Origin of the sequence: Nocardiopsis sp. FR4, from assembly GCF_009830945.1 — a bacterium.
Lineage (GTDB): Bacteria > Actinomycetota > Actinomycetes > Streptosporangiales > Streptosporangiaceae > Nocardiopsis.
Genome location: NZ_VWVV01000014.1, coordinates 56,458 through 171,800 on the forward strand (window position 1 = coordinate 56,458; position 115,343 = coordinate 171,800).

Consider the following 115,343-nt stretch of genomic DNA (forward strand, 5'->3'; position numbering starts at 1 on the left):
AGCCCTGGTCGCCGCCAAACTGGGGATCCCCGTCGCCCACGTGGAGGCGGGCCTGCGCTCCTTCGACAACACCATGCCCGAGGAGATCAACCGCAGGGTCACCGACCAGCTCAGCGACCTGTGCTTCGCCACCAGCCCCGAGGCCGTCGGCCACCTGGCCGCCGAGGGCGTCTCGCCCGACCGGGTCCACCTGGTCGGCAACCCCATGATCGACACCCTGCTGAGCAACCTCGACCGCTTCGACGTCCAGGCCCTGCGCGCCCGCCTCGACCTGCCCGAGCGCTACGTCGCCGCCACCCTGCACCGGCCCGCGAACGTGGACGACCCCGACAACGTCGCCCGCCTCACCGCCCGCCTGCACGAGATCGCCGACCTCGCCGACGTGGTCATGCCCGTGCACCCCCGGGGCAAGGCCGCCTTCGACCGGGCCGGCCTGGGCGACCACCCGCGCGTGCGCCTCCTCGAACCCCTCGGCTACCTCGACTTCGTCGCCCTCACCCGCGGCGCGGCCGCGGTGGTCACCGACTCCGGCGGCGTGCAGGAGGAGACCACGATCCTCGGCGTGCCCTGCCTGACCCTGCGCCCCAACACCGAGCGCCCCGTCACCATCACCCACGGGACCAACCAGCTCGTCACCGAGGCCGACCTCATCCAGGCCGTCACCAAGGTCCTGCACGGGCAGACCCCCGAGCGGATCGGCGACGACACCCCGCCCCTGTGGGACGGCCGCGCCGGTGAGCGCATCGCCTCCGTCCTCACCCAGTGGTCCAGGTGAGACCCGATGACGGACGAACAGCCAGGCCCCGTTCCCGCACCCAGACCCGCGGGCGCGCAGAGGGGCGTCCGCGCCCGGAGGGGCCCGCGGAGGGACACCGTCCCGGTCCAGTTCCGGCCGCCCGGCCGCACCAACGCTCCGATTCCCCCACAGCGCTCCAGGTGATCCGCCATGGCACACACCCACCCGCACGCCCCGCCCCCGGTCCGGTGCACGCCGTGCCCCGACCCGGATTCCCCGGCGGTGAGGGCGACGCGCCTCGCCAGGGGTATCCGCACCCGGCCCGGTACGCGCCCCCGGCCCCCGGCGGGGGAGCGTCCCACGGGCGCAGTGGTTTCGCCGATCCGAACAGAACACAAGGTGGCAGACCGTGAAACGGCGTGAACAGAGCCAGACCGAACAGCTGCGCCAGGCGCTGGCCGAGCGCGAGGCCCAGCTCCAGGAGGCACGCGCACGGCTGGCGGCCGTGGAGGGCTCCACCTCGCTACAGGTGGGGCGTGCGCTCACGGCCGCGGCCAAGAAGCCCGGCCGGTCCCTGGTCAAGCTTCCGCGTGACCTCTACCGCCTCTGGCGGCGCAGCGGCACCACCCGCCACACCGAACGCCGCCGCGGCGCCGAGCCGGTCCGGTCCTTCGACGCCGACCGCCAGGAGGCCCGCCTCCTCACCGGCGTCCCGGGCGGCGGGCACGACCTGCTGGTCGTCGCCACCGTCGTGGGCCCCGCCGTCGCCGAGGCGATCCACCCCTACGTGCACCCGGTGCCCCTGCGCCCGCACGACGCCCAGATCGTCATGGACGGCGTGGACGTGGACCTGGTCCTGGTCTCGGCCTCGGCCGCCGCCCCCGGCTCGCAGTGGGCCCACGTGGGCGACCCCGCCGTCGTGGACCGCACCCGCGCGCTGCACTGGGTGCTGGAGTCCGCCGCGGCCCGGGGCATCCCCACCGTCCTGCTCGACGACGCCCCCGCCCCGCCCGCCCTGCGCGAACTCGGCTTCGACCGGGTCCACCGGGGCGACGCCGGGGTCCCCCTGCACCAGTTCAACCCGGTGGCCGCCCACCTGACCCCCGGGCCCAAGGCCGTGTTCGTCCGCGGGCACCGCGACGAGCCCGTGCCCGACGTCCTCACCGAACTGGGCGCGGGCGTGGTGGACGCCGACTCCCCGGCGCTGGCCGACGCCCTGCGCGCCGCCAACGTCGCCGTCGTCCCCGCCTTCCCGAGCGAGGACACCCGGCTGCGCCGCCGCGCCTGGGCGTGCGGCACCCGCGTGGTCGCCCACGCCGCGGTCCCGGACCCGGCCGACCCGGCCGCCGAGGGACTGGCGGTCACCGTGCCGCGTCTGCGCGCCGAGGGGCCCACGCCCGCCGAGCAGCGGGGTATGCTCCGGCAGGTCTTCCTCCGGGAGGCCACACCGGTCCGCCTCGCCGAGGTCCTGGAGGGCCTGGAGTTCCCGCCCGGCACGTCGGGCGCCGAGCTCCCGCTGCGCGGGCGCGCCGTGGCCGTCCTGGCCGACCCGGCCGGGGAGGAGGACGCCGACCTGCTCGCCGACGACCTGCTGTCCGCACTGCTCAGGCCCACGGAGGTGGTCGTGCCGCACACGGCCGCGCGCCTGCCCGGCGTCCAGCGGCTGCGCGCCGAGGGCGTCACCGTGCGCACCGCGCGCTTCAGCACCCCGGACACGCCCGAGGAGCTGACCCGGGACACGACGGAGGTCCACGCGGGCGGGCTCGGCCCGGAGCGGTGGGCGGTCCTGGCCGGACGCGCCACCACGCCCTGGGCCCTGCCCTGGTCCGGGCCGATGGGCCGCAGGCGCCTGGCCGACCTGGTGTGCGCCGCCGAGTGCTCGGACGCCGACGCTGTCGGCACCGCCGAGCCGGACACCGCCGACGGGGAGCCGGCACCCGGCACGAGCGATTTCTTCGACCGTCCGGCCGCCGACGCGCGGCAGTACGTCTTCGTCAGCTCCGTCGTGCCGGAGCTGGCCCGCACCGACCTGCTCAGGAGAGGCTGGGACCCCGAGCAGTGGAACCGGCGCGGCACCCGGCTCCTGGCCCTGGGGCCCGACCACGGAACGGGCGCCGACACCGACTCCGACGCCGAGGACGCCGTGTACGACGCCGCGGACGCCCCGACCGGTGCGGTCGGTTGACCGCCGAACGCGCCGACCGCCCCGCACGGGCACAGAGAAAGCATCCGAAGGGAAGAACGTGAGTACACCGCCTCCGCGCGCACTCCTGTACGGGGACGTGGACCTCAACATCATCGACGGTTCGGCGGTCTGGGCGCAGTCGATGGCGCAGGCACTGGCCGCCGCCGGATGCGAGGTCACCCTGCTGCTGAAGGCGCCCGTGCGCACCGACCGGCTCACCGAGCCCCTCACCCGGGTGCCCGGGGTCCGGCTGCTGCGCCCCTACGAGGACAAGGCGCTGCCCGACCTGGGGCCGCGGGGGCTGACGCCGGAGCAGGCCGTCACCCTGATGACCAGGCACCACGAGCGCAAGCCTTTCGACCTGGTGGTCGTGCGGGGCCGCCGCCTGGCGGGGCTGGCGGCCCAGGAGGAGGCGCTGGCCGGGCGCCTGTGGACCTACCTGACCGACTTCCCGCACAGCGTCGGCGAGCTGTCGGCCACCGCCACCGCCGAGCTCACCGAGATCGCCCTGGCCTCGCGCTTCCTGCTCTGCCAGACCGAGGAGCTGCGCGCCTTCCTGGAGTCCTCGGTGCCCGCGGCCTGCGGTCGCTCGGTCCTGTTCCCGCCCGTGGTGGTGGTCCCCGAGGACGTGCGCGCCGACGGCGAGGTCCACGCCCGCGCGCGCCTGGCCTACACCGGCAAGTTCGCGCCGCGCTGGAACACTCTGGAGATGACCGAGCTGCCCGCCGAGCTGGAGCGGCGCGGCGTGGACGCCGAACTGGTGATGATCGGCGACAAGATCCACTCCGAACCCGCCGACTGGGCCAAGCGCATGCGCAGGGCCCTGGAGGGCACGCCGGGCGTCGACTGGCGCGGAGGCATGTCCCGGGCCGACGCGCTGCGCCAGGCCGCCGAGTGCGGCTTCGGGCTGTCCTGGCGCGACCCGTCCATGGACGCCAGCCTGGAGCTGTCCACCAAGGTGCTGGAGCTGGGCGCCCTCGGGCTCCCCGTGGTGCTCAACCGCACCCCCATGCACGAGACGATGCTGGGCGCGGACTACCCGCTGTTCGCCGGGCCCGACGTCGCCTCGGTCGCCGAGGTGGTCGCCCGCGCGCACACCGACCGCGCCGTCTACGCCGACGCCGCCGCCCGCTGCCGGGACGCCGCCGCCGACCACACCCTGGAGCGCGCCGCCGAGCGGCTGCGCGGCTACCTCACCGAGGCGCTGCCGCCCGCACCGGCGGGGGCCGATCCCGAGCGGCCGCTCAAGGTGGTCGTGGCCGGGCACGACATGAAGTTCTTCACCCGCCTGGCCGAGTACCTGGACTCCCTGCCCGGCCTCGAGGTGCGCATCGACGAGTGGGAGGGGCTGAGCACCCACGACCAGTACCGCTCCCGCGAGCTGGCGGGCTGGGCGGACGTGGTGATCTGCGAGTGGTGTGGGCCCAACGCCCTGTTCTACTCCAAGTGGAAGCGGCCCGACCAGCGGCTCATCGTGCGTCTGCACCGCTTCGAGCTGTACGCGGAGTGGCCGCGCAAGCTCGACATCGGCAAGGTGGACGCGGTGGTGTGCGTCAGCCCCCACTACGCCGACCTGACCCGCGAGCTGACCGGCTGGCCCGCCGACAAGGTGATCGTCGTGCCCAACTGGGTGGACGACGAGCAGCTGGACCGGCCCAAGCTGTCCGGGGTGGAGTACTCCCTGGGCATGATCGGCGTCGCGCCCTCGCGCAAGCGCCTGGACCGGGGCCTGGACGTGCTGGCGGAGCTGCGCCGGATGGACCCGCGCTACACATTGTCGATCAAGTCCAAGCAGCCGTGGGAGTACTGGTGGATCTGGAACCGGCCGGAGGAGCGCGCCTACTTCGAGCGCGTCTACCGGCGGATCCAGCGCGACGAGCAGCTCGCCGCCGGGGTGGTCTTCGACTCCTTCGGACCCGACGTGGCCACCTGGCTGCGCCGGGTGGGGTTCATGCTCTCCACCAGTGACGACGAGTCCTTCCACCTGGCGCCCGCCGAGTGCGCCGCCTCCGGCGGGGTGCCCGCGCTGCTGCCCTGGCCGGGCGCGGACACCATCTACGACCCGCACTGGATCCACGACGACGCGGTGGCGATGGCCGAGGCCATCCACGCCACCGTGTCCGAGGGCCTGTTCACCGCCGAGGCCGAGCGCGCCCGCAGCGAGGTCACCAAGGCCTACGGCCTGGGCCGGGTGCGCGCGCTGTGGAGCGACCTGGTCGTGCGCGGCAAGGTGCCCGACCAGCCCGAGCGATCCGCCGCCCGGGCCGCCAACTGAGGTTCGGCCCCGCGCCCCCGCGACACCCGGCGAATCCCGGGATCCGCCGCGGGGGCGCGTCCGGTACGCCCGGCACGGGCGGCTGCCCGGAGCGCCGGGGACGGACGGTTCGCCGGAACCGGACGGGAATTCCCGGAATCAGACCGGACCGGTCATCTTGGACAGGCCGCCCGCGCCGGCGGGCAGGAACAGCGCGAAGGTGGTCGGCTTGGTCTGGATCAGCTCGATCCGGGCCCCCTCGGACTCGGCGATGTGCCGGGCCAGGGCCAGGCCCAGGCCGGTGCCCCCGCCGCCGCTGACCTCGCGTTCGAAGATCCGGCCGGACAGGTGCTCGGGCACGCCCTCGCCCTCGTCGCTCACCTCGATGCGCACCGACTGCCCGGTGTCCAGGCGCCGGATGGTCACCGTGCCCGCGCCGTGCTTGTAGGCGTTCTCCAGCAGGGTCGCGATGATCTGCGCGAGGTCGGTGGGCACGGTCATCGCGGTCAGCCCCGGGTCCCCGGCGACCAGCAGCTTGCGTTCCTCGGTCTGGAAGACCGGCTGCCACTCGGACTGGAGGTGGTGCAGGACGGGGTCGATCTCGACCGCCTCCACCTCGGGGTTCTGGCTCTTGCGGGCCCGTCCCAGCAGGCTCTCCACGGTCTCCACCAGGCGTTCGGTCTGCGCGAGGGCGGCCTCGCCCTCCTCCCGGACCACCTGGGGGTTGTCGGCCTCGGCGAGGATCTCCTCCAGGCGCATCGTCAGCGCGGTCAGCGGCGTGCGCAGCTGGTGGGAGGCGTCGGTGGCGAAGTGGCGTTCGGTGGCGATCAGCCCGGCGATGCGCTCGGCGCTGCGGTCCAGGACCTCGGCCACCCGGTCGGCCTCGGGGATCCCGTACCGGTGGCCCCACGGCGTGGTGACGCCCGAGCCCAGGCGCTCGGCGGTGACCGCCAGGTCGATCAGGGGGAGGGTGAGCCTGCGGGCCTGGAACATCGAGAGGCCGACGGCGACCCCGACGGCCAGCAGGGAGAGGGAGGCGATGCCCATCCAGGCGCGGACCACGCTCTGCTGCACGTTCTCGGCGCTGGCCCACACCTCGACCATCGTGCCGCGGCCGGTGGTCGCCGCCGCCTTCAGCATGCTCGGGGAGTCGGGGATCTCGGGGTTGAGGGCGGGGTCGCCCGCGGTCACGGAGCTGGACGAGCCCGCCGGGGTGATCCGGATGAACCGGTTCGGATGGTCCCGGTCGAACTCGCTGAGGTTGAGCTCCCCGTGGACCTCCAGCATGGCGTCGCTCTCGGCGCCGATCAGCTCCGCCTCGCCTTGGAGCTGGCGGGTGCTCTCGTCGTGCACCAGCTTGTAGGTGAGCGCACCCAGGGGCAGCCCGAGCAGCATGACGGCGATGACGGTCACCACCAGGGTGGAGAAAACCATCCGCCTGCGCATGTCACCTCTGTTCGTCCGACCCGGAGGCGGCCGAGCGGCGCGGGGCGCCTCGAACCCAAGGTCGGTTCAGTCTCGCTCGAAACGGAAGCCGACGCCCCGGACGGTCGTGATGTACGACGGCTGGTTGGCGTCGTCTCCCAGTTTGCGCCGCAGCCAGGAGATGTGCATGTCCAGGGTCTTGGTCGACCCCCACCAGTTGGTGTCCCACACCTCCCGCATGATCTGCTCGCGGGTGACGACCTTGCCCGCGTCGCGGACCAGCACGCGCAACAGGTCGAACTCCTTGGTGGTGAGCTGCAGCTCGCGCTCGCCCAGCCAGGCGCGGCGGGAGTCGTTGTCGATCCGCACGCCGTGGACCACGGGCACCTCGGCGCCGCCCCGGCGCAGCAGGGCGCGGACCCGGGCCAGCAGCTCGGCGAGCCGGAAGGGCTTGGTCACGTAGTCGTCGGCACCGGCGTCGAGGCCGACGACGGTGTCGACCTCGTCGGCGCGCGCGGTCAGGATGAGGATCGGCGTTCCGTGGCCCTCGGAGCGAAGCCGACGCGCCACCTCGAGACCGTCCATCTCGGGCAGCCCGAGATCCAGGACCATGAGGTCGATGTCTCCCGCACGGGCACGGTCGAGTGTCTCAATGCCGTTGACGGTCACGTCCACCGTGTAGCCCTCGCGACGGAGTGCGCGCGCGAGAGGCTCGGAGATCGAGACATCGTCTTCGGCCAGCAAAACGCAGGTCATGCTGCCGATCGTAGGTCCGGGGTCGTGCATTTCCCTATTATGCGCGCCGGATGTCCCAAGGTTGGCTGAAAATACGCTAATCACATAACGGGCAAAGCGCTCGATTGATTACATTGTGTGTTTTATTTGTACGTATATGGCGAAAGATGGATGTTCGCGGCGACAGGGAGGGCATATCCGGTTACCTGCCCCTCCGTTGGACTTCTGACCGCACGGGTTCTTCCGCACGCGCCGTGATGTGTCCGGCCGGATGCCCGGTCTCTCCCCGTACGGACCCGCCTGCGTGCCGTAGGCGGAAAAGTGGGAGGATTCCTGTCGCAACCGGTACCGGGAACGGCACGGTGGCGGCCGTCCGCCGCGGGGCCGCCCACCACCGCGACCGGCGTCCCCGAGAGCGAGGAGACCGCACGTGAACCCCCACGACACCTCCGGGCACGGCGTCGGATCCGGTCCACCGCCCCCGCCTCCCGTGGCCCCGGGGCCGCCGCCCCCGGGACCCCTCGGCCAGCCGCCCCCGCCGCGGGGGCGCTACGGCACGGGGCTGGTGGCCGTGCTCGCCGTGATCGCCGTGCTGGCGGGCGCCTCCTTCCTCGGCGGCGGCATCGCCCTCGGCGGGATGCTGACCGGGCGCCTGGCCGCCGGGGAGGAGCCCGTGCCCTCCGCCGGACCCGGCGGGGAACCTGGGAGGTCGCCCTCGCCGACCGCCCCCACCGGGGAGCCGGCGCCGACCGCGGAGCCCCCGCCGGAGCCCGCCCCGGGGGCCGTGGAGCTCATGTCATCCGAGGACCTGGTCGCCGAGCTGCGGCGCGACTTCGGCATCACCGCCCGCCAGGACACCACCGAGGACATCTGCGGCCCCGCCGACGAGGAGGAGTCCACCCTCTTCCGGTGCACCTCCGCGATGGACACCAACCTCGTGCGGGTGGCCGCCTTCGAGAGCGCCGCGATCGCCGGGATCGCCGCGATGGCCATGCTGGAGAGCGAGGACGGCGAGGCTCAGGACGTCCAGGACGCCTGCCACTTCGTGCTGGTGTGGTTCGAGCACAACGGACTCGACCGGGGCGAGCGCGACGCGATGGCCGAGGCCGCCCGGGAGGCCGCGGGCTGTCTCTGAACCGGGCGGGGAGCCGCCCGCTCCCACACGAAGGGCCCTCCGGGAACGGTGTCCCGGAGGGCCCCGCGCGGCTCAGGAGCGGTTACCTCCTGCCGGGCTTCCCGGGCTTGCCGTCCTTGTGGTGGCCGTGCTTGTGGCCGCGCCCGCGGTCGCGCGGGTGCTCGGAGCCGCCGTCACCCTCGGGCACGGTCGCCTCCTCGCCCACGACGATGCGGCCGGAACCGCCCTCGGGGTAGTCGGCCGCGGTGACCCGGCCCCCCAGCGTCCCGGTGAGCAGGTCGGCCAGGGCGCCCTGGTAGGTCGAGCCCACCACGGTGAAGCCGGCGCCGCGGAACGGGTACATGTCGCCGCCTCGCGCGGAGAAGTCGTTGGTCGCGACCGTGATCGGGTCGCCGTCCACGACCTCGCCGTCCTCCACGATCACCGTGCCGTCGTGCAGGATCACGTTGCGGACCCGCTCGCCCGGGGTGAGCACGGTGCCGTCCGCGTCGACCACCTGCGCGGTGCGCTCCGGGTCGTAGGCGAAGTTGACCCCGGCGACCTGCATGAACGCGCCGCTGGCGGCGGGCGCGGCGGCCACGCCCTGCTCCAGCAGCTCCTTGATCTGCGAGCGCGGGATGTCGGGGACCACCGCCACCTGGTTGGCGAACGGGGCGATGGAGTAGGTGTCCAGGGCGGTCAGCGGACCGGCCGGGATCACCGAGCCGTTGCGGATGCCGCCGCCGTTCTGGATGCCGATCCGCGGCTCGGGCACCCCGTACTCCGCGGCGTTGCGTACGCCGGTGTCCAGCAGCGCGTCCGCCACCAGGTTGCCCAGGTTGGTCTCCTGGGTGCGCACGCCGGGGTCGCGGACGCCGTTCAGGGCGACCTCGCTCCGGGCCACCTCGGTCTCGGCCAGCCCGGCCACGTGCTCGCTGACGGGCTTGGTCACCTGCGCCTCGACCTCGGGGTGGGGCTCGGTCTCGCTGGAGACCACCACCGGGCCGGAGCGGTCGGAGACCGACACCAGGTCGCCGCCGTCGAAGTTCACCACCAGGCGGCCCACGTACTTGTAGTCGGCCCCGGCGGTGACGATCGGCACCTCGACGCCCTCGGGGTTGGTGGCGATCAGCGGGTAGGCCAGCGGCTCCCCGGTCTCCGGGTGCGCGGTGACCTGGTCGCCGGGGACCAGGGCGTCGTCCGGGTCGGCCATGATCTCGTGGCCGCCGCCCGAGACGATGGCGTCGATCCCGGTCAGCTCACCGGCCACGCGCTCCTCGTAGCCGATGTTCTGCAGGTGGGAGATCAGAATGATCTTGTCCACGCCCTCGGCGGTCAGGCGGTCGACCTCGGCCTGGACCGGGGCCACGAGGTCCTCCACCACCACGCCGCGCGGGCTGCTGATGGTGGCCAGGGGCGGGTACAGCGCGCCGACGACGCCCACCCGGTGACCGGAGACGTCGACCACGGTGCTGGGCGCGATCCGGTCGCCCAGGGCGGCCAGGCGGGGCTCGGCGGACACGTCCACGTTGGCCGCGACCACCGGCGTGTCCAGCTCCTCCAGGAAGTCGGCGTACACGTCGGGGCCGAGGTCGAACTCGTGGTTGCCCATCGAGACCGCGTCGTAGTCGGCGTAGCGGGCCGCGATGGCGTCGTAGAAGGGGGCGCCCTCCTCCAGCGAGGCTGACATCTCCGGCCCGGGCAGGTACATGTCGCCGGAGTTGACGGTGACGACACCGCGCTCGGCGGCCTCGTCCGCGCCCGCCTCGGCGCCGGCGGCCTCGGACTCGCGCAACTGGCCGAGCAGCGTGGTGAAGCGCGCGGCGCCCCCGAAGTCGGGCTGTCCGGAGGCGGACAGCAGCGCGGACTCGGGGTCGTTGGCGTGCAGGATCGTCAGGGTGAAGTCCGCGGTGGACGCGCTCGCCGCGGAGGCGGGGGCCACCAGGGCACTCGTCAGCACCAGTGCGGTCGAGACGCGCACGAGTCTGGACATCTTGCTCCTTCGGGGGACGGGCAGAGGGGACCACCCTAGAGGCGCCGGGCGAAGAGATCACGTGTCCCGGGGTTACGATTCCCAGAATCTGCGGTACCGATACGGGTTTTTCGGTCTGTCCCCGTGGCGCGTCCCGCCCCCGCCGCGCACGCCCGCCGGGGGAGCAAGCCCTACGATGGACGGGTCAGACCGGCTCGACTTTCCGCGGAGGACGTCCGTGTTTCCCTCTGGCCAGGACCCGTTCGGGACTCACCTGGACGCCCTCGACCCCCAGGCGCCCCTGCCGAGGAGGGTGGCGCTCGTCCGGACCCTGATGTTCGTGGGCGGCGCCTGCGGCATGGCCCTGTCGGCGCTCTTCCTCATGGGGCTGAGCGTGCCCCCGGAGGCCATGGCCGAGGTGATGCGGGAACAGGAGGGCGTCGAGGTCGACGTGGCCACCGTGCGCGCCATGATGGTGGTCATGGCCGCGGTCACCGGCGTCTACGGGCTGCTGTCCACCCTGCTGGCCAGTCGGATCCGCCGCCGCACGCTCGGGGTCTTCTGGGGAGTCGTGCTCTTCCAGACCGCGGCGGGCGCGCTGCTGCTGTGGAACCTGCTCGCCGGCGACCTGCTGGCCGTGGTCCCGCTGGGCTTCGCGGTCGCGATGGTGGCGCAGATGCTCTCCCGGGAGGGCCGCGCCCACTACGGTCTGCTCTGACCGCCGCCGAAGAGCCCCCTCTTGCGCGGCGGCAGCGGCGGGCGCACCGCCACCTCGGTCCAGTTGCGCTCCAGCACCCGCCGCACCGGGGCGCCCCCGTCCAGGTCCAGGCAGGAGCGCAGCAGTTCGGCGGCCTCGGGCCGTTCGTCGGGGTCCTTGGCCATCGCGGCCAGCACCAGGCGCTCCAGACCGGGCGGAAGGTGGTCCAGGTCCGGCTCCTCGAACATCACGCGCCGGGCCATCTCCTTGATCCCGGCCCGCCCGAAGGGGTCGTGCGCGGCCGCGGCGAAGGCCACCGTCGTCCCCCACAGGAACACGTCGGCCTTCTGAGTCGTGGGCTCCCGGCGGTACTGCTCGGGGCTGATCCACCCCGGGGTGCCCAGTTTGTCCACCTGCGCGGCCACGCGCTCGTCGGGCAGCGTCTCCGGTGAGGGCAGCCTGAGGTCCCGGTAGGCCCGGCGCATCCGGCGCAGCCGGATCCACTTGGTGGGGTCGGGGTCCTCCAGGGGGTGGGCGATGCCGAAGTCCAGCAGTTTGGGCCCGCTGGCGGAGAGCACCACGTTGCTCGGTTTGAGGTCGCGGTGCACCACCCCGGCGGCGTGGATGGCCCGCAGCGCCTCCGCGGTGCCCGCGGCCAGCCCCAGGAGCATCCCCCCGCGCAGGCGGCCGTGCCGTTCCACGTGGTACCGCAGGGTGGGGCCCGGCACGTACTCGGTGATCATCCACGGCCGCTCGGCCCGGACGTCGGCGCGCACGAACCGGGCCACCGAGGGGCTGTTCACCCGGGACAGCAGGCGCGCCTCCAGCGCGAACCGCTCGCGGAAGCGCGGGTCGGCGGCCTGCTCGGCGTGAACCACCTTGACCGCCAGGTAACCGTGCACGCCGGGGGAGTCCGCGGCGTAGACCGTGCCCATGCCGCCCGAGCCGATCCGGCCCCGGACCCGGTGTCCGCCGACCTCCCGGGGGTCGCCCGGTTCGAGGGGTGCGAGCCTGCGTGCGCCGCGCGCCTTCATGTGGGGCTCCCGGTTCGCTGGGGGACTCTGCGCCGGATCCTACCGCCGTCCGCGGAGGCCCGCCCATGCCGTCCACAGGGCCTCCCGAACGTCGGCGGTCTCTGGCACTGTCAAGGGTGGGAAGGAGCACCGCCCATGACCCCTCAGCAGTTCGTCGACGCCGCCCTGTGGTTCCCCGAGACCACCGAGAGCGAGCCCTTCGGGCCCGGCACCCTGGTGTACAAGGTGGCCGGGCAGAAGATGTTCGCCCTGATCAGAGGGGAGGATCCGGCCACGGTCAACCTCAAGTGCGACCCCGGTCTCGCCCTGGAGCTGCGCCACCAGTTCCCGGCGGTCACCCCGGGCTACCACATGAACAAGAGACACTGGAACTCCGTGCTCCTGGACGGCACCGTGCCCGACGACGAGATCATGGAGATGCTCCGACACTCCTACGTCCTGGCCGCGGGCAGCCTGCGCCGGGCCGACCGCGACCGCGTGCTCGCCGTCCTGGGCGAGGACGCGCCCTGACCCCGGAGAGGACGCCACGTGCCCGACCCCGCCCGCCCCGCCGTCGTCCAGGGAGTCCTGGAGCGGATCACCTACGCCAACGAGGAGACCGGCTACACCGTCGCCCGGGTCGACACCGGGGGCAGCGACCTGCTCACCGTGGTCGGCGCGCTCATGGGCGTGCAGCCCGGCGAGGCGCTGCGCCTGCGCGGGCGCTGGGGCTCCCACCCCCAGTACGGGCGCCAGTTCCACGTGGACGACTACACCACCGTGCTGCCCGCCACCGTCCAGGGCATCCGCCGCTACCTCGGCTCCGGCCTGATCAAGGGCATCGGCCCCAAGATGGCCGAACGCATCGTCGGGCACTTCGGCACCGAGGCCCTGGAGGTGATCGAGGAGGCGCCCGAGCGGCTCATCGAGGTGCCGGGCCTGGGCCCCAAGCGCACCCGGCTCATCGCCGACGCCTGGGAGGAGCAGAAGGCGATCAAGGAGGTGATGGTCTTCCTCCAGGGGGTGGAGGTCACCACCTCCCTGGCCGTGCGCATCTACAAGAAGTACGGCGACGCCTCGATCGACGTCGTGCGGAAGGAGCCCTACCGGCTGGCCTCGGACGTGTGGGGGATCGGGTTCAAGACCGCCGACACCATCGCGCGGGCGGTCGGCATCCCGCACGACAGCCCGCAGCGGGTGATGGCGGGCATCCAGTTCACCCTCTCGGAGTCCACCGGCGACGGGCACTGCTACCTGCCCGAGGAGAAGCTCATCTCCGCCGCGGTCAAGATCCTCCAGGTGGAGGCCGGGCTGGTGATCGAGTGCGTCGCCGAACTCGTCGCCACCGAGGGCGTGGTCCGCGAGACCGTTTCCGGGCCCGGGGGCGAGCCCGTGCGCGCCGTCTACCTGCTGCCCATGCACCGCGCCGAGATCGGCCTCACCTCCGGGCTGCGCGGCCTGCTCGACGCCCCGGCCGACCGCATGCCCGCGTTCGCCGGGGTGGACTGGGACGCGGCCCTGGACTGGCTGCGCGCCCGCACGGGGGCCGAACTCGCCGAGGCCCAGCGCGAGGCCGTGCGCCTGGCCCTGTCGGAGAAGGTGTGCGTGCTCACCGGCGGCCCCGGCTGCGGCAAGTCCTTCACGGTCTCCTCCGTGGTCACCCTGGCCGCGGCCAAGCGGGCCAAGGTCATCCTGGCCGCGCCCACCGGCCGGGCCGCCAAACGCCTCACCGAGCTGACCGGCGTCGAGGCCCTCACGGTGCACCGGCTGCTGGAGCTGCGCCCGGGCGGCGAGGCCACCTACGACCGCGACAACCCGCTCGACTGCGACCTCCTGGTGGTGGACGAGGCCTCCATGCTGGACGTGCTGCTGGCCAACAAGCTGGTCAAGGCGGTGCCGCCCGGGGCGCACCTCCTGTTCGTCGGCGACGTGGACCAACTGCCCTCCGTCGGCGCGGGCCAGGTGCTGCGCGACCTGCTCGACGAGCACTCGCCCGTGCCCAGCGTGCGCCTGACCCACGTCTTCCGCCAGGCCCAGGACTCCGGGGTGGTCACCAACGCCCACCGGATCAACGGCGGCGAGCCGCCGCACTTCCAGGGCATGTCCGACTTCTTCCTGTTCCCCTGCGAGGAGTCCGAGGACGCCGCCGAGATGACCGTGGACGTGGTCGCCCGCCGCATCCCCCGCCGCTTCGGCCTCGACCCGCGCCGGGACGTGCAGGTGCTCACCCCCATGAAGGGCGGCCCCGCCGGGGCGGCCAACCTCAACAGCGCCCTCCAGGCAGCCGTCACCCCGGCGGGCGAGCACGTCCCCGAACGCCGGTTCGGGGGCCGGGTCTTCCGGGTCGGCGACAAGGTCACCCAGATCCGCAACAACTACGAGAAGGGCCGCAACGGCGTCTTCAACGGCACCCTCGGCGTGGTCACCGGGATCGACACCGTGGCCCAGGAGGTCGCGGTGCGCACCGACGAGGACGAGGAGATCTCCTACGACTTCGCCGAACTCGACGAGCTCGCCCACGCCTACGCGATCACCGTGCACCGCTCCCAGGGCAGCGAGTACCCCGCCGTGGTGGTACCCGTCACCACCAGCGCGTGGATGATGCTCCAGCGCAACCTGCTCTACACCGCCGTGACCAGGGCCAAGAAGCTGGTCGTCCTGGTCGGCTCCCGCCGGGCCCTGGCCCAGGCGGTCCGCAACGCCACCTCGGGGCACCGGCACACGGCGCTGGCGCACCGGCTGCGCTCCGTGGGGGCGGGTTGAGCCTCCCGTGACCGCGCGCCCCGGGCGCTCCCCGGCCCCGCCCGCGGACACGCCAGTAGGCTGGGGGACCGTGGAACAGCAGACACTGATCGTGGTGGCCGCCGCCGTCGTCCGGGACGGCCGCGTGCTGGCCGCCCAGCGCGCCGACCCGGCGGCGCTGCGCGGCCGGTGGGAGTTCCCCGGCGGCAAGGTCGACCCGGGGGAGACCCCCGAGCGCGCCCTGGTCCGCGAGTGCCGGGAGGAACTGGGCGTGGAGGTGCGCCCCGTGGGCCGGATCGGCGCGGACGCGCCCTTCCCCGCGCCCGGCCCCGGCCGCGCGCGCCCGGCGGTGCTGCGGCTGTGGCACGCCGAACTCCTCTCCGGAGAGCCGCGGCCCCTGGAACACCTGTCCCTGCGCTGGCTCACCGCCGCCGACCTGCGCACCCCGGACTGGCTCCCCGTCGACCTGCCCTTCCTCGACGCCGTCGAACCGCTGCTCGTGCCGGGCGCCGTCGCACCCTGAGGGCGGCCCCGACCGGCACGTTTCCCCATCGGACCACTTTGACCGCATAAACTGGCAACGGGCCGTGGCACTCTGCGGTCTCTTCCCAGTACCAGGAGATCGAGACTTTCCCATGTCCAGCGCTACGCCCGTCGAGGGCTCCGCACGCCGTAGCGACCTTCGCAACGTCGCGATCGTGGCCCACGTGGACCACGGCAAGACGACGCTCGTCGACGCCATGCTCTGGCAGTCCGGCGTGTTCCGTGAGAACCAGGACGTCGACGACCGCGTGATGGACTCCAACGACCTGGAGCGCGAGAAGGGCATCACCATTCTCGCCAAGAACACGGCCGTCCACTACACCACGCCCGAGGGCGAGGACGTGGTGATCAACATCATCGACACCCCCGGCCACGCCGACTTCGGCGGCGAGGTCGAGCGCGGCCTGTCGATGGTCGACGGCGTGGTGCTCCTCGTCGACGCCAGCGAGGGCCCGCTCCCGCAGACCCGCTTCGTGCTCCGCAAGGCCCTCCAGGCCAAGCTCCCCGTCATCCTCGTCATCAACAAGGTCGACCGGCCCGACAGCCGGATCGCCGAGGTCGTGGACGACACCTACGAGCTGTTCATGGACCTGGACGCCGACGAGTCGCAGATCGAGTTCCCGATCGTCTACGCCTGCGCCCGCGACGGCAAGGCCTCCCTGGAGCGCCCCGCCAACGGCACCGTGCCCGACAACGACAACCTCGTGCCGTTGTTCAGCACCATCCTGGACACCATCCCGGCCCCCGAGTACGTCCCCGGTGCGCCGCTGCAGGCCCACGTCACCAACCTGGACGCCTCCCCGTTCCTGGGCCGCCTGGCGCTGTGCCGGATCCAGCAGGGCGAGATGCGCAAGGGCCAGCAGGTCGCGTGGATCCGCACCGACGGCACCGTCCAGCAGGTCAAGCTCACCGAGCTGCTCATGACCGAGGGCCTGGAGCGCAAGCCCGCCGAGAAGGCCGGCCCCGGCGACATCGTCGCCATCGCCGGTATCGAGGACATCATGATCGGCGAGACCCTCGCCGACCTGGAGAACCCGGTCGCCCTGCCGCTGATCCAGGTGGACGAGCCCGCGATCTCCATGACCATCGGCACCAACACCTCGCCCCTGGTCGGCAAGGTCAAGGGTGCCAAGGTCACCGCCCGGCTGGTCAAGGACCGCCTGGACAAGGAGCTCGTCGGCAACGTCTCCCTGCGCGTGCTGCCCACCGAGCGCCCGGACGCCTGGGAGGTGCAGGGCCGCGGCGAGCTGGCGCTGGCCATCCTGGTCGAGCAGATGCGCCGTGAGGGCTACGAGCTGACCGTCGGCAAGCCGCAGGTGGTCACCCGCGTCGTCGACGGCAAGGTGCACGAGCCCGTCGAACGCCTCACCGTGGACGCGCCCGAGGAGTACATGGGCGCCATCACCCAGCTGCTCAGCGTGCGCAAGGGCCGCATGGAGAACATGGTCAACCACGGCACCGGCTGGGTGCGCATGGACTGGCTGGTGCCCTCCCGCGGCCTCATCGGCTTCCGCACCGAGTTCCTCACCGAGACCCGGGGCACCGGCATCGCCCACCACGTCTTCGAGAAGTTCGAGCCGTGGTTCGGCGAGCTGCGCACCCGCCCCAACGGCTCCCTGGTGGCCGACCGCGCCGGTGTCGCGGTCGCCTTCGCGATGTTCAACCTGCAGGAGCGCGGCACGCTCTTCGTCGAGCCGGGTACCGAGGTGTACGAGGGCATGATCGTGGGCGAGAACTCGCGCGCCGATGACATGGACGTCAACATCACCAAGGAGAAGAAGCTCACCAACATGCGCTCGGCCACCGGTGACGAGCTGGTGCGGCTGGTGCCGCCGCGCAAGCTCTCCCTGGAGCAGGCCCTGGAGTTCTGCCGCGAGGACGAGTGCGTGGAGGTCACCCCCGAGCACGTGCGCATCCGCAAGGTCGTCCTGGACCAGAAGGAGCGCGGCCGGATGGCGGCCAACAAGAAGCGCCAGCAGCAGTAGCGGCGGGCACGACGCCGTGCGCACGCGGGCGGGCCGTTCTCGGCCCGCCCGCGACGCGTTTTCCGGCTTGAGGTGTCGGGTAGACCCGTGAGCAGCATGAAGTCCAAGCCCACGTGTCCCCGCTGCGGGCGCGCGGTCCAGCCTCCGGGGCTGTGGACCAGCGCCTGGCAGTGCGACGCCCACGGTCCGGTGGCACCCCTGCGGCAGGTGCGAGCCCCGGGCACCGCCGCCCTGGAGGCCCTCCTGCCCCAGGCGCAGGTCCCCCTCTGGATCCCCTGGCCGCTGCCCACCAACTGGGTGGTCACCGGTTTCGCCGACTGCGGTGACGAGCGCAGCGGCGCCCTGGCCACCGTCGTGGCCCTGTCCGGCCCCGACCCCCTGGGCGGCGTCGGCGAGATCGCCATCGTCGCCGAGGACCCCGGTGTGGGACTGGGCGCCCGCCTGGCCGGGCTGGAGGGGCCCGACCCCGGCGACGGGTTCGACTCCGGGGCGGCCGACGCCAAGCTCCGCTTCGACGGCCACGAGATCGCGCTGTGGAACCTGGACCTGGGGCGGCGCGACGGCGCCGTCTACGCGGGTGAGGCCCTCGCCCACTGGCTGTGGCTGGTCTTCGCCTCCGCCGACACCGCCCTGCTCATGTGCGAGATCAACGCGCTGCGCGACCTGCGCGACATCCGCAACGGTGGCGTCGCCCTGGAACCGCCCTTCGGCGCGCCCAGCCCCTTCCTCACCCGGAGCCTGGCCCCCCGCCACACCGAGGACTGACCCCCGCGGCCACCGTCCGCGCCCGGCGCGGCGGCCGGGACTTACGTACAATCGCCCGGTGACACGTATCGACCTGCACTCCCACAGCTCGGTCTCCGACGGAACCGACACCCCGGCCGAAGTCGTCGAGCACGCGGTCGCCGCGGGTCTGGACGTCCTCGCGCTCACCGACCACGACACGGTCGGCGGCATCGGGGAGGCGGCCAAGCACCTGCCCTCCGGCTTCACCCTCGTCCCCGGGATGGAGCTGTCCTGCGCCTACGCCGGGTCCAGTGTCCACCTGGTGTGCTACCTGTTCGACCCCGCCGACCCCGGCCTGGACGGGGAGCTGCGCCGCGTGCGCTCCGACCGGGCCTCCCGGGCCGAGGAGATGGTGCGCAAGCTGCGCGAGCACGGCGTGGCCGTCACCTGGGAGCGCGTGCTGGAGATCGCGGGGGCCGGACACCCGGAGTACGCCGACGCCAACACCATCGGCCGCCCGCACCTGGCGCGCGCGATCGTGGAGGCGGGGGCGGCCCGGGACGTGCAGGACGCCTTCGACCGCTGGATCGGCTCGGGCGGCCCGGCCTACGCCTCGCGCTACGCGATCGACCCGGTCCGCGCGGTGGAGCTGGTGCGGGCGGCGGGCGGGGTGTGCTCGCTGGCCCACCCGGCCCGCGCGGAGGGCTCCCTCAACGGGGCGGTCCCCCTGGAGCTGGTGGAGCGCATGGCCGCCGTCGGCCTGGGCGCGATCGAGGCGGACCACCCCTCGCACAACCGGGCGCAGACCCGCTACTGGCACGGAGTGGCCGGGGACCTGGGCGTGGCCGTCACCGGCTCCAGCGACGACCACGGGACCCTGACCGGGCGCCGCCTGGGGTGCCGGACCACCGACCCCGAGGCCTTCGAGCGGCTCGTGGCGCCGGCGACGGGGGCGCCCCTACTTCGGGGATGAACCGTGTGTTGGCTCCCCGGAGTCCGGTACGGTACCGACCACCGTGCGGGAGCGCGACAATGGTCGCAACGCAACCCACCCATACCCGGACGAACTCGAAAGGTACGACGCCGTGTTCTGGAAGCGGAAGCCGAAGAAGCAGGACGGCCAGGAGGCCACCGATTCCGCTGCGGAGGCGGCGGAGAAGCGGGACGAGGAGCGGGCCCCGGAGGAGGAGCCCGAGACCGCCGCGGCCGCGGCGGGGGAGCCCGCCGGGGACGCGGAGCCCGAGGGCGCCGGATCCGAGGACGTCGTGGACACCCCTGAGAAGTCGGACGCGGTCGCCGGGGCCGAGAGCGCGGAGGAGGACTCCGGGAAGGACGACGCGCCCGCCGACGTCTTCGCCGACGCCGGCGAGGAGGTCGGGGTCACCGGCCCCGACGACGACCGGATCACCCGCGTGCGCACCGCCGGAATCTTCGAGTTCGACGGCGAGAAGAGCGAGGTCGTCAGCAACACCTGGATCGTCCAGGCCGACGACGAGGGCGTCGTCGTCATCGACCCCGCCCACGACGCGGACGCGATCCTCAAGGCCGTCGGCGACCGCGAGGTCTACCTGGTGGCCTGCACCAACGCCTACAGCCCCCACATCGAGTCGGCGATCAGGGTGGCGGAGGAGTCCGAGGCCCCCATCGCGCTGCACCCGCGCGAGATGCGCGCCTGGCGCCGCCACCACGGCGCCGAGCACCGCCCCGAGATCGAGGTGGAGGGCCAGGGCGCCCTCGACATCGGCGACCTGCACATCGACGTCCTGGCGCTGCCCGGAACCTCCCCCGGCACCGTCGGCTACTACATCAGCGAGCTCGGCGTGGTCTTCAGCGGAGACACCCTGCGCAAGGGCGAGCCCGGCATGGTCGGCAACACCTACATCGACTACACGACGCAACTGGCCTCCATCGGGGAGGCCCTGCTGTCGCTGCCGCCGGACACCCGCATCCTGCCCGACCGCGGACCGGCCACCACCTCGGGCGCCGAGAGCAAGAACTTCGACTCCTGGGTCTGACCGGCCCGGACCGCGCGCCGCCGTTCCGCCTCCCGGCGGAACGGCGGCGCGCGGTCTCAGCGGCGGCCCACCGACTCCACCTCGTTCCAGAACTTGGTCAGCGCGCTCGCCGTGGTCTCGGGGGCCTCCACGTTGGGGGAGTGGCCGGCGCCGGGTACCACCAGGCGCCGGGCGCCCAGGCGTTCGGCCATGCGGTCCTGCTCCGCCAGGGGCCAGGCGTCGTCGTTCTCGCCGTACAGCACCAGCATCGGTGCCTCCAGCCGGGCGAGTTCGTCCACGCGGTCCGGTGCGGCCACCAGCTCCTCGGCCATGTGCATCAGGCCGACGGGACTGCTGGAGAGCAACCGCTCGCGCAGGAAGTCGTGGATCTCCGGCAGGTCCGTGCGCGCCCGGGCCACCTCGTGGAACCGCCGCTCCCACAGCTCCCGGAGCCGCTCGGGGGTGGGGTTCATGGACACGGCGGCGATGAGGCCGCTGGCGTTGTCCGCGCCCGGCCCGCTCAGGGCACCGGGGCCGGAGCACATCAGGGTGAGGGAGGCCAGCGGCGCCATCTCCACCAGCGCGGCCTCGCGGGCGACCAGCCCGCCGAAGGAGTGCCCCAGCAGGTGGACGGGGCCGCCGTCACCGACCTGGTCCAGAACCTCGGCGACCACCGCGCCCAGCGAGGGCAGGCGGTAGTCGGGGCGCCGTACCCCCGGTGCGGTGGAGAGGGACTCCGGGCCCGGCGACTCGTAGGTGCCGGGAAGGTCGATCGCGACCACCTCCCGCCCGGCCTGGGCCAGGCTCTGGAGGAGGGCGATGAAGTCCTCCTTGCTGCCGGTGAACCCGTGCACCAGGACAGCGGGGGCCAACTCGGGGCCGCCGGAGACGGGCAGCGCTCGCAGGGCGGCCACCGGACCGTACGACAGGTCCAGGTCCGCGCGCCGCACACCCGGCGGCAGGTCGATGAACTGAGGTGTACTCACGTCGGGCCACCCTAGACGATCGGCGACCCGGCCGGGGGAACCCCGGACCGTGGCCGCGGCCACGGGCGTCGGTCACGGTGGGGGGAGGTCCGCCGACGGGGGGCGCCCGCCGACGCGGGCACCGTCCCGGGGTGGGGGACCGGGGCCGGCCCACCCCGCCAGCCGGGCGGCGGGGCAGCGGCCGCGGCGCCCACTCGCGCGGGCGCCCTGGGGATCAGGTGTTCTCCGGGTCCCGTCGGGCGGTACTGGCGCCGCCCCGGGTACGGCGGCGCCGGCGGATCCGGCGCGGGCCCTCCTCGGCGGAGGCGGTGTTCTCGCGCGGGGACTCCGCGGCCGCCGCGGCGGTGCTCCGGGCGGGCTTGTCGGCCGCGCCCTCGGCGGAGGACTGGCCACCGCGGGTACGGCGGCGCGAACGCCCCCGGCCCCGACCGCGGACGCCCTCGCCGCGGCTCTCACCGTGGCCCTGGCCGCGTCGGCCGCCCCGGTCGCCGCGCGGCATCCCGGTGTCGCCGATGTCCTCGATCTCCTCGGCCTCCAGGCCCGCGTGCTCGTCGCGCTTGTCCGCGGCCAGTCTGCCCTTGGTCCCGGCCGGGATCCGCAGCGCCTCGAAGAAGTGCGGCGAGGTGGAGTAGGTCTCCTCCGGCTCGTGGAACGGCAGGTCCAGAGCGCCGTTGATCAGCTTCCAGCGCGGCATCTCCTGCCAGTCCACGAAGGTGACGGCGGTGCCGCTGCGCCCGGCCCGGCCGGTGCGGCCGATCCGGTGCGTGTAGGTCTTCTCGTCCTCGGGCGTCTCGTAGTTGACCACGTGCGTGACGTCGTCCACGTCGAGACCCCGGGCGGCCACGTCGGTGGCGACCAGGATGTTGATCTTGCCGTTGCGGAAGGCCCGCAGGGCGCGCTCGCGCTGGCTCTGGCCCAGGTCGCCGTGGACGGCCGCGACGGCGAAGCCGCGCTCCTTGAGGTCGCCGGCCACCCGGTCGCAGGCCCGCTTGGTCTGGCAGAAGACCATGCTCTGACCGTGGTCCTCGGCCTGGAGCAGACGGGCGAGCATCTCGATCTTGTCCATCTGGTGGGTGCGGAACGCGTGCTGCGTGATCCTGCCCGTGATGGCCGAGCCGTCGATCTCGTCGTCGTCGCCCGCCCGCACGTGCGTGGGGCGGCGCAGGTACTTGCGCGACAGGGACACGATCTCGCTCGGCATGGTGGCCGAGAAGAGCATCACCTGGCGCTCGTCGGGGATCTTGGTGAGGATGCGCTCGATGTCGGGCAGGAAGCCCAGGTCGAGCATCTTGTCGGCCTCGTCCAGCACCACCGCGGACACCTCGTCCAGGCGCAGGTGCTTCTGGTTCTCCAGGTCCAGCAGGCGGCCCGGGGTGCCGACGACGACGTCGGTGCCCTCCTTGAGGCCGTTGACCTGCGGCTCGTAGGAGCGGCCGCCGTAGACGGTCAGGATCCGGCCGCCGCTGCGCTTGCTGGCGGTGGTCAGGTCCGCGGCGACCTGGATGGCCAGCTCGCGGGTGGGGACCACGACCAGGGCTCGGGGGCGCTTGGCCGATCCGGGGCTCTTCTGCGCCCGCTGGAGCAGGGGAAGGCCGAAGGCCAGGGTCTTACCGGTACCGGTACGCGCCTGGCCGATGATGTCGTTGCCGTTCAGCGCGATCGGCAGGGCGAGTTCCTGGATGGGGAAGGGCTCGATGATCCCCTCCGCCTCCAGGGCGTCGGCGAGCTCGGTGCTCACACCCAGGTCGCGGAAGGTGATCCTCGGTTTGGTGGTTTCTTCTGTGCTGCTCAGGGCTCAAGCCTCCATGTTCGCGGGCCGCGGGCTCATGCCTGGCCGCGGCGGGATGCGGTCGCGGTCGGTACTGGCCGCCGCGCCGGGCGCGGCTCACCGCTGCCCCGTGCTCGGGTCGGTGCGGCGGCGCTGCCCTGCCGGATCCGTGTGGTGCGGGGGCTGCCCGCCGGGGTCCGGGACCGTCCCACCGGGGACGGGGAGCATCCGTGCTTCGTCGTTTCCTCGCGCGGCTCAGGCCACCGCTGTGGCGGTCCGCGCCTGTGTGGGCGCCGCCTCCGCGGCGCCGGTGCGTGGGAGATCCCCGCGTGTGTGAGGAGAGTTTCGCGTCGGACGCACACGCCGGTCATCACGCAGAGTCTAGCTGGTGACGTGCCAGGTGGACATAGCAGTTCACCAGGCTGTGGACGGCATGGACCTACCCGCTCCCAGCGAGTGCAACCGTGCCGGAGGTCCATTTAGTCCCCGGACCGGGCGGGCGATACCCTGACCGGCATGAACCAAGGCCCCTCCGCCAGCCCCGGTGTGATCGACCTGCTCGGGCTCCTCGCCTACGCCGAGCTGGGCTCCTTCTTCCGTCTGGCCGGCGACGCCGTGCTGGCCCCCTCCCTGCGCTCCAAGGGCCAGCTCGCGGCCCTGGCCGCCGCCGAGCAGGCGCACTACCAGGTCCTGCGGGACCGGCTGGAGGAGCTGGGCGTGGACCCCGAGGCGGCCATGGAGCCCTTCGTGGCGCCGCTGGACGCCTGGCACGAGCGGACCGCGCCGCAGAGCTGGCTGGAGAGCCTGGTCAAGACCTACGTGGGCGACGGCATCGCGGGCGACTTCTACCGCAAGGTCGCCGCGCTGGCCGACGAGGAGACGCGGACCCTGGTGGAGGGCGTCCTGGCCGAGACCGGCCGGGCCGAGTTCGTCTCGGGCACCGTGCGCGCCGCGGTGGAGGAGACCCCGGTCCTGGCCGGACGCCTGTCCCTGTGGGCCCGCCGTCTGGTCGGTGAGGCGCTCAGCCAGGCGCAGTCGGTGGCGGTGGCCCGCCCCGAGCTCGCCGCGCTGCTGGCCCGGGACGCCGGGGACGGGGCGGACAGCGGCGGCCTGGGCGACCTCGCCGCGGTCAGCCGGATGTTCGCCTCGCTCACCGACCGCCACGCGGCCCGCCTGGAGGCCATGGGCCTGACCGCCTGAGCCCGCCTCACCAGGTCTTACGCTTTCTTGACCCGGGCTTGGACTGCCTTGGTCAAGCGCGGGTAATTTCCAACACTTCCGTGACGATTCGTTGGTGGCTGCCCGTAAAATCGATGAAGTTTACGTCTCCTGACCACCCGAGTAGGTACTTCCATGCCCAGTGGGACCTCCGTGCGCCATCCGCTGGCCGGACTGACCCGTGACTTCCACCGGATCGGTCCTCTCGACGGCCCGATCGAGCCCTGGCTGTGCGCTGAGCTGGACCAGCACGCCGCACAGGTGTGCGAGGGAATCGCCGCCTCCGGAAGCGAGCTGACCGCCCGCACCCTCGGCACCTACCTCCGCGGCTTCCTCGACGGGTGCCTCGAACAGGGCTGGGACTCCTCCGCGGTCGAGTACGACTGGGAGACCCTCCGGGTACTCGCGATCTGCCGTCTGGCCAAGGAGCGCGGTTTCGTCCGCTAGGTTGGTGACGTCCGCAGGCCGGTGCGCTCACCGCGGCCCGGGCTTCGCATCCCTTCCCGTTCTCCCGGTGCGATTCCCGCGCCGGGCGTACGCTGAAACGTGTCGTGAACGCCACGGCGGCCGGAACCGGCCCGGGCGCACCGTGATCGGGCCCTGCGGAATGCAACGTGGGACTGACGGCGTTATGGGGTTCCGGACAGCGGGCCTCCAGGTGCCGCAACTGGCGGAGCGGCCCGCAGAGCCGCGAGAAAGGAAGGCGAATGAGGAGCGGTCGGCATGGGGCGGCGCGCCCACCGGTCGGCGTCCTGATCCAACAGGACCGCGTCGACTTCGCGCTTTTCGCACTGATCTTCGTCGTCGCACTGGCGTCCATGGTCTTCACCGGTCCGGGAAGCGTCGCCTTCTGGCTCGCCTTCCTGCCGATCATCGCCTCAGTCGTGCTGGCCTTCCGGCGGATCGAGCACCTCTCCCGGCTGGAACTGCGCGACTCCGAGTTCCTCTGAGGAACTGACCCACACGCGACGCACACGCTGAGGGCGGGACCAGCGGTCCCGCCCTGCCTGCTTCGGGCCTTCCGCTCCGCTTCGCCCGCCCGTCGCCCTCCACCACCCTCAACGGACGGCCTGCGGCCGCGGTTTTCCCCTCCGGGCGCCATGGAAGGCGGGGTTCTTCGGTGTCTCCCGTGCCTGGCTCATTCCTCGCGGCGGCACGTCCGACCCCCGCAGAACCCCGTCGGCGCCCTCGCAGCGCTTGCTTCCTTCGCGCGGCCGTTCGGTCACGGAGTCGGAGGCGGCTCCTGGCCCGTGCCGCGTCGCGCGGCCTGGGACGTGGCCCCCTCGCGCTGCTCGACCGGCTCGGCGGCGGGACGGCCCATGGCCGCCTCGCGCCCGGCGCGGTAGCTGCTCTCCTCGCTGATCCGGCTGGTCTCACGCTCGGCCACGTCGAGCCAGCGGGCCCAGCGCGAGCGCATCGGCTCGATCATGCCGCCGCCGACACCGACGATCAGGATGCCGCCGATGGTGGCCAGGACGGTGATCAGGACCGGCAGGGTGACGCTCACGGCGACGCCCATCTGGTTCAGCGCCGCGATGATACCGAGGCCCAGGATGAACACGGCCGCCACGTTGGCCAGGACCCGCCCGTAGGACAGCCCGCCCAGCGCGCCGGAGATGATGTCGCGGACCGCCTTGGCGATCATCGCGGCCACCACGAGGATGACCAGCGCCACGATGCCGCGCGGGATCCAGGCGATCACGTCGCTCAGCAGCGTGCTGACGGGGTTCGGTCCGAAGACGTTGAACGCGAGCGTGAACACGAACAGCAGTCCGACGTAGTAGATGATCTTGCCGCAGAGCTCACTGGCGCTCCAGCGGCTGCGCTCGAAGTACTCGCCCATGCCCCCGCGGTGCAGGGCGCGGTCCAGCCCGACGCTGTGCAGGCCCTTGGCGACGGCCTTGCCCACCAACCAGGCGATGAGCCAGCCCAGGACCAGGATCACGAGGAAGCCGACCAGCAGCGGTACGAATCGCACGACCGCTTCCCAGGCCGTCGTCAGTCCCTGATCCACGTCCATACGTCTTCACCCCCAAATCGCTTGCTCCGCCCCTCCCCCGTACAAAGGCCGGGCGGATACGGCGAAGAGAAGCTCATTACTTCTCATTTCGCCGATACCCGTAGCGCGGCGATTGAATCGCGAGTCGCACCGGGGTCAGTCGTATTACCTTTCCTTTAAGGTTTTCTTGCCTCTCGGTGGGTGACTGTCCTCCCCATATATGACGAAAGGCCCGAATGCGCTCGGCATTCGGGCCCCTCGGAGGATCCGGCGGGGGTCAGTCCTGGGCGTCCGCTCTGCGGTGCAGGTCCCAGCCGCTTATCCCGCGCCAGGCCAGGCGGGCCACCAGCTGCTCGGCGGCGTCCTTGGGCACGGAGCCGTGGTTGTTGAGCCAGTACCGGGCGCTCGTCTCGGCCATACCGACCAGGCCGATGCTCAGCAGGTGCGCCTCCTCGTCGGAGATGCTGGTGTCCTGGCGGATCACGGCGCCGATCAGCTCGGCGCACCGCTGGAGGGTCTCCTCGCTCTTCTCCCGCACGGCGGGCAGGTTGCGCAGGTCGGACTCGAAGACGAGGCGGAAGGCCTCGCCGTCGCCCGCCACGAAGTCGAAGTAGGCCCGGAAACTCGCGATGACGCGCTGGCGGTTGTCGTCCGTGCTCTGCAGGGCCTCGCGCTGCTTCTCGACCAATGCCTCGGAGTGCTCCTCGAGCAGGGCCAGATACAGCTCCAGCTTGCCCGGGAAGTGCTGGTAGAGGACCGGCTTGCTGACCCCGGCGCGGTCGGCGATCTCGTCCATGGCGGCCGCGTGGTAACCACGCGCGACGAAGACCTCCTGCGCCGCGGCCAGGAGTTGACGGCGGCGCCGGACCCGGGGCAAGCGGGTACCCCGGGCGCGGGCGTCTGAAGGAGCTGTCACACCCACACCCTCCGAAATCGGGACGGCGGCCAGGTGCCGTCACCGTACGTCTGCGTGGCCGGTACCGCCTGGCTCGGCCAGGGGCCCGGTTGGCGGTCTTCTCCTCATCTTACTCTGGCGTAGGTTCCGCGCGAGCAGGACCGAAGCGGTCGATCGGGTGCGCGCGCGGTCCGAGCCGCTGGTCAGTGCCGGTTTCCGGGGTCGTGGCGGCGAGGGAGGAGGAGGCGGGCGAGGTCAGCGCCACTCGTCCTCGTCGACGCCCACGTCGAGGGACTGTTCCACCACGTCCCCCTCGGCGGCGCGGTCGAAGCTGTCCTCGGCGGGGTCCTCCCAGCCGTTCCCGTCGTCCGCGGCCGGCAGGCGCTGTTCGGCGGCGTCGGCCTCGGGCACCTCGGCGGCGGGGTCCTCCCCGGCGGCCGGACCTCGTCTCGCGGAACGGTTCTCCTGGGCCACAGCGTCCTCCCCTTGTCGTCGCCCGTACGTTCAGACGACCACTACCCACCGCCCGTGCCGATACGCCGGACCCCGGGGGATGAACCTCCTGCCGGGAGCGGTCACCCGTGGAGGGGCGCGCGCCGCCGGGATGTGCTCCACGCCTCCCGGGGGTGGGAATGCAATACCCCACCCGTTAGGTTGGGTATGAGTGCAAGCACGCTTCGCTCCCCGCCCCCTCGCCCGGTGGTCCCTTGGGCGGTGTGAAGCAACCGAACAGACATGAGGAGTCACCGTGTCGCTGCCGCCGCTGGTGGAACCAGCCGACGAGCTGACCGTGGACGAGGTGCGCCGATACTCGCGTCACCTGATCATCCCCGACGTGGGCATGGACGGGCAGAAACGCCTGAAGAACGCCAAGGTCCTGGTCGTGGGCGCGGGCGGTCTGGGCTCCCCGGCACTGCTCTACCTGGCCGCGGCCGGTGTGGGCACGCTCGGCATCATCGACTTCGACGTCGTGGACGAGTCCAACCTCCAGCGCCAGATCATCCACGGGCAGAGCGACGTCGGCCGCCCCAAGGCCGAGTCCGCCCGGGACAGCATCAAGGAGGTGAACCCCAACGTCAACGTGATCCTGCACCAGGACCGCCTGGAGTCGGACAACGCGTTGGAGATCTTCGCCGACTACGACCTGATCCTGGACGGCACCGACAACTTCGCGACCCGCTACCTGGTCAACGACGCCTGCGTCCTCCTGAACAAGCCGTACGTGTGGGGTTCGATCTACCGCTTCGACGGCCAGGTCAGCGTCTTCTGGAACGAGTACGGGCCGCAGTACCGCGACCTCTACCCCGAGCCCCCGCCGCCCGGCATGGTCCCCTCCTGCGCCGAGGGCGGCGTCCTGGGCGTGCTGTGCGCCTCGATCGGCTCGGTCATGGTCAACGAGGCCATCAAGCTGATCACCGGCATCGGTGAACCGCTGGTGGGCCGCCTGCTCATCTTCGACGCCCTGGAGATGACCTGGCGCGAGGTCAAGGTCCGCAAGGACCCCGACACCGAGCCGGTCACCGAGCTCATCGACTACGAGGCGTTCTGCGGCGCGGTGTCGGAGGAGGCCACCGAGGCCGCCGCCGGTGCCACGATCACCGCTCCCGAACTCAAGGAGCTCCTCGACAACAAGCCCGAGGACGTCTTCCTCGTGGACGTGCGGGAGAAGAACGAGTACGAGATCGTGAGCATCCCCGGGGCCACTCTCATCCCCAAGGGTGAGTTCCTCAACGGCAAGGCCTTCGAGCGCCTGCCGCAGGACAAGCGCATCGTCCTGCACTGCAAGTCGGGCGTGCGCTCGGCCGAGGCGCTGGCCGCGGTCCACGCCGCCGGGTTCTCCGACGCCGTCCACGTGGGCGGCGGCGTTCTGGCCTGGATCAACCAGGTCGACCCGAGCCTGCCCTCCTACTAGGGCGCGGCCGACGGGGCGGCGGCGGGTCCTCCCGCCGCCGCCCCTCGCGTTTTCCCCGCGTCCTGCCTGGTCGGCGCCGTCCCTGGGTAGGGAGGAGACCAGAGGCCGCCACCGGACGGCGGCGGCCCGGCTGCTGGGAGGTGGCTCCATGCGACTACAGGGACGGTGGGCGGACTGGGCGGCGATCCTCGTCGGTCTGGCCCTGGGAATCAGCTTCGTCTGGCACGGGATGCAGGGCTTCGGCGCGGGCGCGATGTTCGTCCTCGGCCTGGGGGCCATCATGGCCGCGGTCGTCTCCCTCACCCGCCCGGGCGCTCTGGCGAGCGAACTGGGTGTGCTCGCCAGCGGAGTCCTGGTCTTCGCCCTGCCCTGGCTGGCGGGCTTCACGGACACGGCGGCCGCCGCCTGGACGGCGTGGATCCTCGGCGCGGCCCTGGCCGCGCTGGGCGCGTTCGGCCTGGCCAAGGCGCGCGAGGCCCGCAGGCGCGACCCCGACACGGCCTGGACCACCCACATCACCGAGGTCTGACCCGAACCCGGGCCGCCTCCGCTCCGACGGGGGCGGCTCCGTCGTGTCGGCGGCCGTCGGTAGCCTGCGGGGGTGTTCACGGACGAGGACGGCGGGCCGGACGACTACGCCGAGGAGGTTCTGGCGCTGGTCGAACGCATTCCGCCCGGACGGGTGATGGCCTACGGCGACATCGCCGAGTACGTCGGCGGGGGAGGGCCCCGCCAGGTCGGCTCGGTCATGTCCTCCTGGGGCGGGGGAGTGCCCTGGTGGCGGGTGGTGCGCGCGGACGGGCGCCCGGCCTCCGGGCACGAGGTGCGCGCCCTGTCCCACTACGCGGCCGAGGGCACCCCCATGCGCCCCGGAAGCGACCGCGTGGACCTGGGCAGAGCCCGCTGGAACGGGGAGGACGGGCCCTGAGGAGCCCCGTGTGGCGGGGATGACGTGCGGGATGGTCGCCACCCTCTGGTGAACTGGTGGGGTGAACACAACCCCGTACCGTCTCGTGCGGCGCGCCCACCGGGTGCAGCCGCCGCCGGTGCTGGACGACAACCAGCGGCGCGTGGTCGACCACGAGGGCGGACCCCTCCTGGTGCTGGCCGGGCCCGGCACCGGAAAGACCACCACCATCGTCGAGGCCGTCGTGGACCGCGTCGACCGCCGCGGCGTGGACCCCTCGCGCGTACTGGTGCTCACCTTCAGCCGCAAGGCCGCCCAGGAACTGCGCGAGCGCATCACCGCCCGCCTGCGCCGGACCACCCGCGAACCGCTGGCCCTGACCTTCCACAGCTACGCCTACGCCCTGATCCGCCGCGAGTTCCAGCGCATGGGAGACCTGCCGCCGCGCCTGCTCTCGGGCCCCGAACAGCTCATGGAGGTCCGCGAACTCCTCACCGGCGAGTCCCGTGACGGCGGCGCCGACTGGCCCGAGCGCCTGCGCCCCGCCCTGGAGACCCGCGGGTTCGCCGAGGAACTGCGCGACTTCCTCATGCGCGCCCAGGAGCGCGGGATGGGACCGGAGGACCTGGAGCGGCTGGGCCGGGAGCGCGACCGCGACGACTGGGTCGCCGCCGCGGGGTTCCTCGACCGCTACACCGGCCGCTTCGACATCGCCCCCGTGCCCACGCTCAACTACGCCGAGCTGGTGCGGGTGGCGGCCAACCTGCTCTCCGACCCCGAGGTCCAGGAGCGCGAGCGCGCCGCGCACGAGGTCGTGTTCGTCGACGAGTACCAGGACACCGACCCCGCGCAGGAGGAGCTCCTGCGCGCCCTGGCCGGGGACGGCCGCGACCTCGTCGCGGTCGGCGACCCGGACCAGTCCATCTACGGCTTCCGCGGCGCCGAGGTGCACAACATCCTGGACTTCCCCCGCCGCTTCCCGACCGTGCGGCGCACCGAGGCCCCCGTGGTCGCCCTGCGCACCTGCCGCCGCAGCGGCGCGGCCCTGCTGTCCGCCTCGCGCGGGTTGACCCGGCGCCTGCCCGCGGTCGCCTCCGCCCGGGGCCACGTCAACGAGCACCGCGACCTGGCCCCCGCCCCCGGCCTGCCCGAGGGCGAGGTGCGCGTGCTGCTGGCCGACAGCCCCACCCAGGAGGCCGCGGTCATCGCCGACACCCTGCGCCGCGCCCACCTGGTCGACGGGGTCCCGTGGTCGGACATGGCCGTGCTGGTGCGCTCCTCGACCCGCCAGCTGCCGGTGCTGCGCCGCGCCCTGACCGCCGCTTCGGTGCCCGTCGCGGTCGGCGCCGACGACCTGCCGGTGGCCGCGGAGCCGATCGTGCGCCCCCTGCTCGCGCTGATCCGCCACGGCCTGTACCCGGACCAGCTGGACGACGAGGCCGCGCGCGAACTCCTCACCAGCCCCTTCGGGGAGGCCGACACCGTTCGGCTGCGCAGGCTGGTGCGGGCGCTGCGCCGTCTGGACCTGGACCGCGCCCACGACAGGTCCGCGGACCGGGGCGGGAACCGCGAAGGGGGAGGGGGCCCGGAGCCCGGCGCCTACCGCCCCGCCTCCCAGCTGCTCGTGGACGTCCTGCGCGACCCGGCCGACCTCGCCCTCGTGGACCCCGAGGTGGCCGCGCCCGCCACCCGCGTCGCCCGGGCGCTGCGCACCGTCCGCGACCTGACCGCCAAGGGCGCCGACGCCGAACAGGTCCTGTGGGAGCTGTGGCGGGACAGCGGCCTGGCCGACCGGCTGCTGCGCGCCAGCCTGGCCGGGGGCCGCCGGGGCGCCGCCGCCGACCGCGACCTGGACGCCGTGGTCGCCCTGTTCGAGAGCGCGGCCCGCTACTGCGACCGCCTTCCCCCGGGCGCCCCCGCCGGGTTCCTGGAGGACCTCGCCGCGCAGGAGATCCCCGGCGACAGCCTCGCCGAACGCGCCCCCGAGGGCGAGGCGGTGCGCATCCTCACCGCCCACCGCTCCAAGGGGCTGGAGTGGGACCTGGTGGTGGTCGCCGGGGCCCAGGAGGGCGACTGGCCCGACCTGCGCCTGCGCGGCTCCCTGCTGGGGGTCGAGGAACTCGTCGACGCCGACGTGCACGCCGCGGACTCCTCCGGTGCGGCCCTGGCCTCCAAACTCCTGGACGAGGAGCGCCGCCTGTTCTACGTGGCCCTGACCCGGGCCCGCCGCACCCTGGTGGTCACGGCCGTGGGCGGGGAGGACACCGAGGAGCGCCCTTCGCGCTTCCTGGCCGAGATGGGCGTCGGCGAACCCGAGCCGGTCAGCACCGGCCTGCGCTGGCTCTCCCTGCCCTCGCTGGTGGCCGACCTGCGCTCGGTGGTCACCGACGCCGGGGCCCCGGCACCGCTGCGGGAGGCCGCGGCCCTGCACCTGGCCCGCCTGGCCGAGGAGGGCGTCCGCGGCGCCGACCCCTCGGAGTGGTACGCGCTCACGCCCTTCAGCGACGACCGCCCCCTGGCGGACGCCCAGGACACCATCCGCGTCTCCCCCTCCCAGGTGGAGAGCTTCACCAACTGCCAGCTGCGCTGGCTGCTCGAACGCGCCGCCGGGGCCTCCTCCGGCGACTCCGCCTCGGCCCTGGGCACCGTCGTGCACGCGGTCGCGGTCCTGGTCGCCCAGGGCAGCACCCCCGAGGAGATCAGCGGGCGCATGGACGAGATCTGGGCCGACCTGGACTTCGGCGGCCCCTGGCAGTCCCGGGCCCAGCGCGACCGCGCCGACACCATGGTCCGCAAGCTCGTCGACTGGGAGGCGGCCAACGACCGCGAACTCGTCGTCACCGAGGAGGGGTTCCGCGTGGACGTGGGCGGCATCGAGATCACCGGCCGCGTGGACCGCCTCGAACGCGACGACCAGGGGCGCGCGGTGGTCGTGGACATCAAGACCGGGAAGAACAAGGCCGAGGACCTGGCCCGCCACCCCCAGCTCGGCGTCTACCAGATGGCCGTCCTCAAGGGCGCCTTCGCCCGGCTGGGCCTCACCGAGCCGGGCGGCGCCATGCTCGTCCAAGTCGGCGAGAAGCTCAAGAAGGCGCGGGAGCAACCCCAGCCGCCGCTGGCCGAGGACCCCGACCCGGGGTGGGCCGACGCCCTGGTGCGCGAGGTCGCCACCGGGATGGGCGGCTCCCGCTTCACCGCCACACGCAACAAGGGCTGCAGGTCGTGCGCCGTCCGCTCCTGCTGCCCGGTCCAGGACGAGGGCAGACATGTCTGAAACCCACCCCGCCTCCCCCTTCCGCCCCCTCCCCGACCCCGACTCCCCGCCCCCCGCTCCGCCCCGCCCCCGCTTCTCACCCGCCGAACTCGCCCGGCTCCTCGGCCAGCCCGAGCCCACCGCCGAGCAGTCCGAGGTGATCTCCGCCCCGCTGGAACCCGGCGTGGTCATCGCGGGCGCGGGGTCGGGCAAGAGCGAGACCATGGCCTCCCGGGTGGTGTGGCTGGTGGCCAACGGCCGCGTGCGCCCCGAGCAGGTGCTCGGCCTGACCTTCACCCGCAAGGCCACCGCCGAGCTGGCCGAGCGCGTGCGCAGGCGCCTGGACCAGCTGCGCGCCACCGAGCAGCTGCCCGAGGAACTGCTCGACGGCGAGCCCACGGTGTCCACCTACAACGCCTACGCCGGTCGCATCGTCTCCGATCACGCCCTGCGGGAGGCGGTCGAGCCCACGGCGCGGCTGCTGAGCGAGGGCCAGGCCTGGCAGCTGGCCTCCCGGATCGTCGGCGAGTACGACGGGCCCATGGACCTGATCACCGTCGGGGCCGACACCGTGACCCGGCGCGTGCTGGACCTGTCCGGGCAGATCGCCGACCACCTCACCAGCACCGAGCAGGTTCGCGGCATCGGCCGCTGGCTGCGCGCGGCGGTGGAGGCCCTGCCGCGCAAGCCCACGGTGCCCACGCGCAACCTGCTCAACGCCCAGCTGCGCCGGGAGCAGCTCCTGCCGCTCGTGGAGCGCTACGAGCACGCCAAGCACGTCCGCGAGGCGATGGACTTCGGCGACCAGGTGTCCCTGGCCGCGCGCATCGCCCAGAACCACCCCGAGGTCGGACTCATCGAACGCGGCCGGTTCCGCGTGGTGCTGCTGGACGAGTACCAGGACACCAGCCACGCCCAGCTCGTGCTGCTGCGCGCGCTGTTCGGCGAGGGCCACGCCGTCACCGCGGTCGGCGACCCCTGCCAGTCCATCTACGGCTGGCGCGGGGCCGTCGCCGCCAACCTCACCAACTTCCCGCACGACTTCCCGTCCGCCCCCGGCCGGGCCGCGCCCGTGCGCCGCCTGGCCACCAGCTTCCGCAACGGCGAACGGATCCTGGAGGTGGCCAAGCACATCTCCGAGCCGCTGCGCGCCGAGAGCCCCGAGGTGCCCGTCCTGCACCCGGGGCCGGCCCGGCGCGGCCGGGGCGTCGCCCACGCGGGCCTGTTCGCCAGCCAGCGCCAGGAGGCGGAGTGGATCGCCGAGCGGGTCAGCGCCTACCTGCGCGCCGGTCCCGGTCAGCCGGGCAGCGCCGAGGCCGCTCCGGACGGGCTGGCCTGGCCCCCCGGGGAGTCCGGCGGTGCCGAGGACGGCGGAATCAGCCCCGGCGACGTCGCCGTGCTGTGCCGCAAGCGCTCCCAGTTCCCCGCGCTGCGCGAGGCCCTGGAGGCGAGGAACATCCCGGTGGAGGTCGTCGGCCTGGGCGGGCTCATGACCGTGCCCGAGGTCCGCGACATCATCGCCACCCTGCGCGTGGTCCACGACGCCTCGGCCGGAAACGAGCTGGCCCGCGTGCTGACCGGGCCGCGCTGGCGGATCGGGCCGCGCGACCTGGCCGCCCTGGGGTCGCGCGCCGCGGAGCTGGCCCGCCAGACCCGGCGCGACCTCACCTCGCCCGACCCCGGGGAGGAGCCCGAGGACGACATCCTGCGCCGCACCGTCCTGGACCTGACCGCCGAGAGCGGCAGCCTGGTGGACGCCCTGGACGACCCCGGCCCGGCCGAGAACTACTCCCCGGCCGCGCGCGAGCGGCTCGGCCGCCTCGCCGAGGAGCTGCGCACCCTGCGCAAGCTCGTCGGCCAGCCGCTGCCCGACCTCATCACGGAGGTCGAGCGGATGCTGGGCCTGGACATCGAGGTGGGCGCCCGCACCGGCCGCGACCCGCTGTCCGCCCGCGCGGACCTGGACGCCTTCGTCGACCACGCGGTCCGCTTCGTCGGCAACAGCGAGGACCCCACCCTGGGCAGCTTCCTCAGCTACCTGCGGGCCGCCGCCGAACGCGAGAGCGGCCTGGCCCCCGGGGAGCGCGTCGGCGGCGCCGACACGGTCAAGCTCATGACCATGCACGCCGCCAAGGGGCTCCAGTGGCCCGTGGTGGTCGTGCCCGGCGTCAGCGGAGGCAAGTACGCCCCGCTGTTCCCCACGAGCCTGTCCGAGGGCGACATGTGGATCAAGGGCGAGCACCTGTTGCCCTACCGGCTGCGCGGCGACCGGCGCAACCTGCCCGAGCTCCTGGCGGTGGACAAGAAGGGCATCGAGGAGTTCAAGGCGGCCGAACAGGAGCGCCACCTGCTGGAGGAGCGGCGGCTGGCCTACGTCGCCGTCACCCGCGCCTCCTTCGCGCTGCTGTGCACCGGCCACTGGTGGGGGAGCGACGCCGCCAGCGAACGCGGCCCCTCGGCCTTCCTGGAGGAGGTCCGCGCGGCCTGCGAGGGCGGCGCCGGAACGGTCGCGCACTGGGAGCCGCGACCCGATCCCGACGACAACCCCTACGAGGAGGAGGACGGCGGCACGGCCGTGTGGCCGCCCGAGGAGGACGGCCACGCCGAGGGGCCCGGGGACGCCGACGGGAGGGCGCCCTCCGGGCGGCGCGCCGAGATCCTGGCCGGGGCCGACCTCGTCGAGCGCGCCCGCGCCCGCCTGCTGGCCGGGGAGACCGACCCGGAGGAGGAGCGGGCCGCGCCGCCGCCCGGGCTGCGCCGCCGCCTGCGCGGGTGGGAGCGCGACACCGAACTCCTGCTCGCCCACCGCCGCGCCGAGGAGCAGCGCCGGGCGGAGGGCGCCGTCCAGGTCGAGCTGCCCGGCCACCTGTCGGTGTCGTCCATGGTGTGGCTGGCCCGCGACCCCTCCGCCCTGGCCCGGCAGATCCGGCGGCCCCTGCCCCGTCCGCCCGCGCCGCACACCCGGCGCGGTACCGCGTTCCACTCCTGGCTGGAACAGCGGTTCGGCCAGCGCGCCACACTGCTGGACGAGCTGCCCGGCGCCGCCGACGAGACCGCGGGGGAGGACGAGGACCTCGCCGAGTTGCAGGCCCGCTTCGAGGAGAGCGAGTGGGGCGCGCGGATCCCGGCCGAGGTGGAGGTGTCCTTCGAGACGGTGATCGGCGACCGGCTCATCCGGGGCCGCATGGACGCGGTCTTCCACGACCCCGCCACCGGCCGCTACGACGTGGTGGACTGGAAGACCGGACGCCCGCCCGCCACCGAGGCCGAGCGCCGCGCCGTGGGCGTGCAGCTGGCCGCCTACCGCCTGGCCTGGGCGGAGCTGGCCGGGGTGGAGCTGGCGGAGGTGCGGGCCGCCTTCCACTACGTGCGCGCCGGGCTCACCGTGCGCCCCGCCGACCTGCTCGACGCCGAGGGGCTGGCCGCGCTGATCGAGGCACTGCCCGAGCCCGGGTGAGGCACCGGGCCGCCGCGGGGCCCGTTCCGCGACCGTCCTCCCCGCCGGGGCGGACGGGTCCGCGCGCGTCCTAGGCTCGGTCTCGACAATGGCGTCTGGAAAGGACAACTTGATGGACGTACGCGCCTACATCGAGGCACACCGGGCCGAGTTCGTCTCCTCCCTCAAGGAATGGCTGGCGATCCCCTCCATCTCCGCCGACCCCGCCCACCACCCCGACGTGGTGCGGTCGGCGCACTGGCTCGCCGACCACCTCACCGCCACCGGCTTCCCCACCGTGGAGGTCTGGGAGACCCCCGGACTGCCCGCCGTGTTCGCCGAGTGGCCCGCCGCCGACCCCGCGGCCCCCACCGTGCTCGTGTACGGTCACCACGACGTCCAGCCGGTCGACCCCGTCGCCGAGTGGGAGACCGACCCCTTCGTGCCCACCGAGCGCGGCACCTCCCTGCACGCGCGCGGGGCCTCCGACGACAAGGGCCAGGTGCTCTTCCACGCCCTGGGCGTGAGCGCCGCCCTGGCCGCCTCCGGGGCCGACGCCCCGCCCGTCACGGTCAAGCTCCTCGTCGAGGGCGAGGAGGAGTCCGGCTCGGTCCACTTCGCCGACCTGATGCGGGCCAACCGCGACCGCCTGTCCTGCGACGTCGCCGTCATCTCCGACACCACCATGTGGGCGGCCGACACCCCGTCCATGTGCGTGGGCATGCGCGGCGTCACCGACGTGGAGATCAGCCTGTACGGCCCCGAGCGCGACCTGCACAGCGGTTCGTTCGGCGGCGCCGTGCCCAACCCCCTCAAGGCCATGGCCGACCTGCTGTCCGGCCTGCACGACGAGGACAACCGGGTGGCCGTCCCCGGGTTCTACGACGGTGTGGTCGAGGCCAGCCGGGCCGAGCGCGACCTCATCGCCCAGCTGCCCTTCGACGAGGAGGAGTGGCTGGCCACCGCGGCCTCCACCGCCGCCTGGGGCGAACGCGGCTACTCCACCCTGGAGCGCGTCTGGCTGCGCCCCACCGCCGAGATCAACGGCATGTGGGGCGGCCACACCGGCTCGGGCGGCAAGACCATCGTCCCCCGCTCCGCGCACGCCAAGGTGAGCTTCCGCCTGGTGCCCGGACAGGAACCGCTGCACGTCCAGGACCGCGTCCGGGCCTTCGTGGAGGCGGCCACCCCCGAGGGGCTGCGCGCCGAGGTGGAGTTCGGCGGCCCCGGCGTGCGGGCCTGCGCCTCCGACCTGTCCTCCACCGCCCTCAAGGCGGCCCGCTCCGCCATGGAGCGCGCGTTCGGCACGCGGGTCCTGTTCACCCGCGAGGGCGGCAGCGGTCCCGAGGCGGACATCGCCGACATCCTCGGGGCCCCGCTGGTGTTCGTCGCCGTCGGACTCGACGAGGACCGCATCCACGCCCCCAACGAGAAGGTGGAGGTGCCCCTGCTGCTCAAGGGCGCCGAGAGCGCCGCCTACCTGTGGGAGGAACTCGGCTCCGTCGCCGGGTGAGGCCGCGGCCGCGCGCGTGCCCGCGGCGGCGCCCACCGGGGCTTCCGCGGATGCGCGCGGCCACCGGCGGTGTTACTCCTGTAGACGCGGGCCGCGCACGGCGGCCCAGCCGACCCCGGAAGGACCCATGGACGCCGATCCGACCCCCCTGCTCTCCCGCTTCTCCGTCGACGCCGCCGCGCACCTGCGCCGCGACGAGGAATGGCTGGCCCGGGCGTGGGCCGACCCCGGCACCCGGGTCCTGGTGCTGGAGGGCGGCGACCCGGTCAGCTACGGCTGGCGGGCGATCATGGCCAAGCAGTCCCGCGCCCTGGTCACCACCGGCGACGACCCCCGCCTGGTGTTCGTCTCCCCCGGGGAGGCTCCCGAGGGGGAGCGCTACCTGCTCGGCAGCGACGGCGAGCGCGCCTACTTCGCGGTCCGCTCCTCCGGGGACCTGGCCCCCGCTCCCGGGGCGGAGCCCGCCTCCCTGCGGGAGGTCGGCGCCCTGCTGGACGACCGCGACACCGGCCTGATGACCCGGGCCGTGGCCCTGGCCAACTGGAACGCCACCCACGGGTTCTGCCCCCGCTGCGGTTCGACCACCAGTTCCGCCGCCGCCGGGCACGTGCGCGTGTGCGACCGGGAGGGCAGCGAGCAGTTCCCGCGCACGGACCCCGCGGTGATCATGCTGGTGCACCGCGAGCGCGACGGGCGCGAGGAGGTGCTGCTGGGCAACAACCCCCGGTGGCCCGCCCAGCGCTTCTCGGTCCTGGCCGGGTTCGTCGACGCCGGGGAGTCCCTGGAGCAGGCCGTGGTCCGCGAGGTCGCCGAGGAGGCCGGGATCGTGGTCGAGAGCCCGCGCTACCTGGCCTCGCAGCCCTGGCCGTTCCCGCGCAGCCTGATGGTGGGGTACACCGCGCGGGCCGTGGGGGAGACCGAGCGCACCGACGACGAGATCGCCGTCACCCGCTGGTTCACCCGCGCCGAACTCGCCGAGGCCGTGCACGCCGAGGAGGTCCTGCTGCCCGGCCGGGTGTCGATCGCACGCACCCTCATCGAGCACTGGTACGGAGCCGAGCTCCCCGGCAGCTGGTGAGCCCCGCCCGTGCGGGGGACGGTCCGCGCCGACGGCGGGGCGGACCGGGGGCCGTCGGGTGGCCGGGGTCCGTCCGCGTGGGCGGTGGGGTCGCCCGCGCCGGCGAAGGGCTCGCTCCGCTCCGCGGCGGGGTCAGCCCGTGCCGAGCTCGTCGGGCAGCACGGTCAGGGGGCTCGTGCTGCTCTCCACCACGTCCCGCGCCAGGTCGGCGACCTTGCGGCCGCGCGAGCGCGCCGAGGAGCGCAGCCGCTCGAAGGCCTCGCGGGGCGCCAGCGTGTGCCGCTCCGCCAGGACCCCGATCGCCTGCTCCACCACCACGCGCGAGTGCAGGGCGTGCTCCAGCTGGGTGATGGTGTGTCTCAGCCGCTCGACCTCCGAGGCCCCCTCGGGTGCGCGGCCGGGCGCCTGGGTGCGCGGCCGCGCACCCGACTCGCCGGCCAGCAGGTCGGCCAGGACCATGGCGCTCACCAGGTCCGGCACCTCCTCGGCGCCCTCCACGCGCCATCCCGTGGGGGTACGGCGGACCACCCCGGGGTCCACCGCCGTGTCACGAGGCCTCATGTCCTCCTCCAACTCCACACTCCCCGTCGTCATCGCCTCAGCCCTTTCCGGGCCGAGCGCCGTCGGAGGTGCACCGCCGAAGGCGGCGGGCCCCGCGGCGCGGGCCGCCGGTACCCCCGGCGGCCCGCGTCCGTCCTACGACAGCTCGGCCAGTTTCTGCTTCACCTGAGCGAGCGACGGGTTGGTCATCGCCGCTCCGTCACTGAAGACCACCGTGGGGACCGTCTGGTTCCCGCCGTTGACCCTCATCACGAGTTCCGCGGCCTCCGGGTGCTCCTCGATGTTCACCTCGCGGCCGGTGATGCCCTCGCGGGAGAGCTGGCTCTTGAGCCGCTTGCAGTAGCCGCACCACGGGGTGGTGTACATCGTGAACTGTTCGGTCGCCGAGCTCGTCATCTCGCTCACGTCCTCTTTCCGTCTGCGATCGTGGTTCGTGTCCGGACAGGTCAACACCGGGGGAGCCGGACCGCTTCCCGTGACCGCGCGACACAACGTGGGACGCCTCACAGGCCCAACTGGTTCTGGAATGTCGGATGTGCCACGTGACCTGCGCGCGGGCGGCCACGGCGGCGGATCCGCTCCCGGGAACGCCGGATACTTGAGAGACTGGGCCGCCAGACCCACCCGCCCCGACCGATGCAGGAGCACCATGGACCCCGACCGCGTCCTGGAGGGACTGGACCCGGAGCAGACCCAGGCGGCCCGCGCGCTGCGCGGTCCCGTGTGCGTCCTGGCGGGCGCCGGAACGGGCAAGACCCGCGCCATCACGCACCGCATCGCCTACGCGGTGGCCAGCGGGGTGGTCTCCGAGCAGCAGGTCCTCGCGGTGACCTTCACCACCCGCGCCGCCGGCGAGATGCGCGGCCGCCTGCGGAGCCTGGGCGCCCCCCGCGTGCAGGCCCGCACCTTCCACGCCGCGGCGCTGCGGCAGCTGTCCTTCTTCTGGCCGCAGGTGGTCGGAGGGGACAAACCCACCCTCATCGAGAGCAAGATCCAGGCCGTCTCGCGCGCCGCCCACTCCGTGGGCCTGCAGCCCGACCGCACCGGCCTGCGCGACCTGGCCAGCGAGATCGAGTGGGCCAAGGTCACCCAGGTGCGCCCCACCGACTACGACAAGGCCGTGGCCAAGGCCGGGCGCCAGCCCCCGCTGCCCGCCACCGAGGTGGCCCGGGTCTTCGAGGCCTACGAGGAGATCCGCCGCGAGCACAACCTGCTCGACTTCGAGTCCATGCTCGAACTCACGGCGGGCATGATCAACGAGTACCCCGACATCGCCCGGCGCGTGCGCGACCAGTACCGGTACTTCGTCGTCGACGAGTTCCAGGACGTCAACCCGCTCCAGCGGCTGCTGCTGGACGCCTGGCTCGGCGACCGCGACGACCTGTGCGTGGTCGGCGACCCCAGCCAGACCATCTACTCCTTCGCGGGCGCCACCCCCGGCTACCTCACCGGGTTCGCCGCCCGCTACCCGCACGCCACCGTGGTCGAACTGGTCCGCGACTACCGGTCCACCCCGCAGGTGGTGCGCGTGGCCAACCACGTCATCGCGCAGGCGCGCGGTTCCGCCGCCGCCCGGCACCTGACCCTCCAGGCTCAGCGACCCGACGGCCCCGACCCCATGTACCAGGAGTACGACGACGAGCTGGCCGAGGCCACCGGCGTGGCCCGCAAGATCAGCGTCCTGATGGAGGAGGGCACCCCGGCCAGCGAGATCGCGGTCCTGATGCGGACCAACTCCCAGTCGGCCGCCTACGAGCAGGCGCTGACCGACGAGGGCGTGCCGTTCACCGTGCGCGGCAGCGCGCGCTTCTTCGACCGGCCCGAGATCAAGCAGGCCGTGCACACCCTGCGCGGCGCCCGGCACGGCGCGGCGGGGGAGGAGCCCGAGCCCCTCGTACGCACGGTCCGCCAGCTCCTGGGCCAGCTCGGCCTGACCGAGACCGCCCCCGAGGGGCGCCAGGCCCGCGAGCGCTGGGAGTCGCTGTCCGCGCTCGCCCAGCTGGCCGAGGACATGGCGGCCGCGCCCCGCCCCGACGGCGGTGCGGCCACCGTCGCCGACTTCGTCGAGGAGCTGGAAGTGCGCATGGCCACCGAGCACGCCCCCGGCTTCGAGGGGGTGACCATCGCCTCCCTGCACGCCGCCAAGGGCCTGGAGTGGGACGCGGTCTTCCTGGTCGGCCTCACCGAGGGCATGATGCCGATCATCTACGCCGAGACCGACGAGCAGGTGGAGGAGGAGCGCCGCCTGTTCTACGTGGGGGTCACCCGGGCCCGCGAGCGGCTGATGATGTCGTGGTCCCTGGCCCGCTCGCCCGGAGGCCGCAAGTCCCGCAAACCCTCCCGGTTCCTGGACGGGCTCCGGCCCGCCTCCCCGTCCACGTCCAACCGGCGCGCCGAGCGGCGCAGGAACGGCGTGGCCCGCTGCCGGGTGTGCTCGACCGCCCTGACCGACGCGGCCGAGCGCAAGCTGGGCCGCTGCCTGGACTGCCCGTCCAGCTACGATGAGGCACTGCTGGAGCGGTTGCGCGACTGGCGGCGCGCGAGCGCGCAGGAGCAGAAGGTCCCCGCCTACGTCATCTTCACCGACGCGACGCTCCAGGCCATCGCCGAGCAGGAGCCCACCAGCCCGGCCCAGCTCTCGGCGGTGTCCGGTGTCGGGTCCGTGAAGCTCGATCGCTACGGTGAGGCGGTGATCGCGCTGGTGTCCGGCGCGGAGCCGGAGGAGGTCCTGGCCGCGCGGGACGGTGACGCGGGCACCGGAGCGGGCGGGGGCGCCGGGGAGGAAGCGGAGGAAGCATGAGCGAGAGCGTCGACGCCGAGATGCGGGGGCAGTCCCTCGCCGACCTGCTGACCGTGCTGGACCTGGAGCAGATCGAGGTCAACATCTTCCGGGGCAGCAGCCCGGAGGAGGGGCCGCAGCGGGTCTTCGGCGGCCAGGTCGCGGGTCAGGCGCTGGTCGCGGCCGGACGCACCGTTCCCCCCGACCGCCACGTGCACTCCCTGCACGCGTACTTCATCCGCCCGGGGGACCCCTCGGTGCCGATCGTCTACGAGGTCGACCGGGTCCGGGACGGGCGCTCGTTCACCACGCGGCGGGTGGTGGCCGTCCAGCACGGCAAGCCGATATTCACCCTGTCGGCCTCCTTCCACAAGGAGGAACCGGGCCTGGACCACCAGCTCCCGATGCCCGACGTGCCGCCGCCGGAGGATCTGCCGAGCACGCGCCAGCGCCTCCAGGAGGCCTTCGGCAGGGTGCCCGGGTTCGTGCGCTGGCACCCCATCGAGCTGCGCCCGGTCGGCCCGATGTCCTACGAGGCCGAGCGGGACCCGCGGCTGCGCACCGCCAACAACCCGGTGTGGCTGAAGGTGGACGGCAAGCTGCCCGACGACCGGCTCACCCACGTGTGCCTGATGACCTACGCCTCGGACATGACCCTGCTGGACACCGTGCTGCTGCGGCACGGCCGTTCCTTCGCGGGCATCTCCATGGCCAGCCTCGACCACGCGATGTGGTTCCACCGGCCCTTCCGCGCCGACGAGTGGCTGCTGTACGCGCAGGAGTCCCCGACCGCCCAGGGCGCGCGCGGCCTGGCGCGCGGGATGGTCTACACCCGCGACGGCGAACTCGTGTGCTCGGTGGTCCAGGAGGGGATGATCCGCGTGGTGGACGCCGAGGGCTGGTCCGACGCCCTGCCCGGCCCCCTGTAGGTGACGGCTGGCCCGCCCGCGCGGGCTTCGCGGCCGCCTGCCCGGGGCCTTCCGGACGCGGTCTTCTGAGTTCGCGGAACCAGCGGCGCGGTAACGCTCCCGGGAACGGTTCCATTCCCGCGAACCACTGGCCGGATGCGGACGTTTCCGCAGGTCAAAAATAGGTTGCTCTCTTTCTGTCCACACCCATAGTCTGTACACCGTCGCAATGACCGCTCCCGGCGCGGGTGAGAGATTCCCGCCGTCCGACTGTGAAGGAGGTGTCCGATCAGATGACCAGCATCACCACGAACCCCGGCTTCGCTGCTGACTTCGCCATGCTGCCGTCCCAGCTGTCCCTGACCGCTGCTTCGGGCACCGTCCCGTGCGGTCACCCGGGCGTCATCGCCTCGTCCGGCGAGTCCACCCCCGGCACCGGCATCGGTACCGGCGGCACCTGGGGAGCTTCCGGCTCCCGACGCCAGGTGTCCCGTGTCGAGCGCACCGGCGACGGCAGTGGTGTGCCCGCCACGCTTGAGCTCGCCCGTGATCGCGGCAAGCCCATGGCGGAACACGCAGAAGCTACCCACCAGCGCCTCTACGGCGCATCGGGGGAGTGTCCACGGAGGAATCCGGCCTAGGAGCAGGACAGGCCGAGAGTTTCGACCGTGGCCGCGGACCCCGACACAGGGGCCGCGGCTTTCTTTGTATCTCCGTCCGGTTCCTCGCCCCCCAGGGGCGGGGGAAGGACGGCGGCATCGCAAGTCCAGGTCCCTCACCGGACCGGTTCCGGTGACCCAACACCGACCGCGTTGTACGAAACGATCAAAGATCTTGGAGGGCACCGATGCTTGCGTCGGTCCTGGAAACGCCCTGGCTGTCCGACACCGAGGTTCCCTGCCGCCTGGAGCCCGACCTCTTCTTCGCCGAAGCCCCCGCCGACGTCGAAGCGGCCAAGGCCGTCTGCGGATCCTGCCCCGTCCGTGAGCAGTGCCTGGCCGACGCGCTGGACCGCGGTGAGCCGTGGGGCGTCTGGGGCGGGCAGCTGCTCGTCTCCGGCCAGATCGTGGCGCGCAAGCGCCCCCGGGGCCGCCCCCGGAAGAACCCCGCTCCGGTCGCGGCCTGAGCGGCCGGAAGAACCCCCGAACCCCTACGAACCCCGAAGGACCGAACGAGTGATGATGATGATGGAGATCATGCGCGTGGTCGAACAGATGGATGTCGAGACCCGGCGCGTCCAGGACAGGAAGCTCACCGCCCGCCAACTGCGGGCCCGCCAGCGCGAGGAGCGCCGCATGGAACAGGCGCTCATGGAAGTCGCGTGGTCACGCCTGTGTTGACGGGCCGTGCGGCGGGGCGGTTGACGGACCGCCCGGCGCCCTGAACCGATCCGGGCGGTGACCCTCCGAGGGGGGTCACCGCCCGGTCTCTTTTGTGCATCCAAAAGATCAACCCGGCGCCCTGAAATGCCCCGCAGTGGCCGGTCACACAGCCGAAAAACGCCGCTGGTCAGAGCGGAATGTGCTACGGGGCCGTATTTTTCGGCTACGTTCCGGGAGTCGGTGATCTGGTGAAAACAGTGACATAACCAGACAAGGGACACCTGTGCTGGAGCGCCTCGCTCGGCTACCGTAAAGTTCGTGCCCTCGAACACCAAAATCGAGGTTCGACGCAGTCCTCGTCGTCGGCGCACCGTGTCGGCCTACCGGGACGGGGACACCACGGTCGTCCTCGTGCCCGCGACGTTCTCCCGCGCAGAGGAAAAGCGCTGGGTGGGCCGGATGCTGCAACGACTGGAGGCCCGCGAGGGGCGCCGCCGCCCCGGCGACCGGGAACTGCACGAGCGGGCGGTGGAACTGGCCCGGCGCTACCTGGGCGGTACCGAACTGCCCGACAGCGTGCGGTGGGTGGACAACCAGAACTCCCGTTGGGGCTCCTGCACCCCCGACACCCGGGCGATCCGCATCTCCCGCCGCGTGGCCGGAATGCCCTCCTGGGTGGTCGACTACGTCCTCATCCACGAACTCGCGCACCTGTTCATCCCGCACCACGGCCCGGAGTTCTGGGACCTGGTCCGCCGCTACCCCAAGGCCGAACGCGCCCGCGGGTACCTGGAGGGCTTCAGCGCCGGTTCCCGCGCCGAGCCCTGCGACCCGGCCGAGGACGACGAGGAGCTCGACACCTCCGAGGTCGCCTTCGAGGAGTGAGGGTCCGGCCGCGCACGGGGCTACTCCACGGGTCTGACCGCGCGCTCGTCGGACTCCGTGTACCCCCCGCGGGGTATGCCCGCCGTCGGCCCTCCCGGCTCCGGGGTGAGCAGGGTCCACTCCTCCTCGTACCCGGTGTTCCCCGGGCCGGATACGTCGCCGGGCCGGGCGAGGAAGAGCACCGCGGCCGCCACGGCGGTGACGAAGACCAGTGTCAGTACCACCAGGCCCAAGGGAGGGCGCCGGCCGTCCGGGGACACGGACATGGCGCTCCCGGCGGTGGGGGGTCGTCTGGACGTACCGCGAGCCTACCTCCCCACGCGTGGGCTGCTCCGCGGTGCCGGACCTCAGGCCCCGGCGGTGCGCGCGGTCGCCAGGTGCCCGGCCACCGCCCGCGCGGCGGCGCGGATCAGGGCGCGGCAGGCGTCGTCGGAGGGCTCGGGCGGAGCGTCGACCGGGAACCAGCCGAGGTCGGCCGACTCGTCGGGGTCGCGCACCAGCGCGGCGCCCTCGGGTGCGATCGCGGCGTACTGCACGTCCAGGTGGAAGCTGCCGCCGCCGCAGGGCACGGCGTGCCGGTCCAGGCGCACGGGCTGGGGGAGCAGCGTGATCCCCTCGATACCCGACTCCTCGGTGGCCTCACGCAGGGCGGCCCCGGCCAGGGTGGTGTCCTCCGGCTCGCAGTGCCCGCCGGTCTGCAGCCACATCCCGTGGATCCGGTGCAGGGTGAGCGCCACCCGCGAGCCGTCCGAGGACAGGACCGCCGTGCTGGCGGTCACGTGGCCGGGCAGGCAGCCGCGCCACATGCCGTCCGGGTGGCCGTCCAGGTGGGCGAGGTAGGAGCGGCGCAGCTCCTCCTGCCTGGCGTCGGGCGCGGTCCACGCGTCCAGGACCGCCCGGGCGTCGGCGTGCAGTGACACCTAGGCGTCCTCTCCTCGGCCGGTGCCCGGCTCGTCGTCCCCGGGCTCCTCGTCCTTCTTCTGGCCGGGGGCCTCCTCGGTCAGCGAGGAGATGTCGAAGTCGACCGACTCCGACCCGCGCACGAAGGCGTCCGGGTCGTCCAGGTCCTCGCCGGTGGGCATCAGGTCCGGGTGCTGCCACACGGCGTCGCGGCCCTCGACCCCGCGCGCCTCCTCCAGGGCCGACCACAGCGCGGACGCCTCGCGCAGGCGGCGCGGGCGCAGCTCCAGGCCCACCAGGGCGGCGAAGGTGTGCTCGGCGGGACCGCCGGTGGCCCGGCGCCGCCGGGTCGCCTCGGCCAGGGCGTCGGCCTGCGGCAGCCGCTGGGAGACCGCGGACGAGACCACGGTGGACACCCAGCCCTCGATCAGCGCCAGGGTGGTCTCCAGCCTGCCCAGGGCCGCCTTCTGCTGCGGGGTGTCCTCGGGCTGGAACAGCCCCTCGCCCCCGGCGCCGCCCAGGACCTCCTGGAGCGCCTCGGGGTTGGTGAGGTCGATCTCACCCAGGCGGTCCTCCAGTCCGCTGACGTCGAACGACATGCCGTCCGCGTACTCGTGGACCAGCCGGGACACGTGCGATCGCAGCCAGGGCACGTGCGAGTAGAGCCGGTGCACGGCCGCCTCGCGCGCGGCCAGGTACAGCCGCACCTCTTCCCGGGGGACCTCCAGGCCCTCGCTGAAGCGCTCCACACCCGAGGGCAGCAGCGCGGCGTGGCCCTCACCGGCCAACGGCAGCCCGATGTCGGTGCTGCCGACCACCTCGCGTGAGAGCTCGCCGATGGCCTGGCCCGCCTGGCGGACGACCATCATGCCGCCCATCTGCTGGATCATGCCCAGCAGCGGGCCCGCGACGGAGCGCATCTCCTCGGGCAGGTTCTGCCCCATGGACTGGACGGTCCTGCTGGTCAGCGGGTCGCACAGCTGCTTCCAGGACTCCATGGTCCGCTCGATCCACTCCGACCGGCTCCAGGCCTGGGCGGTGTGGACCCCCGAGGGCAGGTCGGTAGCCTGGTCGAGCCACAGGTCGGCGAGGCGCAGGGCCTCCTCCACCTTGGCGTAGTCGGACACCGGAACGCTCGGGTCGCCCTGCTGGGCGACCAACTGGCGTGCGACGTCCCTGGCCATCTCCCAGTTCATCCCCGACGACGGCGGCGCCTGGCCGCCGGTCGCGGGACCGGGCTGGGCCGACATCATGTCGGCGAACTGACGCAGCATGTTGGCCATCTGCTGCGGGTCGCCGAACGGGAAGCCGTCCGGCATTCCGGGACCCCCTCCGCCCGGGCCGCCGCTGCCGGCACCCGAGCCGGAGTCGCCAGAGCGGCGTCCGGACTCGTCATCGGGATCGTTCGGCATGCTGAAACCGAAAGGCAGGTCGCTCACTATCAGACCTCAGGCAGGATTAGGTTTGGTCTCCACTGTCACGTTAGCTGGGAGTCGCCCGGAGTGAATACCGAAAGCAGCCAGGTTCGCCCAGAGCACAGCCCGCGGGGTGGAGCGGGCGGTGTCATCGCTGTCACCGGTGCCGCCTCCGGCGTGGGCCGACTCCTCGTGCAACGCCTGGCCACGCCGGAAGGTTCCGCGGCCCCCCGCGAGGTCGTGGCCATCGACGACGAGTTCGCCGACCTGCGCGGTGTCACCTGGCGGATCGGAGACGTCTGCGACCCGGGCCTGGTCTCCCGGCTGGACGGGGTGGACGTGCTCGTGCACACCGCCGACGACCGCTCCCTGCAGACCCGGCCCGCGCGCCGCCGGGCGCACAACATCCGCGCGGCCCAGACAGTCCTGACCGCCGCGGCCGCCTCGGGGGTGCCGCGCGTCCTCCTCGTCACCAGCACCATGGTCTACGGCGCGGCGCCGGACAACCCCGTGCCCCTCGCCGAGGACGCTCCGCGCGTGTCCGACAACAGCGAGGGACTCATGGGCGACTTCGCCGAGATCGAGGCCCTGGCCGAGCGCGCCCGCCGCGCCCACCCGAGCCTGCGCGTGACGGTCGTGCGCCCGGCACCCCTGGTGGGGCCCGGACTGGACACCCTGCTCAGCCGGCACTTCTCCGCCCCCCGCCTGCTCACCGTCAAGGGGCACGAGCAGCACTGGCAGTTCTGCCACGAGGACGACCTGGCCAGCGCCCTGGCCTTCTGCGCCGTGCACGGGGTGGACGGGCCCACCGGCGTGGTCGCGGTGGGCGGGGAGGGCTCCCTCTCCCAGGGCGAGGTGGAGCGCATCACCGGGATGAAGCACTTCGAGGTGCCCGCCAACCTGGCCTTCGGCGCGGTCCGCCGCCTGCACCAGGCGCGGATCACCCCGGCGGCGGAGGGGGAGCTCAAGTTCCTCGTCTACCCCTGCGTGGTGGACTGCTCGGTCCTGCGCGAGGCCGGGTGGAAGCCCGGCCACGACAACGAGGCCTCCCTCGCCGCCCTCCTGGAGTCCCGGAGCGGCAAGCCCGCGCTGGTGGGCCGCAGCCTGGGCCGCAAGGAGGTCACCATCACCGCGGCCGGTGCCGCGGGCGCCGCCGCGGCGGCCATCGGTACCGCCGCGGCCATCCGGCACCTGCGCAGGCGCAAGGGCGGGTGACCCCGCCGCGCACACGAGGGGCGACGGCGCGCGCACGCGGGGCGACGGCACATGCGCGTGCGGAGGAACGAGCACGTCCGTTCCGACATGGGGCGACGTCGGGTTGGTACCTTCGTAACGTGGAAGAGATCACTCTCGCGTCCGTACGCGACACTCCCCTTTCGGTGGACGAGGTCCTCGCCGCGGTCTCCGACCCGCGCGCGGGCGGCACGGCGGTGTTCATCGGTACCGTCCGCGACCACGACCACGGCCGTGACGTCGCCCGACTCGCCTACTCGGCGCACCCGACCGTGGAGGCCCAGCTGCGGGTCGTCATGGAGAAGGTGCTCAGCGACACCTCCGTACCGGGCCGCCCCGTGGTCCGGATGGCCGCGGTGCACCGGGTCGGCCAGCTGGAGATCGGCGACATCGCCGTGGTCGTGGCCGCGGCGGCCGAGCACCGGCAGGAGGCCTTCGAGGCCTGCCGCCGCCTCATCGACGACCTCAAGGCCCAGGTGCCGATCTGGAAGCAGCAGGACTTCGAGGACGGCCGCAGCGAGTGGGTGGGCGCTCCCTGAGCGCACGGCGCGGCGTCGGAGCGGGCGCCGCGCGCACTCGGTGAAGGGGCGCTCCCCGGGCGCGCGGGACGGCAATAGGCTGTGCGCATGCTTCGTCGTGTCATGACACTCGTTGTCGCCCTCGTCCTCCTCGCGGGGCTCGTGGTCGGCAGCCTCTTCCTGCCCGTCCCCTACCTGGTGGCCGCGCCGGGCCTCACAGTGAACACGCTCGGGGAGGTCCAGGAGGGCCCGGTCATCGAGATCGAGGGCGCGCGGAGCTACGAGCACGACGGCTCGCTGTCCATGGTCACCGTGCAGTACGCCGGAGGCCCCCAGCGCCGGATGGACTTCCTCACGGTGGTCACCGCCTGGCTCTCGCCGACCCAGGCCGTCATGCCCGAGGAGCTGCTCTTCCCGGCCGGGCGCACGCCCGAGGAGGTCAGCGAGCGCCAGAGCGTGCAGATGAACGACTCCCAGACCGACGCCACCGCCGCCGCGCTCAACCAGCTGGGCATGGAGTACGAGGCCCGCCCCGTGGTCACCGGCGCCATGGAGGGCCGGCCAGCGGAGGGACTGCTGCGCGAGGACGACGTCATCGTGGCCGTGGACGGCGTGGCCGTGCCCACCCGGGGGGGAGACGACCCCGAGGCCCTCGTCGGCAGCGCCGCCGTCGTGCAGATGGTCGGCGACCGCGAGCCCGGCGCACCGGTCGAGCTCACCCTGGAGCGCGACGGCGAGACCGTCGAGGTGGAGGTCACCACCGACGAGGGCGAGGGCGGCCGGGCGGCGGTGGGCGTGTACGTCGCCGACCGGATGGACTTCCCCGTGGACGTCGAGATCACCGTCGGCGAGATCGGCGGGCCCAGCGCGGGCATGATGTTCGCGCTCGGCATCATGGACCGGCTCAGCGAGGAGGGGCTGACCGGCGGGGCGGAGGTCGCCGGTTCCGGCACCATCACCTCCGACGGGCGGGTCGGCGGGGTCAGCGGCATCCCGCAGAAGATGGTCAGCGCCCACCGCGACGGGGCCGAGTACTTCTTCGTGGCGGCCGAGAGCTGCTCCCAGGTGTCGCAGTCCGCCGCCCGTGAGGAGTTGGAGGTGGTGCGGATCGAGACCCTCACCGACGCGGTCGAGGCCCTGGAGACCATCCGCACCGGCGAGGGGGAGCTGCCCCGCTGCGAGTAGGCGGTGCCCGCTCCGCGCGCGGCCTTCCCCCGGGAGCCCCGAGACGCGCGAAGCCAGCCGGGCGCCCGTGCCCGCTTCGGACCTCCGCTGCGGCCCGCGCCTTCCGGCGGGGCGTGCTCAGCCCTCCTCCGGCTCCTCCTCCAGGTCCAGGGTCAGCGCCAGCGCGGAGGTCAGAGCCGGGACCAGGTCCGCGCCGCTGAGCACCTCGGACTCGCTGTCGTGGCTGCGCATCCGCATCGCGCAGTGCCGCGAGCCGTCGCGCAGCACACCGGCGACCATGCGGATCTCCTCGGTCTCCCGGCCGGAGGCGCTCGGGTCCTCGCCCGGGGCCAGCGTCTCGTCCGAGCCCTTCACCACCAGACGCTCCATCACCAGGGCGCAACCGACCACGCCCTCCGGCCACAGGATGCGCCCCAGCGCCTCCTCCAGCGGGAGGTCGTCCGGCAGGTGCTCCTGCTCGACGGGGGTCAACTCGTCCTCGTCCTCGGGGGAGGCGATCCCCAGCAGGTCGGCCAGCCCGGGCTCCGCCCTGAGCAGTTCGACCGTGGGCACCAGGGCGTAGAGCCCGAGCGGCTGGTCCCACCCCTGCTTCGCGGCGTGGCGTTCGAGGTCCATAACAGCTTCGCGAATGTTCGACACGTTTCCATACTGACCGATGCCGAAGCCCCGCCGCTCCGCTTCCGGGGCAGTAGGGTCACGGGGTGGTCCCGGATGCCGCTCCGATACGGCAACGATGCAGCCTTGTCATCCGTGAGAGGGCGGTTTCGGGAACCCGACGGCAACCGTTTAAGTTCTCAGTAATAGAGCGCCACACGCGCACCGTTACGCACCAACCAAGCCAACCGAGGGGGAGGCGTGAGCTTCCGATCGCCCGGCGCACCACCTGCGCGTATGCCTCGCCGATCAAGGTTGCTCGCGCCAGTCGCGGCGACCGTGGTCGTGATCATCGCGGGGCTGATGCTCGCCGCGAACTTCTGGACCGACTACAAGTGGTTCGGCTCCACCGGTTACACATCGGTCTTCCTGACCCAGCTGTGGACCCGCGTGCTGCTGTTCGCCGTCGCCGGCCTGGTCATGGCCGTCATCGTCGGCGCGAGCATCTTCTTCGCCTACCGCTCCCGGCCCGGTGTCCGGCCGATGAGCCTGGAACAGCAGGGCCTGGACCGCTACCGCCAGTCCATCGACCCGCACCGCAAACTGTTCTTCTGGATCGCCGTGGGCGCCCTCGCCCTCCTGGCCGGAGCCGCGGCCAGCGGTGACTGGCGTTCCTACCTGCAGTTCATGAACAGCGTCGAGTTCGGGGTCAACGACCCCGAGTTCGGCATGGACGTCGCCTTCTTCGCGTTCACCTACCCGTTCCTGCGCATCCTGCTCGGCTACGTGTACGCGGCCGTCATCCTGGCCTTCATCGCCGCGGTGATCGTGCACTACCTGTACGGCGGCGTCCGCCTGCAGAACGACTCCGGCCAGCGCGCCACCCCCGCGGCCCGCGTGCACCTGTCGGTGCTGCTGGGCCTGTTCGTGCTGCTGCGCGCCGGCTCCTACTGGCTGGACCGCTACGGCCTGGTCTTCTCCGAGCGCGGCTACACCTTCGGCGCCTCGTACACCGACGTGAACGCGGTCAAGACCGCGCTGCTGATCCTCACGGTCATCTCGGTCATCTGCGCCGTGCTGTTCTTCGCCAACATCTACTTCAAGAACACCATGGTCCCCATGGCCAGCCTCGGTCTGCTGCTGCTGTCCGCGGTACTGGTCGGCGTCGCCTACCCCGAGATCGTCCAGCGCTTCCAGGTCAGCCCGAACGAGCAGCGCCTGGAGAGCCCCTACATCGAGCGCAACATCGAGTACACGCGCCAGGCCTACGACATCGCCGACGCCGAGGTGCAGGCCTACGACGCCACCACCGAGCTCAGCGCGCAGGACCTGGTGGAGGAGTCCCAGGGCACCACGGTGCGCCTGGCCGACCCCTCCGTGGTCTCGCAGACCTTCCAGCAGATGCAGCAGGTCCGCGGCTTCTACCAGTTCCCCGACGTGCTGGAGGTCGACCGCTACCCGGACTCCGAGGGCAACCTGATCGACACGATCGTGGCCGTCCGAGAGCTGGACGGACCCCCCTCGGACCAGAACAACTGGCTCAACCGGCACCTGATCTACACCCACGGCTACGGCATGGTCGCCGCCGCGGGCACCCAGATCGACGCCGAGGGCCGACCGGTCTTCACCGAGTACAACATCCCGCCGCGCGGTGAGCTGAGCGACGTGGTCGGCGAGTACGAGCCGCGCGTCTACTACGGCCGCGAGGGCGCGGACTACGTCATCGTCCAGGCGGAGGAGGAGTACGACTACCCCCTCGACGCCGAGGACACCACCGAGGACGTCCCCACCCCGGAGGACGCCGTCGACCCCGAGATCAGCCCGAGCCCGGACGAGGCGCGGGCCCCGGCCGACGCCGAGCAGCAGTCGGCCGACGAGGAGAACGCCGAGCAGACCGACGGCGGGGCCCCGACCGAGGAGGGCACCGAGGAGAGCGGCGGCTCGCAGGCCTACAACCGCTACGAGGGCAGCGGGGGCGTGCAGCTCAGCGGCTTCTTCGACCGGATCCTGTACGCGATCAAGTACCAGGAACCGAACATCCTGCTCAACAGCGCCATCAACAGCGACTCGCGCATCCTCTACGAGCGCGACCCGCTGAACCGCGTGGAGAAGGTCGCCCCGTTCCTGACCGTGGACAGCCGCCCCTACCCGGCGGTCGTCGACGGCAAGATCGTGTGGATCGTGGACGCCTACACCACCTCCAACGGCTACCCGTACGCGAACCGGATCGACTTCACCCAGGCGGTGACCGACACCTTCACCGACGGCGCCATCCAGCAGGTCGGCGCGATCCCGGGCAACGAGGTCAACTACATCCGGAACTCGGTGAAGGCCACCGTCGACGCCTACGACGGCACCGTCACCCTGTACGCCTGGGACGAGGAGGACCCCGTCCTGCGGACCTGGATGGGCGCCTTCCCCGGGGTCGTCCAGGACAAGGACCAGATGAGCGACGAGCTCGTCGACCACCTGCGCTACCCGGACGACCTGTTCAAGGTGCAGCGCGAGATCATGCGCCAGTACCACGTGACCGACGCCGCCGCCTACTACGGCGGTCAGGACTTCTGGACCATTCCCACGGACCCGACCGGGGGGACCGACAACCCCGAGCCGCCCTACCGCCAGACCATCCACTACCCGGGCGAAGAAGAGGCCACCTTCTCGCTGACCAGCACGTTCGTGCCCCGGGGGAGGGAGAACCTGGCGGCCTTCATGGCGGTGGACAGCGACCCGCGCTCGGAGGACTACGGCAAGCTCAAGCTGCTGGAGCTGCCCCGGAGCACGGTGATCTTCGGCCCCGGCCAGGTGCAGAACGCCTTCGACGCCGACGCCGACGTCCGCGAGGTGCTGCTGCCGCTGGAGCAGTCCAACGCCGAGGTGACGCGGGGCAACCTGCTCACGCTGCCGTTCGCGGGCGGCCTGCTCTACGTCGAGCCGCTGTACGTGCAGGCCGGCGGCGGCGGAGCCGCCTCCTTCCCGCTGCTGCAGCAGGTCATGGTCGGCTTCGGCGAGGAGGTCGCGATCGGCAACAACCTGCCGGACGCGCTCAGCAACCTCTTCGACGGGGAGGCCGTGGCCCCCGAGGAGACTCCGGAGGAGACCCCGCAGGAGCCCGAGGAGGAGGCCGGGGCCGGCGACCAGGAGGGCGGCGGTGACCAGGACCTCACCGACGCGCTCAACGAGGCCGTCGAGGCCTGGGAGGAGGCCCAGGAGTCGAACCAGGAGGCCAACGACCGCCTGCGTGAGGCCCTGGAGGCCCTCGAGGAGCAGATGAACGAGTAGTCCGGCGTTCACGGCGCGGGGCGGGCGGGGCCGGGCCGGTCCCGCCCGCCCGTGCTCCGGGCCCCTCGTGCCCGCCTCCCCCGCCCGCGCGTGAGGCGGGCACACCGGGTGCCAGCCCGTTGATTTGGGTTCCCGTGGAAAGCGCGCTACTCTGGAGACACAACGACGCGGGGTGGAGCAGTTCGGTAGCTCGCTGGGCTCATAACCCAGAGGTCGCAGGTTCAAATCCTGTCCCCGCTACCAGACCCGGACCCGGGAGAAATCCCGGGTCCGTTGGTTTTGGCCATTTTCCCCGGCCGTATGGACGCCTTTCCCGCGTTCGGACGGCCGGAGCGGGGCTCCGGCCCTGGTAGGGTGGCTGAGGACGGTCCGGGAAACCGGCGGTCCACAGGGGAGACGCTCTCCGATTATTCTTCGGAATAACCGATTTGCTCCCCGGGGGTGAAAGCCCCTAGAATAAGAGCACAACGACGCGGGGTGGAGCAGTTCGGTAGCTCGCTGGGCTCATAACCCAGAGGTCGCAGGTTCAAATCCTGTCCCCGCTACCAAGGAAACACCGGGTGCCACGGCACCCGGTGTTTTTTCGTGTCCCGGTCCTCCCGGGGGTGTGCCGCCCGGTCCTCCCCGGCGGCACACCCGCTCAGCGGGTGCGGCCCTCCACCAGCTCCACCACGCGGTCGGTCCGCGCGGCCACCTTGGGGTCGTGGGTCACCACGACCACCGCGGCGTCGCGGATCCGGGCCTGCTCCAGCAGCTGGTCCATGATCACGGTGCTGCTGGCGGCGTCCAGGGCGCCCGTGGGCTCGTCGGCCAGGATGAGGGCGGGTTGGCGGCTCAGCGCCCGGGCCAGGGCCACACGCTGCTGCTCACCGCCGGAGAGCTGGTGCGGCTGCGAGTGCAGCCGGTGCCCCAGTCCCACGGCCTCCAGCAGTTCGCGGGCCCGGGCCCTGCGGCGCAGCACCGGCACCCCCGCGAGCACCATCGGCACGCCCACGTTGGCCAGGGCGGTCCGCCGTTCCAGCAGGTGGAACTGCTGGAACACGAAGCCGATGCCCTCCCCGCGCAGGCGGGAGCGCGGCCCCTCGCCCAGACGGGTGGTGTCCACGCCGTCGAAGACGTAGGAGCCGCCGCTGGGCCGGTCGAGCAGGCCCAGGACGTTGAGCAGGGTGGACTTGCCCGAACCGGACTGGCCGACCACCGCCACGACCTCGCCGCGCTCCACCTGGAACGTGCAGTCGTGCAGGACGTCGATCCGGGTCCCCGACACCGTGAAGTGCCGGGTCACCCCCTCCACGCGCAGCAGGGGGCCGGTACCGGGGCCGGGACGGGGGGAGCGGGTCCGGGGAGCCGCCGTGTCGACGGACATCTAGCCCTCCCCCTCCACGTACTCCCCGTCCTCCACGAACTCCTCGTCGGGGAACTCCTCTCCGGGGTCCTGGGCTCCGGGGACGTCGAAGCGGGGGTCGAGCGGAACCGGGTCCAGGACCTGCTCACCGACGCTCAGGCCCTCGGTGACCTCGACGAACGAGCCGTCCGACACCCCGAGCCCGACCTCGCGCGCCTCCTGGGTGCCGTCGGAGGCCACCACCACGACCTCGCCGGACTCGGCGCTGCCGCGCACGGCGGTCACCGGCACGACCACGACGTTCGTGGCCGATCCGGTGCTGACCGACAGCTTGCCCTGGACCCCGTCGAAGACCTCCAGGTCGGCGGGGACCCGGCAGGCCAGCTCGGCGCCGCCGCCAGCGCCCCCGCCGGCGCCGCCGCCCTCCTCCGCGGGCGCCTCCGCGCCGCCCTCGGCCGGGCCCAGCGACAGGAAGGCGCACTCGGCGGCGGGCGGCCCCTTGTCGATCTGGAGCATGATGTCCCGCGGATCCTCGTAGAAGCGGTAGAGGTCGTTGGCGGGGATCGGGGCGACGGCGCGGAACTCCTCCGGGGAGACTGTGGCCACCACCGCCCCCGGCTCCAGGACGTCGCCCACCAGCACGTCCTCCAGCCCCGACACCGCGCCGTCCGCGGGCGCGTACAGGGTGACCTCCGTGGTCGCGGGGGCAGCCGGGGCCTCGCCGTCCTCCCCGGCGACGGGCCCGGACTCGTCGGGAACCTTGACGTTGACGATCGGAGCGCCCCGTTCGACCTCGGCGCCGTCGGCCACCCACAGGTGGGCCACCGTTCCGCCGTTGCGGGCCCTGACCGGCTCACCGGGTTCGGCCCGCACGGTGGCGTCCAGCACCATCAGGGAGCTGATCTCGCCCAGTTCCACCTCGACGGGGACGCCGCCCACGTCCAGGGCCGCCTCCTGGAGGCCGGGGTCCTCCACACCGGGGCCGCCCAGTCGCGACACCAGCAGGTAGCCGGATCCGACCAGGGCGAGGGCCAGCACCAGGGCGGCGCCGATGATGATCCACTTCTTCACGTGATCTCTCCTATTCCCGGAGGCCGGCGACGACGGACGCGCTCAGCGCGCGCATCGCGGGGATGATTCCGGCGAGCAGTCCGACCAGCGCGGCGCTGCCCAGGCCGACGAGCACTCCGGTCGGGGGGATGTTCAGGGCGACGTCGGCGGGCAGGGACACGAACCGGACGATCACCGCCGAGCCCGCGGCCAGCACGGCCCAGCACGCGGCCAGGGCGATGAGCCCGGCCACCAGCGAGACCACGACCGACTCCATGACCACGGCGACGAACAGGGTGAACCGGCTCGCGCCCAGGGCGCGGTAGGTGGCCAGCTCGCGTCGGCGCTCGCGCACGGTGACCAGGCCCACGTTGAGCACGCCGAGCAGGCCGGTGGTCAGGGTGATGGCGGCGATGCCCATCAGGCCCCAGGACATGTAGGTGATGACGGTGCCGATCTCCTCGCCGTAGTCCGTGCGGTAGGCCATGATGCTGTCCTCGCCCTCGACGCCCCAGCGCCAGGACACCGAGGCCAGCCGGTCCCGGTAGACCTCGCCCCAGGGGTCCTGCGCGGCGGGGTCCGCGGGGTCGATGCGCACCTGGTAGGTGGTCTGGGAGCCCATGGAGAACATGTCCTCCGCCTCCTCCTCCCCGGTGCCGGGGGCCTCGCCGAAGAGCAGCTCCTCGGAGGCGGGGGAGCGCAGTATGTAGGCGCTGTAGTAGCCGAAGTCCAGGGCCGAGCCCTCCAGGACGCCGACGACCCGCACGTCCATCCACCGGTCGCTGCCGACCTGGACGCTCGTGAGGTCGCCGAGCGCTCCGGCGAGGTCCTCGTTGACCACCATGACCGGGGCCAGCGACGCCGTGTCGGCCTCGGTGAACCAGCGGCCCCGGGCCATGTTCAGCCGCCGGATGTCGCCCAGGGCGGCGTCCACCCCGACGAACTCCACGTAGTCGACCAAGGCGTCGCCGGAGCGCATCAGGGGCTGTCGCAGGGGCATGTGGTAGAGCGAGACGTCCTGTCCGCCCGCGCGGACCAGGTCCTCCTCGAAGGCGGCGCGGTCGGTGACCTGCCCGGACACGTCGACCCGCAGGGTCGCCGGCCGGCCCGCGTTGGCCTCGCTGTAGGCGGTGGCGAAACGCTGGCCGAAGTCGCTGGCGCTGACCACCATGATCAGGGCGCCGACACCGACCACGATGCCCGCGCAGGACAGGATGGTCCGGGCGATGTTGGCCCGTGAACCGGCGAAGGCCAGAACGATCCCGGCTGTGAGGGAACGCAGCATTCGGCCCCTTCCCGTGATGTCTGTGATGTCCGGCCGCCGGAAGGGCGCCGGGGTACCCGCGGGGGTGGCGGGGTTTCGACAGGTTCATCGCGGGGAAGAGCCGCTCCGGTTCACTTTCGGCTGACCGGATTTCCCGTGCGGTCAGTCCGACTCGAAGTCGTCACACGTGAGCGGGGCGCCCGAGTCGCCGTCCGACCAGATCACCGTGTGCGTTCCGGCGGCGGGGGAGTCCGGGGCCTCCGCGAAGTCGTCGGGGTAGCCGATCCGGGTCCACTCACCCGGAACGGCCGTCGCCGTGGCGGTGGCCCCCTCCCCGCCGGGGCCGGTGACGGACGCCGTCACCGAGGTGGTGTCCGTGCCCTCGGGCACCAGGACGCCCAGTTCGACCGAGCCGTCCGCCTCCGATCGCGGCGCCTCCGTCCGCCAGGGGTCGGTGCCCGGGGCCTCCACCGGGGGGACGCACGTGTACCTGGACGGGTCGAAGGCGGTGTCGGGGAGGCCGAGGCCGGGGGCCCCGCCCTGGACGGACGTGCGCACGCCCTCGGCGATCATCTCGGCGAGCCGCTCGGGGCTGTGCTCGTGGCCGCCGCCGCAGGCGGTGAGCAGCAGTACGGCCGTGACGCACACGGAGGCGGTTTTCGTGGTCAGCACACGTCGCACGATACTACTCGGAGTATCGATTAGTGCACTGAAAGTGAGAAAAGGGCGGGGCTCAGCTCCGCCGCAGGGGGGTGGGCCCGCCGTTGAGCCAGGTCAGCGCCTGGTCGTGCAGTACGCCGTTGGTGCACACGAGCGGTCCGCCGTCCTCGAAGCCCCCGCCGCGCAGGCTGGTGGCCCGCCCGCCCGCCTCCTCCAGGATGATCGGCAGCGGAGCGGCGTCCCACAGCGACAGCTCCGGCTCGGCGGAGATGTCCACGACGCCCTCCGCGACCATCACGTGCGACCAGAAGTCGCCGTAGGCGCGGGTGCGCCAGACCGACCGGGTCAGCCCGAGGAAGGAGTCCAGGCGGCCCTGCTCCTCCCAGCCGGTCAGCGAGGAGAAGCTCAGCGAGGCGTCCGACAGCTCCGAGACCTTCGACACGTAGCACCGCGAGGCCTTGGACAGGCTGCGGCCCTGCCAGGTGCCGCCGCCCTTGGAGGCCCACCAGCGCCGGTGCAGCGCCGGGGCCGACACGACGCCCACCACGGGGCGGTCGCCCTCCAGCAGGGCGATCAGGGTGGCCCACACCGGGACGCCCCGCACGTAGTTCTTGGTGCCGTCGATGGGATCGATGACCCACACCCGGTTGCTGTTGCCGGTCCGGCCGTACTCCTCGCCCACCACGGCGTCGCGCGGCCGGGCGCGGGAGAGCACACCGCGCAGCGTCTCCTCGACCATCCGGTCGGCCTCGGTGACGGGGGTGAGGTCGGGCTTGGTGTCGACCACCAGGTCCAGCGCCCGGAAGCGCTTGAGCGCGAGGTCGTCGGCAGCGTCGGCGAGCACGTGGGCCAGCCGCAGATCATCGTCAAAGGACGCCATGAGCGGTAACGCTACCCTCCCGGGCACGAACATGGCCAAAGCAGAACCCGCGCGTGACCAGAGTGTTAGTTGCGTACCGACCGGTCGCGGGGGTGCCGCCCGCGGCGGCGGATGCGAGGATGGAGGGCATGGACACCGTGAACGGACAGAGGCGCGCCGAGGGCGTCCCGGTACGGGAGCGGTTGATGGACGCCGCCTACGCCGAGGTCGTCTCCGGCGGGTGGGCCGACCGGCGCATGGCGGACATCGCCGCGGTCGCCCACGTGTCCCGGCAGACCCTGTACAACGTGTTCGGCAGCAAGGAGGGCCTGCTCCAGGCCGTGGTGGTGCGTGAGGTCAACGCGCTGCTGGACAGGGTGGTGCGCCTCCTGGAGGAGGAGGGCGAGGACCCGCCGCACGCGGTGAGCCGGGCCACCCTCCTGGTGCTGCTGTCGGCCCGGGACAACCCGCTGTTGCGCGCGGTGGTCACCGGGGACCACGAACTGCTCCCCGTGCTGACCACGCGCTCGGAGCCCCTGCTGGAGGTCCTGGGTGAGCGCATCACCGCCCTGCTCGCCGAGCGCTGTCCCGACCTGCCCGCCTCGGAGGCCGAGGCCGCCGCCGACGTCGCGCTGCGCCTGACGGTGTCGTACTCGCTGCAGCCGATCGACCCGGACGAGGCCGCGCGCCGGGTCGAGACGGTGGTGCACGGGATGCTGCTGGTCGGCCGCTGAGAAGGGGTGGCGGGCGTGCTGGACGGATCGCTGACCGAGCGCGAGCGCCAAAAGGTGCTGCGAGCCTACATGCCGGACGGGCGGATCACCGCGATACCGGTGCGCCGTCCCGCCCGGCTGGTCCTGCTCGACCAGGTCGCCCGCGCCTTCGAACCCGGGGTCCGCTACAGCGAGGCCGAGGTCAACGCGGTCCTGCGGGACTTCAGCGCCAACGTGTCGGTGCTGCGCCGCGGCCTGCTCGACGAGGGGTTCATGGAGCACGACCGCACCCGGTACTGGCGCTGCGGCGGCACCGTCGAGGTGTGAGGGCGGGGTTCCCCGGCACGGTGTTCAGGCGGTGGGGCGGGTCAGCAGGTCGACGAGCCCCGTGCCGTCCTCGTCGCCGTGGCCCCGGGCCAGGCGGCGCTCCATGAGCCGCGCGTACGGGGCCAGGAGTTCGGTGCTCACCCCCTGCTCCTCGGCGGTGCGAAGCAGGGTCTGGTTGCCCCGCGCCTGCATGGCCAGGTTGGAGACCACGCCCGTGGTGTAGTCCCCCGTCTCCAGGCGTTCGGCGGTCTCCGGCACGCTCGCGAGCATCGCGACGAGCCACTCCGAGAGCAGGGCGGCGAAGTCCTTCAGGGGCACCTCCTCGTTCCGGACCAGGGCGAAGGCGTGCGTGATCCCGGCGAACATGCCGCTCATCGCGCTGAGCAGCGCCACGTCGTGCAGGTCGGCCAGCCCGGGGTCCGCGCCGACGAAGCGGGCGCCGACGGCCGCTCCGAGGACGGCCTCGTGCTCGCGGAAGGCCTCGGGGGAGCCGCCGTAGAACACGTAGCCGCCCGAGGCGGGGCGGCCGACCATGGGCGGAACCGCCATGACGCCCCCGCTGAGGAAGCGGGCAACCCGCTTCCGCGCCCACGCGGCCCGCGCCCTGGCCTGTTCCGGGGTGCTGGTGGTGACGTTGACCAGGTCCCGGCCCGCCAGGTCGGTGCCGTCGAGCGCCGCACCGACGGACGCGTCGTCCAGGAGGCAGGTGACCACGAGCGGGCTGGCCGCGACCGCCTCCGCGGCCGTGGCGGCGACCACCGCGCCCTCGGCGGCCAGGGGTTCGGCGCGGGCGGGGGTCCGGTTCCAGACGGTCGGCGGGTACCCGGCGGCGAGCCAGGCGCGGGCGAGGGCGGTGCCCATGTCCCCCAGGCCGAGCAGGGAGAGGCGGGTGCTGTTCACGGTGTCGTCGGTCATACCGACTAGGCTCGTACCGCTGGGGAGTACGGACAAGTACGCACTTCGGAGTGGGCGCTTACTCCGGGGTGAGCGTGCGGGTGGGAGGGACGGCGATGGCGGTCGTGCGCAGGCCCGGCGCTTACCACTGCGGTATCGACGCCGCGATGGACGTCATCGGGGGCAGATGGAAGGTCCTCGTCCTGTGGGCCCTGGAGGAGCGGCCGCGCCGCTTCGGTGAACCGCGCCGGATGCTCGGCGGCGTCACCGAGAAGGTCCTGGCCGCGCACCTGCGCGAGCTGGAGGCGGACGGGATCGTGCACCGCGAGGACTTCGGCGAGGTGCCGCCCCGGGTGGAGTACTCCCTGACCGCGCGCGGCAGGTCGCTGAACGAGGCGCTGGAGCCCCTGGGCGACTGGGGGCGCGAGCACGTCATCGGCGCGGAGGAGGCGGCTTCCGGAACAGCCGCCGCTTCGCCCCGTGCGCGCCCGACGCCCGGCGACGCCTGAGCAGCCGTACCAGGTACCAGAGCTGGAACAGGAGCACGACCCCGGCCAGGCCCGTGAGCAGCCAGGGCAGGAGCGTGAGCTCGGGGCCGCCGCGGTCCCGCCACATCATCGGGCCCACGCTCGCGATGACCATGAGGCTGACCGTCCCGCCCGCGAGCGAGCCCACGGCCCTGTCGTTGTCGCGCACGGACCGGGCCTACTCCTCGTCCCCGCCCTCGCGGCTGGCCAGCAGGCGGCGCAGCGAGGCCACCCGGTCCGGGTCCAGCTCGCCGCGGTCCAGGGCCGCCTGGATCGCGCAGTCGGAGGCGTCGGGCTGGTGTGAACAGCCGGCCGGGCAGTCCTCGGCGGCCTCGGCCAGGTCGGGGAAGCCCTCGACGATCTCCTCCGGGTCGATGTGCGCCAGGCCGAAACTGCGCACGCCCGGGGTATCGATGAGCCAACCGCCCTCGAAGGGCAGCGCGGCGGCGGAGGTGGAGGTGTGGCGGCCCCGGCCGGTGACCGCGTTGACGTGGCCCACGGCCCGGTCGGTACCCGGCACGAGCCGGTTGACCAGGGTGGACTTGCCGACCCCGGAGGAGCCGACGAGGACGGTGGTGCGGCCCGCCAGCCGGGCGCGCAGGCCGGTGAGGTCGCCCTCGGGGCTGAGCACCTGGTAGGGCAGGCCCAGGGGCTCGTACACGCGCAGGAGCTCGTCCGGGCTGGCCAGGTCGGCCTTGGTCAGGCACAGGAGCGGGTCCAGCCCGGCGTCGTAGGCGGCCACCAGGCAGCGGTCCACGAAGCGCGGCTGCGGGGCGGGGTCGGCGAGCGCGCAGACGATGGCCAGCTGGTCGGCGTTGGCCACGATCACCCGCTCGACCGGGTCGGTGTCGTCGGCGGTGCGCCGCAGCACGGACTCGCGTTCCCGGACCCGGACGATCCGGGCCAGGGTGTCGGGTCTGCCGGACAGGTCGCCCACCAGGTCGACCCGGTCACCGACCACGATCGAGCCGCGGCCGAGCTCGCGGGCCTTCATCGCCACCACGGGCACCCCCCGGACCAGGCAGCGGTACCGGCCCCGGTCCACGGCCGTGACCATGCCCTCCACGGCGTTCTCGTGCTTGGGCCGGTTGCGGGTGCGGGGTCGGGACCCGCCCCGGGCGCGTACGCGGATGTCGTCCTCGTCCAGGTGGCGTCCCCCGCCCCGCGTGCGGCTCATGCCAGGACCTCCGCCCACAGGCCGGGGAAGTCGGGCAGGGTCTTGCGCGTGGTGGCGATGTTCTCCACCTCCACCCCGGGCACCGCGAGCCCGATCACCGCGCCGGAGGTGGCCATCCGGTGGTCGTCGTAGGAGTGGAAGACCCCGCCGCGCAGGGGGCGCGGTGTGATGACGAGCCCGTCGGGGAGCTCCTCGGCCTCGCCGCCCAGCCGGTTGATCTCGGCGGCCAGTGCGGCGATGCGGTCGGTCTCGTGGCGGCGCAGGTGCGCGATGCCGGTCAGCCGGGAGGGCGTGGCGGCCAGGGCGGCCACGGCGGCGATGGTGGGGGTCAGCTCGCCGACGTCGCGCAGGTCGGCCTCGATGCCCAGGATCCGCCCGGTGCCGCGCAGGGTGAGCCCCTCCGGCGAGCGGGACACCTCCCCGCCCATGCGGGTGAACAGCGAGCGCAGGGCGTCGCCGGCCTGGGTGGTGTGCTCCGGCCAGCCCTCGACGGTGACCTCGCCGCCGCTGACCAGGGCGGCCGCGAGGAAGGGCGCGGCGTTGGACAGGTCGGGTTCGACGGTGATGTCGCTGACCTTGACCGGCCCCGGCTCGACCCGCCAGGAGTTCTCGCCCGTGGTCACCGCCACCCCGGCCGCCCGCAGCATCTCCACGGTCATGTCCAGGTGCGGCTGGGAGGGCACGGGGGGACCGGAGTGGCGCACGTGCACGCCCTCGGTGAAGCGGGCGCCGCTCAACAACAGGGCCGAGACGAACTGCGAGGAGCCGGAGGCGTCCAGGGTGACCTCGCCGCCGCGCACGGCACCGGTGCCGTGGATGGTCATGGGCAGGGCGCCCCGGCCGCCGTCGTCGATCCGCGCGCCCAGCGCCCGCAGGGCGTTGAGGAGCTCGCCCACGGGCCGCTCCCGGGCGCGCGGGTCGCCGTCGAAGTCCACGGTGCCCGAGGCCAGCGCGGCCAGCGGCGGTACGAACCGCATCACCGTGCCCGCGTTGCCCACGTCGACCGAGGCCGGGCCGCGCAGTGGCGCGGGGGTGACCAGCAGGTCCCCGGACCCGCCGGAGCCCTCCGCCGGGGCGACCGCCGCGCCCAGGGCGCGCAGGGCGCCGGCCATCAGCTCGCTGTCCCGGCTGACCAGGGGGCGCCGCACCAGGCAGGGCGTCTCCGACAGCGCGGCCAGGACCAGGGCGCGGTTGGTCATCGACTTGGACCCCGGCAGGCCGATCCGGGCGCGCACCGGCCCCCGCGCGGTGGGCGCGGGCCAGTGGCCGGAGGGCGCGGAGGTGGCGGAACCGGTGGGACGGGCGGGCTGCGGGGACGCGGAGTCAGGCATGTATCCAAGGTTATCGGGACCGGGGGGAGTCCAGGGGAGGAGCCGGGGGCTGGGGGCGACCCGTGCGGGGGAGCGAAGTCCGGACGATCCGGGACGGACGTATCCTTGGGAGGCCATGGTGTATCTGGATCACGCAGCCACGACCGAGATCCGCCCCGAGGTGGTCGCCGACGTGGCGGCCGAGCTCGGCGCCCTCGGCAACCCGTCGTCCCTGCACGGCCACGGGCGCGCCGCCCGCCGCACGGTCGAGGAGGCCCGCGAGCGCGTCGCCGGGGCGCTCGGCTGCACCCCGCACGAGGTGGTCTTCACCGGCGGCGGCACCGAGTCGAACAACATCGCCCTCAAGGGGCTGTACTGGGCCCGCAACGCCGGCGACACCGCGCCGCGCAGGCCCAGGATCCTCACCAGCGCCATCGAGCACCACGCCGCCCTGGACCCCGCCCACTGGATGGCCGAGCACCAGGGCGCGGTCCACGAGAAGCTGCCCGTGGACGCCGCGGGCCGGGTGAGCCCGGCGTCGCTGCGGGAGGCGGTCGAGGGCGGGGCGGGACCGGACTCCGTCGCCCTGGTGTCGGTGATGTGGGCCAACAACGAGGTGGGCACGGTGCAGCCGGTGGCCGAGCTCGCCGCCGTCGCCGCCGAGTACGGCATCCCCTTCCACACCGACGCGGTGCAGGCCGTGGGCGCCGAACCCGTCGACTTCGCCGCGAGCGGGGTGAGCGCCCTGACGGTCACCGGCCACAAGCTCGGCGGCCCGGTGGGCGCGGGCGCGCTGCTGGTCGCGCGCGGCCTGGCCCCGGTGCCGGTCCTGCACGGCGGCGGGCAGGAGCGCGACATCCGCTCGGGCACCCTGGCGCCGCCGCTCCTGCGCGGCCTGGCCACCGCCGTCCACCTGGCGGTCGCCGAGCGCGAGGAGCACGCCAAGCACCTGGCGGCCCTGCGCGACGAGCTGGAGGAGCGGGTCCGCGAGGCGGTCCCCGACGTGGTCGTCAACGGGGACCCGGAGCACCGGCTGCCGGGGATCTCGCACCTGTCCTTCCCCGGCTGCGAGGGCGACGCCCTCCTGATGCTCCTGGACGCCAAGGGCATCTCCTGTTCGACCGGGTCGGCCTGTTCGGCCGGGGTGGCCCAGCCCAGCCACGTGCTGCTGGAGATGGGCGCCGACCCCGACACCGCGCTCAGCAGCCTGCGGCTGTCGCTGGGGCGCACCTCCACCCGAGAGGACGTCGCGGCCTTCGCGATGGCGATCGGACCAGCCGTGGAGCGCGCCCGCGCGGCCCGGGCCAAGCGCCGCCACTGACCCGCGGCCCGGCGCCTACCCGGCCCGGTGGACCGTCACCGACTCCAGGACCACGTCCTGTACCGGGCGGTCGTTGGCGTCGGTCTCCACCTTGGCGATCCCCTCCACCACCGCCATGGACTCCTCGTCCGCGACGTGCCCGAAGATCGTGTGCTGCTCGTTCAGGTGCGGGGTCGCCTCGACGGTGATGAAGAACTGCGAGCCGTTGGTGGCCGTGCCGCCGCCGCGGTTGGCCATGGCCAGCACACCCGGCTCGTCGAACGCGCGGCCGGTTCCGACCTCGTCCTCGAAGTTGTAGCCCGGGCCGCCCGCACCGGTGCCCTCGGGGTCGCCGCCCTGGATCATGAACCCGTCGATCACCCGGTGGAACACGGTGCCGTCGTAGAACTCCGCCTCGCCCGTCACCGGGTTGGGCGCGCCCTCGCCCTCGGCCAGGCCCACGAAGTTGGCCACCGTGGTCGGGGCCTCCTCCGGGAACAGCTCCACCTCGATGTCGCCCTCGCTGGTGTGCAGGGTGGCCCCCTCGACGTCGCTGACGTCGATGTCGGCCGGGCCCCCGGACTGCTCGGGGCCGTCGGTCGGGGAGGCCGCGCCGTCGCCGGGAGCGTCCTCGTCGGGGTCGGCGCCGTTCGCGCAGGCGGAGGTGGCGAGCAGGGCGGTGCAGGCCAGGAGGGCCGCCGCCGGGAGGGTGAGGCGCTTCATGGGTCCAACTTCCGGACGTGAGGGGTGCGTGACTGGGCGGCACACAGGGTACTCGGAGGCCGCGGGCTGCCGCGCCGCAGGGGAGCTCACCCGGAGTCCCCGGCCTCCCCGCCGTCCTCCCGGGCCTCGCGCTCGCGTCTGGCGCGCTCCTCCCGCTCCTGGGCCTCGCGGGCGCGCCGCCGCTGCTCCTCGGCCCGCTCACGGCAGCGGCGGAGGAACTCCTCGTCCTCCTCGGGGCTGGCGGCGCGGGCCCGGTGCGGGTGGTCGTACTCGGGGAAGGGCGGGGGAGGGCCCGCCGGGGCGCTCAGCGCGGGAGCGCGCCGCGGACGCCCCAGGGCGAACCAGAGCAGCGCCCCGAACTTGGGCAGCAGCAGGACGACCACGGTCCAGACGGGCTTGGGCAGCAACCGGACGGAGCCGGCGTCGGAGCCGACCACGTCGAACAGGGCGTACACCCAGATGCCGAGTGAGACCACGGCGAGCAGGAGGGCGAGGTAGGCCAACGGGAGTGTCCAATCGCGGGATCGTGGGCGCCGTCCGCGGGCATGATGGGAACCACGCGTCCGGGCGGGAGCCGGGGAAGCGGCCGCGGCCGTCCCGGGCCCGTGCGGTCCCCGGACGGAGCCGTCGGCTCTTTCCATGATGCGTCAATGACTTACCACGGATCGCCGCACCCGTCCTGTCGCTTGACCACGGGCCCCGGCACGGGAGAGGGTCATGGGAACGGTGGCGACGGGTCCGGGACGCCGAGACCCGCGGACATGCCGGTCCGTCGGGCGACGGAGGAGGTTTTGGGAGTGAACACTGCACTGCCGTCAGCGATGTGGCTCCCCTTCGCCGCGCGGATACTGCGCGCGCGCTCCGACCGGGGGCTCTCACGCGCCGAGCTCGCCGAGACGGTGGGGGTCAGCGCGGACAAGCTCCGCGAGGTGGAGAGCGCCCGCTGCCGCCCCGCGCGCTCGCTGGTCGAACGCGTCGACAACGCCCTGGGCACCGACCACCAGCTGGTCGACGCGTGGGCGATCACCCTGCAGGCGGAGGCCTTCCCCAACGAGTTCGGCGACCAGAGGGAGCTGGGGGTGCACGCCACCCACCTGTGGGAGCACCAGCCCATGGCGGTTCCGGTGTTCCTGCGCACCCGCGAGTACTCGCGGGCCGTCCTGCGCCCGCGCCACCCCGACCTGTCCGCGGACGAGGTCGAGGTGATGGTCGAGGAGGAGATGGCCAACCGGGCGGCGATGACCGGGCCGGACGGACCCGTGCTGCGGGTGGTCCTCAACGAGTCGGCCCTGCAGCGCCCCCAGGGCGGGGCGGCCGTCCTCAACGCCCAGCGGGACTTCCTCGCCGACCTGATCGAGGCGGGCATCGTCACCATGGGCGTGATCCCCGAGCAGACCCCGCACCACCCGGGCTTGGGCGGCGCCTTCCGGATGATGGAATTCGCCGACCGCCCCAGCATGGTGTACGCGTTCGCGGCCGAGGGCGGCGACCTCACCGCCGACCCCGAACAGGTGGGCCGCTGCGCCATGGTGCGCGAGGCCATCGAGGACGCCACGGTGGAGCTCACCCCGGACTCCTCGCTGCTGACCGCGCGCTGGCCCGAGGGGTAGACCGCCGAGAGCCCCCGCCGGTCTTGGGGAGTGCCCCGGGATGGGCTAGGTTGCCCGCCATGGATATCGCGATCACATCCGGATACGTCGTGCCCGTCGACGGAGACCCCATCGACGGAGGCACCGTCCTCATCACCGACGGCAGGATCGCCGCGGTCGGCGCGGACTCCGACGTGGCGGTCCCCGAGGGCGCCACCGTCGTCGACGCGTCCGGGAAGTGGGTGCTCCCCGGCTTCGTGGAGGCCCACGGCCACATCGGCATCGACGAGGAGGGGATCGGCTGGGCCGGTGACGACACCAACGAGATGACCGACCCCAACGGGGCCCGCATGCGCGCTCTGGACGCCGTCAACCCGGCCGACCGGGGGTTCGCCGACGCCCTGTCCGGGGGCGTCACCAGCTCGGTCGTCAAACCCGGCTCGGGCAACCCCATCGGCGGCCAGACCGTGGCGATCAAGTGCTGGGGCCGCAGTATGGAGGACCGGCTCATCAAGCACCCGACCAGCGTCAAGAGCGCCCTGGGCGAGAACCCCAAGCGGGTCTACGGCAACAAGGACAAGCTCCCCTCCACCCGCCAGGGGGTGGCCGCGGTCATCCGCGACGCCTTCACCAGGGCGCAGGACTACCGGGCCCGGCGCGAGCACGCGGCCTCGGAGGGGACGCCCTTCGAACGTGACAACACGCTGGAGGTCCTGGTCAGGGTCCTGGACGGAGAACTGCCCTGGTGCCAGCACGTGCACCGCGCCGACGACATCCACACCGCGCTGCGCCTGGCCGACGAGTTCGGCTACCGGCTGGTCATCAACCACTGCACCGAGGGCCACCTGCTCGCCGACGAGATCGCCGCGCGCGGCGTCCCCGTCATCAGCGGTCCGCTCATGACCAACCGCTCCAAGGTCGAGGTCAACAACAAGACCCTGGCCAACCCGGGCATCCTGGACCGTGCGGGGGTCAGGGTCGCCCTGACCACCGACCACCCGGTCGTGCCGATCGAGTTCCTGGTCCACCAGGCCACCCTGTGCGTCAAGGAGGGCATGGACCCCGCGTCCGCGATCCGCGCGCTCACCGTCAACCCCGCCGAGATCATGGGCATCGCCGACCGGGTCGGCGCGCTGCGGCCGGGGCTGGACGGCGACGTGGTGGTGTGGTCGGGCGACCCGCTGGACGTGATGAGCCGGGCCCTGCGCGTGTTCGTCGAGGGCCGCGAGGTCTACACCTACGACGAGGAGCGCCGCGAGCGCACCGTGCTGGACGCCTACTACCGGGAGGGGTAGGACCCGCCGCGCCGCGCCGCCTCCCCGGGGCGCGGCCGCCCGCGCGGGCCGAGGAAGGGCGCGGCCGGTTCCGTCCCGGATCGGACTCAGCCCGGACCCACCAGGCGGAAGGGGACCCCCGCGGACAGGGGCGGCTCGCTGAGGTCCGCCCCGACGGTCACCCGCTCCGCCTCGGCCCGCTTGAGCAGGGCCTCCTCCCCGACCGAGGCCGTCGGGGACAGCACGATCGGAGCCCCGGCCGCGACGGGGGCCAGCAGCAGCTCCGCCCCCGAGCCGAGCCGGGAGACGGGCGCGTCGGGCTCGACGAACACGCCCAGGCGGTCCGCTTCGGTCAGCTCCCAGCGCTCCGCGCGTTCGCGGGCCCCCTCGACCAGGGCCGCGCCGGTGCGCGGTTCCGGGCCGAGCAGAGCGGACGCGCCGGGGTCGATCGGGTACGGGGAGAAGTGGTCGCCGTACCCGCGCACCTCGGTCGAGTAGTCCAGGACCATGGGGGGCACCTCGGCCAGCGGCAGTCCGAGCGGGTGCAGGGAGGTCCCCACCACCTCCTCGGCGCCGCTGTCCAGGGCCGCCGTCAGGCGGTCGGCGTCGGCCACCGCGACCTGGGCGCCCCCGGGCACCTCCTCGGCGGCGAACTCCGCCACGGCCCCCACCGACCAGCACGAGACCAGCCACACCATCGACTGCCAGTGCAACGGCAGCGCGATCACGACCCGGTCGTCCGGCTGGACGCCGAGCCCGTCCACCAGCATGTTCGAGGTCTTGGACACCCAGTTGTCGAAGGTGGCCCGGGACAGCTCCACCCGGCCGCCCGAGGCGTCGTAGGAGGTCACGAACGGTCGGGAGGGGTCGGTGGAGACCAGGGCGCGCCACAGCCGCGCGGGAGTTTCAGACATGACCGCCACTCTAGGGGCTGCCCGGGGCGGCGGCCGGGGCGCGGCGGCCGCCGCGCGGACAGGCGGGCGCACTCGCGACGAAACGGTGACATTACGGTTTTCCTCCCGGCCTGATCAGGGAGAACAGGCTTTCGGGCGTCGTGCTCGGAGTGCCACGGCGTGTGCGGCCTCTGCCGGGAACTGCCACAGTTACCTCATGCGCTTGCTTCCCGGACGGTTCCTCGCCCGTGTCACCGCGCTCCCCGCGATCGCCGTCTCGGCCTGGCTCCTGGTGGGCTTCCCGCTCCTGGCCCTGGGCGCCCTCACCCCGCTGACGGCAGCCGTCCTCGGGGTGCCCGCCGTGGTCGCGGCCTGCGCGCTGCTCCCCCGGCTCATCCCCGACCCGGACGAGGACGTGCCCTGGTGGCCGGTGGTCCTGGTCCTGGCGGTCACGGCCGCCTTCGCGGTCGTGCAGGTCGCCTACCACGCCGAGGCACTCGTCATCCGCCGCGACCCGGCCTCCTACGCCATGTACACCGCGTGGATCGCCGAGAACGGGTACCTGCCCATCCCCCAGCAGCGCGAACTCATCGCGGGCGACGACCCCTCGCTCAGCTACCAGAGCCTGGCCCACTACGAGCGCGGCGACGTGATCTGGCCCCAGTTCATGGCCGGGGCGCCGCTGGTGACCTCGATCGGCTACTGGCTGGGCGGGCTCGACGGCATGCTCGTCACCACCCCCTTCCTGGGCGCCCTGGGCGTGCTCACCTTCGCCGGGCTCACCGCCCGCCTGGTCGGGGCGCGCTGGGCCCCGCTGGGAGCCCTCGTCCTGGCCCTGTGCCTGCCCCAGCAGTGGGTCAGCCGCTTCACCTACAGCGAGCCGCTCACCCAGATCCTCCTGCTGGGCGGTCTGATCCTGGCCTACGACGCCCTCGCGCGACGCACCGGCCCGCGCGAGCGGTGGTCGGCCGCGCACACGCTGGCCGTCTCGGCGGGCCTGGTGTTCGGCCTGGCCCTGGTGGTGCGCATCGACGCGCTCCGCGACCTGCTGCCCGTGGTGGGCTTCGTCGGCCTGCTGCTGCTCGCCCGGCGCGGGCAGGCCCTGCCGATGCTCGGCGGCCTGGCCGCCGGGGTCGGCCTCGGCCTGTACGCGGGCTACGGCCTCTCCAGGCCCTACCTGGACTACCTGTCCGACTCACTGAACCCCCTGCTGCTGATCAGCGCCGCGGTCCTGGCGCTCACGGTCGCGGCCACCGCCGCCCTGTGGCGGTACGGGATCCCGCACGCCGAGCGCGTCCGCTGGCTGCCCAACACGGTGGCCGCGCTCGCCCTGCTCGCCATGGTCCTGTTCGCGGTCCGGCCGCTGCTGTGGCCCGACTACGGCCACGGCAGCGACTTCACCGACGGCTGGGTGGCCTACGTCCAGGAGCGCGAGGGCCTGTGGCCCATCGAGGGCAGCCGCACCTACTACGACATGAGCCTGTACTGGGTGGGCTGGTACGTGGGCCTGTCCACCGTCCTGTTCGCCTCGCTCGGCGTCGCCCTCGTACTGCGCCGCCTCGTCCAGCGGCGGGACCCGCAGTGGCTGCTGCCCGCCATGCTGCTGGTGTGGACGGTGGCCACCACCCTGCTGCGCCCCGCCATCACCCCGGACCACCCCTGGGCCAGCAGGCGCCTGATCGTGCTGGTCATCCCGGCGTTCGTCCTGTTCGCGGTCTGGTTCGTGGCCAGGTTCACCCGCTACTGCACCGTCCCGGGCGGCCGCACGGTCGCGGCCCGCGGGCTGCCCGTCGCGGTCGGCGCCGTGGCCGTGGCCGCGATGGTCGCGCCGACCGCGGCGACCTCGGCCGCGGGCATCATGGGCTACCGGCAGGACGTGGGCACGGTCGCGGCCACCCACCGACTGTGCGCCGCGCTGCCCGAGGACGCCTCGGTGGTCGTGGTCGACTCCGGGATGGCCAGCAACTACATGCCGCTGCTGCGCAACGTCTGCGGCGTGCCCACCGCCGCCATGAACGAACCCACCCCCGAGGACGTGGACCGCGTCGTCGCCGAGATCCACGAGCGCGGCCGGGACGCCGTGCTCGCAGCCGAGCAGTGGGAGCTGCTGGACCACCTCACCGGGGGCGCGGCGGAGCCCGAGCGGCCCTTCCACGTCATCGCCCGGATGGACCCGAGTACCCTCATGGAGCCGCCGACCGGCTCCTGGGCCTTCACCGGAAGCGTGTGGGTGTCCGTCCTCCCCGCCCGGCCCTGACCCCGGCCCCTCCGCCGTCCCCGAACCCGCCGAGAAGGAACCCATGAGCGACACACGCGACCAGCACGCCGAGGAACCACCGGTCCGCGTGACCATCGTGCTGCCCTGCTACAACGAGGAGGACCACGTCCTCGACGAGGTCAAGCGGATCTGCGCCGCCATGGACGGGTCCGACTACACCTACGAGCTGCTGGCCGTGGACGACGCCTCCACCGACGACACCCTGGCCCGGCTGCGGGACGCGGAGGGCCTCCACCCGCACATGCGCGTGATCGCCTTCGGGCACAACGGCGGTTCGGGCACCGTGCGCCGGATCGGGAGCCAGCGGGCCCGGGGCGAGTTCGTCGTGTGGACCGACGCGGACATGAGCTACCCCAACGAGCGCATCCCCGAGCTGGTCGCCATGCTCGACGCCGACCCGGGGATCGACCAGGTCGTGGGCGCGCGCACCCAGGAGATGGGCAGCCACAAGGCGCTGCGGGTCCCCGCCAAGTGGGTCATCCGCAAGATCGCCGAGCGCCTCACCAACACCCGCATCCCCGACCTGAACTCCGGGCTGCGGGTGTTCCGCCGCGATGTCGCACGCCCCTACCTGCGGCTGCTGCCGCCCGGGTTCTCCTGCGTCACCACCATCACGCTGGCCTTCCTGTCCAACCAGCACCCCGTCAGGTACGTGCCGATCGAGTACGCCAAGCGGGCGGGGAAGTCCAAGTTCCACTTCGTCAGTGACGCCTACCGGTACATCCTCCAGGTGCTGCGCATGGTGATGTACTTCAACCCGCTCAAGGTGCTGATGCCGCCCGCCCTGGTACTGCTCGGCCTCGGCGCGGCCAAGTTCGTCTTCGACCAGGTGCGCAACCCCCTGTACATCCCCAACAACACCGTCATGATCCTCATGACCGGGCTGATCATCGCCGCGATCGCGCTGCTGGCCGACCTGATCGTGCGCTCCCGGGAGGGCGCGTGAGCGGGGACGGCGCCACCCGGGTCGCCCTGGTGGGACCCGCACACCCCTACAAGGGCGGCGGCGCCCGGCACACCACCGAACTCGCCCACCGGCTGCGGGCGCTCGGCCACCCCACGGTCGTGGAGTCCTGGCGGGCGCAGTACCCGGCGGCCCTCTACCCGGGACGGCAGACCATCGAGGACCCTGAGGGCGAGCCCTACCCCGATACCCGCCACGAGCTGGCCTGGTACCGGCCCGACGGGTGGTGGCGGACCGGGCGGATGCTGGCGCGCGAGGCCGACCTGGTGGTGCTCACCCTGTTCTCGCCCGTGCAGGTGCCCGCCTACCTCGGCGTCCTCGCGGGCGTGCGGTCCCGGCGGCGTGCGGGCGCGCGGGTCGTGGCGCTGTGCCACAACGTGCTGCCCCACGAGCGGCGGGCCGTGGACGTGTCCCTGGTGCGCGCCCTGCTGCGCCGGGTGGACGGGGTGGTCACGCACTCGCCCGAGCAGGCCCGCCTGGCCGGGGGGCTGCGGGGACCGGGCCGGGGGGACGCGGTGGTCGCTCCGATGCCCCCGCACCTGCCCGAGACCGGTGGGGCCGCCGACCCGGTGCCGGGGGAGCGGCGGCACCTGCTCTTCCTGGGCATCGTGCGCCCCTACAAGGGGGTCGACCTGCTGCTGCGGGCCCTGGCCGAGGGCGCGCCCGAGGACGTCACGCTCACCGTGGCCGGGGAGTTCTGGGGCGGTACCGGGGAGCTGGCGGCCCTGGCCGGGGAACTCGGGATCGCCGACCGGGTGCGCCTGCGGGACGGCTACGTGCCCGCCGACCGGCTGCCGGAGCTGTTCGCCGCCGCGGACGCCGTGGTGCTGCCCTACCGGACCGCCACCGCCACCCAGAACGTGTGGCTGGCGCACGAGCACGGAGTGCCGGTGGTGGCCACCCGCGCCGGGACCCTCCCCGACCATGTGCGGGAGGGAGTCGACGGGCTGCTGTGCGCGCCGGGAGACGCCGCGGACCTGGCCCGCGCGCTGAAGGCCCTCTACGCGCCCGGCGAGCCCGAGCGGCTGCGCGCCGGGGTCCGGCCGGTGGACCCCGAGCCCTACTGGCGGGCCTACACCGAACGGCTGCTGGGGGCCTGAGCCCCTCCCCGGGCACGGAGCCCGGGGAGGGGCTCGGGAACGGAGCCCCGGACTACTGGGGCCACTCCTCGGTCCAGCCGATGGACTCGTACAGCCAGTAGCGGAGCACGTCACCGGGCTCGGCCCAGTCGGCGTCCGCGGCCGCGGGCTCCACCACGGCCTCCTCGACGGAGAGCGGAAGTCCCGTCCGCGGATCGAGGAGGATCCGGTGTTCGGAACTGCCCAGATCGCCCCTGTCGACGTCGTAGGCCACACCCACGGCGGTCCGCCCGGAGACGTCGGTCACCCCCTCGAGCACGCGGACGCCGGGGATGTCCGCGAGCACGGCGTACACGCCCGCCCGCACGTCGGGCGGCAGCGGGTAGGGCAGCACGGACCGGACGGGTTCGGCCTCGTGCTGCGAGCCCGGGCCGCGGTAGCCCGTCCGCAGCATTTCCGCCAGTTCCGCGGGATCGGAGGGCAGCCGCCGGAGCTGTTCCACGGTCAGGTTCTGTGTTCCCAGGGGGAAGTCGGGGGACCGGGGTCCGTTCAGCACACCGTAGACACCGCCGGTCTCGGGGACCTCCCCGCTCAGGGAACCGCTCACCCCGGTCCAGCGGGTGGGGGAGCCGTCCCGTTCCCACGCCTCCCGGTCGTCCTCGGCCATCAGCGCCCAGTCCGCCGACACCGCACGGCCCACGGCGGACTCCCGCTCCATGTCCGTCCAGTTCTCTAGGGTGTGCAGTGCGTACACCCCGTAGCGGTCGCCCTCGGGCCCCACGCCCAGGGCGTTGCCGTAGACGACGCGCTCGTACCAGACCGGGCCGTCGGGCGCCCCGGAACGCGCGGCCTCGATCACGGGGGCCATGACCTCCGCCGCCGTGCGGTCACCGCCCCGGTCCTCCTCCTCGGAGGACTCGTCGGCGGGGCCCGCGACGACTGTGTCCGGGCCCCCGGCGGGAAACAGGACGAGGAAGGCGAACACCGCGGCCGCGACGAGCAGGGCCCCTCCGGACAGCGCCAGGGGGAGGAGCGGGTTCACCGGCCGGGCGCGGGGCGCGCGTTCCGAACCGCCCGGGCGCCAGCCCGTGCGCAGGGCCAGTTCCTCCGGAGCGGCTTCGGGGACGTCCGCCCTCAGGCGGCGCAGGTGGTCGAGCTCGTTCACCGGGTCTCCTCCTTGGCGGACGTGGCGGTCGCGGCGAGCGAGGCGCGCACCCGGGCACGCGCCCGATGCAGCCGGGAGCGCACGGTGCCCAACGGGATACCGAGGACCAGGGCGGTCTCCTCGTAGGTCAGCTCTCCCCAGGCGACCAGCAGCAGTACGTCCCGGTCGCCCTTGGAGAGCCTGGCCAGGGCCGCGGCCAGGCTGGTCGAGAGCGAGGTGGCGTCCACGCGTTCCGCGGCGCGGTCGGCGAAGCCCTCCATGACGGGGTCCACGCCGGTCCGGGCCAGGGCCCGGTACTGGCGCGTCTCGGAACGGTGGTGGCGGCGCACGAGGTTGGCGGCGATCCGCCACAGCCAGGGCCGGGCATCGGGCCGGTCGGGGTCGTAGCGGTGGCGCTTGCGGAAAGCGGTGTGGAAGGTCTCGGCCACCACGTCGTCGGCGTCCCGGCTTCCCAGGCGACGGGCGACGTAGCGGTGCAGGGCGGGCGCGTGGCGGCGGAAGATCTCGCCGAACAGTGCCGGCTCCTCCAGTGAGCGCAGGATGACGTCCGCGTCGGGTTCAGAGCCCTCGGGCGCGGTGGCCCGGGAGGCGCCAGCTGTCATGGGGGATCCCATCGCGTGGCGTGGTCTCGGGGGTGGTCTCACACCGGTAGTAGCCCGATCCCCCGAAGAGGGTTCGCGCGATTCCGAGCCATCGCCGTGTGACGGTGGTCACCGTCCGCCGTCGCGGGCCCGGCCGCTCCGCTCTCCCCAGCCCACCGGCGGCAGCGCGTCCCGGCCGCTCCCGGTGCTCTCAGGCCCTCGGCTCGGGCACCGGCCCGGCCGCCGGGGCGGCCCGCCCGGACAGCAGTACCGACAGGCCCGCCCAGCCCACGTCCGCCACCGTCATCACCAGACGCGAGAGCACCGCCACCACCAGCGCGGCACCGGCGTCCACCACCGGGGCCAGCGCCACCACCAGGACCGCCTCGCGCACCCCCAGCCCGGCCGGGGCGAACACCACCAGCAGACCGAGCGTCCACGCCAACGCGTACGCGCCCACCGCCGGCCCCAGCGACCGCAGGGGGTCGCCGCCCACGCCGCAGACCAACACCCACACGTGCAGCCCCAGCGGAACCCACGCCACCAGGGTCCACCCCACCGAGGCGGCCACCGCCCGGCCCCGCACCTCCAGGGGTCCGGCCTCGGCCACCTCCCGGAACCGCGCGAACGGACGGGCCGCCAGCCGGATGCCCCAGCCCACCACGCGCGGGTGCAGCGCGGCGAGCAGCAGCGGCGCCAGCGCCAGCGCCCACCACCAGCGCCGGGCCGCCTCCGCCGACGACAGCGGCAGGGCCACCCCGGCCACCGCCAGGCTCACCGCGACCGTCACCGCCACCGCGAGCAGGGTCGCCGCCGCGCCGCGCGACCGCGGCACCCGCCAGTCGCGGGCCAGTTCCACCTGCGCCACGAAGGCCCACACGGAGCCCGGCAGGTACTTGCCGAGCTGTCCCACGAACATCACCCGGGCCGCCGCCCGGCGGGGCAGGGGAGAGCCCATCCCGGCCAGCAGAGCCCGCCAGGCGAGCATCTGCGCGGTCAGACCCGCCATGCCCGCCAGCACCGCCGCGGGCAGCGCCCACAGCGGCAGCGACGCGGCCGCCTCGCGCGCCTGCGCCCAGTTGGCCCACAGGGCCCACCCCGCGCACACGCACACCAGCAGCACCAGCGCCCACCGCACCCAGGGGGAGTTGCGCAGCCGACTCAGCACGTGGTCCCCTTCTTCCTCGTCCCTGCCGACCCTACGCCGTCCGGCCCACACGCCCGGTCCGCGCCCCCGCAGCGTCGGCGCGGCCGACGACCGTTCCGGCCGCGGTGACGGTCCGCACACCACGGGTGGGACCGGAGGTGCGTGCACACGTGCGAAGAGGCCGGGGCGTAGGGTGCGCTCTATGAGTGGTGCGAACGACCCGGCCCCCGTCCCCTCCCCGACCCCGTCCGCCATGCGCAGGGCACTGGCCCGCGCCAGGGACGGCAAGGCCCTCGACGTCACCGAGGCGGAGGTGCTCCTGCACGCCCGGGGCGAGGACCTGGAGACCCTCCTCGAACACGCCGGAAGGGTGCGCGACGCGGGCCTGGAGGCCGCGGGCCGCCCCGGCGTCATCACCTACAGCCGCAAGGTGTTCCTCCCGCTGACCCGCCTGTGCCGCGACCGCTGCCACTACTGCACGTTCGCCACGGTGCCCGGACGCCTGGAGGCGCCGTTCCTGTCGCCCGACGAGGTCCTGGAGACCGCCCGCCGGGGCGCGGCGATGGGCTGCAAGGAGGCCCTGTTCACCCTCGGCGACCGGCCCGAGGACCGCTGGCGGCAGGCGGCCGAGTGGCTCAACGCCCACGGCTACGACGACACCCTGTCCTACGTCCGGGCCATGGCCATCATGGTGCTGGAGGAGACCGGCCTGCTCCCGCACCTGAACCCCGGCGTGCTCAGCTGGGCCGACTTCCAGCGGCTCAAACCGGTGGCCCCGTCCATGGGGATGATGCTGGAGACCACCTCCACCCGGCTGTTCACGGAGCGGGGCCAGGCCCACTACGGGAGCCCCGACAAGGACCCGGCGGTGCGGCTGCGCGTGCTGGAGGACGCTGGCCGCTCCAGCGTCCCCTTCACCACCGGCATCCTCCTGGGCATCGGCGAGAACACCGCCGAACGCGCCGAGTCGATCTTCGCGATGCGCGGGGCCGCCCGGAGGTACGGGGGCGTCCAGGAGGTCATCGTGCAGAACTTCCGGGCCAAGCCCGCGACCGCGATGATGCACCGGCCCGACGCCGAACGCGAGGAGATGGCCGCCGCGATCGCCGTCACCCGCCTGGTCATGGGCCCCAAGGCGCACGTGCAGGCGCCGCCCAACCTCATCGGCGCCGAGCACGGCGGTGTGGACGAGTACGGGCTGATGATCCGCGCGGGCATCGACGACTGGGGCGGGGTCTCCCCGCTGACCCCCGACCACGTCAACCCCGAGCGGCCCTGGCCGCAGATCGACGACCTGGCCGAGCGCACCGCCTCCCACGGCTTCACCCTGCGCGAGCGGCTCACCGTCTACCCCGAGTACGTCCGGGCGGGCGAGCCCTGGCTGGACCCGCGCGTGGCCGGGCACGTGGCCGCGCTCGCCGACCCCGAGACCGGGCTGGCCCGCGAGGACGCGCCGGTCGTGGGCCGCCCCTGGCAGGAGCCCGAGGCGGTACTGGTCTCCTCGGGGCGCACCGAGCTGCACACCGAGATCGATACCGAGGGCCGCACCGGCGACCGGCGCGGCGACTTCGACGCGGTCTACGGCGACTGGGACGAGCTGCGCCCGGGCGTGGACCGCGAGGGGGCCGCCCCGCGCAGGTTCGACCCCGACATCGCCGCCGCGCTGCGCAGCGCCGAGGCCGATCCCGCCGGGCTCTCCGACGACGAGGCGCTCGCCCTGCTGCACGCCGACGGACCCGAGCTGGAGGCGCTGGCCTCCCTGGCCGACCGGGTGCGCCGCGACGCGGTCGGCGACGACGTCACCTTCGTGGTGACCAGGAACATCAACTTCACCAACGTCTGCTACACCGGCTGCCGGTTCTGCGCCTTCGCCCAGCGCCGCACCGACGCCGACGCCTACACGCTCTCCCTGGAACAGGTGGCCGACCGCGCCGAGGAGGCGTGGCGTGCCGGGGCGACCGAGGTGTGCATGCAGGGCGGCATCCACCCGGACCTGCCCGGCACGGCCTACTTCGACATCGCCGCGGCCGTGCGCGAGCGCGTCCCGGACATGCACGTCCACGCGTTCAGCCCGATGGAGGTCGTCAACGGGGCGGCGCGCGCCAACCTGCCGGTGCGCGAGTGGCTGCTGCGCGCCCGGGAGGCCGGTCTGGGCTCGGTGCCCGGCACCGCGGCCGAGATCCTGGACGACGAGGTCCGCTGGATCCTCACCAAGGGCAAACTGCCCGCCAGCGAGTGGATCGAGGTCATCACCTCCGCGCACGACCTGGGCATCCCCACCACGTCCACGATGATGTACGGGCACGTGGACTCGCCCCGGCACTGGGTGGCGCACATCAAGCTGTTGCGCTCGCTCCAGGAGCGCGCGGTGGGGCGCAACGGCCGCCGCGGCTTCACCGAGTTCGTGCTGCTGCCGTTCGTGCACACCAACGCGCCCATCTACCTGGCCGGGCTGGCCCGCACCGGGCCGACCGTGCGGGAGAACCGGGCGGTGCACGCCCTGGCCCGCCTGCTGCTGCACGGGCACATCGACAACATCCAGTGCTCGTGGGTCAAGCTCGCCGAGGACACCTGCCGCCAGCTGCTCGCCGGCGGGGTGAACGACGTGGGCGGAACCCTCATGGAGGAGACCATCAGCCGGATGGCCGGGTCGGGGCAGGGGTCCTTCAAGACCATCAGCGACATCCGCGCGCTGGTCGAGCCGACGGGCCGCCCGGTGCGCCAGCGCACCACCACCTACGGCCCGGTGCCGGAGGAGCGCGTACGGGCCGCCGAGGCCAGCGACGGCGTGGCGCCCAGCCTCCTGCGCCCGACGCTGCCCCTGGTGTAGGGCCGTGGGAGGGGCCGCCGATCTCCCGGCCCCGCCCGTGGAGGCGCTTCCGTGCGAGGGCCTCCACGGAGGGACTTCCGCGCGGAGGCGCCTCCGGGTATGAGGGCGGCCCGTCACGGGTCGGGAGTGTGTGACGGGCCGCCGGGGCGCCGCGTGCGGTGAGGAGGGGGAGCCGGGGGTCCGCACGCGGCCTGTGTGGTGGGCGGAGGGCTAGCAGGCTCCGACGAGGCGCCAGACGCCCCACTCGCCGGTGGTGCCGGGCTCCTCGCCCTGGGTCCACCACTGGGCGCGGTACTCCGAGCCGCGGTGGGAGACCACGTCGCCGCCGGTGTAGACGGTGCCGGACGACCACGCCGGGGCCGAGCAGTCGCCGGGTTCGCCGGTCGGCTCGTCCGTGGGCTCGTCGGTGGGGCCGCCGCCGTCGCCCGGGCCGCTGCCCAGACGGGCGGAGAGGGTGTCGGCGAAGGCGTAGCCGCTGGTGGCGTCCCAGTTGACGGACCAGGTCATCACGCCGCCGATCGGGCCGTAGGGCGTGCCCGGCGAGAAGGAGCCGCAGTTGGTCCCGGCCTCCAGGCAGTCCAGGGCGCGGACGACCTGGCTTGGCGCCATGTAGCCGCCCCCGGCGGCCGAGGGCACCGCGGGCAGGCCCAGGCCCACCTGGCCGGGGCTCAGGCCCATCTCCAGCTGGATGCAGGCCAGAGCGGCGAGGAAGTCGGGGGTTCCCTGGTGGTACACCTGGCCGTCGCAGCCCAGCATGGAGCCGGAGTTGTAGTACTGCATGTTCACGATGGTGAGGATGTCGGAGATGCTCGACGCCAGCTTGTAGTACTCCCGGTCCGGGCTCTGGAAGTCGATGGTCTGCGGCGCCATCGTGATGATCAGGTCCGAGCCCGTCCTGCCGCGCAGGTCGCGCAGGGCGCTGGCCATGTACTGGGCGTTGATGCCGTGCTCCAGGTCGATGTCGACCCCGTCGAAGCCGTACTCGTTCATCAGCGCGTGCGCGGTGTCGGCGAAGTTGGCCGCCTGGGTGGCGTTGGTGACGTTGACGTGGCCGAGTTCGCCGCCCACGGAGATGATCACCTTGCGCCCCTGGGACTGCAGGGCGGCGATGTCGGCGCGGAACTGCTGGTCGGTGTAGCCGCCCAGCTCGGAGCTGGCGAGGTTGAAGGTGATCCCGCCGTCCCGGGAGGGGTGGTTGTCGGCGAAGGCGACGGCCACCAGGTTGTACGCGCCGGGGATCTCCGACAGGCGCATCACCGTGGAGCCGTTGTCGAAGTTGTGCCAGTATCCGGTCAGCCACTGGTCGGACTGCTGCGCCTGGGCGGTCGCCGACACGGTCTCCACCTCGGTGGGGGCGGGGGAGAGCTGGGTGAAACCGGCGACGAGCCCGGCGGCCAGGAGCGCGAGCGCGCCCGTCAGGGCGGCCCTGGCGCCCTTGGAGTCTTTCCTGCGACGGTGCTTGAGCATGTGGGGGTGCTCCTTTCGTCGAGCGGGGGAGACGAAGGAAGGCTCGGGGGAGCCGTCTAATTGTTAGGAAACCTTAAAGTTGTCTTCCTGGCGCGTCAACGGGAATCGTAAAGAAAGTTTGTAGTTTTTGGGAACTCAGTACCGATCACCACTCCCAGGAGCCACACCAGAAACGCGTTTCCGTGCTCAGTGCGGTCCCGTTCCGGGGTCGCGAATGTCCAGCTCCCGGCTCATCTCCTGGAACACCTCGTGGTCGATCTCGCCCTCGCGGTACATCGTCAGCAGCGCGTCCCTGCGCGCCTGGGTGATCTGGGCGTGCACCGCCCTGCCGCCGTCCACACGCTCCCGGGCCGACCCGTCCCCGTCCTCCAGCAGGGCCCGCACCCTGCCGAGCCGCCTGGTGTACACGCCCCGCAGCGACTCGGCGGTGCGCTCGTCCACCTCGCCCTCGCGCAGCAGCTCGTCCACCCGGTCCAGGGCCGCGCAGCCCATCCGCTCGTCCGCGCGCAGGAACTCCCGCTGCCGCACCCTCTCATCGGTCATCCCCAGGCGCCGCAGCAGCGGCGGAAGCGTCATCCCCTGGCCCACCAGGGTCCCCAGCACCACCACACCCGCCACGAAGATCAGTCCGCCCCGGTCGGTGAACGGGTCGCCGCCCAGCGTGGCGGGCAGGGACAGTGCGATGGCCAGCGAGATCGCCCCGCGCATCCCGCTCCACCCGATGACCACCCGCTCCCGGAGGTCGGAGGCCTCCAGGCGCGTGAACGGGACCAGGCGCCGCAGCGGGAACACCGCCAGCGTCAGCCCCATGCGCAGGGCCACCGCCGCGACCGTCGTGGCCAGCGCCACCCACACCAGGTCCAGGAGGGCGAAGTGCTCCCGCACCGCCGTGACGACCGCGTCCAGCTGCAGGCCCAGGATCACGAACAGCATGGACTCCAGCAGGCCCACGAGCGTGCTCCAGATCGTGCGCCCGCTCGCCCGCACGCGCGGCGGCAGCAGGCCGTCCCCCCGGGTACCCAGGTAGATCCCGGCCACCACGGCCGCCAGCACCCCGGACAGCCCCGCCATCTCCGCCGGGACGTAGGCCGCGAACGGGGTGACCAGCACGACCATCAGCTGCAGGGAGGGATCGCTCATCCGGCTCCGCGACCACGACACGGCCAGCGCCACGACGGCGCCGTAGAGCAGGCCGCCCGCCACCACCCTCACCAGCTCCACCAGACCCTCCTCGGGGGTGAGCGGATGGGACATGGCGGTCACGGCCAGGGTGAACAGGGTCAGCGCCACCCCGTCGTTGATCAGGGACTCGCCCTCCAGCACGGTCAGCACCCGGCGCGGGGTGCCCACCCGCCTGAGGATCGCCGAGGCCGCCACGGCGTCCGTCGGGGCCACCGCCGCCCCCAGCGCGATCGCCGCGGGCCAGCCCACCGAGGGGATCAGCAGGTACACGATTCCGGCCAGACCGAACGCGGTGGCCAGCGTCATGCCGACCGCCATCACCACGATGGGCCGCAGCTGCTCGCGCATGTCCTTGGGGGAGGAGAAGAACGCGGCGTTGTAGATCAGCGGCGGCAGGAACACCAGCAGGATGACCTCCGGCGGGATCGACAGGGAGTGCATCCACGGCACCGCGCCCACGGCCATCCCCAACAGCACCAGCACGACCGCGCCCGGCGCCCGCAGCCGCCCCGCCACCAGCTGGCCGGCGATCACCGCCATCACGACCACCAACGTGGCGACCACGTACTCCTCGACGGACACCGCGCCCTCCCCCGCTCCCGGCCGCACCAGCATGACGCCGCGCGGGGGAGCCGCCCGACCGGACGCGCGGGGAGCGGCCGTAAGGGGGAGAGGAGGAGGGCGCGGTCAGCGCACGGCCACGAAGTCCTCGGGGTCGCGCGGCGGCCGGTCCCGCGGCGCCTCGGCCGCGTGCCCCACGGCCACCGCGCCCATCGGCTGCCAGTCCCCGGGGACCTCCAGCACCTCGCGTACCACGTCCGGGCAGAACATGGTCGAGGAGATCCAGGCCGAGCCCAGCCCCTCCATCGCCAGTCCCACCAGCAGGCCCTGCACCCCGGCGCCCATCGCCACCAGGAACATCGACCGCTCGGCGTCGGCCCGGCGCGCGTCCGGGTAGGGGTGCGCGCCATCGGCCGCCAGGAAGGGCACCACCAGGTAGGGGGCCGCGCGCAGCACGTCCCCGCGCCGGGTGCGCCGGGCGATCTGCTCCTCGGTGAACCCGTCCCCGCGCAGGTCCGCCACCCACGCCCGGAGCATCGCGTCCAGCAGCCGCCCGCGGGTGCGCGCCGACTCCACCAGCACGAACCGCCACGGGGTGGTGTGGTGCGGTGCGGGCGCCGTGACCGCCGCGGCCACCGCACGGCGCACCGCGGCCGGGTCCACCGGGTCGTCGGTGAACGAGCGCACGGTCCGCCGGGCCGGGACCACGTCGCGCGAGCCGTACCGGAACAGGTCGTCGTCGGCCGGACGGACCAGCGCCGCGGCGCCCGGGCCGTCATCCTCGGTGAGCAGCGCGCCCAGGCCGCTGACCACCGCGACCGGCACCCCGTTCGTCTTGCCCTTGACGAGTTCGCCCGCGGCGGCGATCTCGTCGGCCACCGCGTTGACGGTGGCCTCCATCAGGTTGCCGTACGTGTCGGTCGTGCCCCGCAGGTCCTGCACGGGGGGCAGCCCCGCCGCGCCGATGGCCACGTCGGTCTGCCCCAACCGCCACGGCCGTCCGAAGGTGTCGGAGACGATCACCCCCACGTTCACGCCCAGGCGCTCGCGCAGCCCGGCGCGCAGGGCGCGGGCGGAGGCGTCGGAGTCCTCGGGCAGCAGCAGGACCGTTCCGGGTTCGACGTTGGAGGCGTCCACCCCGGCGGCGGCCATGACCAGCCCCTGCCGGGTCTGCACGATCCCCGTCCGGCCGGTCCGCGCGACCACCCGCACGGTCTCGGCCGCGACGGCCTCCTCCCGGTCCATACGGCGGGCGCGGCCCTCGGCCTTGCTCACGATCTTGGAGGTGACGACGAGGATGTCGCCGTCGGCCAGCGGGGTTCCGGAGGCGGTCACGGCGTCGGCGACCAGGGCGGTCAGGTCGTCGCCCGGGCGCACCTCGGGAATGCCGGCGAGCCCGCGCACGCGCACCTCGGGGCTCATCCGCGCTCCCCCTTCCCCGCCGCGAGTTCCACGGCCAGGTCCACGGCGGCCCGCGCGATCGCCTCGGTGGCCTCGGGGCCGCTCATGTACAGCGGGCGCGAGCGCACCTCGATCCCCTCCACCTCGGTGCCCGCGTCGGCCTCGTCCACCAGCCAGCCGTCCAGCAGGTCGGCGCCCAGGTACCCGGCGACCGCGCCCGCGCTGGTCTCCACGCCGACCGCCCTCAGGCAGGCGTCGGCCATGCCGCGCACGGGCGCGCCGCCGATGATGGGGGAGACGCCCACCACGGTCTTGGCGGCCATGGCCTCCCGGATGCCGGGGACGCCCAGGACGGATCCCACGCTGACCACGGGGTTGGAGGGCGGCAGGATCACCGCGTCGGCCTCGTCTATGGCCTTCAGCACACCGGGGGCGGGGGAGGCCTCCTCCGCGCCGACGCTGACGATCCGCTCCGCGGGCAGCGCGGCGCGGTGTCGGATCCACCACTCCTGGAAGTGGATCGCCCGGCGCCCGTCGCCGTCGTCGACCACCACGTGCGTCTCGACCTGGTCGTCGGTCATGGGCAGCAGCCGCACCCCCGGCTTCCAGCGGTCGCACAGCGCCTCGGTGACCGCGGAGAGGGGGTACCCGGCCGCGAGCATCTGCGCCCGCACGATGTGGGTGGCGGTGTCGCGGTCGCCCAGGCCGAACCAGGTGGGCTTCATCCCGTAGGCGGCGAGTTCCTCCTTGACGGTGAAGGTCTCCCCGTCCCTGCCCCAGCCCTGCTCCTCGTTGATCCCCCCGCCCAGGGTGTACATCACCGTGTCCAGATCCGGACAGATCCTCAGTCCGAACAGGGTGATGTCGTCACCGGTGTTGCCGATGACGGTGATGCTGCCTGTGCTCTGCTCCTGGGGGGTCCCGGCGCCGGTTCCGAGCACGGCCCTGAGACCGCGAAGAAAGCGCGCGCCGCCGATACCGCCAGCCGGTACGACTATCCGCATGCGTCCAAGTCTGGCAGGCTGGGGGCGTGTATGAACCGTCTGCCCCGCCGCGGGCGCGGATCGTACGTGACCGTTCCGGTACCGGGTGTTCGTGAACTCCGGCGGCGGCGGTCGCCATCCCACCCTTCGGCCCGGCCGGTGTCCCCACTGCTCCCGCCCGGACGCGGCCGATCCACCTGACAGCCCGACGCCGCTTCCCCCGACGTGACGGCGGAGCGGCAGCAGTAGAGGGGAACCTCTCTTGAAGAACGAAACACTGGAACGCCTGCGCCTGCCCGGGGCATGGGTGCTGATCGGAGCGGTGGGCGCGTCCATGCTCTCCGGCCTGATCCGCCTCATCGCGGGTTCGACGTACCCGGACTCCTTCGCCGGGTCCATGAGCGGGGCGGCGGGCAGCTTCTTCGGCCTCCAGGTCGTGATCCTGCTGGCCGCGGCCGTCGCCCTGGTCCTGACCAGCGAGCGCACCCGCCCCTCGGCGCAGCCGATCGTGCTCATCGCCCTGGTGATGAGCGGCGTGGGCCTGCTGTTCGCCCTGGTCAACCTGATCACCGAGTTCGTCTGGGCCTCCCAGGCGGGCAACGTCGGCCTGGGCTTCGCGGGCTTCGTGTCCACGCTCGGCTCGGGCGCCGTCCTCGGCATCCTGGGCTTCGCGCTGCTCAAGGCCTTCAACGACCCCGCCCTCGTGCCCCGGGCGACCCCGCAGCAGAACGCCTACCCGCGGCAGTTCCCGCCCGCGACCGGCGCGCAGCAGTCCTTCGCCCAGCCCGGCTACCCGACGCAGGACCCCTCCGCCCAGGCCGCGGCCGACCCCGCTCAGGCCGCCCAGCAGGGTTACGGCCACTACGGCGCGGACGCCTCGGGCCAGCAGCAGGCGGCCTACGGCCAGCAGTACGGTGTGGACCCGGCGGCGCAGCAGCAGTACGGGACGGGTGCCCAGCAGGGTTACGGCCAGTACGGCGCGGACGCCTCGGGCCAGCAGCAGGCGGCCTACGGCCAGCAGTACGGCACCGACGCCGCCGCGCAGCAGGGGTATGAGGCCGCGCAGCAGCAGGCGGCCTACGGTCAGCAGTACGGTGTGGACCCGGCGGCGCAGCAGCAGTACGGGACGGGTGCCCAGCAGGGTTACGGCCAGTACGGCGCGGACGCCTCGGGCCAGCAGCAGGCGGCCTACGGCCAGCAGTACGGCACCGACCCGGCCGCCCAGCAGGGGTACGACCCGGCCCAGCAGCAGGCCGCGTACGGTCAGCAGTACGGTGTGGACCCGGCGGCGCAGCAGCAGTACGGGACGGGTGCCCAGCAGGGTTACGGCCAGTACGGCGCGGACGCCTCGGGCCAGCAGCAGGCGGCCTACGGCCAGCAGGGCGAGTACTCCTACGACCCCTCCCAGTACGCGCCGCAGGGCGCCGAGCAGCAGGGCGCCCCGGGTGAGCAGGCCGCCCAGGACGCCATCCAGTACGGCTGGTACCAGGGCGCCGACCAGGGCCAACAGGCTCAGGACACACCGTCCGAGGGCGGAATTGATCCTTTCTTTAACTCCGGTGAGAACACCGGTGGAGAGACGCCCGGACAGGGCGGGGGACCGTACGGAAACCAGTACGGTTCGGGACCCGGATACGCCTCTGACCAGCAGGGACAGGGCGGAGCCGGTGACCAGCAGGGCTGGTACGGAGGCGACGACAAGCGTTGAACCCGGACCGGGGGCCCGCGCTCCCCTCCGCCTTGGAAGGCCGTGAATCGTGTGGTAATCCGCAGAACGGACATCACGGGACTGCCGCCGGCGGTTTGCCTCGTGATATCCAGGGGACGACCACGCAGGGCGCTTGACTCTCAGCAAGCGACCCTCGTGTAATTTCAAGGTGGGATTGCACCCGGCCCGGGGGACGAAATGGGCCGGGGAGATCTATGGGGGGCAACAGGAGGTGCGCATGAGCGAGGTCATCCCGCTGGCGCACGGCTCGGACGAAGATCTGGGCTGGCAGGAACGTGCCCTGTGCGCGCAGACCGACCCGGAGGCGTTCTTCCCCGAGAAGGGCGGCTCCACACGGGAAGCCAAGAAGGTCTGCCAGTCGTGCGAGGTACGGGCGGAGTGCCTGGAATACGCGCTGGAGCACGATGAGCGCTTCGGTATCTGGGGGGGACTCTCCGAACGCGAGCGCCGCAGGCTCAAGAAAGCCGCCGGGGGAGATTTCGATTTCCTGGCGGACATGCTCTAGGACCGCGTACAAGGCGCGCGTCCGGGCCCCTGGCCCGGGCGCGCGTTTCTCGTGTCAGGGCCCGCCCGCGTCCCCGCCGACGGGCACCCCGCCACCGGCGCCGATCCCCCGATACGGGCTGCCCGGGGCCCGATATGGGCTGACAGGGGCCGCCCGGGGCGAATAGGTCCGTGATGATGCCGGGTGGCGTATCGTGATGTCCCGCGCGGCCGCCGCGCCCGGTGCGCGCCCGCCCCCGCCGGCCCTCCCGGTCGGCCCCACGGACCCGACGGGGTCGCCCCTTCTCCCGGAGAGAATCCACCACAGCCGTGCTTGACCAGGACTTCGCCCGACACGTCGTCACCGCTGTCATCGTGTCCCACGACGGCGCCCGCTGGCTGCCCGAGACGCTGTCGGCGGTTCGGGCCCAGTCCCGGCCCGTGCAGCGCGTCGTGGCGGCGGACACCGGAAGCACCGACGGCAGCGCCGACGTCCTGGCCGAGTTCCTGCCCTCCGACGCCGTCGTCGGACTGCCCGCGCGCACCGGTTACGGCGACGCCGTCCGCGCCGCCCTGGACCTGTCCCGCTCCACCCGCGCCGTCCGGGGCTTCGACGAGGACGCCACCGAGTGGATCTGGCTCATCCACGACGACCTCACACCCGAGCGGGACACCCTCGAACACCTTCTCGCCGCCGCCGACCGCGACCCGCGCGCCGCCGTCCTGGGCCCCAAGCTGCGCGACTGGTTCGACCGCCGTCTCCTGGTCGAGGCGGGCGTGACCATCGACGGCGCGGGCCGCCGCGAGACCGGACTCGAACAGCGTGAGTTCGACCACGGCCAGCACGACGGCACCCGCCAGGTCCTGGCCGTGTCCAGCGCGGGCATGCTCATCCGCCGCGACGTGTGGGACCGGCTCGGCGGCTTCGACCCCGCCCTGCCCCTGTTCCGCGACGACATCGACTTCTGCTGGCGGGTGGGCGGCGCCGGGCTGCGCGCCCTGCTCGTCACCGAGGCGGTCGCCTACCACGCCGAGGCCTCCGCCCGGCGCCGCCGTCCCATCACCGCGACCCGCAACCACCCGCGCCGGGTGGACCGCCGCCACGCCGTCTTCGTGCTGCTGGCCAACCTGCCGATGGGCGGCATGCTGGCCGCGCTGGTCCGCAACTCCGTGGCCTCGCTCCTGCGCGTGGTGATGTACCTGCTCATCAAGCAGCCCGCCAACGCCCTGGACGAGGCCGCGGCGATCACCCTGGTGTACCTGCGGCCCTTCCGCCTGGCGCGCGCCCGCTTCCGGCGCCGCCGCGACCGCCGCCGCACCTACAGCGCCATCCGGCCCTTCCTGGCCCGCGGTGTGGCCCTGCGCCAGTTCCACGACGCGGTCACCGGCCTGCTGTCCGGCGGGTCCGTGGGCGACACCCCGGGCCGCCACCAGGCGGTCACCGTCCCACCCGCCGCCGAGGAGGAGGACGACGGGCCCACCGACAGCACGAGCTTCGTGCGCCGCGTGCTCCTCAAACCCGGAGTGCTGCTGGTGCTCGGCCTGACGGCGGTCACCCTGGTCGCCGAGCGCTCCCTGCTCTTCGGCGGCCTCCTCGCGGGCGGGGCGCTGCCCCCGGTCGCGGGCAACGCCGGCGACCTGTGGGACCTGTACTTGTCCAGCAGCCCCGACAGCGGCCTGGGAACCGCCGAACCGGTCCCGCCCTACGTCGGCCTGCTCGCCCTGGCCTCCACCCTCACCCTGGGCCAGCCCTGGCTGGCCGTCACGATCCTGCTGCTGGGCTCCGTGCCCCTGTCGGGGCTGACCGCCTACCTGCTCGCCCGCGAGGTCCTGGGCTTCCGCCCCGCGCGCCTGTGGATGGCCGCGGTCTACGCCCTGCTGCCCGTGGCCACCGCGGCCGTCGCCCAGGGCCGCCTGGGCACCGCCCTGGTCCACGTCCTGCTCCCGCTGGCGGGGCTGCTGCTCGTCCGGCTCGTGTCGATGCCGCCCCGGCCCTCCCGCCGCGCGGCGTGGGCGCTGGCGCTGCTGCTGGCGGTGGCCACCGCGTTCGTTCCGATGGTGTGGCTGCTGTCCCTGGTCACCGGCCTGCTCGTGGCCGTGGCCTTCGGCCACCTGGGCCGCCGGATCTACGTCAGCCTCGCCCTGAGCCTGGCCGTCCCCGTCGTGGTACTGCTGCCCTGGTCCCTCGAACTGCTCCTGCACCCGACCCTGTGGCTGCTGGAGGCGGGGCTGCACCGCCCCGAACTGTCCGACCCCGCGGCCACGCCCGGAGAGCTGCTCATGCTCTCCCCCGGAGGCCCCGGCACACCGCCGTTCTGGGTCACCGCCGGGTTCGCCGTCGCCGCCCTGTCCTCCCTGCTGCTGCTCCGCAACCGCATGCTGGTGGCCGCCGGGTGGTCCCTGGCGCTGTCCGGGATCCTCGTGGCCATCCTCACCAGCCGGGTGGTGATCGAGCCCTACTACGGCGGCCCCCCGGCCCCCGTCTGGCCCGGGGTGGCGCTGTCCTTCGCGGCCACGGCCGTGCTCCTGTCCGCCGCGACCGCCGCGCGCTCCTTCGGTGAGATGTTCCGGACCGGCGGCCCGCGTCGCGCCTTCGCCCTCACCGTGGGCCTGCTCGCCCTGGCCACCCCCGTCTGCGCCGCCTCCCTGTGGGCCTGGGAGGGCGTGCCGGGGCCGCTCACCGGCCACGCCGCCCCCGTCGTCCCCGGCGCGCTGTCCAGCGTCAGCGGGGACGGGACCCGGCCGCGCACCCTCGTCGTCACCTCGGACGGCCAAGGCGCCGTGGACTACGTCGTGGTGCGCGGACGCGAGCCGCGCCTGGGCGAGGAGCGCCTCGTCCCCGACGAGTCCGTCCGCCAGACCGTCGAGCGGGCGGTGGCGGAACTCACCGCGGGCCAGGGCGGCAACCAGATGCACACCCTGGCCGACCTCGGCGTCCAGTACGTGCTCTACCCCCGCCCCCGGGTCGGCGGCCCCGCCGACGTGACCATGGTCGACACCCTGGACGGCACGCCCGGGCTCGAACGCAGGTCGCTGTCGCGCCACTACGCCCTCTGGCGGCTCAACGCGCCCACGGGGGCGCTGCGCGTGGTCTCCGAGGACGGCGGCCGGGCCGAGGCCCTGACCGTCGAGGGCCCGGGGACCGAGATGACCGCCGAGGTCGGCGAGGGCAACACCGGGCGGCGGCTCGCCCTGGCCGAGACCGCGGGCGGCGGCTGGCGGGCCACCCTCGACGGCGCCGAGCTGACCCCCGTGGCCACCGAGAGCGGCACCCAGGCCTGGTCGCTGCCGGTCGAGGGCGGACTGGTACGGGTCTGGCACACCGACTACGTGCACGTGGCATGGCTGGTCACCCAGGGGCTCCTGTTCCTGGCGGTGGCGGTCCTGGCCGCGCCCGGGGTGCGCACCGAGGAGGAGGCGCGGCTGATCGCCGCCACCCCCGCACCCCGGCCGCGCCGGCCGGAGGGGCTGCGCGTGACCTCGCGCCGCCGCCCGCGCTCCGGCGGCCCGGAGGCCGGCACCGGGTCCGACGGCTCCGGCGAGGCGGATGGGGCCGATACGCGGGACGGGGGCCGTCGGCGCGGTACGCGCGGTACCAGGCGCGCCGCCGGACGGCGCCGCGCGGGCGGCAGGCGCAGAGCGGGTGACGGGGACGCCGGTGCGTCCGGGACCGAGCGGGAGGAGTAGGCCGTGCGGCTGATCGTGGAGAACCGGTTCGCGCTGTTCGGTCTGGTCGCGCTGGCCCTGGCCGCACTGTTCGGCATCGCGTCGGTGACCGGGCCGGTGACCGCCGAGCTGGGCGTGACCGAGCCCGGCACCGTGCGCCCCGACCAGGCGGTGCGGGTGTGCCCCGCCCCGCACGAGACCGGGAACAGCTCCGTGTCCGCGTTCGCCCCCCGGGTGAGCCGGGACGACGAGGGCGAGCTGTGGGCCGAGCCGATGCCCGCGGCCCCCGCCGGGGAGGACACGGAGGAGGACGCCGAGTCCCCCGGAGACGCGGCGGGCGGCGGGGAGGGCGGGGGTTCCGCCGGCACCCCGGGCGCGACCCTCGGCGCGGAGCTCACCGAACCCGGACGCGTGTGGAGCGCCGACACCAGCGAGGCCGAGACCCCCGCCGTCCTGCGCGCCGAGGGCTCCCTGGCCTCGGGGCTGGACTCCGCCCAGACCACCCTGTCCGAGGGATCCGCCACCGAGGTGCGCTGCGTGGAGCCCTCCATCGGCACCTGGTTCGCCCTGCCCGGCGGGGACGACACCGAGGGAATGCGGCTGGACTCGCTCACCGCCCGCCTGGCCAACCCCGAGGAGTCCCGGGCCACCGTGAGCGTGGACGTCTACACCGAGGGCGGTCCCGCCTACTCGACCGAGAGCCGGGGCATCGCGCTGGCCCCGGGGGAGACGACCGGGCTGGACCTGACCGAGCTGGTCCGGAGCACCAGCGCCGTCGGGGTGCACGTGCGCACCAGCACCGGGCGGGTCGCCGCCTCCCTGCTCGCCGAGCACGCCAGGGGCCACACCGACTGGGTGCCCCCCACGGCCGCGCCCGCCCGGGAGCACGTCGTTCCCGGGGTACCCGGGGGCGACGGACGGCGGAGGCTGCTCCTGGCCGCTCCCGGCGAGGAAGCCGTCGAGGTGCGCGTGCACACCGTCACCTCCGCCCCGGAGGAGGGCGCCGAGCCGGAGGAACCGGAGGACGGGCAGGGCGCCGGTACCGCCGAGGACCCGATGGTCGTCACCGTGCCCCCCGCGGCCTCGGCCTGGGTCACCCTGGAGAGCGCCCTGGGCGGGGAGCCGGGCACCGTCGTGGTGGAGGCGGACGCGCCCGTGGTCGCGGGGTTGGCCGCGGAGGCCACCGACGACGAGGCGAAGGTGGTGGAGACCGCCTACACGTCCGCGGTGCCCGCGCTCGACTTCCCGCTGGAGACCACCGCGGTCCTGCCCGACGTGCCCGAGGGCGCCGACACGGAACTGCTCCTGGGCGCCGTCGCCGGGAACGCCGTGCTGATGGCCACCCCGATCGGAGCCGACGGCACCCAGGGGGACGCCGTGCGGGTGGAGGTCCCGGCCGGGACCACCGCGGTGTTCGGGACCGGGGACGAGGACTGGCGGGCGCCCTCGGAGACCGACGCCCGGGGCGGCTACACGGTCCGCCTGGAGCTCCTGGAGGGTTCCGCGCCCGTGCACGCCGCCCGGGTCCTGCGTGACGGCGACGCTCTGAGCGTGCTGCCGCTGGCGCCCGCCCCGGTGCGGATCGCACTCCCCGTCGTACGCGACAGCATGGCGGGCGTGGTTCCGTGACCGTCGGCCCCGGCGGCCGGTCAGCCCTCCGGGTCGACCGACTCCGGTTCCACGCCGAGCAGGTTGGCGACCTCCTCGACGACCGTCTCGTGGACGAGGAGGGCCATCTCCTCGGGGTCCTTGGTCCGGATCTCCACCGGACGCCGGTACACCACGATGCGGGCCCGGCCCGAGGAATCGGTCTCCAGGCGGGAGAACGGTATCGCCTCGGTCAGCGGCCCGCGGGGCGGGACCGGGGGGACGTCCTCCACGAGGAAGTCGACATTGGCCAGTTCGCGCGCCCACAGGCGTTCGAGGCGTTCGACGGCGTCCAGCACAAGGTCGTCGAAGGCCTGCGCTCGGCTGCGGAAAACCGGCAGGTCAGACGGCACGAGAGGACCGCGGATGCCTCGGCCTCGGCGGTCCCGGCGCCGCACTCGGTCTGGTTGGCCACTGGAAAGGCGCACTCGTCGCACACTTCGAGACTAAGCCATCACGCGCCCCGCGCGTAGCCCCGGCGGCCCCGAAAGCTCCGGAGGGGTCCCCGTGCCGCCCCGGAGCGGCACGCGGGGAGGCGCCGAAGAGACGGAAACGGACCAGCTCATGGAACGATGCTGGCGTGTCCCTCAGTAAAGGCATACAGTCGAACGCTGTGAGCCCTGTTCGACGCTGCTCCCGTACCGCCTGCAGGCAGCCTGCCGTCTTCACGCTCACGTACGTCTACGCAGACTCGACGGCCGTCCTCGGCCCGCTCGCCGCCTACGTGGAACCGCACTGCTACGACCTCTGTGCCGTGCACGCCGACCGGTTGACGGCCCCGCGCGGATGGGAGGTCGTCCGGCTTCCCGTCGAGACGGCGGGCGGCGGTCCCGGCAGCGACGACCTGGAGGCCCTCGCGGACGCCGTACGTGAGGCGGCCCGCCCGCCCGCCCGCGACAACGCCTCCGCCGGCGAGGTCGGCGAGGGCGCCGAGACGCTGCGCCGAGGGCACCTGCGCGTGGTCAGGTCCGACTCCGGCCGCGGAGAACAGCCGCCCCGCTCCCAGGGCTGAGACCGGGCCGGGAGACACCGCCGTGTCCGCTCCGACCCGAACACCGCCTTTCGGGCGCCCGAGCCTGTGCCGGGGGACACTGGGGCGCCGCGGGGTTCCCGCGCGGACGCCTTGCTAGTTTTGTACCGCGCGCGGCCCGGCCGCGCGGGACCGAACGCGGAGCAGAACCGACCTGGCCGGAGAAGACGTGGCTGACCTCGCAAGCATCTTCAAGGCATACGACGTGCGCGGCGTGATCCCCGACACGCTCAACGCGGACATCACGCGGGCCATCGGGGCGGCCTTCGCCCGTGTGGTCGGAGGCGACGCCGTCGTGGTCGCCCATGACATGCGCCCCTCCTCACCCGAACTGGCCGCCGCCTTCAGCGAGGGCGTGAACAGCCAGGGCCTGGACGTCGTGTTCGCCGGACTGGGCTCCACCGACATGCTCTACTACGGGTCGGGCCACCTGGACCTGCCCGGCGCGATGTTCACCGCCAGCCACAACCCCGCCGAGTACAACGGCATCAAGATGTGCCGCGCCGGAGCCGCGCCGATCAGCGGCGAGACCGGCCTGGACGAGATCCGCCGCCTGGCGGAGGAGAGTATGGCCGGCCCGAAGGCCTCCGTCGGGGGCGGCGGGGGGCGACGGGAGGGCGTTCCCGCCCACGACGGGCCCGCCGGGTCCTTCACCGAGCGCGACCTTCTGTCCGGCTACGCCTCCTACCTGCGCGAGCTGGTCGACCTGTCCGGCATCCGCCCGCTCAAGGTGGCCGTGGACGCGGGCAACGGCATGGGCGGCCATACCGTCCCCGCGGTCCTGGGCGAGGGCCTGCCGCTGGAGATCGTGCCCCTGTACTTCGAGCTGGACGGCACCTTCCCCAACCACCCGGCCAACCCGCTGGACCCGGACAACCTGGTGGACCTGCAGGAGAAGGTGCGTCAGAGCGGGGCCGACATCGGCCTGGCCTTCGACGGCGACGCCGACCGCTGCTTCGTGGTGGACGAGAACGGCGACGCGGTCCCGCCCTCGGCCATCACCGCCCTGGTCGCCGCCCAGGAGCTGGAGCACGAGCCCGGCGCCACCATCATCCACAACCTCATCACCTCCAACGCCGTCCCCGAGATCGTGCGCGAGAGGGGCGGCAAGCCCGTGCGCACCCGCGTCGGCCACTCCTTCATCAAGGCCACCATGGCCGAGACCGGCGCGATCTTCGGCGGTGAGCACTCCGCCCACTACTACTTCCGCGACTTCTGGCGCGCAGACACCGGCATGCTCGCGGCCATGCACGTGCTGCGGGTGCTGGGCACCGACGACCGCCCGCTCTCGCGGATCGCCGAGGAGTACTCGCGCTACAGCGGGTCCGGCGAGGTCAACTCCAAGGTCGCCGACGCCTCCGATCGCATGGCGGCGGTGCGCGCGGCCTTCGCCGACCGGGACGGGGTCACCGTCGACGAGCTCGACGGCCTGACGGTCTCCCTCCCGGACGGTTCCTGGTTCAACGTGCGCGCCTCCAACACCGAGCCGCTGCTGCGGCTCAACGTCGAGGCGCCCGACGAGGCGGGCATGGCCGCCCTGCGCGACGAGGTGCTGGCCATCGTCCGCGCCTGAGCGGGCATCATGGTGGGGAGGGGCCGCGCGGCGGACCCTCCCCCACCCACCACACGAGGAACGAGAACATGAGCACGAAGATCGACGGCTGGCTGCTGGAGATCCTGGCCTGCCCGCAGAGCCAGGCGCCGCTGCGCCACGACCCCGAGACCGACGAGCTGGTCTGCGACGAGAGCGGCCTGGCCTACCCCATCCGGGACGGCATTCCGGTCCTGCTGGTCGACGAGGCGCGAAAAATCGGTTGATCCGGAAGGGAACGCCGCGGGCCCTCCAGCAGTCATAACGTGTGTGTCAGGGCGTGAGCACCCCTTTCGGCCATGGCGGGGCGCATCCTCGCGTTCCCCGCAACCCGTACCCTGGTGCTGCGCTTCCCCCGCTCACGACGACCTCCCTGGAGGACACTGATGCCCGGTCCCGAACCGCTACAGCCGAGCGATCCCTCCGCGTTCGGTGAGTACCGCGTGACCGGACGCCTCGGCAAGGGCGGCCAGGGCATCGTCTACCTCGCCGAGGACGCCAACGGCGACGAGTTCGCGGTCAAGGTCCTCAACGACCAGTGGTCGCGCGACACCGACCTGCGCAAGCGGTTCGAGAAGGAGGTCCGCGCCGCGCAGAAGGTCGCCTCCTTCTGTACCGCCGCGATCATCGACGCCCAGCTCGACAGCGACCCGCCCTACGTGGTCAGCGAGTTCGTCCCGGGCCGGGACCTGCAGGAGAGCATCGCCAAGGGCAGCACCCAGCGGGGCTCCACCCTGCAGCGGCTCGCGGTCTCCACCGCCACCGCCCTGGTCGCCATCCACCGGGCGGGCATCGTCCACCGCGACTTCAAGCCGGGCAACGTGCTGCTGGGGCCGGACGGGCCCCGCGTCATCGACTTCGGCATCGCCCGGGTCGACGACGGCACCGCGACCATGACCAACTCGATCGTCGGAACGCCCTCCTACATGGCGCCCGAGCAGATCGAGGGCCGCGGCATCACCGACAAGTGCGACATCTTCGCCTGGGGCTGCGTCATCGCCTTCGCCTCCACCGGCCGCGCGCCCTTCGGCTCCGACACCGTCCCCGCGGTCGTGCACCGCGTGGTCAGCGCCCCGCCGGACCTGACCGGCATGGACGAGTCCCTGCGGCCGATCGTGGAGCAGTGCCTGGACAAGAACCCGGACAACCGGCCCAACGCCCAGACGCTCCTCATGCGCCTGCTCGGCCACGAGGGGCCCGATGAGTCCGCGCCCTCCGCCGACGACGCCGTCCGCCAGGGCGAGCGGATCGCCCAGACCGGCCTGCTCACCGGCGGCCAGGTGCCCTTCCGGCCCCAGCAGCCGCACACCGGTCCCCAGGCGGGCGCCGCCGCCTACCCGGCGCCGGGCACGTCCACCCCGCGTCCCGGCCTGCCCGGCCACCCGGGTACGTCGAACCCCCGCCCGGGCCTGCCCGGCCACCCGGGTACGTCGAACCCCCGCCCGGGCCTGCCCGGCCACCCGGGTACGTCGAACCCCCGCCCGGGCCTGCCCGGCCACCCGGGTACGTCGAACCCCCGCCCGGGCGTCCCGGCCTACCCCTCCCCTCCGCACGGCACGCCGCACGCCCAGAACGCGATGGTCAACCCGAACCAGACCTACGCCCGCCCCGCCGTGCCGCGGCAGCCCGTACCGCCCGCCGCGGGGCAGGACTCCGTGCTCCAGCAGAGCTGGATCATCCCGGCGGTGCTCATCACCATCGTGATCCTGCTGCTGGTGCTGTTGCTGCTCTTCCTCAGCAGCTGAACCGGACCCCGCTCCGCGCGGGGCCCGCCCGGGGCCGAGGGCTCAGACCCGGGTGAGCTCGTTCATGGCGCGCGAGACGGCCTCGTCCACGAGGTCGCGGATCTGCGGCCAGCGGTCGTCCACGCAGTCCGTGGGCATCACCGTCACGCTGTCGGCCCCGGACAGGCGCAGCGCGTCGCGCACCCCCTCCGGGGTGGTCATCCGCGCGTCGGCGGTGACCGCGAGCACCCCCGTGCGCGGGCTCCCCACCTCCTGCACCACCACGAACAGGCACAGCGAGGCCTCGCCCACGACCAGCTCCAGGGCCGTCCACCAGTGCGCCGCCCCCGGGGTGAGCAGCGTCCCGGCCACGGTCGCCGCCGCCGTGCCCGGCTCGGCGTCGTCGGACCCCCCGGAGAAGACCGACGTGCGCGCCCGCGGATCCAGCGCCCGCAGGATCAGGGCGATCGACTCCCGCCGCGAGCGCACGTAGTCCAGGACCCGGCGCCGGGTCACCGCGGCCAGGGGCGAGACCGGGGAACGCGGCTCGGGCACGGGCTCGGGCGTCCAGCTGAGCTCGTCCAGCAGCGCCCCGGTGACCAGCCGCGCGAAGTGCCGCACGAGCCCGGCCAGGCGCTGGTCGGGGTCCGGTCCGGTCCGTGGCGGCGGGGAGGCGGGATCGGGCAGCAGCGGCGGGAAGTCCGCCCGGCGCAGCACCAGCGAGGCGAGCAGCCACGGCAGCGCCCACCGGTGGGGCTCGCCCTCCGAACCCAGATCGCCCAGCACCGCCGCGCACTCCGCGTAGGTGTGCGCGGCGCGCACCACGGGGTGCGCGGGCACCGACGCGGCCCGGGCCACCCGCAGCGCCTGCTCCGGGTCCAGGGGGCGTCCGGGCGCCCGTGAGGAGCAGCCCGGCGGCAGGGCTCGGGTGCGTTCGGCCAGTTCCGCGACGAACTCGGCGGTGACCGGCTGCCCGGAGGTGCCGTCCACGGAGGTGGACACCACCAGCTCCTCCAGGGCGGGGCCGCCGCCCAGCTCCTGGACGCGGCGGCGCGTCAGCTCGCGTCGCGCGGCTCCGCGCGCCTGCCGCGGCTGGCTCTGGCGGTGCTGGGCCCAGATCGCCCGCAGCCGGTCGGCGTCCGTGAGGTCTTCGCGCACCAGGACCGGAATCCGGTCCAGGTCCGCGCCGCAACGTAGGGTATCCACGCTGACTCCGTAGCCAGTGGGGAGACCCCCAAAACATGCCGGAGGGTCCTGGGCGGTGGCCGTTACCGGCCGCGTCCGCATGTGAACCCGGGGTGTCGGGGCCCGCGGTCCACGCCTCCCGGACGGCCGGATCCTCGGTGCCCGGGACGACGGGGGACGGGGATGTCAGGCCCGGCGGCCGTGCAACAGCCGCATCGCCTTCTCCTTCTCGAAGTCCAGTGCGCGCGTGGGCGCCGCCGCGAGCCGGCCCAGCCGCTCGCCGTGCGCGCGCACCCGGGCCAGGACCTCGGGTTCGGCCAGGACCCGCAGCGCGAAGGCCAGCGCCGCGGGCGGGATGTCGAACTCGCGCTCCAGCTCCAGGCCCAGCGCGATCGTGCGCAGGTCCTCCTCGGTGAAGCGGCGGTGCCGGTGCCCGCGCCCGGTGGGCTGCTCCTGGGTCCGGGGCAGCAGGCCCAGGCCCTCGCGGTAGCGCAGCATCCGCGCCGTGGTGCCCACCCGTTCGGCCGCCGCCGAGATGGGTACGGGTCCGGGCGGCCACGGGGACCGGTCGGGCGGGGTGCGGGCGTCGTCGAGGGCGGCCATGGACGCGACCCTAACCGAAGTCCGCGCCGAACGAGAGCAAATCTGACACTGAACTGTCAGTTTCACTCCCGGGCCGTGGCGGCGGGCCTAGAATCGGGGGCGCAACGACCATCACGAGTGAGGAACGCATGGCTTTCGACTTCAAGGTCGCCGACCTCTCCCTGGCGGCCTTCGGCCGCGACGAGATCCGGCTCGCCGAGCACGAGATGCCCGGCCTCATGGCCACCCGCGCCGAGTACGGGGACAGCAAGCCGCTCCGGGGCGCCCGCATCATGGGCTCGCTGCACATGACCGTCCAGACCGCGGTCCTCATCGAGACCCTGGTCGCCCTGGGCGCCGAGGTGCGCTGGGTCAGCTGCAACATCTTCTCCACCCAGGACCACGCCGCCGCCGCGGTCGTCGTCGGCCCCGACGGGACCCCCGAGGACCCCAAGGGCGTGCCGGTGTTCGCCTGGAAGGGCGAGACCCTGGAGGAGTACTGGTGGTGCACCGAGCAGGCGCTGACCTGGCCGGGCGCCGAGGGCCCCAACATGATCCTGGACGACGGCGGCGACGCCACCATGCTCGTCCACAAGGGAGCCGAGTACGAGAGGGCCGGGGCGGTCCCCGACCCCGACAGCGCTGACAGCGAGGAGATGGGCGTCTTCCTGCGCCTGCTCCGTGCCAGCCTGGAGCGCGACGCCACCAAGTGGACCGAGATCGCCAAGGGCATCCGCGGCGTCACCGAGGAGACCACCACCGGTGTGCTCCGCCTGTACGAGATGCGCCGCGAGGGCACCCTGGCCTTCCCCGCGATCAACGTCAACGACTCGGTCACCAAGAGCAAGTTCGACAACAAGTACGGCATCCGCCACTCGCTGCCCGACGGCATCATGCGCGCCACCGACGTCCTCATCGGCGGCAAGGTCGCGGTGGTCTGCGGCTACGGCGACGTCGGCAAGGGCGCGGCCGAGGCGCTGCGCGGCCAGGGCGCCCGCGTCGTGGTCACCGAGATCGACCCGATCAACGCCCTGCAGGCGGCCATGGACGGCTACCAGGTCACCACCCTGGAGGACGTGCTGGCGACCGGTGACATCTTCATCACCACCACCGGCAACTTCAACGTCATCATGGCCGACCAGATCGCCCGCATGAAGCACCAGGCGATCGTCGGCAACGTCGGCCACTTCGACAACGAGATCGACATGGCGGGGCTGGCCAGGGTGCCGGGCATCGTCAAGAAGGAGATCAAGCCGCAGGTCCACGAGTGGACCTTCCCCGACGGCAAGTCGGTCCTGGTGCTCTCCGAGGGCCGTCTGCTCAACCTGGGCAACGCCACCGGCCACCCCAGCTTCGTGATGTCCAACAGCTTCACCAACCAGGTCATCGCGCAGATCGAGCTGTTCACCAAGCCCGACGAGTACCCGACCGACGTCTACACGCTGCCCAAGATCCTCGACGAGAAGGTCGCCCGGCTGCACCTGGACGCGCTCGGCGTCAAGCTGACCCAGCTCACCAAGGAGCAGGCCGCCTACATCGGCGTGGACGTGGCGGGCCCCTACAAGCCCGACCACTACCGCTACTAGGGTCCCCGGCCCACCGCTCTGGGCGCGCGTGCGCGGGACGGCCGCACGGCCGTCCCGCGCACGCCTGTCCGGGCCCCACCGCACCACCAGGCCCGACCAGCACGAATCCGGTGAGCACATGGGACTTCCCCCGCACGAGGTGGCCGACATCGGCCTCGCCCAGGCCGGCGTCCGCCGGGTGGCCTGGGCCGAACGGTCCATGCCGGTGCTGCGCAGCGTGCGCGAGCGCTTCGCCGCCGAACGCCCCCTGGAGGGGCTGCGGGTGGCCGCCTGCCAGCACGTGACCGCCGAGACCGCCAACCTGCTGCGCGTCCTGCGCGCGGGCGGCGCCCAGGTGTGGCTGGCGGCGTCCAACCCGCTGTCCACCCAGGACGACACGGCCGCGGCCCTGGTCGCCGAGTACGGGGTCTCGGTGCACGCGTGGGCCGGGATGGACCCGGCAGCCTACGACCGCAACCTCGTCACGGTCCTGGAGTCGCGCCCGCACCTGCTGCTCGACGACGGCTGCGACCTGGTCAACACGGCCCACCTGGTCCGCCCCGACCTGCTCCCGGGGGTGCTCGGCGGCTGCGAGCAGACCACCACCGGGGTGATCCGGCTGCGCCGCATGAGCGCCGAGGGAGAGCTGCGCCTGCCCGTGGTCGCGGTCAACGACACCGCCACCAAGCGCATGTTCGACAACCGCTACGGCACCGGCCAGTCCACCATCGACGGCATCCTGCGGGCCACCAACGCGATGCTCGCCGGGCGCACCGTCGTGGTCGCCGGGTTCGGCTACTGCGGGCGCGGCCTGGCCGAACGCGCCCGCGGCATGGGTGCCCGGGTCGTGGTCACCGAGGTCGACCCGGTCAAGGCCCTGGACGCGGTCATGCAGGGCTACACGGTCACCACCATGGCCGAGGCCGCCCCGGTCGGGGACGTCTTCGTCACCGTCACCGGCAACCGCGACGTCATCCGCGCCGAGCACCTGGCCCGGATGAGGGACGGCGCGATCCTGGCCAACTCCGGCCACTTCGACCTGGAGATCGACCTCCCCGCCCTGGAGCGCGAGGCCGTGGAGGTCAACCGCGGGGTGCGCGCGCAGGCCGACGAGTACGTGTTCGCCGACGGGCGCCGCGTCCTGCTGCTGTCCGAGGGGCGCCTGGTCAACCTCGGCGCCGCGGAGGGCCATCCGGCCGCCGTCATGGACCTGTCCTTCGCGGTCCAGGCCCTGACCACCGCGTGGCTGGCCCGCAACGCGGCCGACCTGGAACCGGGCGTGGTGGAGGTGCCCGTGGAGACCGACACCGAGGTGGCCCGGCTCGAACTGGCCGCGCTCGGCGTGCGCATCGACGCGCTCACCGCCGACCAGGAGGCCTACCTGCGCTCCTGGCACCCCTGAGCCGGCCAGCCGGGCTAACGCCCCGGCTGACCCCACTGCCCCTGGGACCGGCCGTACGCCTGGCCGCCGTACGCCTGGTAGCCGCGCGGCTGTTGGCCGCCGGTCCGCTGTCCGCCCTGGGCCCGCCAGGCGTCGATCTCGTGGCGGCGGCGCCGCTCCGCGAGCACCGCGGCCAGGTAGTAGGGCGGGGTGGTGCCGGGCGGCGGGGGCGGGCTGACCTGGGCGGCCACCGCGTTGGCCAGCCGGGTGCCCATCTCGTGGCGGGTGTGCTCGGCCAGCTCGCCGTACCGGAGCACGTACTGGCGAGCCGACGCGGCGGTTTCCGGGGACAGCCGGGACAGCTCCAGGCCCGAGGCCCAGCCCGCCAGGTGCGGCGGCATCGGGACGACCTCCTCGCGCCGTCCGCCGGTGCGCTCCTCCACGACCATCGTCCCGGCCACGAAGTCGCCCACGCGGCGCCCGTCGCGGTTGACCATCGAGGTGATCAGGGCGACCACGCCGAACAGCGTCCAGATCTCCACGAACGCGGCCAGGGCGCGGCCCAGCGCCTGCCGGAACCGCTCCGGGGAGCCGTCGGTGCCCACCACGCGCAGACCCAGCGCCATCTTGCCCAGGGACCGGCCGCGCGAGACGGTCTCGAAGACCGTCGGGTAGCCGATCAGGACCAGGACGGTGCCCGTCAGGGACACGGCGGCGGTGATCGCGGGGTCCAGCCCGCGGGCGACCCACACGCCCAGTACGCCCAGCGCGATGAGGGCGATGACCTGCACGAGCATGTCGATGGCCAGGGCCGCGGCCCTGGTGGCGAAGCCGGCCGGGCGCAGGTCGAGGACGACCGCGTCACCCGTGACCAGCGGGGTCGCGCCGTACACGTCCCCGCGCGCGTCGCCGTTGCCGGGATGGGACACCAGCACTCGCTCCCTCAGAGCTGTCCGAAATCGTCCCCCCGACACTACCCGCAGGCGGGAACGGCCGTTCGCGCCGGACCGGCTTCGGCCACCGCCCCGACCGTGCGGCGGCCCGCGGGCGGCCGGTACCCGCGACCGCCCGAACCGATAGGGTCCGATGCGTGGATATCGACGTGTTCGCCGCGGCGCACGCCCGGGAGTGGGAACGGCTGGACGAGCTGGTGCGCAGGCGCCGTTCGCTGAGCGGGGAGGAGATCGACGAGCTCGTCGACCTCTACCAGCGCGTGTCCACCCACCTGTCGGTGGTGCGCTCCTCCGGGCAGGACCCCGCCCTCGTGGGCAGGCTGTCCGCGCAGGTGGCGCGGGCCCGCTCCGCGGTGACCGGCGCGCACGCCAGCGCCTGGCGCGACGTCGGCGGGTTCTTCACCAGGGTCTTCCCCGCGGTGCTCTACCGGCTGCGGTGGTGGTGGATCGGCACCTCCGCGGGCACGCTCGCGGTCGCCGGGGCCACCGCCGCCTGGATCACCGCCAACCCCGACGTGCTGCACTCCCTGGGCTCCCCGGAGCACGTCGCGCAGTACGTCGACTACGGGTTCGCGAACTACTACATGGAGAACCCCCGGGGCTCCTTCGCCGCCCAGGTGTGGACCAACAACGCGTGGGTCTCGGCGCAGGCGATCATCTTCGGGGTGGCCCTCGGGCTGCCGACCCTGGTGGTCCTGCTGCTCAACGCGGTCAACGTGGGCATCGCGGCCGGGATCATGCTGGCCCACGGCGAGGGCGGCGTCTTCTTCGGGCTGATCCTGCCGCACGGCATGCTGGAGCTGACGGCGGTCTTCGTCGCGGGCGGGGTGGGCCTCAAGATCGGCTGGACGATCATCGCGCCCGGCGACCGGACCCGGATGCGGGCCCTGGGGGAGGAGGCCCGCGCCGCCATCGCGGTGGCCCTGGGCCTGGTGGCGGTGCTGTTCGTCTCCGGCCTGATCGAGGGCCTGGTGACCGGCAACGCGGCGGCGGGCGTCCTGCCGATCCCGGTGGCCCTGGGCATCGGCGCCCTGGCGGAGGTCCTGTTCCTGGCCTACGTGTTCACGGTGGGGAAGAAGGCCTACCAGGAGGGCGAGACCGGGGACATCGAGAACGCCCCCGCGGCCGTCCCGGTGGCCTGACCGCCCCCTTTCCGGCGGGACACCCCGTGGCGTGGTCCGCGGCTGCGGGCGCTGACACCCCCGCTGGTTCACCGGCTCGCACAGCGGCTTCGAGGACCGCCGCGCCGGAGAAGGCGTTGCCGCGGGACTCGGGGAGGGGTCATGCTCCCCTACCGCCCCGTACGCGGCACCCGCCGGCAGACGTCACCGCCCTCGGGGCCCGTCGGGGGAGGAACCCGTGCGGGCCGCGCCCGGGGCGGCCCGCACGGCCCCTACAGGCGCCCCTGGGCCTTGAGGCTGATGTAGGCGTCCGCGAGCGCGGGCGCGATGTGCTCGGGGTCGGCGTCGACCACCTCCACGCCCATGCGGCGCAGCTCGGCGGTGACCCGGCGCCGCTCGCCCAGCGTCCGCTCGGCCGCCGCCGCCCGGTACAGCGCGTCCGCGCCGCCCCGCTCGGCGGCCATCCGGTCCACCGCGGGGTCCCGGACCGCCGCCACCAGCAGCAGGTGCCGCGAGGTCAGCGCGGGCAGCTTGGGCAGCAGCCCCTCCTCCAGGGCCGCCGCGTTCAGGTCGGTCAGCAGCACCACCAGCCGCCGGGCCCGCCCCTGCGTGCCCAGGACGGTGCTCACCAGGCCCGCCGGATCGGACTCCACCAGCTCCGCCTCCAGCGGCGCCATGGCCTCCACGATCCGCCCGACCTGGCTGCCCCGACCCGAGGCGCGCACCTGCGCGCGCAGGCGCCGGTCGTAGGCCATGAAGTCCACCCGGTCGCCCGCCCGGCCCGCCAGCGCGGCCAGCAGCAGCGCCGCGTCCATCGCGTGGTCCAGGCGCGGGGTGTCGCCCACACGCCCGGCCGACGTGCGCCCGGTGTCCAGCACGATGAGCACCCGCCGGTCCCGTTCGGGCCGCCACGTGCGCACCACGACGCCCTCGCCCCGGGCCGTGGCCCGCCAGTCGATCGAGCGCACGTCGTCGCCGGGCACGTAGTCGCGCAGCGAGTCGAACTCGCTGCCCTGCCCGCGCACCATCGCCGTGTGCTGGCCCTCCAGCTCGCGCAGCCGGGACAGCTTTCCCGGCAGGTGGCGCCTGCTGTGGAACGGAGGCAGCGTGCGCACCGTCCACGGCGCGGGCAGCGTCCGCTGCCTGCCCGCCAGTCCCAGCGGGCCCACGCTGCGCACGGTCACCCCCGCGGCCCGGGCGTCGCCGCGCCGGGTCGGAGTCAGGGTGGTGCTCACCCGGCGCCGCTCCCCGGCCGGCACCCGCAGCCGCTGGCTGCGCGGCGCGGCGTGCGAGCTCGGCGGCCAGGCGTCGCGCACCGTCGCACGCAGGGGCCGCCGGGTGGGGTTGGCGACGGTCACGCGCACCGTCGCCGACTCGCCCAGCCGCAGAGAGGTCTCGCCCTCCCGGGACAGGCCCAGCGCCTTGGGGCTGGCCGCCAGCAGCACGTCCGCCACCAGCAGCACCGCCAGCAGGCCCAGCGCGATGGCGGTCACCGCCGCTCCGAGAAGTCCGGACAGTGCCACCGCGGCCGTCGCCGCCAGCGCCAGCAGCACCGCCCGTCCGGTCACCACCATCAGCGCGGCACCGGAACGGAGGCGAGCACCCCGTCCAGGATTCCGTCGGTGGTCGCCCCCTCCAGCTCGGCCTCGGGCCGCAGCGAGATGCGGTGCCGCAGGGTGCCCTTGGCCAGCGCCTTCACGTCGTCGGGGGTGACGTAGTCGCGGCCCGACAGCCACGCCCAGGCCCGGCTGGTGCGCAGCAGCGCCGTCGCACCGCGCGGGGAGGCGCCCAGCTGCAGCGAGGGGGACTGCCGGGTGGCCCGGCACAGGTCCACGATGTAGCCGAGGACCTCGGGGGCCGTCCGCACCCGCTCCACGGCCAGCCGGGCGGCCCGCAGTTCGGCGGCGCCCGCCACGGCGGTCACCCCGGCCGCGGCCAGGTCGCCCGGGTCGAACCCGGCCGCGTGGCGGCCCAGCATGTCCACCTCGGCCTCCCGGGGGGGCAGCGGCACCGTCACCTTGAGCAGGAACCGGTCCAGCTGCGCCTCGGGCAGCGGGTAGGTGCCCTCGTACTCCACCGGGTTCTGGGTGGCGGCCACCATGAAGGGCTCCGGCAGCGCCACCGGTTTGCCCTCCACGGTCACCTGCCGCTCCTCCATGGCCTCCAGCAGCGAGGCCTGGGTCTTGGGCGGGGTCCGGTTGATCTCGTCCGCCAGCAGCAGGTTGGTGAACACCGGACCCCGGAGGAACTCGAACTTGGCGGTGTTCTGGTCGTAGACGAGCGAACCCGTCACGTCGCCCGGCATCAGGTCGGGGGTGAACTGCACCCTCTTGTGGTCCAGGGACAGCGCCGCGGACACGGTGCGCACCAGCAGCGTCTTGGCCACGCCCGGCACGCCCTCCATCAGTACGTGGCCGCGGCACAGCAGTGCCACGACCATCGCGGTCACCGTCTCGTCCTGGCCCACGACCGCCTTGGCCACCTCGCGGCGCAGGGCGACCAACGCCGCCCGCGCCTCGTCGGCTGATGGCAGTGCCTCGGGTGTGAAGGCGCTCACGTGCCGTCTACCTCTCTCGATACCTCGGTGGTCGTTCGCTCGTTCGTGCGGATCGGTGTCACCGCAGCCTCCGGACGCGCTCGTCGAGTTCGTCGGCGAGCCGTACCAGCGCGTCGTCGTCGGCCGCGTAGGGGTCGGGGCGTCCCGGGTAGAACAGGGCCCGCAGGTGCGCCGGGTCGTCCCCGGTCCGCTGCGCGACGGCGGTCACGACCGCGTCGGGAGCGGCGTCCGCGGCCAGGCCCAGCCTGGGCGCCGTCCGCTCCAGGAACCCGGCGCGCAGCGCCGCCGCGGCCCGGTCCCGGGCCTTGCGCGACTGGTAGAGCCCGGCCCGGCCCTCGGTGGTCTCCGAGGCGCGCACCACCACGGGCAGCGCCTCGGGTACCAGGGCGCCCAGTCGGCGCCCCCGCCACACCGCCAGCAGGACCAGCGTCGCCGCCAGCGGCACCAGCGACCAGCGCAGGCCCAGCGGCAGCAGTTCCCACACGCTGGCGCCGGCCTCCTGCGCGGGCGGGTCCGGGCGCAACCACACCACGTCGTCGGCGGCCAGGAGGTTGAGGGCCAGCGCGGCGTTGCCCGCGGCGTCCAGCGCGGTGTTGGTCAGCGGCCTGCCGGTTCCCAGGACGGTGGTGGTCGCCTCCCCGTCGCGCACCCGGACCAGGGCGTCGCCGTCGCCGCCCGGGTAGCAGCCCACGGCGTCGGTTCCCGGGGGAGCCGTGTACAGCTCACCGGACATATGGGCGCTGCCCGCGGCCTCGGCGGCCGCCAGGCCGCACTCGGCCTCCCGGGGCGCCTCCAGGTCCAGGAACAGCCGGGGCTCCTCCCGGCCCGTCACCTCCACCCCGGGTGCGAAGGCCTCCAGCGACCGGATGGAGGGCTGGACCAGGACGGTGTCGGTGTCCCTCGCGGCCAGGGAGTCCAGTTCCCCGGGCAGCAGCCGATAGTCCAGGAAGACCACCAGCACGGCGCCGTCCCCTGCGCGGTCGAGGGCCTCCTCGGCCTCGGCCGAGCCGCGCACCACGTGCACGTCCCGGTCCTGTTCCAGCACGTTCACCAGGGCTCGCGTGCCGTCGGGGGAGACCGACTCCGGCTCCAGGCGGCCGGTCGGGAAGCGTTCGGTGCCCAGCGACAGCAGGACCGACACCACGACGAGCGCGGTGAGCAGCGCCGCCGGGACGCGGACCGACCGCCACACCCGCAGGGCCGGCGAACCGGAGGGCGGAGCACGGTCGGGCTCGGGCGCGCGGGGCGGCGCGGGAGCGGTGGCGGCGGTCATCCCCGCACCTCCTCGGCGGGCCGCGCGGCCCGCAGCCGCGCGTCCAGTTCACGCAGGGTCCCTGCGGAGTCCGCGGTGGCCGGACGGTCCCCGTAGGCCACGTCGTTGAAGATCCGCGCGCCCCGGTCCAGGGCCTCGGCCTCGCCGGGCAGCACCTCGGCGGCCTCCGCGGCCAGCTCCGTGGCGGTGCGCCCCGCCCGCGGCGCGATGACCGCCCGGTCCTCCAGGTCCACGCTGATCGCCCGCAGCCTCTCGGTGACGGCGGCGGCGAACTCACCCGCGGCCTCGTGCCGGTCGGCGGCGGCACGGTGGTCGTCGGCCGACATCGGCGTCCCCTCGTGGACGGGGGCGCCGACCGCGCGGCCCCGGGACGGGCGCAGCCAGACGATCAGCCAGACGACCAGCGCGGCGAGGACCGCCAGCAGCGGGCCCAGGACCACCCAGCCGCTGAGGCCCCCCGGCGCGCCCTCGGCCAGGAGCGCGAGGAGTTCGCTGAACCAGGCCAGGAAGCGGTCGATCAGGGAGGGCTCCTGCTCCCCGTACAGGGGGTCGCTCAGCTCCTCGGCGGCGCGGCGCCGACCCTCCTCCCGGGTCACCTCCCCGGGAGCGGCGGCCAGAGGTGTCCTCACGTCCGCGACTCCGGAAGGTAGATCTCCGGGCCCGCCTCGTAGCCCGCCCGCGCGGCCTCGTGCAGCCTGAGGTCCAGGCCCTCGCGGCGCATCCGCAGGTCCACGTAGAGCAGGGTGGCCACGCCCACGGCGAAGGGGGTGGTGAGACCGTAGACCAGCACGTTCCCGACGTAGACGACGGCTCCCGCCACCACGTGGGCCCAGACCTCCTCGGGGAAGAGGAGGGGCAGCACCGAGGCCATGCTGAAGGGCAGGCTCAGGATGCTGCTGACGACGGCGACGAGGAGGGCCGCGAGCAGGGCGATACCGAAGATCCGCCACCAGCTGCCCTGGGTCAGCCGCCAGGACCGGGCCAGGGACTCGCCCACGCCCAGGCGTTCGAGCACGATGACGGGCATCGCGAAGTAGAGGCGGATGTAGATCCACGCCGCCAGCGCCAGGCCGCCGAGCAGGCCCACCAGCCCCGCGACGATGACGATGGCGACTCCCGCCGCCTCGTTGGCGCCCAGGGCCACGACGACGCCCAGGAACAGGCCGCCGAACACCACGGCCCCGGCGACCAGGCTCAGGCCCAGGAAGATCAGCAGTTGCACGAGCGCCAGGCCGATGATGGGCCAGATGCGCTCCCGTACCGCCGCCCACGCCTGGGAGGGGCCGAGTTTGTGGCCCAGGACGGCCATCCCGACCACGGTGGTGAGCAGACCGGTGGCCAGCACGATCCCGGCCTGGCTCAGCAGGGTTCCGCCGTACAGGGCGACGATCGACCAGGTGCTGAAGGGGAAGGGGTCGTCGGGGTCGAACGCCGTCGGGTCGGCCGCGATCTGGTCGACGAACACCCCGTAGTCGGACATGTAACCGCTGAAGCCGACCGAGCTCAGGATGCTGGCGATCGCCATGACGATCAGCGAGAGCCCCACGGTGGTCTTGGGGTTGTGCCGCACCACCGAGAACGCGCCGTTGAGGATGTCGCCGAGGGACAGGGGGCGCAGCGGCACGACGCCGGGCTTGGGCGCGCGCGGCGCGCCGTACCCGTAGTGCGGGGGCTGCCCGGGTCCGGCGGGCTGGCCGTAGCCGGGGTGGTGGCCCTGACCGGGGGGAGCGCCGGGGGGAGGACCGTAGCCGGAGGACTGGTACTGGCCGGGCTGCTGCCACGGGGAGGCCTGCGCCGGGGCGGGGCCCGACCCGGGGGCGCCGCCGTACGGGGACCCTCCCTGGGGCCCGTACCCGTACTGCTGCCCGGCGGGGACCTGCCCGCCGTGGCCGGGCTGGTACGGGCCGGGCTGACCGTACGGCGCCTGGCCCCGGCCGTGGAGACCGTGTTCCCGGTCCTGGGGTGCCTGCCCCTGGCCGGGAGGGGCGAAGTCGGGGAGTCCCCGCCGCTCGTGCGGGGCGGGGCCGGTCCGGCCGCCGTCGGGCCCGGAGTCCGCGGCGGAGGAGGAGGAACCGGAGGGGTCCGGGGGACTCTGGCCGGGCGCCGCCCAGCTCTCCGGCCCGGCCGCACCGGGGGCGGCACCGCCGTCCGGGTCCGCCGGGGAGCTCCCTGGAGCGTTCCGGTGGTCGTCCTCCTGGGTCATCTGCCCCGCCCTCCATGGGGTTCGGTTACGCTGCGCAAGCGGAGTGGCGCCGTTTCCGGCGTCCGGGAAACCAACCTACCGGTCGGTTCCACCGGTGCTTGGCGCGGTTCGGGGCTATCCAGCGGGAACCGACCCACTTCATTCCTTTTGTATGCTTTCTGTTACTCATAGGCCCACTCGCGAAGGTCGCGCGGACCAGCTCAGCAGCGCCGACGCGCCAGTGGCCGAAACCGGCCCAGGCGGGCCGAAAAAACACCGACCACTCTCCCAACACCGCCCGAAGGTGGCAAGGTGGGGGACGGAGCAGTTCCTTGCGTCGGGGAGCAAGGGCACACCGAACGTATATGCCGCTTGAGTGTTTCCAGAGAGAGGAGTAGGCGCTGCGGTACCCGCCCGCGGGCGGGTGTGACGCCAGGCGCCGGACACACCGATGAAGGGACGTGTACTGGTTGTCGACGACGACCTCGCCCTGGCCGAGATGCTCGGCATCGTGCTGCGGGGTGAGGGGTTCGAGCCCTCGTTCGTGCATGACGGGGACAAGGCCCTGGAGGCCTTTCGCGAGACCAAACCCGACCTGGTCCTCCTCGACCTGATGCTGCCTGGGGCCGACGGGATCGACGTGTGCCGTCAGATCCGCGCCGAGTCCGGCGTGCCCATCGTGATGCTCACGGCCAAGAGCGACACCATCGACGTCGTCCTGGGCCTGGAGTCCGGCGCCGACGACTACATCGTCAAGCCCTTCAAGCCCAAGGAACTGGTGGCGCGCGTGCGCGTGCGCCTGCGCCGCACCGAGGAGCCCGCCCCCGAGGTCCTGCAGATCGGGGACATCACCATCGACGTGGCCGGGCACGCGGTGCGCCGCGACGGCGAGCAGATCAGCCTGACCCCGCTGGAGTTCGACCTCCTGGTCGCCCTGGCCCGCAAGCCGCGCCAGGTCTTCACCCGCGAGGTCCTCCTGGAGCAGGTCTGGGGCTACCGGCACGCCGCGGACACCCGCCTGGTCAACGTCCACGTGCAGCGCCTGCGCGCCAAGATCGAGAAGGACCCGGAGCACCCCGAGGTCGTCGTCACCGTCCGCGGAGTCGGCTACAAGGCCGGTACCGCCTGATCCCACCGAGCCGCACATGACCGCAGGTACACCCGAGGAGGAGCGCTCACCCTCCACGGGGCAACGGGCCGGCGCCCCCTCCGGGCCGCCCGCCTCGGGGGGACGCTGGCGCGACAGCGGCACGGGGCTCACGCGTGCCTACCTGTTCGCCCAGCGCGCCGCCCGCGCCCTGGTACGCGGCGTCCACACCAACTGGCGCCGCTCGCTCCACCTCAGGGTCATCTCCACCACCCTGGTGCTGTCCCTGGTGGTGATGGTGGGCCTGGGGTACGTACTCATCTCCCAGGTCCGCGGCGGTCTGCTCGACGCCAAGATCTCCACGGCCGTCACCGACCACCGCGCCGGACTCAACTACGCGCTCGCCGAACTCCAGGAGAACGAGGTCGGCGACCGCGACCGGCTGCTGTACAACATCACCAGCGAGCTCAACAGCCGCAGCGGTGACACCGGACTGTACGGCGTGGTCATCCTGCCCTCGGTGGGGGACGAGAACGGCTGGGCCACCGGCGACGCCAAGAGCATCCCCCCGCGCCTGGTCGAACAGGTCAACCAGTCCGAGGCCAGCGACCAGCAGTACCACACCTACACCAGCGTCCGGACCGAGCCGGACGGCGTGCGGGAGCCCGCGCTGGTGGTCGGCGCGCAGCTCACGCACGCCTACGAGCTGTACTACATCTTCCCGCTCCAGCACGAGCAGGAGATCCTCGACCTGGTCCAGAACACGGTCGCCCTGGTGGGCGTGCTGCTGGTCATCCTGCTGGGCCTGATCGCCTTCGTCATCACCCGCCAGGTGGTCAGTCCGATCCGGTCGGCCGCCCAGTCCGCCGAACGGCTCTCCTCGGGCGACCTCACCGAGCGCATGACCGTCCAGGGAGAGGACGACCTCGCCCGGCTGGCCCTGTCCTTCAACGACATGGCGGGCAACCTCCAGGAGAAGATCCAGGAGCTGGAGGAGCTCTCCAAGCTCCAGCGCCAGTTCGTCTCCGACGTCTCCCACGAGCTGCGCACCCCGCTGACCACCATCAAGATGGCCGGGGACGTGCTCTTCGACGACCGCGAGGACCTCGACCCCACCATGCGCCGCTCCGTGGAGCTGCTGCACAGCCAGGTGGAGCGCTTCGAGGAGCTGCTCGCGGACCTGCTGGAGATCAGCCGCCACGACGCCGGGGCCGCCACCCTGGGCGTGGAGTCGCTGGACATCCGCGACGAGGTGATGAAGGCCGTCGGCGACGCCGAGCAGATCGCCGAGCGGCGCGGCATCAAGGTCATCCTTCGCCTGCCCACCGAGCCCTGCACGGCCGAGTACGACTCCCGCCGGATCAACCGCATCCTGCGCAACCTGGTGGTCAACGCCATCGAGCACAGCGAGGGCCGCGACGTGGTGGTCACCGCCGCCTGCGACCGCGACGCGGTGGCCGTGGCCGTGCGCGACTACGGCGTGGGGCTCAAGGAGGGGGAGGAGCACCTGTGCTTCGACCGCTTCTGGCGGGCCGACCCGGCCCGCGTGCGCACCACCGGCGGCACCGGTCTGGGACTGTCCATCGCCAAGGAGGACGCCACGCTGCACGGCGGCTGGCTCCAGGCCTGGGGCATGCCCGGCCAGGGCTCGCAGTTCCGGCTGTCCCTGCCGCGCCGCTCCGGCGCCGAACTGCGCGGGTCCCCCCTGCCGCTGGTGCCGCCGGAGATCGCCCTGGGACGCGGGTTCGCCCCGTTCCCGGGGGAGGGCGGCAACGGCGCTCCGGCCCGCCCCGAGAAGGTCCCCGCCCGGGGCGAACAGGACGGCGAGGGCGGAGGCCGGCGCGGGAGCGCTGACCGCGACGGCGCCGCCGACCACCGCGAGGGCGAGGAGAAACTGTCATGAGAGGACCCCGCCGGTTCGGCCGGGCCGCGCGCGCCTGCCTGGCCGCGGCCGTGGCGGCCGTGACCATGGCCGCCTGCGCCACCGTGCCCACCGCGGGCCCCGTGGTCCCGGGTGACGGCAACGACTCCGGAAACGACCCCTACGGCGGTTACGTCCGGCGGCTTCCCGCCGGACCCCAGATCGGAGTGGGACCGGAGGGGCTGGTCAACGGCCTGCTCAAGGACATGGGCAGCTTCGAGGAGGACTACGAGGCGGCCCGCGAGTACATGCTGCCCGAGACCGGCCAGGCGTGGTCGCCGGACGGCACGGTCAAGGTCTTCCCCGACCTGGACACGATCGACATGGACACCGAGACCAGCGCCGACGGCCTGACCGCCACCGTGCGGATGCGCAGCTCGCTGGTGGCCACGATCGACGAGGACGGGCGCTACCTTCCCGGCGACCCCGAGCGCCTGCTCGACGAGACCTTCCACCTGGCCCGCGAGGAGGGCGACCCGGAGGGGGAGTGGCGGATCCAGAGCCTGCCCGACCAGCTCATCCTCAGCCAGCTCGACGTGGAGCGCACCCACCGGCCCTTCAACCTGTACTTCTTCAACCCCGAGGAGACCGCACTGGTCCCCGACCCCGTCTACCTGCCGGTGAGCACCGACGAACTCGCCAAGCGCCTCCTGCGCAGGCTCGTCGGCGGCCCCAGCGACTGGCTGGAGCCCGCCGTGTCCTCCTCCTTCCCCCAGGGTGCCAGCTCCAGCTTCGACGTGGACGACGACCGGGTGGTGGTCCGGGTGAGCGCGGCGGGCGAGCCCGACGAGTTCGGCATGGGCGCGCAGATCGCCTGGACGCTGCGCCAGCTCCCGGAGATCCAGGAGTTCACCCTGGTCGTGAACGGCTCCGAGGTGGACTTCCCCGGCGCCGAGGGGGAGAGGGCCGACCGGCCGCGCCCGGGCAGCCACTACTGGTACGAGGTGAACCCCGGGGCCACCAGGGCCGACATCCGGGCCTACTACTCGCACGAGGGCCAGCTGTGGTCGGCCTCGGACTGGGACTCCGAGACCCTCGGTGACGCCGAGCGCGTCCCCGGCCCCCTGGGCTCGGGAGAGGTACCGCTGGAGGGGTTCGCGGTGTCGCTGGACGAGGAGCGCGTCGCCGGGGTCACGGCGGGCGGCGGCGAGGTCGTCACCAGCCGGACCAGCCCCGGCGCCGCGGTCGAGGAGGTGCTGGCCGACGGCACCTTCACCGAGCTGTCCTGGGACGTCAACGGCAACCTGTGGGTGGTCGAGGAGATCGAGGAGCCGGACTCCGAGGAGGACGCCGAGGACGAGGAGGCCCGTGAGGAGGCGGAGGAGGTCGACCCCGAGACCCCGGGCCTGGGCGCCGACGCCGTTCCGGACTCCACCGTGCTGTGGCTGCTGCGCGGCGGCGAGGAGGTCGTGCGGGTGAACCTGACCGGCCTGGGCGGCGGTTCGCTGGTGCGGT

At 73.4% G+C, this 115,343-nt stretch carries 99 protein-coding genes and 2 tRNA genes (2 of these 101 only partly in view); 58 read left to right on the forward strand and 43 right to left on the reverse strand.

Translation table 11 applies throughout. The features are described from left to right. From wecB to FYW95_RS15050, 3 genes are all read left to right on the forward strand, one after another. Positions 1-775: the 3' portion of a non-hydrolyzing UDP-N-acetylglucosamine 2-epimerase gene (gene wecB / locus FYW95_RS15040; RefSeq protein WP_159940428.1), read on the forward strand. Its footprint begins 338 nt before the window's first position; only the last 775 of its 1,113 coding nucleotides appear in the window; its start codon lies off the left edge, out of view; the stop codon is at positions 773-775. A 370-nt stretch (positions 776-1,145) separates the two neighbouring features. Continuing rightward, positions 1,146-2,921: a hypothetical protein gene (locus FYW95_RS15045; protein WP_159940430.1), complete on the forward strand. Its 1,776-nt coding sequence runs from the start codon at positions 1,146-1,148 to the stop codon at positions 2,919-2,921. Positions 2,922-2,979: 58 nt separating this feature from the next. After that, positions 2,980-5,196, forward strand: coding sequence for a glycosyltransferase (locus FYW95_RS15050; protein ID WP_236567605.1), 2,217 nt, complete (start codon positions 2,980-2,982; stop codon positions 5,194-5,196). A 138-nt stretch (positions 5,197-5,334) separates the two neighbouring features. Here FYW95_RS15050 and FYW95_RS15055 read toward each other — a convergent pair whose 3' ends face one another. After that, entirely contained in the window at positions 5,335-6,621 is a 1,287-nt protein-coding gene (locus tag FYW95_RS15055; RefSeq protein ID WP_159940432.1) for a sensor histidine kinase, read from the reverse strand. 66 nt (positions 6,622-6,687) lie between these two features. Next, complete coding sequence (locus FYW95_RS15060) at positions 6,688-7,356, reverse strand: response regulator transcription factor (RefSeq protein WP_159940434.1); 669 nt, start codon at positions 7,354-7,356, stop codon at positions 6,688-6,690. Positions 7,357-7,765: 409 nt separating this feature from the next. Between FYW95_RS15060 and FYW95_RS15065 the strand changes: the two genes are divergently transcribed. After that, on the forward strand, positions 7,766-8,470 hold the full coding sequence (locus tag FYW95_RS15065) for a hypothetical protein (RefSeq protein WP_159940436.1): 705 nt from the start codon (positions 7,766-7,768) through the stop codon (positions 8,468-8,470). A gap of 82 nt (positions 8,471-8,552) precedes the next feature. Here the strand turns inward: FYW95_RS15065 and FYW95_RS15070 are convergent, their stop codons facing one another. Next, the gene (locus FYW95_RS15070; protein ID WP_159940438.1) at positions 8,553-10,442 is read right to left on the reverse strand and encodes a bifunctional metallophosphatase/5'-nucleotidase; all 1,890 of its coding nucleotides are present in this window, start codon (positions 10,440-10,442) and stop codon (positions 8,553-8,555) included. Positions 10,443-10,659: 217 nt separating this feature from the next. On the opposite strand from FYW95_RS15070, the gene FYW95_RS15075 reads away from it, so the two are divergent. Beyond that, positions 10,660-11,139, forward strand: coding sequence for a hypothetical protein (locus FYW95_RS15075; RefSeq protein WP_159940440.1), 480 nt, complete (start codon positions 10,660-10,662; stop codon positions 11,137-11,139). On the opposite strand, the gene FYW95_RS15080 is transcribed toward FYW95_RS15075, so the two are convergent. Beyond that, positions 11,124-12,152 (reverse strand): serine/threonine-protein kinase, encoded by a 1,029-nt coding sequence (locus FYW95_RS15080; RefSeq protein WP_159940442.1) that lies wholly within the window; start codon positions 12,150-12,152, stop codon positions 11,124-11,126. The genes FYW95_RS15075 and FYW95_RS15080 overlap by 16 nt on opposite strands. Positions 12,153-12,287: 135 nt before the next feature. On the opposite strand from FYW95_RS15080, the gene FYW95_RS15085 reads away from it, so the two are divergent. From FYW95_RS15085 to FYW95_RS15115, 7 genes are all read left to right on the forward strand, one after another. Next, positions 12,288-12,662 carry an MmcQ/YjbR family DNA-binding protein gene (locus FYW95_RS15085; protein ID WP_160050434.1) on the forward strand — a complete coding sequence of 125 codons (375 nt, stop codon included), beginning with the start codon at positions 12,288-12,290 and terminating at the stop codon, positions 12,660-12,662. A gap of 18 nt (positions 12,663-12,680) precedes the next feature. Further along, positions 12,681-14,894 (forward strand): SF1B family DNA helicase RecD2, encoded by a 2,214-nt coding sequence (locus tag FYW95_RS15090; protein ID WP_160050435.1) that lies wholly within the window; start codon positions 12,681-12,683, stop codon positions 14,892-14,894. A gap of 70 nt (positions 14,895-14,964) precedes the next feature. Beyond that, positions 14,965-15,396 carry a (deoxy)nucleoside triphosphate pyrophosphohydrolase gene (locus tag FYW95_RS15095; protein WP_160050436.1) on the forward strand — a complete coding sequence of 144 codons (432 nt, stop codon included), beginning with the start codon at positions 14,965-14,967 and terminating at the stop codon, positions 15,394-15,396. 112 nt (positions 15,397-15,508) lie between these two features. Further along, positions 15,509-17,401 carry a translational GTPase TypA gene (typA, locus tag FYW95_RS15100; protein ID WP_159940450.1) on the forward strand — a complete coding sequence of 631 codons (1,893 nt, stop codon included), beginning with the start codon at positions 15,509-15,511 and terminating at the stop codon, positions 17,399-17,401. A 96-nt stretch (positions 17,402-17,497) separates the two neighbouring features. Beyond that, the gene (locus FYW95_RS15105; RefSeq protein WP_159940881.1) at positions 17,498-18,166 is read left to right on the forward strand and encodes a DUF6758 family protein; all 669 of its coding nucleotides are present in this window, start codon (positions 17,498-17,500) and stop codon (positions 18,164-18,166) included. 58 nt (positions 18,167-18,224) lie between these two features. Beyond that, entirely contained in the window at positions 18,225-19,100 is an 876-nt protein-coding gene (locus FYW95_RS15110) for a PHP domain-containing protein (protein ID WP_159940452.1), read from the forward strand. A gap of 112 nt (positions 19,101-19,212) precedes the next feature. Next, on the forward strand, positions 19,213-20,142 hold the full coding sequence (locus FYW95_RS15115; protein ID WP_159940454.1) for an MBL fold metallo-hydrolase: 930 nt from the start codon (positions 19,213-19,215) through the stop codon (positions 20,140-20,142). Positions 20,143-20,198: 56 nt separating this feature from the next. Here the strand turns inward: FYW95_RS15115 and FYW95_RS15120 are convergent, their stop codons facing one another. Next, entirely contained in the window at positions 20,199-21,107 is a 909-nt protein-coding gene (locus tag FYW95_RS15120; protein ID WP_236567606.1) for an alpha/beta fold hydrolase, read from the reverse strand. Positions 21,108-21,321: 214 nt separating this feature from the next. Then, positions 21,322-22,845 carry a DEAD/DEAH box helicase gene (locus FYW95_RS15125; protein WP_160050437.1) on the reverse strand — a complete coding sequence of 508 codons (1,524 nt, stop codon included), beginning with the start codon at positions 22,843-22,845 and terminating at the stop codon, positions 21,322-21,324. 546 nt (positions 22,846-23,391) lie between these two features. Here FYW95_RS15125 and FYW95_RS15130 point away from each other — a divergent pair. The 3 genes from FYW95_RS15130 (at position 23,392) to FYW95_RS15140 (ending at position 25,043) form a co-directional block, all read left to right on the forward strand. Then, entirely contained in the window at positions 23,392-24,075 is a 684-nt protein-coding gene (locus tag FYW95_RS15130; RefSeq protein ID WP_160050438.1) for a ferritin-like fold-containing protein, read from the forward strand. Positions 24,076-24,228: 153 nt separating this feature from the next. Further along, positions 24,229-24,540 carry a DUF6401 family natural product biosynthesis protein gene (locus tag FYW95_RS15135; protein ID WP_159940460.1) on the forward strand — a complete coding sequence of 104 codons (312 nt, stop codon included), beginning with the start codon at positions 24,229-24,231 and terminating at the stop codon, positions 24,538-24,540. A 260-nt stretch (positions 24,541-24,800) separates the two neighbouring features. Next, positions 24,801-25,043 carry a hypothetical protein gene (locus FYW95_RS15140; protein ID WP_159940462.1) on the forward strand — a complete coding sequence of 81 codons (243 nt, stop codon included), beginning with the start codon at positions 24,801-24,803 and terminating at the stop codon, positions 25,041-25,043. Between the two features lie 272 nt (positions 25,044-25,315). Here the strand turns inward: FYW95_RS15140 and FYW95_RS15145 are convergent, their stop codons facing one another. The 3 genes from FYW95_RS15145 to FYW95_RS15155 all read right to left on the reverse strand — a co-directional run bounded on the left by FYW95_RS15145 (position 25,316) and on the right by FYW95_RS15155 (position 27,461). Next, positions 25,316-26,113 carry a mechanosensitive ion channel family protein gene (locus FYW95_RS15145; protein ID WP_160050439.1) on the reverse strand — a complete coding sequence of 266 codons (798 nt, stop codon included), beginning with the start codon at positions 26,111-26,113 and terminating at the stop codon, positions 25,316-25,318. A 256-nt stretch (positions 26,114-26,369) separates the two neighbouring features. After that, a complete protein-coding gene (locus FYW95_RS15150; RefSeq protein ID WP_159940466.1) occupies positions 26,370-27,008 on the reverse strand; it encodes a TetR/AcrR family transcriptional regulator in 639 nt (212 codons plus the stop codon). Between the two features lie 234 nt (positions 27,009-27,242). After that, on the reverse strand, positions 27,243-27,461 hold the full coding sequence (locus FYW95_RS15155; protein ID WP_159940468.1) for a hypothetical protein: 219 nt from the start codon (positions 27,459-27,461) through the stop codon (positions 27,243-27,245). Between the two features lie 274 nt (positions 27,462-27,735). Here FYW95_RS15155 and moeZ point away from each other — a divergent pair, with 274 nt between their 5' ends. The 7 genes from moeZ (at position 27,736) to nudC (ending at position 39,086) form a co-directional block, all read left to right on the forward strand. Then, a complete protein-coding gene (moeZ, locus tag FYW95_RS15160; RefSeq protein WP_159940470.1) occupies positions 27,736-28,899 on the forward strand; it encodes an adenylyltransferase/sulfurtransferase MoeZ in 1,164 nt (387 codons plus the stop codon). A 148-nt stretch (positions 28,900-29,047) separates the two neighbouring features. Beyond that, on the forward strand, positions 29,048-29,428 hold the full coding sequence (locus FYW95_RS15165; protein ID WP_159940472.1) for an SPW repeat domain-containing protein: 381 nt from the start codon (positions 29,048-29,050) through the stop codon (positions 29,426-29,428). A 72-nt stretch (positions 29,429-29,500) separates the two neighbouring features. Further along, positions 29,501-29,827 (forward strand): MGMT family protein, encoded by a 327-nt coding sequence (locus FYW95_RS15170; protein ID WP_159940474.1) that lies wholly within the window; start codon positions 29,501-29,503, stop codon positions 29,825-29,827. Positions 29,828-29,912: 85 nt separating this feature from the next. Next, on the forward strand, positions 29,913-33,080 hold the full coding sequence (locus tag FYW95_RS15175) for an ATP-dependent helicase (protein WP_201294879.1): 3,168 nt from the start codon (positions 29,913-29,915) through the stop codon (positions 33,078-33,080). After that, positions 33,073-36,516, forward strand: a complete 3,444-nt coding sequence (locus FYW95_RS15180; RefSeq protein WP_159940478.1) for an ATP-dependent helicase — start codon at positions 33,073-33,075, stop codon at positions 36,514-36,516. Before FYW95_RS15175 ends, FYW95_RS15180 begins: the two co-directional genes overlap by 8 nt. A 112-nt stretch (positions 36,517-36,628) precedes the next feature. Further along, on the forward strand, positions 36,629-38,008 hold the full coding sequence (locus FYW95_RS15185; RefSeq protein WP_160050440.1) for a dipeptidase: 1,380 nt from the start codon (positions 36,629-36,631) through the stop codon (positions 38,006-38,008). Positions 38,009-38,135: 127 nt separating this feature from the next. Then, complete coding sequence (gene nudC / locus FYW95_RS15190; protein ID WP_159940482.1) at positions 38,136-39,086, forward strand: NAD(+) diphosphatase; 951 nt, start codon at positions 38,136-38,138, stop codon at positions 39,084-39,086. Positions 39,087-39,218: 132 nt separating this feature from the next. Here the strand turns inward: nudC and FYW95_RS15195 are convergent, their stop codons facing one another. Both FYW95_RS15195 and FYW95_RS15200 read right to left on the reverse strand, forming a co-directional pair. After that, positions 39,219-39,647 carry an ANTAR domain-containing protein gene (locus FYW95_RS15195; RefSeq protein WP_159940484.1) on the reverse strand — a complete coding sequence of 143 codons (429 nt, stop codon included), beginning with the start codon at positions 39,645-39,647 and terminating at the stop codon, positions 39,219-39,221. Between the two features lie 135 nt (positions 39,648-39,782). Beyond that, positions 39,783-40,043, reverse strand: a complete 261-nt coding sequence (locus FYW95_RS15200; RefSeq protein WP_159940885.1) for a mycoredoxin — start codon at positions 40,041-40,043, stop codon at positions 39,783-39,785. Between the two features lie 253 nt (positions 40,044-40,296). Here FYW95_RS15200 and FYW95_RS15205 point away from each other — a divergent pair, with 253 nt between their 5' ends. The 6 genes from FYW95_RS15205 to FYW95_RS15230 all read left to right on the forward strand — a co-directional run bounded on the left by FYW95_RS15205 (position 40,297) and on the right by FYW95_RS15230 (position 45,541). Continuing rightward, positions 40,297-42,447 (forward strand): ATP-dependent DNA helicase UvrD2, encoded by a 2,151-nt coding sequence (locus FYW95_RS15205; RefSeq protein WP_159940486.1) that lies wholly within the window; start codon positions 40,297-40,299, stop codon positions 42,445-42,447. Beyond that, positions 42,444-43,355 (forward strand): acyl-CoA thioesterase II, encoded by a 912-nt coding sequence (gene tesB / locus FYW95_RS15210; RefSeq protein ID WP_159940488.1) that lies wholly within the window; start codon positions 42,444-42,446, stop codon positions 43,353-43,355. The genes FYW95_RS15205 and tesB overlap by 4 nt, the downstream gene beginning before the upstream one ends. Before the next feature lie 272 nt (positions 43,356-43,627). Continuing rightward, entirely contained in the window at positions 43,628-43,975 is a 348-nt protein-coding gene (locus tag FYW95_RS15215; RefSeq protein ID WP_159940490.1) for a hypothetical protein, read from the forward strand. Positions 43,976-44,181: 206 nt separating this feature from the next. Further along, a complete protein-coding gene (locus tag FYW95_RS15220) occupies positions 44,182-44,460 on the forward strand; it encodes a WhiB family transcriptional regulator (RefSeq protein WP_159940492.1) in 279 nt (92 codons plus the stop codon). A gap of 49 nt (positions 44,461-44,509) precedes the next feature. After that, a complete protein-coding gene (locus FYW95_RS15225; RefSeq protein ID WP_159940494.1) occupies positions 44,510-44,674 on the forward strand; it encodes a hypothetical protein in 165 nt (54 codons plus the stop codon). A gap of 300 nt (positions 44,675-44,974) precedes the next feature. Next, positions 44,975-45,541, forward strand: a complete 567-nt coding sequence (locus FYW95_RS15230) for a M48 metallopeptidase family protein (RefSeq protein WP_159940496.1) — start codon at positions 44,975-44,977, stop codon at positions 45,539-45,541. A 20-nt stretch (positions 45,542-45,561) separates the two neighbouring features. Here the strand turns inward: FYW95_RS15230 and FYW95_RS15235 are convergent, their stop codons facing one another. The 3 genes from FYW95_RS15235 to FYW95_RS15245 form a co-directional block, all read right to left on the reverse strand. Continuing rightward, positions 45,562-45,765, reverse strand: coding sequence for a hypothetical protein (locus tag FYW95_RS15235; protein ID WP_159940498.1), 204 nt, complete (start codon positions 45,763-45,765; stop codon positions 45,562-45,564). A 123-nt stretch (positions 45,766-45,888) separates the two neighbouring features. Then, entirely contained in the window at positions 45,889-46,461 is a 573-nt protein-coding gene (locus FYW95_RS15240; RefSeq protein ID WP_159940500.1) for an NUDIX hydrolase, read from the reverse strand. Further along, complete coding sequence (locus FYW95_RS15245; RefSeq protein WP_159940502.1) at positions 46,462-47,880, reverse strand: zinc-dependent metalloprotease; 1,419 nt, start codon at positions 47,878-47,880, stop codon at positions 46,462-46,464. It lies immediately after the preceding gene. Between the two features lie 126 nt (positions 47,881-48,006). Between FYW95_RS15245 and FYW95_RS15250 the strand changes: the two genes are divergently transcribed. From FYW95_RS15250 to FYW95_RS15260, 3 genes are all read left to right on the forward strand, one after another. Further along, complete coding sequence (locus FYW95_RS15250; protein WP_370462351.1) at positions 48,007-49,071, forward strand: NAD-dependent epimerase/dehydratase family protein; 1,065 nt, start codon at positions 48,007-48,009, stop codon at positions 49,069-49,071. Positions 49,072-49,190: 119 nt separating this feature from the next. Continuing rightward, complete coding sequence (locus FYW95_RS15255; protein WP_159940506.1) at positions 49,191-49,628, forward strand: molybdenum cofactor biosynthesis protein MoaE; 438 nt, start codon at positions 49,191-49,193, stop codon at positions 49,626-49,628. A 102-nt stretch (positions 49,629-49,730) separates the two neighbouring features. Further along, positions 49,731-50,792, forward strand: a complete 1,062-nt coding sequence (locus tag FYW95_RS15260; protein ID WP_159940508.1) for a YlbL family protein — start codon at positions 49,731-49,733, stop codon at positions 50,790-50,792. Between the two features lie 117 nt (positions 50,793-50,909). Here the strand turns inward: FYW95_RS15260 and FYW95_RS15265 are convergent, their stop codons facing one another. Continuing rightward, a complete protein-coding gene (locus FYW95_RS15265) occupies positions 50,910-51,431 on the reverse strand; it encodes a PPA1309 family protein (RefSeq protein WP_236572193.1) in 522 nt (173 codons plus the stop codon). Between the two features lie 252 nt (positions 51,432-51,683). Here FYW95_RS15265 and FYW95_RS15270 point away from each other — a divergent pair, with 252 nt between their 5' ends. The 3 genes from FYW95_RS15270 (at position 51,684) to FYW95_RS15280 (ending at position 55,216) form a co-directional block, all read left to right on the forward strand. Continuing rightward, positions 51,684-54,668, forward strand: a complete 2,985-nt coding sequence (locus tag FYW95_RS15270; RefSeq protein ID WP_255459312.1) for a UPF0182 family membrane protein — start codon at positions 51,684-51,686, stop codon at positions 54,666-54,668. Between the two features lie 166 nt (positions 54,669-54,834). Further along, positions 54,835-54,911 (forward strand) — tRNA-Met (locus FYW95_RS15275). Between the two features lie 228 nt (positions 54,912-55,139). After that, positions 55,140-55,216 (forward strand) — tRNA-Met (locus FYW95_RS15280). A 92-nt stretch (positions 55,217-55,308) separates the two neighbouring features. Here FYW95_RS15280 and FYW95_RS15285 read toward each other — a convergent pair. The 5 genes from FYW95_RS15285 to hisN form a co-directional block, all read right to left on the reverse strand. After that, the gene (locus FYW95_RS15285; RefSeq protein WP_159940510.1) at positions 55,309-56,034 is read right to left on the reverse strand and encodes an ABC transporter ATP-binding protein; all 726 of its coding nucleotides are present in this window, start codon (positions 56,032-56,034) and stop codon (positions 55,309-55,311) included. After that, on the reverse strand, positions 56,035-57,084 hold the full coding sequence (locus FYW95_RS15290) for a permuted SH3 domain-containing protein (protein WP_159940512.1): 1,050 nt from the start codon (positions 57,082-57,084) through the stop codon (positions 56,035-56,037). It abuts the gene before it with no gap. A 10-nt stretch (positions 57,085-57,094) separates the two neighbouring features. After that, positions 57,095-58,348, reverse strand: coding sequence for an ABC transporter permease (locus FYW95_RS15295; protein WP_159940514.1), 1,254 nt, complete (start codon positions 58,346-58,348; stop codon positions 57,095-57,097). Between the two features lie 141 nt (positions 58,349-58,489). Continuing rightward, on the reverse strand, positions 58,490-58,999 hold the full coding sequence (locus FYW95_RS15300; RefSeq protein WP_159940516.1) for a hypothetical protein: 510 nt from the start codon (positions 58,997-58,999) through the stop codon (positions 58,490-58,492). Between the two features lie 61 nt (positions 59,000-59,060). Further along, on the reverse strand, positions 59,061-59,867 hold the full coding sequence (gene hisN, locus FYW95_RS15305; RefSeq protein ID WP_159940518.1) for a histidinol-phosphatase: 807 nt from the start codon (positions 59,865-59,867) through the stop codon (positions 59,061-59,063). Between the two features lie 128 nt (positions 59,868-59,995). On the opposite strand from hisN, the gene FYW95_RS15310 reads away from it, so the two are divergent. Together FYW95_RS15310 and FYW95_RS15315 are read left to right on the forward strand one after the other, a co-directional pair. After that, positions 59,996-60,580, forward strand: coding sequence for a TetR/AcrR family transcriptional regulator (locus tag FYW95_RS15310; RefSeq protein ID WP_159940520.1), 585 nt, complete (start codon positions 59,996-59,998; stop codon positions 60,578-60,580). Between the two features lie 15 nt (positions 60,581-60,595). Continuing rightward, positions 60,596-60,886: a DUF2087 domain-containing protein gene (locus FYW95_RS15315; RefSeq protein WP_159940522.1), complete on the forward strand. Its 291-nt coding sequence runs from the start codon at positions 60,596-60,598 to the stop codon at positions 60,884-60,886. A gap of 24 nt (positions 60,887-60,910) precedes the next feature. Here FYW95_RS15315 and FYW95_RS15320 read toward each other — a convergent pair whose 3' ends face one another. Beyond that, on the reverse strand, positions 60,911-61,801 hold the full coding sequence (locus FYW95_RS15320; RefSeq protein WP_160050441.1) for an NAD(P)-dependent oxidoreductase: 891 nt from the start codon (positions 61,799-61,801) through the stop codon (positions 60,911-60,913). A 95-nt stretch (positions 61,802-61,896) separates the two neighbouring features. On the opposite strand from FYW95_RS15320, the gene FYW95_RS15325 reads away from it, so the two are divergent. Further along, on the forward strand, positions 61,897-62,289 hold the full coding sequence (locus FYW95_RS15325) for a winged helix-turn-helix transcriptional regulator (protein ID WP_160050448.1): 393 nt from the start codon (positions 61,897-61,899) through the stop codon (positions 62,287-62,289). Here the strand turns inward: FYW95_RS15325 and FYW95_RS15330 are convergent. From FYW95_RS15330 to aroA, 3 genes are read right to left on the reverse strand one after another with little or no spacing between them, the layout of a single operon-like run. Beyond that, positions 62,213-62,476 (reverse strand): hypothetical protein, encoded by a 264-nt coding sequence (locus tag FYW95_RS15330; protein WP_159940526.1) that lies wholly within the window; start codon positions 62,474-62,476, stop codon positions 62,213-62,215. The two genes, FYW95_RS15325 and FYW95_RS15330, sit on opposite strands and share 77 nt — an antisense overlap. 9 nt (positions 62,477-62,485) lie before the next feature. Continuing rightward, positions 62,486-63,484, reverse strand: coding sequence for a ribosome small subunit-dependent GTPase A (gene rsgA / locus FYW95_RS15335; protein WP_159940528.1), 999 nt, complete (start codon positions 63,482-63,484; stop codon positions 62,486-62,488). Beyond that, positions 63,481-64,815 carry a 3-phosphoshikimate 1-carboxyvinyltransferase gene (aroA, locus tag FYW95_RS15340; protein WP_159940530.1) on the reverse strand — a complete coding sequence of 445 codons (1,335 nt, stop codon included), beginning with the start codon at positions 64,813-64,815 and terminating at the stop codon, positions 63,481-63,483. The genes rsgA and aroA overlap by 4 nt, the downstream gene beginning before the upstream one ends. 115 nt (positions 64,816-64,930) lie before the next feature. Here aroA and FYW95_RS15345 point away from each other — a divergent pair, with 115 nt between their 5' ends. After that, a complete protein-coding gene (locus FYW95_RS15345; protein WP_159940532.1) occupies positions 64,931-66,115 on the forward strand; it encodes a cysteine desulfurase family protein in 1,185 nt (394 codons plus the stop codon). Positions 66,116-66,130: 15 nt separating this feature from the next. Here the strand turns inward: FYW95_RS15345 and FYW95_RS15350 are convergent, their stop codons facing one another. Both FYW95_RS15350 and FYW95_RS15355 read right to left on the reverse strand, forming a co-directional pair. After that, positions 66,131-66,817, reverse strand: coding sequence for a peptidylprolyl isomerase (locus FYW95_RS15350; RefSeq protein WP_159940534.1), 687 nt, complete (start codon positions 66,815-66,817; stop codon positions 66,131-66,133). Positions 66,818-66,903: 86 nt separating this feature from the next. Next, positions 66,904-67,320, reverse strand: coding sequence for a PLD nuclease N-terminal domain-containing protein (locus FYW95_RS15355; RefSeq protein ID WP_159940536.1), 417 nt, complete (start codon positions 67,318-67,320; stop codon positions 66,904-66,906). Between the two features lie 294 nt (positions 67,321-67,614). Between FYW95_RS15355 and FYW95_RS15360 the strand changes: the two genes are divergently transcribed. Together FYW95_RS15360 and FYW95_RS15365 are read left to right on the forward strand one after the other, a co-directional pair. Further along, entirely contained in the window at positions 67,615-68,427 is an 813-nt protein-coding gene (locus FYW95_RS15360) for a helix-turn-helix domain-containing protein (protein ID WP_159940538.1), read from the forward strand. A 59-nt stretch (positions 68,428-68,486) separates the two neighbouring features. Next, positions 68,487-69,701, forward strand: coding sequence for an amidohydrolase (locus tag FYW95_RS15365; protein WP_159940540.1), 1,215 nt, complete (start codon positions 68,487-68,489; stop codon positions 69,699-69,701). 86 nt (positions 69,702-69,787) lie between these two features. On the opposite strand, the gene FYW95_RS15370 is transcribed toward FYW95_RS15365, so the two are convergent. Next, positions 69,788-70,594: a TIGR03089 family protein gene (locus FYW95_RS15370; RefSeq protein WP_159940542.1), complete on the reverse strand. Its 807-nt coding sequence runs from the start codon at positions 70,592-70,594 to the stop codon at positions 69,788-69,790. Between the two features lie 196 nt (positions 70,595-70,790). On the opposite strand from FYW95_RS15370, the gene FYW95_RS15375 reads away from it, so the two are divergent. From FYW95_RS15375 to FYW95_RS15385, 3 genes are read left to right on the forward strand one after another with little or no spacing between them, the layout of a single operon-like run. Continuing rightward, the gene (locus FYW95_RS15375; RefSeq protein ID WP_159940544.1) at positions 70,791-72,830 is read left to right on the forward strand and encodes a hypothetical protein; all 2,040 of its coding nucleotides are present in this window, start codon (positions 70,791-70,793) and stop codon (positions 72,828-72,830) included. A 43-nt stretch (positions 72,831-72,873) separates the two neighbouring features. Next, a complete protein-coding gene (locus FYW95_RS15380) occupies positions 72,874-73,797 on the forward strand; it encodes a glycosyltransferase family 2 protein (RefSeq protein ID WP_159940546.1) in 924 nt (307 codons plus the stop codon). Continuing rightward, a complete protein-coding gene (locus FYW95_RS15385; protein ID WP_160050442.1) occupies positions 73,794-74,915 on the forward strand; it encodes a glycosyltransferase family 4 protein in 1,122 nt (373 codons plus the stop codon). Before FYW95_RS15380 ends, FYW95_RS15385 begins: the two co-directional genes overlap by 4 nt. A 52-nt stretch (positions 74,916-74,967) precedes the next feature. Here the strand turns inward: FYW95_RS15385 and FYW95_RS15390 are convergent, their stop codons facing one another. The 3 genes from FYW95_RS15390 to FYW95_RS15400 form a co-directional block, all read right to left on the reverse strand. Further along, the gene (locus FYW95_RS15390; protein ID WP_159940550.1) at positions 74,968-76,059 is read right to left on the reverse strand and encodes a CU044_5270 family protein; all 1,092 of its coding nucleotides are present in this window, start codon (positions 76,057-76,059) and stop codon (positions 74,968-74,970) included. Next, positions 76,056-76,661: an RNA polymerase sigma factor gene (locus FYW95_RS15395; protein WP_159940552.1), complete on the reverse strand. Its 606-nt coding sequence runs from the start codon at positions 76,659-76,661 to the stop codon at positions 76,056-76,058. Before FYW95_RS15395 ends, FYW95_RS15390 begins: the two co-directional genes overlap by 4 nt. A 190-nt stretch (positions 76,662-76,851) precedes the next feature. After that, positions 76,852-77,808, reverse strand: coding sequence for a lysylphosphatidylglycerol synthase domain-containing protein (locus tag FYW95_RS15400; protein ID WP_159940554.1), 957 nt, complete (start codon positions 77,806-77,808; stop codon positions 76,852-76,854). 181 nt (positions 77,809-77,989) lie between these two features. On the opposite strand from FYW95_RS15400, the gene FYW95_RS15405 reads away from it, so the two are divergent. After that, positions 77,990-80,617 (forward strand): bifunctional FO biosynthesis protein CofGH, encoded by a 2,628-nt coding sequence (locus FYW95_RS15405; RefSeq protein ID WP_159940556.1) that lies wholly within the window; start codon positions 77,990-77,992, stop codon positions 80,615-80,617. Positions 80,618-80,827: 210 nt separating this feature from the next. Here FYW95_RS15405 and FYW95_RS15410 read toward each other — a convergent pair whose 3' ends face one another. The 4 genes from FYW95_RS15410 to cofD all read right to left on the reverse strand — a co-directional run bounded on the left by FYW95_RS15410 (position 80,828) and on the right by cofD (position 86,232). Then, a complete protein-coding gene (locus tag FYW95_RS15410; protein WP_159940558.1) occupies positions 80,828-82,084 on the reverse strand; it encodes a glycosyl hydrolase family 18 protein in 1,257 nt (418 codons plus the stop codon). A gap of 186 nt (positions 82,085-82,270) precedes the next feature. Then, on the reverse strand, positions 82,271-83,848 hold the full coding sequence (locus FYW95_RS15415; protein ID WP_160050443.1) for a Na+/H+ antiporter: 1,578 nt from the start codon (positions 83,846-83,848) through the stop codon (positions 82,271-82,273). A 105-nt stretch (positions 83,849-83,953) separates the two neighbouring features. After that, on the reverse strand, positions 83,954-85,249 hold the full coding sequence (locus FYW95_RS15420) for a coenzyme F420-0:L-glutamate ligase (protein ID WP_159940562.1): 1,296 nt from the start codon (positions 85,247-85,249) through the stop codon (positions 83,954-83,956). Continuing rightward, on the reverse strand, positions 85,246-86,232 hold the full coding sequence (cofD, locus tag FYW95_RS15425) for a 2-phospho-L-lactate transferase (protein WP_159940564.1): 987 nt from the start codon (positions 86,230-86,232) through the stop codon (positions 85,246-85,248). The genes FYW95_RS15420 and cofD overlap by 4 nt, the downstream gene beginning before the upstream one ends. Before the next feature lie 241 nt (positions 86,233-86,473). Here cofD and FYW95_RS28715 point away from each other — a divergent pair, with 241 nt between their 5' ends. The 4 genes from FYW95_RS28715 to FYW95_RS15445 all read left to right on the forward strand — a co-directional run bounded on the left by FYW95_RS28715 (position 86,474) and on the right by FYW95_RS15445 (position 93,718). Continuing rightward, positions 86,474-87,919 (forward strand): hypothetical protein, encoded by a 1,446-nt coding sequence (locus FYW95_RS28715; RefSeq protein WP_160050444.1) that lies wholly within the window; start codon positions 86,474-86,476, stop codon positions 87,917-87,919. Between the two features lie 238 nt (positions 87,920-88,157). Then, a complete protein-coding gene (locus FYW95_RS15435; RefSeq protein ID WP_014908913.1) occupies positions 88,158-88,445 on the forward strand; it encodes a WhiB family transcriptional regulator in 288 nt (95 codons plus the stop codon). Positions 88,446-88,753: 308 nt separating this feature from the next. Then, positions 88,754-92,110, forward strand: coding sequence for a glycosyltransferase family 2 protein (locus tag FYW95_RS15440; protein ID WP_159940568.1), 3,357 nt, complete (start codon positions 88,754-88,756; stop codon positions 92,108-92,110). Between the two features lie 3 nt (positions 92,111-92,113). Then, positions 92,114-93,718 (forward strand): DUF5719 family protein, encoded by a 1,605-nt coding sequence (locus FYW95_RS15445; protein WP_159940570.1) that lies wholly within the window; start codon positions 92,114-92,116, stop codon positions 93,716-93,718. A gap of 20 nt (positions 93,719-93,738) precedes the next feature. On the opposite strand, the gene FYW95_RS15450 is transcribed toward FYW95_RS15445, so the two are convergent. Further along, complete coding sequence (locus tag FYW95_RS15450) at positions 93,739-94,134, reverse strand: metallopeptidase family protein (RefSeq protein ID WP_159940572.1); 396 nt, start codon at positions 94,132-94,134, stop codon at positions 93,739-93,741. 215 nt (positions 94,135-94,349) lie between these two features. On the opposite strand from FYW95_RS15450, the gene FYW95_RS15455 reads away from it, so the two are divergent. The 4 genes from FYW95_RS15455 (at position 94,350) to FYW95_RS15470 (ending at position 98,102) form a co-directional block, all read left to right on the forward strand. Beyond that, a complete protein-coding gene (locus FYW95_RS15455) occupies positions 94,350-94,748 on the forward strand; it encodes a DUF3499 domain-containing protein (protein WP_159940574.1) in 399 nt (132 codons plus the stop codon). 187 nt (positions 94,749-94,935) lie between these two features. Further along, positions 94,936-96,339 carry a phosphomannomutase/phosphoglucomutase gene (locus FYW95_RS15460; protein ID WP_159940576.1) on the forward strand — a complete coding sequence of 468 codons (1,404 nt, stop codon included), beginning with the start codon at positions 94,936-94,938 and terminating at the stop codon, positions 96,337-96,339. A gap of 68 nt (positions 96,340-96,407) precedes the next feature. Further along, complete coding sequence (locus FYW95_RS15465) at positions 96,408-96,584, forward strand: Trm112 family protein (RefSeq protein ID WP_013154764.1); 177 nt, start codon at positions 96,408-96,410, stop codon at positions 96,582-96,584. Between the two features lie 159 nt (positions 96,585-96,743). Then, positions 96,744-98,102: a protein kinase domain-containing protein gene (locus tag FYW95_RS15470; protein WP_160050445.1), complete on the forward strand. Its 1,359-nt coding sequence runs from the start codon at positions 96,744-96,746 to the stop codon at positions 98,100-98,102. A gap of 42 nt (positions 98,103-98,144) precedes the next feature. Here the strand turns inward: FYW95_RS15470 and FYW95_RS15475 are convergent, their stop codons facing one another. Both FYW95_RS15475 and FYW95_RS15480 read right to left on the reverse strand, forming a co-directional pair. Further along, the gene (locus FYW95_RS15475) at positions 98,145-99,287 is read right to left on the reverse strand and encodes a hypothetical protein (RefSeq protein WP_159940580.1); all 1,143 of its coding nucleotides are present in this window, start codon (positions 99,285-99,287) and stop codon (positions 98,145-98,147) included. Positions 99,288-99,452: 165 nt separating this feature from the next. Further along, entirely contained in the window at positions 99,453-99,869 is a 417-nt protein-coding gene (locus FYW95_RS15480) for a MerR family transcriptional regulator (RefSeq protein WP_159940582.1), read from the reverse strand. A gap of 128 nt (positions 99,870-99,997) precedes the next feature. Here FYW95_RS15480 and ahcY (FYW95_RS15485) point away from each other — a divergent pair, with 128 nt between their 5' ends. Beyond that, complete coding sequence (gene ahcY, locus FYW95_RS15485; RefSeq protein WP_159940584.1) at positions 99,998-101,434, forward strand: adenosylhomocysteinase; 1,437 nt, start codon at positions 99,998-100,000, stop codon at positions 101,432-101,434. A 118-nt stretch (positions 101,435-101,552) separates the two neighbouring features. After that, positions 101,553-102,815 (forward strand): adenosylhomocysteinase, encoded by a 1,263-nt coding sequence (gene ahcY / locus FYW95_RS15490; protein WP_159940586.1) that lies wholly within the window; start codon positions 101,553-101,555, stop codon positions 102,813-102,815. Between the two features lie 14 nt (positions 102,816-102,829). On the opposite strand, the gene FYW95_RS15495 is transcribed toward ahcY (FYW95_RS15490), so the two are convergent. Continuing rightward, on the reverse strand, positions 102,830-103,729 hold the full coding sequence (locus FYW95_RS15495; RefSeq protein WP_159940588.1) for an RDD family protein: 900 nt from the start codon (positions 103,727-103,729) through the stop codon (positions 102,830-102,832). A gap of 155 nt (positions 103,730-103,884) precedes the next feature. Between FYW95_RS15495 and FYW95_RS15500 the strand changes: the two genes are divergently transcribed. Next, on the forward strand, positions 103,885-104,889 hold the full coding sequence (locus FYW95_RS15500; protein WP_159940590.1) for a stage II sporulation protein M: 1,005 nt from the start codon (positions 103,885-103,887) through the stop codon (positions 104,887-104,889). A 251-nt stretch (positions 104,890-105,140) separates the two neighbouring features. On the opposite strand, the gene FYW95_RS15505 is transcribed toward FYW95_RS15500, so the two are convergent. Genes FYW95_RS15505 through FYW95_RS15525 form a run of 5 tightly spaced genes read right to left on the reverse strand, consistent with a single transcriptional unit; the run spans position 105,141 to position 110,901 of the window. Beyond that, a complete protein-coding gene (locus tag FYW95_RS15505) occupies positions 105,141-106,442 on the reverse strand; it encodes a DUF58 domain-containing protein (RefSeq protein ID WP_159940592.1) in 1,302 nt (433 codons plus the stop codon). After that, positions 106,442-107,425 (reverse strand): AAA family ATPase, encoded by a 984-nt coding sequence (locus tag FYW95_RS15510; RefSeq protein WP_159940594.1) that lies wholly within the window; start codon positions 107,423-107,425, stop codon positions 106,442-106,444. Before FYW95_RS15510 ends, FYW95_RS15505 begins: the two co-directional genes overlap by 1 nt. A 58-nt stretch (positions 107,426-107,483) precedes the next feature. Continuing rightward, positions 107,484-108,698: a DUF4350 domain-containing protein gene (locus FYW95_RS15515; protein ID WP_159940596.1), complete on the reverse strand. Its 1,215-nt coding sequence runs from the start codon at positions 108,696-108,698 to the stop codon at positions 107,484-107,486. Continuing rightward, the gene (locus FYW95_RS15520) at positions 108,695-109,327 is read right to left on the reverse strand and encodes a DUF4129 domain-containing protein (protein WP_159940598.1); all 633 of its coding nucleotides are present in this window, start codon (positions 109,325-109,327) and stop codon (positions 108,695-108,697) included. The genes FYW95_RS15515 and FYW95_RS15520 overlap by 4 nt, the downstream gene beginning before the upstream one ends. Then, a complete protein-coding gene (locus FYW95_RS15525) occupies positions 109,324-110,901 on the reverse strand; it encodes a glycerophosphoryl diester phosphodiesterase membrane domain-containing protein (protein WP_159940600.1) in 1,578 nt (525 codons plus the stop codon). Before FYW95_RS15525 ends, FYW95_RS15520 begins: the two co-directional genes overlap by 4 nt. 430 nt (positions 110,902-111,331) lie before the next feature. On the opposite strand from FYW95_RS15525, the gene mtrA reads away from it, so the two are divergent. The 3 genes in view from mtrA to FYW95_RS15540 are tightly spaced (at most 16 nt apart) and all read left to right on the forward strand, a layout consistent with a single transcriptional unit that may run on beyond the window. Continuing rightward, positions 111,332-112,009: an MtrAB system response regulator MtrA gene (gene mtrA / locus FYW95_RS15530; protein WP_017570965.1), complete on the forward strand. Its 678-nt coding sequence runs from the start codon at positions 111,332-111,334 to the stop codon at positions 112,007-112,009. Positions 112,010-112,025: 16 nt separating this feature from the next. Continuing rightward, positions 112,026-113,870: an MtrAB system histidine kinase MtrB gene (gene mtrB, locus FYW95_RS15535; protein WP_159940602.1), complete on the forward strand. Its 1,845-nt coding sequence runs from the start codon at positions 112,026-112,028 to the stop codon at positions 113,868-113,870. Further along, a protein-coding gene (locus FYW95_RS15540; protein WP_159940604.1) for an LpqB family beta-propeller domain-containing protein crosses the window boundary here: on the forward strand, positions 113,867-115,343 show its 5' portion. The gene runs 413 nt beyond the window's last position; 1,477 of the gene's 1,890 nt are visible here — the first part of the coding sequence; it begins with the start codon at positions 113,867-113,869; the stop codon falls past the right edge of the window. Before mtrB ends, FYW95_RS15540 begins: the two co-directional genes overlap by 4 nt.

What these genes read in the sequence shown, in the direction of transcription:
- FYW95_RS15080 (WP_159940442.1), bottom strand. Translation starts at nt 12,152, where the DNA reads ATGAAGGCGCGCGGCGCACGCAGGCTCGCACCCCTCGAACCGGGCGAC.
- FYW95_RS15380 (WP_159940546.1), top strand. Translation starts at nt 72,874, where the DNA reads ATGAGCGACACACGCGACCAGCACGCCGAGGAACCACCGGTCCGCGTG.
- FYW95_RS15465 (WP_013154764.1), top strand. Translation starts at nt 96,408, where the DNA reads ATGAGCACGAAGATCGACGGCTGGCTGCTGGAGATCCTGGCCTGCCCG.
- cofD (WP_159940564.1), bottom strand. Translation starts at nt 86,232, where the DNA reads ATGCGGATAGTCGTACCGGCTGGCGGTATCGGCGGCGCGCGCTTTCTT.
- FYW95_RS15085 (WP_160050434.1), top strand. Translation starts at nt 12,288, where the DNA reads ATGACCCCTCAGCAGTTCGTCGACGCCGCCCTGTGGTTCCCCGAGACC.
- FYW95_RS15185 (WP_160050440.1), top strand. Translation starts at nt 36,629, where the DNA reads ATGGACGTACGCGCCTACATCGAGGCACACCGGGCCGAGTTCGTCTCC.
- mtrA (WP_017570965.1), top strand. Translation starts at nt 111,332, where the DNA reads ATGAAGGGACGTGTACTGGTTGTCGACGACGACCTCGCCCTGGCCGAG.
- FYW95_RS15260 (WP_159940508.1), top strand. Translation starts at nt 49,731, where the DNA reads ATGACACTCGTTGTCGCCCTCGTCCTCCTCGCGGGGCTCGTGGTCGGC.
- FYW95_RS15515 (WP_159940596.1), bottom strand. Translation starts at nt 108,698, where the DNA reads ATGACCGCCGCCACCGCTCCCGCGCCGCCCCGCGCGCCCGAGCCCGAC.
- FYW95_RS15420 (WP_159940562.1), bottom strand. Translation starts at nt 85,249, where the DNA reads ATGAGCCCCGAGGTGCGCGTGCGCGGGCTCGCCGGCATTCCCGAGGTG.
- tesB (WP_159940488.1), top strand. Translation starts at nt 42,444, where the DNA reads ATGAGCGAGAGCGTCGACGCCGAGATGCGGGGGCAGTCCCTCGCCGAC.
- FYW95_RS15140 (WP_159940462.1), top strand. Translation starts at nt 24,801, where the DNA reads ATGAGGAGCGGTCGGCATGGGGCGGCGCGCCCACCGGTCGGCGTCCTG.
- FYW95_RS15350 (WP_159940534.1), bottom strand. Translation starts at nt 66,817, where the DNA reads ATGAAGCGCCTCACCCTCCCGGCGGCGGCCCTCCTGGCCTGCACCGCC.
- FYW95_RS15405 (WP_159940556.1), top strand. Translation starts at nt 77,990, where the DNA reads ATGAGTGGTGCGAACGACCCGGCCCCCGTCCCCTCCCCGACCCCGTCC.
- FYW95_RS15295 (WP_159940514.1), bottom strand. Translation starts at nt 58,348, where the DNA reads ATGCTGCGTTCCCTCACAGCCGGGATCGTTCTGGCCTTCGCCGGTTCA.
- FYW95_RS15435 (WP_014908913.1), top strand. Translation starts at nt 88,158, where the DNA reads ATGAGCGAGGTCATCCCGCTGGCGCACGGCTCGGACGAAGATCTGGGC.
- mtrB (WP_159940602.1), top strand. Translation starts at nt 112,026, where the DNA reads ATGACCGCAGGTACACCCGAGGAGGAGCGCTCACCCTCCACGGGGCAA.
- FYW95_RS15200 (WP_159940885.1), bottom strand. Translation starts at nt 40,043, where the DNA reads ATGACGAGCTCGGCGACCGAACAGTTCACGATGTACACCACCCCGTGG.
- FYW95_RS15130 (WP_160050438.1), top strand. Translation starts at nt 23,392, where the DNA reads ATGAACCAAGGCCCCTCCGCCAGCCCCGGTGTGATCGACCTGCTCGGG.
- FYW95_RS15215 (WP_159940490.1), top strand. Translation starts at nt 43,628, where the DNA reads ATGACCAGCATCACCACGAACCCCGGCTTCGCTGCTGACTTCGCCATG.
- FYW95_RS15205 (WP_159940486.1), top strand. Translation starts at nt 40,297, where the DNA reads ATGGACCCCGACCGCGTCCTGGAGGGACTGGACCCGGAGCAGACCCAG.
- rsgA (WP_159940528.1), bottom strand. Translation starts at nt 63,484, where the DNA reads ATGAGCCGCACGCGGGGCGGGGGACGCCACCTGGACGAGGACGACATC.
- FYW95_RS15180 (WP_159940478.1), top strand. Translation starts at nt 33,073, where the DNA reads ATGTCTGAAACCCACCCCGCCTCCCCCTTCCGCCCCCTCCCCGACCCC.
- FYW95_RS15345 (WP_159940532.1), top strand. Translation starts at nt 64,931, where the DNA reads ATGGTGTATCTGGATCACGCAGCCACGACCGAGATCCGCCCCGAGGTG.
- hisN (WP_159940518.1), bottom strand. Translation starts at nt 59,867, where the DNA reads ATGGCGTCCTTTGACGATGATCTGCGGCTGGCCCACGTGCTCGCCGAC.
- FYW95_RS15365 (WP_159940540.1), top strand. Translation starts at nt 68,487, where the DNA reads ATGGATATCGCGATCACATCCGGATACGTCGTGCCCGTCGACGGAGAC.
- aroA (WP_159940530.1), bottom strand. Translation starts at nt 64,815, where the DNA reads ATGCCTGACTCCGCGTCCCCGCAGCCCGCCCGTCCCACCGGTTCCGCC.
- ahcY (WP_159940586.1), top strand. Translation starts at nt 101,553, where the DNA reads ATGGGACTTCCCCCGCACGAGGTGGCCGACATCGGCCTCGCCCAGGCC.
- FYW95_RS15145 (WP_160050439.1), bottom strand. Translation starts at nt 26,113, where the DNA reads ATGGACGTGGATCAGGGACTGACGACGGCCTGGGAAGCGGTCGTGCGA.
- FYW95_RS15310 (WP_159940520.1), top strand. Translation starts at nt 59,996, where the DNA reads ATGGACACCGTGAACGGACAGAGGCGCGCCGAGGGCGTCCCGGTACGG.
- FYW95_RS15220 (WP_159940492.1), top strand. Translation starts at nt 44,182, where the DNA reads ATGCTTGCGTCGGTCCTGGAAACGCCCTGGCTGTCCGACACCGAGGTT.
- FYW95_RS15410 (WP_159940558.1), bottom strand. Translation starts at nt 82,084, where the DNA reads ATGCTCAAGCACCGTCGCAGGAAAGACTCCAAGGGCGCCAGGGCCGCC.
- FYW95_RS15480 (WP_159940582.1), bottom strand. Translation starts at nt 99,869, where the DNA reads ATGGCCGCCCTCGACGACGCCCGCACCCCGCCCGACCGGTCCCCGTGG.
- FYW95_RS15370 (WP_159940542.1), bottom strand. Translation starts at nt 70,594, where the DNA reads ATGTCTGAAACTCCCGCGCGGCTGTGGCGCGCCCTGGTCTCCACCGAC.
- FYW95_RS15105 (WP_159940881.1), top strand. Translation starts at nt 17,498, where the DNA reads ATGAAGTCCAAGCCCACGTGTCCCCGCTGCGGGCGCGCGGTCCAGCCT.
- FYW95_RS15375 (WP_159940544.1), top strand. Translation starts at nt 70,791, where the DNA reads ATGCGCTTGCTTCCCGGACGGTTCCTCGCCCGTGTCACCGCGCTCCCC.
- FYW95_RS15320 (WP_160050441.1), bottom strand. Translation starts at nt 61,801, where the DNA reads ATGACCGACGACACCGTGAACAGCACCCGCCTCTCCCTGCTCGGCCTG.
- FYW95_RS15070 (WP_159940438.1), bottom strand. Translation starts at nt 10,442, where the DNA reads ATGTCCAGACTCGTGCGCGTCTCGACCGCACTGGTGCTGACGAGTGCC.
- FYW95_RS15055 (WP_159940432.1), bottom strand. Translation starts at nt 6,621, where the DNA reads ATGCGCAGGCGGATGGTTTTCTCCACCCTGGTGGTGACCGTCATCGCC.
- FYW95_RS15060 (WP_159940434.1), bottom strand. Translation starts at nt 7,356, where the DNA reads ATGACCTGCGTTTTGCTGGCCGAAGACGATGTCTCGATCTCCGAGCCT.
- FYW95_RS15195 (WP_159940484.1), bottom strand. Translation starts at nt 39,647, where the DNA reads ATGAGGCCTCGTGACACGGCGGTGGACCCCGGGGTGGTCCGCCGTACC.
- FYW95_RS15395 (WP_159940552.1), bottom strand. Translation starts at nt 76,661, where the DNA reads ATGACAGCTGGCGCCTCCCGGGCCACCGCGCCCGAGGGCTCTGAACCC.
- nudC (WP_159940482.1), top strand. Translation starts at nt 38,136, where the DNA reads ATGGACGCCGATCCGACCCCCCTGCTCTCCCGCTTCTCCGTCGACGCC.
- FYW95_RS15525 (WP_159940600.1), bottom strand. Translation starts at nt 110,901, where the DNA reads ATGACCCAGGAGGACGACCACCGGAACGCTCCAGGGAGCTCCCCGGCG.
- FYW95_RS15505 (WP_159940592.1), bottom strand. Translation starts at nt 106,442, where the DNA reads ATGGTGGTGACCGGACGGGCGGTGCTGCTGGCGCTGGCGGCGACGGCC.
- FYW95_RS15135 (WP_159940460.1), top strand. Translation starts at nt 24,229, where the DNA reads ATGCCCAGTGGGACCTCCGTGCGCCATCCGCTGGCCGGACTGACCCGT.
- FYW95_RS15470 (WP_160050445.1), top strand. Translation starts at nt 96,744, where the DNA reads ATGCCCGGTCCCGAACCGCTACAGCCGAGCGATCCCTCCGCGTTCGGT.
- FYW95_RS15270 (WP_255459312.1), top strand. Translation starts at nt 51,684, where the DNA reads ATGCCTCGCCGATCAAGGTTGCTCGCGCCAGTCGCGGCGACCGTGGTC.
- FYW95_RS15165 (WP_159940472.1), top strand. Translation starts at nt 29,048, where the DNA reads ATGCGACTACAGGGACGGTGGGCGGACTGGGCGGCGATCCTCGTCGGT.
- typA (WP_159940450.1), top strand. Translation starts at nt 15,509, where the DNA reads ATGTCCAGCGCTACGCCCGTCGAGGGCTCCGCACGCCGTAGCGACCTT.
- FYW95_RS15285 (WP_159940510.1), bottom strand. Translation starts at nt 56,034, where the DNA reads ATGTCCGTCGACACGGCGGCTCCCCGGACCCGCTCCCCCCGTCCCGGC.
- ahcY (WP_159940584.1), top strand. Translation starts at nt 99,998, where the DNA reads ATGGCTTTCGACTTCAAGGTCGCCGACCTCTCCCTGGCGGCCTTCGGC.
- FYW95_RS15325 (WP_160050448.1), top strand. Translation starts at nt 61,897, where the DNA reads ATGGCGGTCGTGCGCAGGCCCGGCGCTTACCACTGCGGTATCGACGCC.